We start from the raw sequence: 113,893 nt of genomic DNA on the forward strand, positions 1-113,893 counted from the left end.
CTTCGGGTTGGCTTCGATTCGGTCCGGTGCGATCTCGCGATAGACGGCACCGACGGGGGAGAGGTCGTCTCCGCTCAGCACCGGTGGTGTCGGAGTGGGCGCCGTGGCTGTCTCGGTGAGATCGTCGGCGGGTGCGGTTCGCTTCGGCTTGGTGGACGTATCGGGACGGTCCTTGGCGTTGCGATCCGCGCCGATGATCACGTCTGCCGCGGCGTTACCGAGGCGTGGTCCGGCGTCAGGTCCGGTGGGGATCAGTGAGGCCAGGCCGCGACCCAGACCACCCTTACGTGTCGAACTCATCTGGTTACTTCTTTCGTGCTTCGTCGATGCCGGCCGATCGGGCAGCGAGCTCTCGTCCGGCGTCCAGGTAGCTCATCGCACCTCGCGAACCGGGGTCGTAATCCAACACCGTCATGCCGTACCCGGGAGCCTCGGATACCTTCACGCTGCGGGGGATGACGGCGCGCAAGACGGCGTCCCCGAAATGCTTGCGTACTTCTTCTGCTACCTGGTCCGCCAACTTGGTGCGGCCGTCGTACATCGTCAGGATGACGGTCGAGACGTGCAGTTCGGGATTCAGATGAGACTGCACCAGCTCGATGTTGCGGAGGAGCTGACCCACGCCTTCGAGCGCGTAGTACTCGCACTGGATGGGAATCAGTACCTCGGTCGCGGCCACGAGTGCGTTGACAGTCAGCAGACCGAGCGACGGCGGGCAGTCGATCAGGATGAAGTCCGCGTCGATGCCGGCGAGCTCCTCCACGGACAGCGCCGTCTTGAGGCGCCCTTCGCGAGCGACCATCGACACCAACTCGATCTCGGCTCCGGCGAGGTCGATGGTTGCCGGGATGCAGAACAACCGGTCGCTGTGCGGACTCTTCTGCACGGCGTCCTTGGCGCTCACCTCACCGATGAGGACCTCGTAGCTCGACGGCACACCCGAGTGGTGCTCGACGCCCAACGCGGTGCTGGCGTTGCCCTGAGGGTCCAGATCGACCACGAGAACCGTCAGGCCTTGGAGCGCGAGCGCGGCAGCCAGGTTCACGGCGGTCGTCGTCTTCCCGACGCCACCCTTCTGGTTGGCAATGGTCAGCATGCGTCGCTTCGCCGGCTTCGGCAGCGACACCGATCCGGGATGCAGAACCTGGCTGGCTCGATGTGCCGCGGCACCGATGGGGGTGTCGTTCGGTGAGATCGCGTTGGTGTACTCGAACCCTGAGCCGGCCGTCACCCCCGACTTGTTCTCCGAGTTGCTCGAGGCGTTCTTCTTGGGCGCTGTTTCACGTGAAACAGCGGGATCGGACCCACCCGACATATGTGCTCCTTAGTGCGGAACTGACTGTGTTCAATACGATCGATCGGGTCGAGCGCGCGGCGTGTGAGCCCGCAATCGACTTCAGTGACGACTCAGTCTCCGCGGCTCACGCACCGCTCTGACGACAATGGTGGGAGTGGGCAACAGCCCCACTCCGCACTCCACTACCTCCAGCTTGCCAGCACCCATCCGAGCGAGGGAAGCCCGGTCACGTTCGATCTCTTCAGCGGCGCTCGAACCCTTCAGAGCCAGCATTCGACCGTGCTCGTGAACGAGAGGCAGCGACCACTTTGCAAGCTTTTCCAAAGGTGCCACCGCCCTCGACGTCACCACGTCGGCGCCGCCGGCTTCCTTCTTGACGCCGGGCTGCTCCGCGCGGCCGCGCACGACCAAGATGTTCAGATCGTGTTCCTCGATGAACTCGGCGAGATACACGGTCCGCCGGAGGAGGGGCTCGACGAGTGTCACGCGCAGATCGGGTCGCGCGATCGCCAGCGGGATCCCGGGCAAGCCCGCGCCGCTGCCGATGTCCACGACGGTCTCGCCTTCATCGATGAGCTCACCGATCGCCGCACAGTTGAGGATGTGTCGCTCCCAGAGCCGTGGAACTTCACGCGGTCCGATGAGTCCTCGTTCGACGCCTGCCGTTGCCAACGAGTCGTGATACCTCCGTGCCAACTCGAGCCGGTCACCGAAGATCTGCTCTGCCACGGCCATCACTTGGTTGCTGTCCGAGCCTTCTTGTTCCACGTGAAACATCTTCCCGTGCCCGAGCGCGGAACGCCAAACGACATCGCTGTAACTCGGCGGATTGCGACTTTCGCACCGGAATTGGCGACACCACGGGCGCCGTGCGGGCTCCCTTCGGACCGAGCCGTAGCAAGTCACGATTGGCGAGCCAGCCGGTTTTCGGCCAGGTCCGTCCGAGCAAACCGATCCGCCCGTGCGCTCGAATCAATGATCTCCAGCCCCAATCAGAATCAGGCCGACCTATCCATCCCCGACGGACTCGGTCCTGTCGACGAATCGAGGTCCACCGGCCCCACATCATGTTTCACGTGAAACTTCACCTCCCATCGATGGCACTCAATCGCCTACCGCGCACCGACTCGATAGGGCACACGTTCGTCGACTGAGCAACAAGTCGATGGGAGAAGAGCCGACGCAATCGATCGGTTCGTCCGCACCTGGCAGCAGCCTCCAGAATCCAACCGAATGGGCCCGGTGCGATCCACACCAACGTCGCCGTACCGATACCGCGGGACGGGTCCATCCCGTCGGCGAACGATCACAGTCGGTGGCGCTACGCCTTGATGACGCGGATCCTCGAGAACGAGGTTTCACGTGAAACCGACCCACCGTTGCTCAGCCCCGCGTCAAACGTCATCGCAGAACGATCGCGGGTAGCCGATGCACACCGCAGACATTCTCGGCCGCAATGGCGTCTCGGAGATCCTCGATCTCGCGGCCGGGCACGGACGGGGGAGAGTCCACAGTTTCGATCTCGATCACATCGCGATCGCCTCGAGCACCCAGCCGCTGCACCCGAACTCCAGACGCACCCACACTGCATGTGGATCAGCCGGATGGGTCAGCAGTCGTACACAGTCGATCGCTGGACGAGTGCTCCCGTGCAACTGTCTCGAGCACATCGTCGGCCCTCGCTCATGTCCCCGAATCGAGCCCGCGGAGATGTCGACGGGCACCCTCTCGAAGATCGACAACGCCGCGAGTATCGCCTCATCGTCGGCTTCGCGGTACGGGCACTTCGTATCGCGCTGGAGTTCCCGCCGCGGCTACAGCAGTCGAACGATTCTCTCGACCTTCACAACGATCGATGCGCGACTGTCCAAGGTGAGTCGCATCGTCGTCGGAAGGATCGTCCATGAGCCCGGGCCCGCTGTTGTCTGTCTCCGAATCCCGGCAACGCCGATCTTTGCCGACATCGAATCCCACAGCGACGGCCGGATGTCCTGTCCCACGTATATGCCCTCGGCCGGATCGTCGGCACACACCCTGCGCGATCGATGCCCGTCGCTAATTTCTTCGCTGAGTGTCTCGAACTCAGTTTCACTGCTGCGCCGAACTCGATCCGGACACCCAACTGGCATCGGACTGTTTCACGTGAAACCGCCCCGGCTCCGGACCGTCTCGAATAGCAGTCGAAATGTCTCAACTTCATCAGAGAACGAACGTCACGACGGCCCAGTGTGCGCGGTGCCTAGAACCAGCGTCCGCGAGAACAGCACTGCGACGGACGCAACATGGTTGGACGATGACGACATCGATGTCGCACGTTTCACGTGAAACATTCCGCACAATGTGCGCTCGATACCGACGCGTCACACCGCCATAGTTGCCGTCACAGTGACGAAAGCGCACTGGATGCCTGGATCTGGTAATTCGGCGAGGAAATCGATCGAACCGGCAACATCGTCGTCTGCTCGGCGCACAAATTACATCGATGATATTTGCCAGGATGTGCGGCTACATCCGGATACGACGATGGCCCCCACCGAAGTGGGGGCCATCGACTGGGAGGCTCAGTTACGCCTTGACGACGACTACTCGTCGGGCCGGCTCGACGCCGGTGCTTTCGCTCGCGACGCCGTCGATCTTGGCGACCGCGTCGTGCACGATCTTTCGCTCGAACGGAGTCATCGGGGTCAGTTCTTCGCGTTCACCGGATTCGAGAACGCGCCGCGCTGCTTCGGCACCGAGGTTGCCGAGTTCCGTTCGCCGGTTGGCGCGCCAGCCGGCGACGTCGAGCATCAGCTTGCTGCGCTCACCCGTCGACTGCTGAACGGCGAGGCGAGTCAGCTCCTGCAGTGCATCGAGAACTTCGCCCTTGCGACCGACGAGCTTGGCGAGATCGTCGCCGCCGTCGATGCTGACGATCGCGCGATCACCCTCCACGTCGAGATCGATGTCGCCGTCGAAGTCCAGGACGTCCAGAAGTTGCTCGAGGTAGTCGCCGGCAATCTCGCCTTCCTCGACCAGATAATCTTCGTCGTCCTCGTCCTCGTCATCCTCGTCGGTCTTGTCCTCGACCACTCCCGAGTCATCGGATTCCTCGACCACAGGAGCCTGATCTGCCTCCGCGTCGACTGCACCCACCTGATCGGCCTCGACCACCACGTCACTCGCTCCATCCCCGGATACCGCGCCGGTTGTCCGTACTTCGTCGTTCTGTGCTTCTTCTACGTCCGCTGCCATGTTCGTCCTTCTCTCGACGTGTCGGTCAGCGCCGCTTGCGCTTGGTCGACTTGTTCCGGTTCGCCTGCGGTCTCGGTTTCGCCGGCGTTGTGGCACCGGTCGTCGAACCGGAACTGCCATCGGCGGTCTCCGCCACGGACGAATCGCTCGTCGGCGTCATCTTCGAGAGCTTGGGACGAGCACCTGGCTTCGGCTTGGTGGTCGATACCGGCTTCACACCGGGCTTGGGCGCGTTCTCGGAACGCTTCTCCACTGCGGCAGCGACCTTCGCGGCTTCTTCCTTGTCGATCTTTCCGAACACCAGGTGCTGCTGCGCGTAGGTCCAGGTGTTGTTGCTGACCCAGTACAGCAGGATCGCGACGGGCAGCAGGGCACCGAACACGAGAACACCGAGCGGGAAGACGTACAGCGCGAGCTTGTTCATGATCGCGGACTGCGGGTTCGCTGCGGCCGCCGCGCTCTGACGCGCGACCGATGCGCGCGAGTTCAGGTGCGTCATGATGGCCGCGATGATCATCAGCGGGATGGAGACTGCTGCGATGACCCAGGTGGACGGAATGGTCGCATCCGGTCCTACGGCGAATGCATTGAGCTGGTCCTGCGGCATCGTGATCCACGCCGAGATCGGTGCACCGAACAGGCGGGCGTCCAGGAAGGACTGCACGTCCGCCACGTTGAACGCGTAGTTCGACAGCTCGCGGTTCTCCTCGGGAGTCAACCCGAGCTGACCGAAACCGGTACCGGTGCGGTTGAACGAGCGCAGTACGTGGAACAGGCCGATGAACACAGGCGCCTGCGCCAGCACCGGCAAGCAGCCCATCAGCGGATTGAAGCCGTGCTCCTTCTGGAGCTTCTGCATCTCGACGGCCATCTTCTGCTTGTCTTTGCCGTACTTCTTCTGCAGCGCTTTGATCTGCGGCTGTAGCTCCTGCATCTGCCGCGTGGTGCGAACCTGCTTGACGAAGGGCTTGTACAGAATCAGGCGGAGGGTGAAGACCAGGAAGACGACGGACAGTGCCCAGGCGAACCCATTGCTGGGATCCTGGAACACAAAGCCGAACACCTTGTGCCACACCCAGAGAATCCAGGCAACCGGGTAGTAAATGAAGTCGAGCACGGCTCTATGTACTCCTCTGTTCTTCCACTCGCACGAGATCGTGGTGTTCTTCGGTTTCGGTAGGTTCGGTGACGATCGCGCGCCACCTACCGGGTTCGGGTACCGGGTCCCACCCTCCAGAGTGCCAGGGAGCACATTTGAGGAGGCGGACGACTGCCAGCAACGAGCCCTTCGTCATTCCGTGCACCTGGAGTGCCTCGATGGCGTACTCGCTGCAGGTGGGGGAGAAGCGACAGGTGGGAGGTCTCATCGGGGACACGTATGTCCGGTACAACCCGATGACGTAGACGAGTGTTCGAGCAGGAATGGAACGAAGGTTGCCCATGAATGTCATGACGGCGGACCCTTCGGAGCTTCGAGAAGACCGAGCTTCTTCAATCCTGAACGCAGTTGAATCGATAGATCTGCCGAGGACGCGCGCGCGGCTCCGGGCAGTGCACGGATCACCACGTCGGTGGTCTCGGGGAGCTCACCGATGACGTCGGTACAGATATGCCGAAGCCGGCGCGCAACTCGATGACGAGTTACGGCCGGCCCGACTGCCTTGCTGACGATCAATCCGAATCGTGGCCCGCGAACGGTCGATGCGATGTCCTGTTCGTCACGCACGACGGCGTGAACCACAAGATCCGATCTACCCATTCGGCGTCCTCGACGCACCGCTACGGAGAAATCACGTGCTCGGTGTAGTCGATTCGGCTCAGGAAGCATCCCGAGCTCCAAGCTTCGGACGAACAGATATCAGGCTGTGAGTTCTTTACGGCCCTTGCCGCGACGTGCGGAAACGATTGCACGACCCGCACGGGTACGCATACGAAGACGGAAGCCATGAACGCGCGCGCGGCGGCGATTGTTCGGCTGGAACGTCCGCTTGCCCTTGGCCACGGTCAACACTCCTCGAGATTCGACGACGCCGATCTGTCGGCGCCTGCTGTAAAGGTTCTCAGCGAGTTCGGATGAAGTCGCTAGCCTCCCGAGCGAGAAATCCGAGTGAAGACAGACTGTGAGCAGCCAGCAAGCATCGGCCACCTCGCTATTGGGTGACTGTTCGAGAGTACTGATCGAGTCACTGCCGGTCAAACTCGCTCTCGAGCGCACCGTGCCGTCGTTCATGCACAGGCAGTGACGGTCCGGGGCCACCGATGGTGCGACGGTGCTCGACATCGTCGCCGAACGAGCAGGCTCTGCGACACAATTCGTCCGATCGCACGACACACAGTCGGCATCGATGCAGGTCAGACTGTCGCAAGCGCCATACCACGAACCGAAACGCGTTCTGGGGTCACATCGTTGTCGTTTATCCACACCTGTGGATAATTGTGTGGAAACACAGTTCAGGTGGCATATTCGTACCTTGCGGGGTCCACCCACGGACCCTGGTCTCGGCCGCAGCGACGCACGAACGACGACGCTATCCGACGCTGTTGCTGCGCGGGTACGAAACGACGCACGAATTCACGCGTCGAACACCGCCCGAGACCAATGCTCGACGACGGAGGGCCCAACGTGAACGACGATCCGGATGCGCTCGCGCGCATCTGGCCCGAGGTGGTCGCGGAGCTCACATCCGACCGACACAGTGGGTCGCCGCTGACCAAAGGCCAGAAGGCCTGGCTCGCGCTGGTCAAACCGCTGACCTTGACGCAGGGGTTCGCACTGCTCGCAGTTCCGTCGACCTTCGCGCAGGAAGCGATCGAGCGAGATCTTCGCGAACCCATCCTGGGCGCCCTCGGGCGTCACCTGGGACAGGGTGTCGAGGGACTCGGTGTGCGTATCTCGGCTCCCGAGGACGAGAAGATCGAAGCCGAGCGATCCACGTACCCCGATGCAGTCAGTTCTCCTACCTACCGGCGCCGAATCCTGACCAGCAGAGACGACGAGCCGTCGGACTCCGAAACCGCCGACTACGAAGAGGTCGACGACGAACGCGAGGCCTTGGCCAGCGTCCAGAACTCCTGGCCGACGTATTTCACCAAGCCTCCCGACTCGACGCCACCGTCCTCGGGCGCCAACAGCCTCAACTCGAAGTACACCTTCGACACGTTCGTCATCGGTGCCTCCAATCGATTCGCACACGCAGCCGCGGTGGCCATCGCCGAGGCACCTGCTCGCGCCTACAACCCGCTGTTCGTCTGGGGGGCGTCGGGTCTGGGCAAGACGCATCTGCTGCACGCGGCCGGCCACTACGCGCAGCGGCTGTTCCCGGGCATGCGCGTCAAGTACGTCTCGACCGAGGAATTCACCAACGACTTCATCAACAGTCTTCGTGACGACCGGAAGGTGGCGTTCAAGCGCCGCTACCGGGAGACCGACGTGCTGCTCGTCGACGACATCCAGTTCATCGAAGGCAAGGAAGGCATCCAGGAGGAGTTCTTCCACACCTTCAACACCTTGCACAACGCGAACAAACAGATCGTCGTCTCGTCCGACCGGCCACCGAAGCAACTGGCCACGCTCGAGGAGCGACTTCGTACCCGCTTCGAGTGGGGCCTGATCACCGATGTGCAGCCACCCGAGCTCGAAACGCGAATCGCAATTCTGAGCAAGAAGGCTCGGATGGATCGGCTCGATGTGCCGCACGACGTGCTCGAGCTCATCGCCAGCCGGATCGAACGCAACATTCGTGAGCTCGAAGGTGCCCTCATTCGAGTGACGGCCTTCGCATCGCTGAACGGACAGGCACTCGACCTCACCCTGGCCGAGGTGGTCCTGCGCGATCTCATCCCCGATTCGTCGAGTCTGGAGATCAACGCGGCCACGATCATGGCCGTGACCGCGGAGTACTTCAACACGTCCATCGAGGACCTGTGCGGTCCGGGTAAGGCCCGAGCACTGGCCATGGCCAGGCAGATCGCGATGTATCTCTGCCGTGAGCTCACCGATCTGTCGCTGCCCAAGATCGGCCAGACGTTCGGTCGCGACCACACGACGGTGATGTACGCGGACAAGAAGATCCGCAAGGAGATGACCGAGCGTCGCAAGGTCTACGACCAGGTTCAGGAGCTGACGGCGCGGATCAAGCAGCGCTCGAAGAGGTAGACGACCCGGCATGGACCGACTCGTCGGACGGCACCGAATCCCATCGCGGGTTCGGTGCCGTCGTGCTTTTCTCGTCGTTCGGCGGACCGATTCCCGACGCGGATTCGGTGATTTTTCGAGGCGTCGACCATTGATTCACACCTGTGGATAACCATGTGGACAACATCGAAGTTCTGGGGATGGAGTGTGGGCGCCTGTGCACCGATGTGATTCGTCCACAGGCAGCGGTTCGTCAACCACGAATTGGTCCCGAGTTCATCCCCACGACACCACGCTCGGCCACCAGCGGATCGAGTGGTCCGTGCACAGATTCCACAGGACCTATTAATACTTCTGTTTTCTCCTTGAAAGAACTTCTTTGAAAACAGGTGTTGGGGAACGATCCGTTCACAGGCCCCTCGGGGACACCCGAATCCCGAGTTCGGCGAGACCCTCGCGCTTCCGTCTCCGGTTCGGAGGGCATACGGTGTGCTTGCGCTGGATGTGCCACACTCGTCGTTGCATCGGTTCGAGCGGCAACCATCGTGGTTGCACCGCCGGATCGTGAAGACGAACGCCACCGAACGAGAGGAAATGCCGAGCGATGGAGCTTGGAAGTTTGAAGTTTCGCGTTGCTCGTGAAGATTTTTCCGATTCCGTCGCGTGGGTGGCTCGTAGCCTGCCGTCCCGGCCACCCGTTCCCGTTCTCGGTGGAGTTCTTCTTGCCGCCGACGAGCAGGGTCTGACGGTCTCCGGATTCGACTACGAGGTCTCCGCTCAGGTCAAGGTCTCCGCCGAAGTTGCCACTGCCGGCCGAGTTCTGGTGTCGGGCAAGCTACTTGCCGATATCACCAAGTCGTTGCCGAACAAGCCGGTCGACGTCACCGTCGACGGAACCCGCGTTCTGGTCAACTGCGGCAGCGCCAAGTTCTCGCTGCCCACGATGCCGGTGGAGGACTACCCGCAGCTCCCCGAGCTGCCCAACAACACCGGTTCGCTGGCCGGCGATGTCTTCTCCGAGGCAATTGCCCAGGTCGCAGTGGCGGCGGGCAAGGACGACACACTGCCGATGCTCACCGGCATCCGCGTCGAGATCGACGGCACCAACGTCGTTCTCGCGGCCACCGACCGTTTCCGGTTGGCTGTTCGAGAGGTGGAGTGGACTCCCGCCGGTGCCGATACCACCACCGCGGTGCTTATCCCGGCCAAGACCCTGTCAGAGTCGGCCAAAACCCTCGGCGGTAACTCCGGCTCACCCGTCGAACTGGCCCTCGGTTCCGGTTCGACCATCGGTAGTGACGGGCTGCTCGGCATCGTCAGCGATGGGCGCCGCACCACGACGCGTCTGCTCGACGCCGAATTCCCGAAGTTCCGTCAGTTGCTGCCGGCCGAACACACTGCGGTGGCGACCCTCGAGATCGCATCGCTGATCGAGGCGATCAAGCGTGTGGCTCTCGTCGCCGAGCGTGGCGCGCAGGTTCGACTGGAGTTCAACGGCGAGGGTGTGTTGCTTTCCGCAGGTGGAGACGATGCAGGTCGCGCCGAGGAGGCGCTGCCTGCCGATTTCCAGGGCGAGGCTCTGACCATCGCGTTCAACCCCGGTTACCTCATCGACGGCCTGTCGTCGCTGCACAGCGAGAAGGTCACGTTCGGATTCACGACGCCGAGCCGACCCGCAGTGCTGCGGCCGACCTCGGACGAGGAACTGGTGCCCGACGACGCGGGCAAGTTCGCGGCGCCGCAGTCCGAGTACACGTACTTGCTGATGCCGGTCAGGCTGCCGGGCTGATCCGGTCTGGTTACTGTTGAACCCGCGCGAACTTTCGCACCTGACACAGACAAGGACGCCTCATCATGCAGCTGGGCTTGGTCGGTCTCGGAAAAATGGGCTTCAACATGCGCGAGAGACTGCGTGAGCACGGTCACGAGGTAGTCGGCTACGACCCCCGACCGGAGGTGACCGATACTCCGTCACTGGCCGGTCTGGCCCAGGCGCTGACGGCGCCTCGTGTGGTGTGGGTGATGGTTCCGTCGGGCAAGATCACCCGCGACACCATCACCGGTCTGGCCGATGTGCTCGAGCCGGGCGATCTGGTGATCGACGGCGGAAATTCTCGATTCACCGACGACAAGCCCAACGCAGAGCTGTTGGACGCCAAGGGAATCGGCTACATCGACGCCGGAGTATCCGGTGGGGTCTGGGGCCTGAAGAACGGCTACGGCCTGATGGTCGGCGGTCAGGATGAGCACGTCGCTCGGGCGATGCCGATCTTCGACGCCTTGCGTCCCGAAGGCGAGCGTGCGGACGGTTTCGTGCACGCCGGTCCGGTCGGTGCAGGCCACTACTCGAAGATGGTGCACAACGGCATCGAGTACGGGTTGATGCAGGCGTACGCCGAGGGTTACGAGATCCTCGAGGCCGAAGAACTCGTGCAGGATGTCCAGGGCGTACTGCGAGCCTGGAGCAAGGGCACGGTCGTGCGATCGTGGCTGCTCGACCTGTTGGTCGAAGCGCTGGGCCAGGATCCGGAATTCAGTGCGATCTCCGGCTACACCGAGGATTCCGGTGAGGGTCGTTGGACCGTCGAGGAGGCCATTCGCCACGCGGTCCCCGCGCCGGTCATCTCCGCGGCCCTGTTCGCGAGATTTGCGTCGCGGCAAGAGGATTCACCGGCAATGAAGGCTGTTTCCGCACTGCGCAACCAGTTCGGCGGGCACGCGGTGAAGAAGGCCGATGCCGACGAGACCCTGCGCGCCCCGGCGCCGAAGAACACCGAGTAAGTGTTCGTTCGGTCTCTGCAGCTGCACGATTTTCGATCCTGGGACGATCTCACCGTCGACCTCGGACCGGGCTCGACCGTGTTCGTGGGGCCCAACGGACACGGCAAGACCAATCTGCTCGAGTCGCTCAACTATCTGTCGACGTTGTCCTCGCATCGTGTGTCGTCGGACGCTCCCATGATTCGAGCCGGTGCTGCCAAGGCCTTCGTGGGCAGTGCCGTGGTCAATCACGGTCGCGAACTGATCATCGATGTCGAGCTCCTCGAAGGCAGAGCCAACAAGGCTCGGATGAACAGGTCTCCGCTGCGGCGCCCCCGTGAGATTCTGGGGGTGTTGCAGAGTGTGCTGTTCGCTCCCGAGGATCTTTCGCTCGTGCGCGGCGATCCTGGCGAGCGACGCCGCTATCTCGACGAGCTACTGACCACTCGGATTCCTCGAATGGCCACCGTCCGTGCCGATTACGACAAGGTGCTGCGGCAACGATCGGCTCTGCTCAAGACGGCGAGTGGATCGTTGCGTCGCGGATCGTCCTCGGGCGACGGCGCGAGTGCGCTCGCCACCCTGGACGTCTGGGATGGTCATCTGGCAGTGCACGGAGCTCGATTGCTCGCTGCCAGAATAGCTTTGGTGCACGAGCTGATGCCGTTCGTGCAACAGGCCTACTGTTCGATCGCACCCGAGTCGCGGTTGGCTGCCGTCGCCTATCGCTGCAGTCTGGCCGAGGCGCTCCCACCGGAGTTCTCCGATGCCGACCGTGCACCCGAGCCCGACGACACAGAAGTTCTCGAAGCTGCCTTCCTCCACCAACTTTCGGTGATGAGACAGCGTGAAATCGAACGCGGGGTCTGCCTGGTCGGACCGCACCGCGACGACCTGGAACTGATGCTCGGTGACCAACCGACGAAAGGCTTTGCCAGCCATGGTGAATCGTGGTCGTACGCATTGTCTCTGCGGCTCGGCTCCTTTGCCTTGTTGCGGGAGGACGGTACCGATCCGGTACTGATGCTGGACGACGTCTTCGCCGAACTCGACCGCAAACGGCGTGCCGCGCTGGCGACGGTGGCAGCCGGTGCCGAGCAGGTGCTCATCACGGCCGCGGTACCCGAGGACGTACCACCCGAGCTGGACGCTCGTCGCTACGGAGTGGAAGCGAAGCAGATCCCGGATTCCGGTGCAGCAGGACGTATCTCGCGTATCTCGGACTTGTCGGACGATATCGACATCGCACGTTCGGAAGGTGAGGATCGATGACCGACGACGACGCGGCTCCCACGGACAACGGTGACGTACCGGAACTGAAAGGCGTGGATCTGGCGCGTCGAGCACTCGAGGACGCCCGGGCCGCAGCCAAGGCCAGCGGCAAATCGGTGGGACAGGGACGGTCGTCACCGACAGGCGGAGTCAGAGCACTGCGGGGGCGTCGTCGCCGGGGTTGGTCGGGAGCCGGGCCGGACGACCGTGATCCCCAGGCGTTCGGGGCGCTGGCGAACTCGATCGCGTCCAAGCGCGGATGGTCGGCGAAGGTGTCGGAGGGCGCGGTGCTCGGCCGGTGGCCGAGCGTGGTCGGCGAGGACATCTCGGCTCATGCGGACCCCACCGGTCTCAAGGACGGAGTGTTGAGTATTTCCGCCGAGTCCACGGCGTGGGCGACCCAGTTGAGGCTGATGCAGTCGCAGATTCTGGCCAAGATCGCTGCCGCCGTCGGTCACGGCGTGGTGACCTCGCTACGCATCACCGGTCCGACGACCCAGAGTTGGAGAAAAGGCGAACGGCACGTCCGGGGACGAGGGCCGCGCGACACGTACGGATAGTGAGAGGTCCCAACCTTCGCTTTCGAAACCTCCTGGTCCAGGTGATTCTCAACAGATGTTGGGGCCAGTGTTGCTGTGACATGGTCGATGTGCGTAGCGTGATTCGGGACACGCAACGGTCGGGGGACCGATTTACTGTTCTGTGCGCATCGGACGAGGAGAAGTTGTGTCTGCACCAACGAAGAAGACATCGACAGCAGCCGTCGATGTGGACGGAACCCCCGAAGATCGCGTCATCCTGCACGCGCGGAACGTGGAGTTCGATTGGAACTCGCTGCCGCTGCATTACATGGACGGCAACCCACTCGCGACGCACCTGATCAACGTGATGCACCTGCTCCTGCCCGAGGGTGAGGAGTGGTTCGTGCGCACGTTCAAGGAGGCGCTGCCACTCATCCACGACGATCAGCTGCGCGACGACGTGATCGGATTCATCGGTCAGGAAGCGATGCACGCGCAGGCGCACACCGATGTGCACGATCAGCTTCGGGCCCACGGCATCGACGTCGATCCGTACGTCGATCAGATGAAGTTCCTGTTCGGCCGTGCTCTCGGAAACCGGTCCGGTCACGGCCAGAACAGCCTGGTCGAACGTCTCGCCCTGATCGCCGCCGCCGAGCACTTGACCGCTTTTCTCGGCGATTGGGTTCTCAATGCCACGGCGTTGGACGAGGCGGACATCGATCCGATCATGCTGGACCTGCTGCGGTGGCACGGAGCCGAAGAGGTCGAGCATCGATCGGTGGCCTACGAGGTGATGCGGTACTTCGACGTCCGCCCGGCCCGTCGGATCCGAACCTACGTCGTCATCGCGCCCACGCTCGTGTGGTTCTGGACCCGCGGTGTTCGCTTTCTCATGAGCCAGGATCCGACGCTGGCGCACCTTCCCGCCAAGCAGCGCACACCGTCGTTCCGAGAGTTTCGCCGAGTGGCCGCTGCGGGTCTGTTTCCGACCCCGATGTCGATGGTGAAAGCGTCGCTGCGCTACTTCAAGCGCACGTACCACCCTTCGCAGGAAGGGTCGACGGCGCAGGCAGTGCAGTATCTGGCCACCTCACCGGCAGCTCGGTCCGCCGATCGATGACCAAACGCACGTTGCGGAGCAAGCTCGGCGCAATGGCACAGAAGGTGGACTCGTTCCGACTGGGACGCACGATTCCGAAGAATCTGTACGGACGCGACGAGCCCGATCAGACCGTGTCACTGGTGACCGACGCGCTCGACAAATGGTTCGCGCTGCTCGACGGTGACGACTACGACGCGTCGTTCGCGGCACCACCCGTCGTACGGACCCGCGTACTGACCTTGGTTTCACGCGAAGTGCTCTGCGTGGACGAGCACGTGGTCCGACTGACGTTCGCCGCGGCCGACGGAGCGGTGTTGCCTGCGTGGGCACCGGGAATGCATCTGGACTTCTATCTCCCGTCCGGCCGCCGTCGGCAGTACTCGTTGTGTGGCGATCCGGATGCCGACTCGTACTCCATCGCGGTGCGCCTGGTGCCCGACGGCGGCGGCGGGTCGCGCGAGATGCACGGTCTCCCGGTCGGCACCGAAGTCTCGATTCGGGGGCCGCGCAACGGTTTTCCGTTCGTACAGTCCGAGCATGCACTGTTCGTGGCCGGAGGAATCGGTATCACTGCCATCATCTCGATGGTCCGTCGCGCTCGCCGGACGGGAATGGACTGGCACCTGGTCTACTGTGGCCGTTCGCGTGAATCGATGCCGTTCCTCGACGAGATCGCCGGCTGGGAGGCCGAGCGTGTCACGGTGCGGACCGATGATGTGGACGGCATGCCGTCGAGCATGGATCTGCTCGGTGCCGCGGCACCGGGTGGTTCGGTCTACGTGTGCGGGCCGCCGCCGATGATCGACCTGGTTCGGGCCTCGTTCGACTCCTTGCCCGCAACGCATCTGCACTTCGAGCGGTTCTCGCCGCCACCGGTGAAGAACGGTGCCGAATTCGAGGTCCAACTCGTCGACTCCGGTGACATCGTCACGGTCGGCCCGGAAGAGACTGCGCTGCATGCCATTCGGCGGCTGCGCCCGGATGTGGCGTACTCCTGTCAGCAGGGTTTCTGCGGGACGTGTCGCGTTCGAGTACTGAGCGGAACACCGCAGCATCGGGAGAATCGGCTCACGGCCGAGGAGCAGCAGCGTGAGATGTTGATCTGCGTGTCGCGTTCCGAGGGCGAACGGATCGTGCTCGATCTGTAGCCGAATCGCCGGTTTTACCCTTCATCTTTGCCGTCCGGTATCGAAAAAATGCGTCTGTGAAGCAATCAGGGGCCTTTTAGGGGTGTCATCGTGCCCATGCTGTCGCAGGCAACCAGTACTATGGACCGGTACGACATCAAGCCCGGAAAAAACGCATGGACTCGGGCGCGGCCGGAACCGACTGCGCCCATCCCTGCGGTAGCACCCTGCGGGGTGTGAGCGGGGTAGTGGACGCGTAGAAGGAGAACCAGCTAACCGTGGCTGCCCAGAAGTCAGGTACCAACGACAACAGCAAGGATTACGGCGCTTCGTCCATCACGGTCCTCGAGGGCCTGGAAGCGGTTCGTAAGAGGCCCGGTATGTACATCGGCTCCACCGGTGAACGAGGCCTGCATCACCTGATCTGGGAGGTCGTCGACAACTCCGTCGACGAGGCCATGGCCGGCTATGCGTCCACCGTCGACGTCACCATCCACGAGGACGGCAGCGTCGAGGTCAAGGACGACGGTCGAGGAATTCCCGTCGCCATGCACGCCTCCGGTGTTCCCACCGTCGAGGTCGTCATGACACAGCTGCACGCAGGCGGCAAGTTCGACTCCGACTCCTATGCCGTCTCCGGTGGACTGCACGGCGTGGGCATCTCGGTGGTGAACGCACTCTCCACCAAGGTGGAACTGCAGATCGCGCGCGACGGTCATCGCTACAAGCAGACCTACGACTACGCCAAGCCCAGCCCGCTCGAGACCGTCGGCGATACCGACGAGACCGGCACCACCGTACGATTCTGGGCCGACGGCAAGATCTTCGAGACCCTCGACTACAGCTTCGAGACCGTACATCGTCGCCTGCAGGAGATGGCGTTCCTGAACAAGGGACTGACCATCAACTTCACCGACGAGCGGGTGGCAGCCACCGACGCCACCGAGGAAGAACTCGGTGAGACGGCCGAGGCACCCAAGACCGCCGAGGAAGAACAGGCCGACGCGGCCGTCGCCAAGCCGGCCAAGGTGCGCAAGCGGACCTATCACTACCCGGACGGCCTGGTCGACTTCGTCAAGCACATCAACAGGACCAAGACCGCGATCCACAATTCGGTCGTCGGCTTCACCGGTAAGGGTGAGGGCCACGAGGTCGAGATCGCCATGCAGTGGAACGCCGGGTACTCCGAGTCGGTACACACCTTCGCCAACACCATCAACACGCACGAGGGCGGCACCCACGAAGAGGGCTTCCGAACCGCGCTCACCTCGACGGTGAACAAGTACGCACTCGAGAAGAAGCTCGTCAAGGAGAAGGACGTCAAGCTCACCGGCGACGACATCCGTGAGGGTCTGGCCGCAGTCATCTCGGTGCGGGTCGGCGAGCCGCAGTTCGAGGGACAGACCAAGACCAAGCTCGGCAACACCGAGATCAGGTCGTTCGTGCAGAAGGCATGCAACGAGCACCTGGCGCACTGGTTCGAATCGAACCCTGCCGACGCCAAGACCATCATCAACAAGGCCGTCTCCTCCGCGCAGGCCCGGATGGCCGCACGCAAGGCGCGAGAATTGGTGCGCCGCAAGAGCGCAACCGATATCGGAGGCCTGCCGGGCAAGCTCGCCGACTGCCGCTCGAACGATCCGAGCAAGTCCGAGATCTACATCGTGGAGGGCGACTCCGCCGGCGGCTCGGCCAAATCGGGACGCGATTCGATGTTCCAGGCGATCCTGCCGCTGCGCGGAAAGATCATCAACGTCGAGAAGGCTCGCATCGACCGCGTCCTCAAGAACAACGAGGTCCAGTCGATCATCACCGCCTTCGGCACCGGCATCCACGACGAGTTCGACATCACCAAGCTTCGCTATCACAAGATCGTGCTGATGGCCGACGCCGACGTCGACGGCCAGCACATCTCGACCCTGCTGATGACGCTGCTGTTCCGCTTCATGCGACCGTTGATCGAGCACGGCCACGTCTACCTGGCCATGCCGCCGCTGTACAAGTTGAAGTGGAGCCGGGGTGAACCCGACTTCGCCTACTCCGACCGCGAGCGCGACGGTCTGCTCGAGGCCGGCATCGCCAACAAGCGCAAGATCAACGTCGAGGACGGCGTCCAGCGCTACAAGGGCCTCGGCGAGATGAACGCCAAGGAACTGTGGGAGACCACCATGGATCCGTCGGTGCGCGTCCTGCGTCTGGTGACACTGGACGACGCGGCGGCAGCCGACGAGCTGTTCAGCGTGCTGATGGGCGAGGACGTGTCCGCGCGTCGCAGCTTCATCGCCCGCAACGCGAAAGATGTTCGCTTTCTTGACGTTTAGTCACTTCCCTTCACGCACCGATGAGTTCTCTCGGTGCGTGACGGTGACCGTTTCTCGAGGAGATTTGCATGTCTGACATCACCGAACCGCCGGTAGGACCCCCGCCGGGTTCGACCACCAACGCCGAGGGCGGCGACCGGATCGATCCGGTCGACATCCAGCAGGAAATGCAGCGCAGCTACATCGATTACGCGATGAGCGTCATCGTCGGGCGCGCACTGCCCGAGGTGCGTGACGGACTCAAGCCGGTGCACCGCCGCGTGCTGTACGCGATGTACGACTCCGGCTTCCGGCCCGACCGCAGCTACGTCAAATCCGCACGCCCCGTTGCCGAGACGATGGGTAACTACCACCCCCACGGCGACACCTCGATCTACGACGCACTGGTGCGTCTGGCCCAGCCGTGGTCGATGCGGTACCCGCTGGTCGACGGCCAGGGCAACTTCGGATCCCGCGGCAACGACGGTGCCGCTGCCATGCGTTACACCGAGGCCCGGCTGACTCCGCTCGCGATGGAGATGTTGCGCGACATCGACGAGGAAACCGTCGACTTCATCCCCAACTACGACGGCAAAACCCAAGAGCCGACGGTCCTTCCGTCCCGCGTGCCGAACCTGTTGATGAACGGCTCCAACGGCATCGCCGTCGGTATGGCCACCAACATTCCGCCGCACAACCTGCGTGAACTGGGCGACGCGGTGTTCTGGGCCCTCGACAACTTCGAGGCCGACGAAGAAGCGACGCTCGCGGCCTGCATGGAACGCGTCAAGGGCCCCGACTTCCCGACCCACGGCCTCATCGTCGGTGGCCAGGGCATCCAGGATGCGTACTCCACCGGCCGTGGCTCGATCCGCATGCGCGGCGTCGTCGAGATCGAAGAAGATTCCAACGGTCGCACCACGATCGTCATCACCGAGCTGCCCTACCAGGTCAACCCGGACAACCTGATCACCTCGATCGCCGAGCAGGTCCGAGACGGCAAGCTCTCGGGCATCTCCAAGATCGACGACGAGTCCTCCGACCGTGTCGGCATGCGCATCGTCGTCACGATCAAGCGCGACGCCGTCGCGAAGGTCGTGCTCAACAATCTCTACAAGCACTCGCAGCTGCAGACGAGCTTCGGCGCGAACATGCTCTCGATCGTCGACGGCGTTCCGCGGACGCTGCGCCTGGATCAGATGATCCGCTTCTACGTCACTCACCAACTCGACGTGATCGTCCGACGTACGCGGTATCGCCTGCGCAAGGCCGAAGAGCGCGCCCACATTCTGCGCGGCCTGGTCAAGGCTCTGGATGCGCTCGACGAGGTCATCGCGCTGATCCGGGCATCTCCGACGGTCGACGACGCGCGGCAGGGCCTGATCTCGCTGCTCGACATCGACGACATTCAGGCCCAGGCCATCCTCGACATGCAGCTGCGGCGCCTCGCAGCCCTCGAGCGTCAGAAGATCATCGACGAGCTGGCCGAACTCGAACGCACCATTGCCGACCTGCAGGACATTCTGGCCAAGCCGGAGCGGCAGCGACAGATCGTGCGCGACGAGCTCGCCGAGATCGTCGAGAAGTTCGGCGACGACCGTCGCACGCGCATCATCGCCGCCGACGGGGACGTCAACGACGAGGATCTGATCGCCCGGGAGAACGTGGTCGTCACGATCACCGAGACCGGTTACGCCAAGCGCACCAAGACCGACCTCTACCGATCGCAGAAGCGCGGCGGCAAGGGCGTGATGGGAGCGGGGCTCAAGCAGGACGACATCGTCAGCAAGTTCTTCGTCTGCTCGACGCACGACTGGATCCTGTTCTTCACCACCAAGGGGCGCGTCTACCGGGCCAAGGCCTACGAACTGCCCGAGGCCAACCGGACCGCCCGCGGTCAGCACGTCGCAAACCTGCTCGCCTTCCAGCCGGACGAACGCATCGCCCAGGTCATCCAGATCAAGACCTACGAGGATGCGCCGTACCTGGTGCTCGCCACCAAGGGCGGTCTGGTCAAGAAGTCACGACTGACCGACTTCGACTCCAACCGCAGCGGCGGCATCGTGGCCGTCAACCTGCGCGGCGAGGACGAGTTGGTCGGGGCCGTTCTCGCGTCCTCGGACGACGATCTGCTGCTGGTCTCGGCGCAGGGACAGTCCATCCGGTTCTCTGCCACCGACGAGGTGTTGCGCCCGATGGGCCGCGCCACCTCGGGCGTGCAGGGCATGCGCTTCAACGGCGAGGACGCGTTGCTCTCGCTCAACGTCGTCAGCGAGAACAAGTTCCTGCTGGTCGCGACCTCGGGTGGATACTCCAAGCGCACCGCGATGGAGGACTACCCCCAGCAGGGCCGCGGCGGAAAGGGAGTGCTGACAATCCAGTACGACCCGAAGCGTGGCACGCTGGTGGGAGCTCTCATCGTCGACGACGAGGACGAGCTGTACGCCATCACGTCCAGTGGTGGCGTGATCCGGACCGCTGCCAAGCAGGTTCGGAAGGCCGGCCGACAGACCAAGGGCGTGCGGTTGATGAATCTCGGTGAAGGCGACACACTGCTCGCGATCGCGCGCAACGCCGACGAGATCGAACCGGATTCTCTGGGCACCGAAGACGATGCAGCGAAGGAGTCGTAAGTGAGCACTCCCAACCGGCCTGGTAGCAGGCCCGGCCCCAGCGGTGGACCGGACAGCCGGGATGCCGCGCGGGCCGAGCAGCCCGCGCGTCCCGCGCCGCCCGAGGGAGCTCGCCCGGGCAACCGCCCGCAGCCGGCCACTCGTCCCGCGCCCGCCGCAGGCCGTGGTCCGGCCCCGCAGGGGGGTGCACGCCCACCGATGAGACCCGCACCGGGTGCTCCGAACGGTCCGGCACGTCCGGCCCAGGGACCCCCGCCGCAGCGGCCGCCTGCACCTCAGGGACCGCCGCCTCAGGCTCCTCCGGGGGCCACCGAGCAGGGTGCGCCTCGGCAGGGACAGGCTCCTGCCGGTCCGGCGCAGGCCCAGCCGTCCCAGGCTCCCGGCCGTCCGCCAGGACCCGGTCAGCAACCGGCCGGTCGACCCAACGGTGGTCCGCCGCAGAACGGCCAGCCGCCACAGCGGCAGGCACCGGGCGGTCAACCTCCACGACAGCAGGCACCACAGCCCTCCGCTCCACAGCGATCGGCACCCGGCGAGACCGTGCGCACTCCGGAGGTCTCCGCCGAGTCGACGGCCACCGGCGAGGCGTCACGCGCGCCGGAAGCCGCTCGGGGTCAGGACCAGGCCGGTCCGGGAGCAACTCAGGCGATGCCGGCCCAGCAGAACGACGGTCCGCAAGGTGGCTCGGGAACCCCGCCCTGGCAGCGCGGTCAGCGTCCCGCATCGCAGGGAACCGACGATCGGCAGCAGCCGCAGAATCAGCCGCAGACCAACCTCTCCGGACGCGGTGCGGCACTGCCTCCGACCGGTGAGTTCGATCGATCGGCTCGCACGTCCGCCGAGCCGATCCAGCGCGAATCGACCGAGGACAAGACCGAACGGCGAGAAGCCGCCAGGTCGAAGGCCGCGGTCATCGACGGACCGACACGGCACATCGAACGCAAGGATCTGGCGAAGGACATGCCGGATCTGTCTGCGGTGCGGCACCCGGAGCCGTCCCTGTCCGAGCGTGCAGCACCTGCATCGATCACGGCCGTGCCCAGTGCCGACGGCGATCCCCTGCGGGCGACCATCCAGATCCGCAAGATCGATCCGTGGTCGACGCTCAAGATCGCCCTCGTGATCGCAGTGTCACTGTTCTTCGTGTGGATGGTGTCGGTCGGCCTGCTGTACGCAGTGCTCGACGGCATGGGCGTCTGGGAACGGCTCAACAGTGCGTTCACCGAGATCGTCAACGAATCCGGCGACGGCGGACTCGTCAGCGCCGGGCAGGTATTCGGCTACGCGGCGGTGATCGGTGTGATCAATGTCGTACTCTTCACCGCTCTGACCACCATCGGCGCCTTCATCTACAACCTGTCGTCGGACCTGGTCGGCGGCGTCGAAGTGACATTGGCAGACCGCGACTGACCTGCATCATCGACAGCCGTATCGGGCCGTTTTGGAAGACAGCGGCCCGATACGGTAATCTCATCCCTCGGTTCGAGGAGAGGTTTTCTTCGGTCCGAAGTAGTGATGAGGGCCTATAGCTCAGGCGGTTAGAGCGCTTCCCTGATAAGGAAGAGGTCGGAGGTTCAAGTCCTCCTAGGCCCACACCGAACGAACGAAAAGAGGCAGGACGTGAAAATCCTTCTTCTGGTCGCATCGGCGGTGATTGCAGTGCTGACACTATCGAAGGTGCGCTCGCAGCGCAGCGCAGACGGCGTCTGGCACAGCATCCCCACCGCGTGACAATCGCTCGGAGTGGACGTGTAAGGTTCGTCTACGATTACCGGCAACACCCGGGGCCTTAGCTCAGTTGGTAGAGCGCTGCCTTTGCAAGGCAGATGTCAGGAGTTCGAATCTCCTAGGCTCCACAAGAAATAGGACGTCCACTTCGGTGGGCGTCCTTTTTCGTTTCTCCACCCGGCCCCACGTCCACTCGATGTGACATCGACCCCCCAAAAGTCCACTGAATGTGACATCGAGTGCCCTTGAGTGCCGAGAGGTTCGAAGCGGATTCGGCGGCCCGGTTGTGATCGGACCCAAGGCGGTCTGTGCTTCGGCGCCCACATGTCCAGACAGTCGCCGGTTCTGTGTCGTATCCGTATTTCGATCCTTAGCGTGGTCGCTGTGCAAAGCACGTCGGTTCTCGGATCGATGTGGATGGTCGCGACGGCGCACCGCAGGGGGGTGTGCCGTCGTCCGATCTCGGCGGACGCTGTTCGCCACTGTCTCGAATCGGTTGGCGGTTCGGGCATCTCGAATCTCTAAGGAGTCCCGCAGATGACGCGTGTTCTCGATCATGAAGAGCTGTTGACGGAACTCGACGGCACTCTGGAAGCCAATTTGAATCGCCATCTGTCGATGGCGAAGGAATGGCATCCGCATGATTACGTTCCGTGGGATCTGGGTCGGAACTTCGCGGCGATGGGTGGGCAGGACTGGTCTCTGGAGCAGTCGTCGTTGTCGGAACTGGCTCGCACGGCGATGATCACCAATTTGCTCACCGAGGACAATCTGCCGTCGTATCACCGGGGGTTGGCAGACAACTTCTCGTTGGACGGTGCCTGGGGGACGTGGGTGGGGCGTTGGACTGCGGAAGAGAATCGCCACGGCATCGTCATGCGCGACTATCTGGTCGTGACCCGAGCGGTCGACCCGGTGGAGCTGGAGCGGGCTCGAATGCATCACATGACGGTGGGCGTCGATGCGCCGATGGATGGCGCGAATTTTCTCCATTCGGTGGCGTATGTGACGTTTCAGGAGTTGGCGACGCGGGTGTCGCACCGGAACACGGGTCTGGCGTGCGGAGATCCGGTGGCGGATCGAATGTTGGCTCGTGTTGCCGCGGACGAGAACCTGCACATGATCTTCTATCGGAACCTCGGTGAGGCGTCGCTGGATCTGGTGCCCGATCAGATGGTCCGCGCCATCACCGATGTCGCGACCGACTTCCAGATGCCCGGTCTGAACATGCCCAATTTCCGCAAGAATGCGATGACCTTGGCCAAGCACGGGATCTACGACCTGCGGCAGCATCTGGACGAGGTGTTGATGCCTGTCTTGCGCAAGTGGAAGATCTTCGAGCGCAACGATTTCACGGGTGAGGGCGAGCGGGATCGTGATCGGCTGGCAGCCTTCGTCGAAGACCTGGCAGTCAAGGCGACCAAGTTCGAGGAGTCTCGCGATCGTCTGCTTGCCAGGGAGGCGGCACGCGCCGAGAAGGCGTCCTGACCTGCTACGTCTTCGCCGGCCAGAGTCGTGATCACGTCTCGGAGGTGTTAGAGTCCGGGCATCGTTGGGTCATGTGAGGCGATGGCCGTAGTGCGTGGGGAGGGCCGATGGTGCCTGGGGGGTATCGGGTGAGTGGTGGTGTTCCTTTCGGTGAATGCTGCCTCCAGTCGGCCGAATCATGGTCTTGCACGGTTGGAATCGACTGGTGAGCAGGCTCAGGTTCGACGAGTCCGGACGCATGCTCGCCGTGTTCGCGGCGGTCACCACGGTTCTGTACGCCGCCAGCGCGATAGCGTCGTGGTCGAATCTGACCGGTGCGCAGCAGGTTCTGGCCGCTTTGGCTCTGATACTCGGTCCGACGGCGATCGTGGTGCTGGCAAGGGCGGGTGTGCCGAGCCCCAAGCAGGCGGTGGGATTGGCGACCGCATTGTCGGTGATGGCCCTCGCCTGTGCCCTGGGGAGCAGCGACACCATGCCGGCGTTCTTGATCTGCGTCCAGGCGGCCATGTTCCTCGGCATGCACATCGGTGCGTTCTGGTCCGAACGCAGTGCAGGCATTTGGGTTGCAGTGCTTGCTGTTTCAGCGGTCATCGGAGCCGCGATCGCGCCGTACGGCACGCCGTTCATCAGTTACATCCTCGTGGCGCTCGGCATCGTCGGTGCCACGGAGGTGTTCGGTGTCTTCGCGCGCCGAATGCGCTATTCCGCGACGCACGACGCTCTGACCGGCCTGCTCAACAGATTCGGGTTCGAGTCCAAGATCGAGAAGATGTTGCCGGCATGTGCCGCTCGCGGATTGTCGGTCAGCCTCGCCGTGCTCGACCTGGACAATTTCAAGGAGATCAACGACGAGTACGGCCACATTGCCGGTGATGTCCTGCTCGCCCGGGTCTCGAAGGCATGGAAGGGGCAGTTGACCCGACGTGACGTTCTCGGTCGGCTCGGCGGAGACGAGTTCGTGCTGTTCATGCCGGGGGTTCTCGAAACGGAGGCCTGGCAGATCATCGAGCGATTGCGCCGCGCTCATCGTGCGGAGTGGAGCGTCGGATTGGCCTGCATGCCCGCGGGTCGCCGCTGGGGTGAGATCTATCGGGCAGCCGACGCCGATCTGTACCGGGCGAAGCGAAGCCGGCCGCCGAGGACGAGTCGGCCGTCCGATCCCGACGCCGGGTACAGCGGCCCGATTCGCAGGATCGCGCAGTAGCACTCCGCCGATGCAGCGTTGATCCCCAGATTTCATCCACAGGCTGGGGATAGATTTTCCCGCGCGGTGCACTTCTCGCGTTGACTCGTCGACAACGACGATGCTGCGGGGGATACTCGATGGTCACTATCGACGAGTTCAGGACATGGGACGGCCGAGTGCTGGCAGCCGCGTCCGAAGCCCTGATGCGGCGCTGGCGTGAAGTGACTGCCGTGCACGATTCGGTAGCGGACGCGGCCCTGGGCACAGGGTGGGACGGTCCTGCGGCCGAGGCGACGCGTGAGGCGATGAGCCGCATCCGATCCGATCTGGCAGACGTCGCAGCCGAGTTGCTTCGGATCGCGACCTGTACCGCGGATGCCTCGATCGACATGCAGAGTCTGGTCGCTGCCCTCCGCTCGGTGGAGCAGAGAGCGGCGGACGAGCGATTCGCGGTCGAATCCGATGGCTCGGTGTCCGACGCTGCAGCGTCGTATTCGGTTGCGCTCGTGGATCTGTGGTCGACGATGCGAGAGCGGCGGCGGTGCCGTGACGAGCTCGCCGAGCGAATCGCGCAGCTGATTCGTACGGCCACGGACTTCGACGACTTCCTTGCCCGACGCCTCGCCGGGGAAACGTCCGCAGCCTCCGTCGCGGCGGCAGTTGCGGCTTCGGTGCCGCGCGACGGGTCACCGGCGGCCAATGCTGCCTTCTGGAGCGCGCTCTCGCCTGCGGCACGAACCAGGTTGCTCGTCGAACAGCCCGCGCTGATCGGCAATCTCGACGGCCTGCCTGGACGGGTACGGGACAGCGCCAACCGCCGAGTGTTGGCCGCCGAGCGTATCCGCCTCCGCGCCGTCGAGGCCGAACTGCAGAAAGAGTTGGACGACAACGTGTTCGGCGGAATCTTCAGTGACGCCGATGCCGGACTCGAGCAGACTCGCACACGGCTGGCATCACTCGATGCGATCGACGCGACGCTGGCGCAAGGAGCTCGACAGCTTCTTGTCCTCGACAATTCCTCGTACGAGGAGACGATGGCGGCCGTGGCGGTCGGCGATGTCGACACCGCAACCCATGTCGCCGTCTTCGTGCCCGGTCTCGGCTCGACGGTGCACGGTCATCTTCTCCGCTACGACGGCGACATGGAGGACCTCGAAAGCACTGTGCAGCAACTTGTTTCGCAAGACGCACCGCAATCTGCGGCTGCCGTGACCTGGCTGGACTACCAAGCCCCTCAGGTGGGGTGGAGCTTGCTCGATCCGAATCGGACCGTGGTCTCGGGTGCGGCTGCGCAGGCGGGAGCCGATCGACTGGTTCCGTTTCTGAACGGTCTCGACGCCGCGCGTGCGAGCGATCCGCATCTGTCGGTGTTGGCCCACTCCTACGGATCCCTCACGGCAGCATCCGCGCTCCGAGGTGACACGGGAGTCGACGAGTTCGTAGCTCTCGGGTCACCGGGGCTCGGCACCCACAGCCTCGTAGACCTTCAGCTTCCCGTCGGACACGCCTTCGCAGCGGAGGCCCAGGGCGATATCGTCGCCGATCTCGCCGCGTTCGGCCGCGATCCGGGCGCACTCGACGGAGTCACACTGCTGTCCACCGAGCCGTCCGACGGTGCCCGCGGTTCGATCGGTCACAGCGACTATCTCACCGAGGGCACCACCAGCGGACACAACACGGCACTGGTCGTCGCCGACCGCGGCGCTGAGGCCGTGATCAGAACGAGGCCGGGTCTGCTCGACCTGCTGCAGAAAGCTCTGTACCTATGACGGCGTGTCGTCGTAGTCGGCCAGACTCGGCGGAACGTCGGCAGGCGGGGGCACCTCGTTGCGACGGCGACCGAGGAAGAACACGACACCTCCGACGACGGCAGCAGCGGCACCGAACACCAGTATTCGGCGGGTCCGACGCGATCCGGCGTCGACCGTGACCAGCGCTGGGGTGCGATTCGCTTCGGCAATACGTTCCGCGGTCACCGCTCGCCGCTGCGCAGCCTGCTTGCGTGCCAGCCCGTAACCCCGTCTGGCCAACAGCAGGCCCACTCCGGCCGGACCCTTGCTTGCGGCAGATGCGGCTCCGAGCAGCGCGGACGCTGCGGTACCGGTGGTCGACCGACCCCGGTCGGGCTTCGTTGTGCTCGTCATACCCTCACTGTTCCACAACACGCCCCCGCTGAACCCTCCCGATACACCCGACTCGATGCCCGTTGTCAACTGCCCGATCACCCGAGATGGCACGATGGAGGGCGTGACTTCACCAAACAAGACCCAAACGGCCACGCTGCACACCAACCGCGGCGATATCGTCATCGAACTGTTCGGCAATCACGCCCCCAAGACCGTCGCGAACTTCGTCGGTCTCGCGGACGGATCCAAGGAGTACACGACGCAGAACGCATCGGGTGCCAAGACCGGACCGTTCTACGACGGCGCGGTCTTCCACCGCGTCATCGACGGCTTCATGATCCAGGGCGGCGACCCGACCGGCACCGGTGCAGGCGGACCGGGCTACAAGTTCGAGGACGAGTTCCACCCGGAGCTCTCCTTCGATCGCCCGTACCTGCTGGCCATGGCGAACGCCGGCCCCGGCACCAACGGCTCGCAGTTCTTCATCACCACCGGCAAGACCCCGCACCTCAACCGCAAGCACTCCATCTTCGGTGAGGTCACCGACGAGGCGTCGAAGAAGGTCGTCGACGCGATCTCGAGCACGCCGGTCGGCCGCGGAGATCGCCCGGTGGACGAGGTCGTCATCAACAACGTCACCATCTCTTGATCTGACCGAAGGACTCTCGACAAGATGACGAACCCCGGCTGGGGTGGCGCCTACGGCGACCAGCCCAACCCACCCCAGTCGGTGTGCGTCCGACATCCCGATCGCTCCACCGGCCTGGCCTGTTCGCGCTGCGGCCGGCCGGCATGTCCGCAGTGTCTGCAGGCCGCCGCCGTCGGACAGCACTGCGTCGATTGCGTGCGCGAGGGCAACAAGAACATCCGCACTGCGCAGACCGTCGCCGGTGCACCCATGGCACGATCGGCCAAAACCCCCCTGACGTACGCCCTCATCGCCGTCAACGTGATCGTCTACGGCATCACCGTGGCACAGTCCGGCGATCCGATGAACAACACCTCCGGATCCGCGCTCGCGCGCAGCTGGGCTCTCAACAGCCTGCTCGTCTCCGACGGCGACGTGTTCCGGTTGATCGGCAGCGGCTTCGTCCACTATGGACCGATCCACCTGCTCGTGAACATGTTCGCGCTGTACATCATCGGTCGCGACGTCGAACTCGTGCTCGGCCGAACCCGCTATGTGGTCGTCTACTTCCTCTCGCTCCTCGGCGGAAGCGCGTCGGTGATGCTGCTGGAGAACCCACTGGCGCTCACCGTCGGCGCGTCCGGTGCCGTCTTCGGCCTCCTCGGCGCGCAGGCCGTCATCCTGCTGCGGCTCAAGCGAAGCCCGGCACCCATCCTCATCGTCATCGCAGTGAACATCTTCATCAGCATCTCGATCCCCAGCATCTCGCTGTGGGGACACATGGGCGGACTCGTCGCCGGAGCCGCCGCAACCGCCGGTCTGGTGTTCCTCTCCCGACGAACCCCGGACACGGGTCGACAACGAACCATGGCCGGCGTGTCCATGGCCTGGCTCTCGGTCATCGCCGTCGCTCTGGTGTCACTGGGCATCATCGCCATCCGTGTACTCGACCTGCGCGCCCACATGGGCCTCTAGCCAGTCCACTCGATGTGACATCGACCCCCCAAAAGGCCACTGAATGTCACATTGAGTGACCCCTGGGGGCCGGGCGGTCAGGAGTTGCGGGGCACCAGACCGTGTATTTCGAGTGCGTCGTACACATCTCGGGGGTCGGTTCCGAGGTCCCATCTGCCGAAGATGATGAGTCGGTCGTCGTCTTCGCCGGGTGGGCGGACGTCGAGTTCGAGCATCGGGACGCGTCGGCCCAGTCGTGGGTATTTCACGATTTTGATGCGGACGATGTCATTGCGGGTGTACGTGTGTTTGCCGCCGAGGCGTTTCATCACCAGTGATCCGTCGTGGGTGATGGCCAGTCGGGGGCGTTGTGCGGCGGCGAGTGCTGCGATGATCCACATTCCGACGGCGGCGAGGCCGACGAGGAATGTTCCGGCTGCGTCGGTGGATGAGAGTGCAGCTCCGATTCCGAGCGCAATTCCGCCCACGACCAGGGCTGCGACGGCGACGAGGGGCGTCGCCCACTGCTGTTCGTACACACCCTGTGGATCGTTCGTAGAGTTATCCACAGGGTTTATCCACATTGGGGATGAATGACATCGATGTAACTCGGTCGGCTCTCAGCGCCACCGCATGGTCATCACGAGTCCGACGACCATGAACCCGAAGCCGATCAGGAAGTTGTAGGCGCCGAGGTTCCCGATGAAGGCGATGTCCTCGGAAGCCAGGTAGTAGACGATGAGCCACAGCAGCCCGACCAGCATGAATCCCAGCATCAGCACCACGTACCAGACCGGTGACGGCCCGGCGTTGACCTTGACCGGCGTACGGTTCGCCGGGTTGATCGTGTAGTCGTTCTTCTTCCGTACCTTCGACTTCGGCATTGCTTCCTCTTCGTGTTCGTGGCGGCCGGTGGCACTGCGGCCGTACCTGTGGACAACTTACGGTCGGAACCTGTGGATCGGCGGGTGCCGCGCATCCCCAGGCTATTGTCACCTCGAGGACCGTGACGGTCACCGAACCGGTTGCTGTACACGCTAACGCAGGTGAGCCCAGCACCGACCCACCGGACAAATTGCGAGCACCCGTGAGACGACGATCGACTGCCCCCGCCGACACGCGCTGGTGGGTGCTCGCCGTTGTGGTGTGCGCTGTCGTGGGTCTGCTGCTCGGCACCACCAGGCATGTCTCGGACGGCTCCGAGCTGCGCGGCGGCGACACCACTCGGCTCGCGGATCTGGTCGATGCGGCCCGACTCAGCAGTGACGATGCTCAGCGGAGCCGGGACGCGCTCGAGCAGCAGGTCGAGTCCATCCAGCAACGCGCTGCGACGGGGGACACCGAGGTTGCCGATGCGTTGGTGCGTATCGATTCCCTGGCCGACGCGGCGGGACGCGAGCCCGCGTCCGGTGGGGGTGTGACCGTCACGATGGCCGACGCTCCCCGTGGACCGGACGGCTCGTATGCGTCCGACGCGTCCGTCGACGATCTGGTGATTCATCAGGTCGATGTCCAGAGCGTGCTCAACGCGTTGTGGGCCGGCGGCGCGTCGGCGATCGCGATGCAGGATCAACGCCTGGTGGCCTCGTCGGCTCCGCGGTGCATCGGGAACACCCTTCTGCTCGGCGGGCGGACGTACAGTCCGCCGTACGTGATGACGGCGATCGGGGATTCGGATCGGTTGCGCGCGGCCTTGAAGAACGAGCCGGGTGTGCGGTTGTACGAGCAGTACGCGCTTCGATACGGCCTCCGTTACGACGTCGCAGCGTCCGAGAACCTCTCGGTGCCCGCGTACTCCGAATCGGTGCGCATGCGGTATGCACAGCCTCGCTGAGTACGCTGTCCACATGCGTATTCTCGTCGTCGACAACTACGACAGCTTCGTCTTCAACCTCGTCCAGTACCTGGGCCAGTTGAATGCCGATGTCGAGGTCTGGCGCAACGACGACGAGCGCCTCACCGACCGTGACGCCGTTGCTGGCCGGTTCGACGGCATTCTGCTCAGCCCGGGGCCGGGCACGCCGCAGCGCGCGGGTGCCACGATGGATCTCGTCTCGGCCAGCGCTCGTGCGAAGACGCCCCTGCTCGGGGTCTGTCTGGGCCATCAGGCGATCGGTGCAGCCTTCGGTGCGACGGTGGAGAAGGCTCCGGAACTGCTGCACGGTAAGACCAGCCTGGTGCACCATTCGGGCGTCGGAGTTCTCGAGGGGATGAACGAGCCGTTCACGGCCACTCGCTACCACTCGCTGACCGTCCGGGAGGACACGATCCCGGACGAACTCGAGATCATCGGGCGCACCGAATCCGGTCTGGTGATGGCCATGAGGCACACCGAACTACCGATTCACGGCGTCCAGTTCCATCCGGAGTCCATCCTCACCGAGGGCGGTCACCGCATGCTGGCGAACTGGCTGACCGTCTGCGGGATGCCCACCGACCAGGGTCTGGTCTCCAAGCTCGAAGCCCAGGTCGCCGAGGCGTTCGCCTGAGCCGGCCTCGAGGCGGCTAGTTGCCGCTGGGGATTCCCAGCGCCCCGATGCTCACGGTGATGGTGTCGGTCTTGCTGATCTCCGAGCCTGCCGGCTGCGTCTGGTTGACGATTCGCCCGACCATCAGGGGATCGAGTGTCGACTGCCTCGACGTCGACAGGTTCGACGCAGTTCCGGTCCACCCCGCCGATTCCAGCGCTGTCAGGGCCTGAGCCTCGGTGAGGCCGGACAGGTCCGGCATCGGGATCTTGTCTCCGTTGGAGACCCGCAACGTCACGACGGTGTTCTCGGCGACGTTGGCACCACCGGTCGGGTCCGTCGAGACGACCTGTCCCACCGGCTGACTCGAGTCGATGTTCTGTATCTGGACACGAAGCCCGGCACCCTCGACGTTCGGCTGCGCGACGTCGACGAGCTGGCCGACGACGTTGGGCATCCGGACCTGCGCAGGCCCAGAACCGAGCGTGATGCGAACCTGCGAGTCGGCGTTCATGCTCACGCCCGAGGACGGGTTCTGCTCGATGACCTTGTCGAGGTTCTCCGGCGTCGACGGCGCACGGGCGACGGTGGGATCGAGTTCGAGGCCCACCTCGTTCAAGGCATCTGCCGCCTCCTGTTGCGTTCGTCCGGTCAGCCGCGGCACCTGCACCTGCTGCGGGCCCGAGGAGACATCGAGCTGGATGTCTCCCGGTGATTCGGTCTGTGACCCTGCGGCCGGGTTGGTGCCTATCGCCGAACCCTCGGGGACCGACGCATCCGGCCTCTCCTGCACGGTGACGCGTAGTCCGACGTTCTCGAGTTCCCGCTGGGCCTCGTCCGCGACGAGTCCGGAGACGGACGGCACGGTGACGGACGTGGGCTCCGCTCCGGGACCGAGGGACCACAGGAATGCTCCGACGATCGCGACGACGATGATCGACGCCGCGGAAACGAGGGCGATCTTGAGGCCGCGACGGCTCCTGGGTTCGTCCTCGCGTTCGGCGTGCCTCGACGCACGGGGTGCGGCGGCTGCGGCCGGTTTGTCCGCGCCGGAGAAGTCTGCCTGCCGGGAGTCGACCGATCCGAGGATCGTGGTGCGGTCCTCGTCGTTCATGACCATCGGGGCGCTCGGGCGTTGACCTCCGAGGACACGGACCAGGTCGGTACGCATCTCGGCGGCGCTCTGGTAGCGGTTGGCGGGGTTCTTGGCCATCGCCTTGAGGATGATCGAGTCGAGTTCGCGCGGCACGATGTCGTTGACCAGCGACGGCAGCTGAGGATCCTCGCGCACGTGCTGGTAGGCGACGGCGACCGGTGAATCACCCTTGAACGGCGGTTCGCCGGTGAGGATCTCGAACAGCACACATCCGAGCGAGTAGACGTCCGATCGAGCGTCGACCTGTTCGCCGCGGGCCTGCTCGGGTGAGAGATATTGAGCGGTCCCGATGACGGCGGCGGTCTGGGTCATCGGCGACGACGAATCGGCGATGGCACGCGCGATGCCGAAGTCCATCACCTTCACGGCGCCCGCGTTGTTGATCATGATGTTCGCGGGTTTGACGTCGCGGTGCACGATTCCGTTGCGGTGGCTGAAATCGAGTGCAGCACAGACGTCGGCGATGACCTCCATGGCCCGACGCGGCGCCATGGGTCCCTCGGCGCGCACGATGTCGCGCAGGGTGTCGCCGTCGACGTACTCCATGACGATGAACGGGAGCGGTCCGGCCTCGGTCTCTGCCTCGCCGGTGTCGTACACGGCGACGATGGCGGGGTGGTTCAGGGCGGCCGCGTTCTGGGCTTCGCGTCGGAAGCGCAGGTAGAACGTGGGGTCTCGAGCGAGATCGGCGCGCAGGACCTTGATGGCGACGTCGCGATCCAGCCGAGTGTCACGTGCCAGATGAACCTCGGACATGCCGCCGAAACCGAGTATCTCGCCCAGCTCGTAGCGAGAGGACAGCGTACGGGGAGTCGTCATTGTTGTCCTCGAGGATCTTGCTGGAATGGAATCTCGATCAGCGGCCGTCTCGTCGTCGTCTGCGTCGGCTCGGCCGAGGTCGTGGTGGTTTCCTCGGTGGTCGTCGGCGCCTCGGTTGTGGTCGTCGTCGTGGTCGTCGTGGTTTCTTCGGTGGTGGTTTCTTCCGTGGTCGTCGTGGGTTCGGTGGTTGTGGTCGTCGTGGTGGTCGGCTGCGTGGTCGTGGTGGTCGGCGGCACGAACGGAGTCGGCGTGTCGTCCCTGCCCCCGGTCAACAGCACGTAACCGCCTATGAGGATGGCCAGCAGCAGCAGTCCGGCGCCGCCCCAGGCCAGGGCCTTCTGCGCCGACGACATTCCGGTGGACTCGGGGACTGCGGCGGCTGCCGTTCCGGTGACCGGTCCGCGGTACTCGCGCTGCGATGTCGGCATCATCTGGGTGCTCGACGGCGGCACCGCAGGGCTGGGCACGACGCCCGGCATCATGACCCGGCCGGTGCCCGTACCGCGGGAGTTTCCGGGTGCGGGCGGACGACGGCCTGCACGGACCGCGGCGACGGCGTCGGCGAACTCGCCACCGTTGGCGTAGCGCGCGGCGGGGTCCTTGACCATCGTGATCTCGATGAGTTCGCGCACGGTAGGGGGCAGGTCGAGCGGCATGGGTGCCGGCGTCTCGCGGACGTGCTTCATGGCCACGGTCAGGGCGCCGTCGCCCACGAACGGCCGCGTGCCCGCGAGTACTTCGTATCCGACGACTCCGAGCGAGTAGACGTCGGAAGCCGAGGTGGCCTCTTCGCCGAGTGCCTGTTCGGGGGCGATGTACTGCGCTGTGCCCATGACCATTCCGGTCTTGGTGACCGGCGACGCGTCCACCGCTTTCGCGATACCGAAGTCGGTGATCTTGACCTGCCCGGTGGGGGTGATCAGGATGTTGCCCGGCTTGACGTCGCGGTGGACGACGCCTGCGGTGTGCGCGATCTGCAGGGAGCGGCCGGTCTGTTCGAGCATGTCGAGGGCATGGCCGAGCGGCAACCGGGACATCCGGCCCAACACCGCGTTCAGCGGCTCACCGTTGACCAATTCCATCACCAGGTAGGCCAGTGATTCGCCCGCGCCGTCGCGGGTCTCGCCGTAGTCGTAGACCCCGGCGATTCCGGGGTAGTTCAGCTGTGCGGTGGTGCGCGCCTCGAACCTGAAGCGCTGCAGGAATTCCGGGTCCTCGGAGAACTCCGCCTTGAGTACCTTGACCGCCACGCGGCGATCCAGGCGATTGTCCATCGCCTCCCACACCTGACCCATACCGCCGGTGGCGATCAGGCGCAGCAGTCGGTAGCGCTGGGCGATGACAGCCCCGTTGCTCAATGGCACCGTACGTTCACCTCCCCTGCAATGCGGCTGCGATGACGGCTCGCCCGATGGGGGCGGCCACGGATCCACCGGTTGCGGCGAGAGCTCGGTCGCCACCGTCCTCGACGATGACGGCGATGGCGACCTTGGGGTCGTCGGCGGGTGCGAATCCGATGTACCACGCGTGCGGTGGGGTGTTGCGCGGGTCGGAACCATGTTCTGCGGTACCGGTTTTCGACGCGATCTGGACGCCGGGGATCTTGCCCTCGCCGCTGGTGTTGTTCTCGGAGCCGATCATCAGATCGGTCAGCGTCGCCGCGGTCGCCGAGCTGATCGCCTCGCCCATGGCCTTGGGCTGGTAGCTCGACAGGTCCGACAGGTCGGGAGATTGCAGCTGCTGCACCAGGTTCGGGGCCATCCGAACGCCGCCGTTGGCGACGGTGGCCGCGATGACGGCGTCCTGCAGCGGGGTCAGCGCCACGTCGCGCTGGCCGATGCTGGATTGGCCGAGCGCGGCGTCGTCGTCGATGGGCCCGATGGTGCTGTCGGCGACGGTGAGCGGAATGGTCGAGTCCTCACCGATGCCGAATGCCGCGGAGGTCTCACGCATCCTGTCGACCCCGGTGTCGATGCCGAGCTCGACGAAGGCGGTGTTGCACGAGCGTGCGAACGCTTCGCGCAGGGTTGCCGTCTGGCCACCGCCGCACGTCGACCCGTTGTAGTTCTCCAGTGTCGTCGAGGTCCCCGGCAACGTGATGTTCGACGCGGCCGTGAGTTGATCGTCCGGTGTCGCGCCCGCTTCGAGTGCGGCTGCGGTGGTGATCACCTTGAACGTCGATCCGGGTGGGTAGGTCTGCGAGATCGCCCGGTTGACCATCGGCTTCTCGGGATCGTTGCTCAGGTTCTCCCACGCTTCGGTGGTGGTGCTGCCGTCGTGGCTGGCCAACAGGTTCGGGTCGTAGCTGGGGGTGCTGGCCATGGCCAGGATGTTGCCGGTGGCGGGGTCGAGGGCCACTACCGAACCGGTGTATCCCTTGGCGGTCAGCTGGTCGTACGCGACCTGCTGAACGACGGGGTCGATGGTGGTGACGACGTTGCCGCCGCGGGGATCTCGGCCCGAGATGAGGTCGAACAGGCGTCCGCCGAAGAGCCGGTCGTCGGATCCGTTGAGGACGGGATCCTCGGCGCGTTCGAGGCCGCTGCTCGAGTACAGCATCGAATAGTAGCCGGTGATCGGCGCGTTGGCCTGCGGGCTGGCGGGGGAGATCGAATTCTGCGGGTAGGTGCGCAGGTACTTGTAGCGGTCGTCGGTCGGGACCGAGGACGCGAGTACCTGGCCGCCTGCCGAGATCTGACCGCGCTGGCGCGAGTACTCGTCGAGCAGTACTCGCGAATTCCTGGGGTCGGTGCGCAGATCGTCGGCCTTGATGACCTGGAGATAGGTGGCGTTGGCGAGCAACGCAACGACCATGACCATCACGGCGATGGAGACGCGGCGCAGGGGAGTGTTCATGCGCGCTTCACCATCTCGGTGGGTGCCTCCGCGATGGGCGCTGCGGGAGCGGGCTTCTTCTTGGGCGTTGCCGGCTCACGGGCTGCGTCGGAGATCTTGATCAGCAGCGCGAGGAGCAGGTAGTTGGCGAGAAGCGACGATCCTCCGTAGGACAGATACGGCGTGGTGAGGCCGGTCAGTGGGATGAGTTTGGTGACGCCGCCGACGACGACGAACAGCTGGATGGCAATGGTGAACGACAGACCTGCGGCCAGCAGTTTGCCGAAGCTGTCGCGGACGGCCAGCGCGGTACGCAAGCCGCGAATGATGAACAGCAAGTACAGGATCAGGACCGCGGTCAGGCCGATGAGGCCGAGTTCCTCTCCGACCGTCGCGATGATGAAGTCGGTCTTGGCGAACGGAACCTGGGACGGGCGACCGCTGCCGAGTCCGGTGCCGGCCAACCCGCCCGTGGCGAAGCTGAACATGGACTGGACGATCTGGTAGCCGGTGTCGTTGTAGTCGTCGAACGGGTGCAGCCAGGTGTCGGTGCGGATCTTGACGTGGCCGAACACCTGATACGCGAACAGGAATCCGACGAGCAACAGCCCGAATCCGATGATCAACCAGCCGACGCGTTCGGTGGCGATGTAGATCATCACCAGGACGGTTCCGAAGATCAGCAGCGACGTACCGAGGTCCTTCTCGAACACGAGTACACCGACCGAGACGATCCAGACGACCAGGATCGGCCCCAGATCGCGCGCCCGTGGGAAGTCCATTCCGAGGAAGTGCTTGCCGGCGACGGTGAACAGTTCGCGCTTGGCCACCAGCAGTGAAGCGAAGAAGATGAGCAGCAGGATCTTCGCGAACTCACCGGGCTGAATACTGAAGCCGGGCAGTCGGATCCAGATCTTCGATCCGTTGACCTCGGAGAATGCCGACGGCAGCATGGCCGGGATGGCCAGGAGCACCAGTCCGGCGAGTCCGACGGTGTAGCCGTAGCGAGCCAGGGTGCGGTAATCGCGCAGCAGCACCAGCAGAGCGACGAACCCGGCGATGGCCAGCGTCGTCCACAGCACCTGCTGGTTGGCATCGGGGGACGGAATGGGGTTGCCGAGATACTGGGCCTGCTGCTCGTCGGCCAGATCGAGGCGATGAATGAGCACCAGACCGAGTCCGTTGAGCAACGCCACGATCGGCAACAGCAACGGATCCGCGTAGGGAGCGAAACGGCGTACCGCCAGGTGCGCCACCGTCATCAGCGCGAGATACGCCACCGCGTACTTCGCCAGATCCCAGGTGATGGTCTGTTCCTGACTGGCTTCGACCAGAACCAAGGAGATCGTGGTGATCAGAACGGCAGCGCCGAGCAACAGCAGTTCGATGCCGCGTCGGTTGGATTGAACCGGCGCGGGCGCGAACCCTTCGGGCGGACTCGGAAAGGATCCTCCCGCGGACGGATTGGAACTCATCGAGTACCGGTCCTGCAGTTCTGGCCGGGAATTTGCGGAACCGTCGGTGTCGGCACCGCTGTGGTGGTCGGTGCTGCCTCAGGAGTGGGTTCGACCGTGGGCGGCAGCGGGGCGGCGGGCGGCGGGATGATCGCCGTCGGAGTCGGTTCGACGGTCGTGGTCACGACCGGCTCGGTCTCGCAGACCTGAAGCAGGTCCCCGGAGGCCAACCGCTCGACCTGTCCGCGCGCATCGTCGAGAGATCCCGACGGCAACCCGGCCGTGACCTGCTCACGTGCAGCAGGCAGAAGATCGTCGATCTCGAACGGAACACAGTCCGCCGGGGCGGCATCCGGCGCGGTCAACGTGACGGCTCCGTCGTCGTCGAGGCAGCCGATCAGTTCGACGCTCTGCAGCGAGTACCCCAGCACCGAGCCGGGCAGCCCGCGCAGCACGGTCACCTTGCTGTTGTCGGCACCGACGTAGTAATTGCCCTTGATGATCGAATTGGCCACCACCGCACCGATTCCGGCGAGAACGACCAGCGTCAGGGCAATGAGTGTCCAGCGCAGCTTGTGCGATTTCTTCTCCGGTGCGACAACCGGAGCGGTGACGCGCTTGGGCGTCGTACGGGGGGGACGCATCGCTGCGGCGCGCCCTGCTGCGGTGTTGGGCGGAGGGGCGTCCTCCTCGTCTTCGGTGCTGGCGGCACCGCCGAGGATGGGGTGGCTCTGTCCGTAGTCGAGGTCGATCACATCGGCGACGACGACCGTCACGTTGTCGGGCCCGCCACTGCGAAGCGCGAGTTCGATCAGTCGGTCGGCGCAGGGTCCCGTCTCGCCCTCGTTCAGCGTGTTCTCGATGGTTTCGTCGCTCACGACGTCCGAGAGACCGTCGGAGCACAGCAGATATCGATCGCCTGCGCGCACTTCCCGAACGGTGAGCGTCGGCTCGATCTCGTTGCCGGTGAGGGCACGCATGATCAAGGACCGTTGCGGGTGTGTGTGCGCCTGCTCGGCGGTGATGCGGCCTTCGTCGACGAGAGACTGAACGAAGGTGTCGTCTCGGGTGATCTGGGTGAGCGAGCCGTCGCGCAGCATGTACGCGCGCGAATCGCCGATGTGTACCAGTCCGATTCGCTTGCCCGCGAACAGGATTGCGGTCAGTGTGGTCCCCATGCCGTCGAGCTCGGGTTCGTCCTCGACCTGATCTGCTATGGACGCGTTGCCTTCGCGGGTGGCTGCCTCGAGCTTGCCCAGCAGATCCTCGCCGGGCTCGTCGTCGTCGAGATGAGCCAATGCGGCGATCATCAACTGCGAGGCCACTTCACCGGCGGCGTGACCGCCCATGCCGTCGGCCAGCGCCAGTAGGCGAGCCCCGGCGTACACGGAGTCCTCGTTGTTGGATCGAACCAGACCGCGATCACTGCGGGCGGCATAGCGAAGGACGAGGGTCACGGGCGCAACTCGATCACGGTCTTGCCGACGCGGACAGGGGTTCCCAGGGGGACGCGAACGGCGGTGGTCACCTTCGCGCGGTCGAGGTAGGTGCCGTTGGTCGAGCCGAGGTCTTCGACGTACCAATCTCCGCCGCGGGGCGAGATGCGCGCATGCCGCGTCGACGAGTAGTCGTCTGTCAGAACGAGAGTGGAGTCGTCTGCTCGCCCGATGAGGACGGGCTGCGTGCCCAGCGATATGCGCGTTCCGGCGAGACCGCCCTGGGTCACCACGAGGTACTTGGCCACCTTCTGCTTGTTGAACGACGGGAGAACTTTCGAGCCGCCGGAGTAGCGAGGAGGCACTCGCATGCCTGCGGCCGCATAGATGTCACTGCGCAAGGTGCGAAGGACGGCCCAGACGAAGAACCACAGCAAGAGCAGGAAGCCCGCCCTTGTAAGTTGCAGAATCAATCCCTGCACGACGATTCACCTCCTCCTTCGCAATCGACCCGTGTTCCGCACACGCGCAAAGTCGCGGCGCGGCAGACATGGTTGCCTCGCAGCATCATAGGGTGAAGCAGCTCGTGTCGACGACATACGGGTGGACGAGAGTGCGAGTCGAACCCCCACCCGAGCCCACGTCGATCGTCAGACGATCCGAACCAGAATTTCGGAGTGACCGGCCCGAATGACGTCGCCGTCGGCCAACTGCCAGTCCTGCACCGGAGCGCCGTTGACGGTGGTGCCGTTGGTGGAACCGAGGTCGGAGAGCATGGCCACGCGGCCGTCCCACCGGATCTCGATGTGTCGACGCGAGACACCGGTGTCGGGGAGCCGGAACTGTGCATCCTGGCCACGGCCGATGATGTTCTGACCGTCACGGAGCTGGAAGTAGCGGCCGCTGCCGTCCTCCAGTTGCAGCGTGGCGGCGAGCGCCTGGCTCCGCCCTGCGTACGAGGCGGGCTGGTCGTAGCCGTAACCGTCCCCGCGGTCGCCCGCACCCTGCGGGTAGCCACGGCCGTAGGCGGCCGGTGCAGGCGGGTAGTCGTAGCCGGGCTGCTGGTAGCCGGGCTGTTGATATCCGGCGGCCTGAGGCTCGGCATACCGGCCGGCCGGGTCGTTGTACGCCTGCTCCTGGTAGGGGGCCTCGGAGTACGCGGCACCCTGCTCGGCGGCGTTGTAGTCGTAGCCCTGCGCGTTGTAGGCCTGCGCGTCGTATGCCTGGCCGTCGTACCCCTGCGCGTCGTAACCCTGGGCACCGTAGCCCTGATCCTGGCCGCCGGGCGCGCCGTAGGCGTTGGGGTCGTAGCCCTGTTCCTGGCCGGCCGCGCTGTAGGCCTGACCCTGCTCGGGGTACGACTGCTCGTCGTAGCCACCGTTGTACGGCTGCTGGTCGTAGCGCGGATCGTGATCGGCAGGCGCGTAGGCCTGGGCGTCGTACCCGTTCTGCTCACGTGCGGGGTAGCGCGGATCCTGGCCACCGGCGTAACCGTTGCGCGTGCGCGGATCGGGACGATGGCCGTCCGCGGGATCGCGCTGCGGGTCGTAGCCTGGGTTCTGCGTCATGTGGCCGGCTCCTGGTATCGACATCGGTGGGGCAGACGGTCGCTGCGTAGCTGAAGGGACGGGACTGGGTGCCGGCGGAGCCGATACGTTCTTCGGGGCCGAGGCACCCTGCTGCGCGTTGCGGCCAGCAGTCGCCGATCGTCCCACATCGGGATCGACCGAGCCACTGGCACGGAACTGTCCGGTGTGCAGGGTGGGCGACGGCTCGAATCGAACCACCACGTCGCCGTAGGTCTGCCAGCCTTGATCGCGGATGTAATCGTCGAGGTGGCGTGAGAACGCCTTGACCGTGAGTTCTCGGTCGCCGGCGAGTTCGTCGTGGTCCGAACTGTTGATGGTGATGACGTAGCTGTTGGGTGCCAGCAGATGCCCGCCGTCCAGGGGCCGAACCAGATCCGACGCTTCCTGCTGGAGCGCTGCCTCCACCTCCGCCGGTACGACGCCTCCGCCGAACACGCGGGCGAAGACGTCGCCGACAGCGCCTTGGAGCTTGCGTTCGAAACGTTGAACGATGCCCATCGTGACCCCTCCTCTCACTGTGTTCTTCCACCGTGTGGTGCCTGCTGGTGTGCAGGACGCGACGGCCGCGTGTCATCACGAAGTCGCGCTGCAAGCATGATATACGGTGCCGCCGACGGGGACTGCCCGCCGCGGTCGGCTCCCGGCTGCCCGACGCGGCGATTTTCGAGCGCGGCATGGTGCGTGTTAGTGTTCTCGCCGTTACCCGGGCGGGTGGCGGAATGGCAGACGCGCTGGCTTCAGGTGCCAGTGTCCTTCGGGACGTGGGGGTTCAAGTCCCCCTCCGCCCACCACACTGGCCGCAGCTGATTCGATCGCTGCGGCCAGTAGTTTCTTCCGGGTCGGTTTCCTCGCGGCCCGATCCTCGAATCGTCCTACAGGCGTGTGATTCTCGGCCGATGTCGGCCGGGTGGTCCAGTACCCGGTCTCGATGGCGTCTCGTATACGAGAATTCGCAGGTGAAAGCCAATAATAGGCTTACCTTATTTGCGGGGGCACCCAGGTGCTGACTTATCGTTCGTAGTTGGATCGGCCTCACCACGGCCGGATCCGTCGAGACCCTCACTTTTCTACCATGAGCTCACCCGCTCGTGCAGGGGAAAGCGTCGACGATCGACAGGTGCTGCTTCAACGGCGAGGACGCACCGCAGGCCGTTCGTGCAGCCGGTTACACCACACCGTCGCCGACGAGTATCAAGGCTGGACTTATCCGAAGGCTAGGTATGAAGCACACTCCGGGCCCGCAAGGCCTCTACGATCCCGTCAACGAACACGACTCCTGTGGTGTCGCGTTCGTGGTGGACATGCACGGTCGACGCAGTCGCGACATCGTCGAGAAGGCGATCACCGCACTGGTCAACCTCGAGCACCGCGGTGCTGCCGGCTCCGAACCGAACACCGGTGACGGTGCGGGCATTCTGATCCAGGTTCCGGACGCGTTCTTCCGCGCCGTCGTAGATTTCGAGCTCCCCGCTGCCGGCGCGTACGCGACCGGTGTCGCGTTCCTTCCCCAGGGCCGCAGCGATGCCGCGCGTGCCTGCGAGGGTGTCGAGCGCATCGTCGAGAGCGAGGGCCTGTCGGTTCTGGGTTGGCGTGAGGTCCCCACCGACGACTCCTCCCTCGGAGCTCTGGCGCGCGACGCGATGCCGACCTTCCGTCAGCTGTTCCTCGCGGCCCCCGACGCGTCGGTCACCGACCTCGACCTCGAGCGGCGCGCGTTCGTCATCCGCAAGCGCGTCGAGCACGAGCTGGGCGAAGAGGGCGCGGGCAAGGACGGCCCCGGCCGCGAAACCGTGTACTTCCCGTCGCTGTCCTCGCAGACGTTCGTCTACAAGGGCATGCTGACGACGCCTCAGCTCAAGGGCTTCTACTTGGACCTGCAGGACGAGCGTGTGGAAAGCGCACTGGGACTTGTGCATTCGCGCTTCTCCACCAACACGTTCCCGTCGTGGCCGCTGGCACATCCGTTCCGCCGCGTCGCCCACAACGGCGAGATCAACACCGCCACCGGCAACGAGAACTGGATGCGCGCCCGCGAGGCACTCATCACCTCCGACGTGTTCGGTGGCTCCGAGGCTCTCGAGAAGATCTTCCCCGTGGTCACCCACGGCGCAAGTGACACAGCACGTTTCGACGAGGTGCTCGAGCTGTTGCACCTCGGCGGCCGCAGCCTGCCCCACGCCGTGCTGATGATGATTCCCGAGGCCTGGGAGCGGCACGAGTCCATGGACCCCGCACGTCGGGCGTTCTACAAGTACCACTCCTCGTTGATGGAGCCCTGGGACGGACCGGCCTCGGTGTGCTTCACCGACGGCACCGTCATCGGCGCGGTTCTCGACCGCAACGGCCTGCGCCCGAGCCGGCTGTGGGTCACCGACGACGGTCTGGTCGTCATGGCCTCCGAGGTCGGCGTGCTCGACATCGATCCGTCGAAGGTCGTCCGCAAGGTTCGCCTGCAGCCGGGCCGCATGTTCCTGGTGGACACCGCGCAGGGCCGCATCGTCTCCGACGACGAGATCAAGGACGAGCTCGCCGCCGAGCATCCGTACCAGCAGTGGCTCGACGAGGGCCTGACCTCGATCGACGACCTGCCCGAGCGTCCGCACGTGCACATGCCGCACGACCGCGTGCTCATCCGTCAGCAGATCTTCGGGTACACCACCGAGGAATTGAACGTGCTGGTCTCGCCGATGGCGAAGTCCGGTGCCGAGGCCATCGGTTCCATGGGTACCGATACCCCGATCGCCGTGCTGTCGGCTCGTCCGCGGATGCTGTTCGACTACTTCTCGCAGCTGTTCGCGCAGGTCACCAACCCGCCACTCGACGCCATCCGCGAGGAGATCGTCACCAGCCTCGGCGGCACCATCGGACCCGAGGGCGATCTGCTCAACCCGGGTGCCGAGAGCTGCAAGCAGATCGTGCTTCCGCAGCCCATCCTGCACAACGACGACCTCGCCAAGCTCGTCCATATCAACGACGAGGGCACGCAGGAAGAGCTGCGCTCGGTGGTCGTGCGCGGTCTCTACCCGGTGTCCGAGGGTGGTGAGGGCCTCCGAAAGTCGTTGGAGGCCATCCGCGCTCAGGTGTCTGCTGCCATCTCGGGCGGCGCGCGGATCATCGTGCTCTCGGACCGTGAGTCCAGCGAGAAGCTCGCTCCGATTCCGTCGCTGCTGCTCACCTCGGCAGTGCACCATCACCTCGTCCGCGAGAAGACCCGAACCAAGGTCGGTCTGATCATCGAGGCCGGTGACGCCCGCGAGGTGCACCACATGGCTCTGCTCATCGGATTCGGTGCGGCAGCGGTCAACCCGTACATGGCGTTCGAGTCGATCGAGGACATGATCGAGCGCGGTGCCCTCACCGACATCGAGTTCGACAAGGCCGTCGCCAACTACATCAAGGCCGCAGGCAAGGGTGTACTCAAGGTGATGTCCAAGATGGGCATCTCCACTCTCGCGTCGTACACCGGAGCCCAGCTGTTCCAGGTCATCGGCCTCTCGCAGGAACTGGTCGACGAGTACTTCACCGGCCTCAACAGCCACCTCGGCGGTATCGATCTCGATCAGGTCGCCGACGACGTCGCAGCGCGGCACGCGGTGGCGTACCTGGACAACCGTCAGGAGCGTGCGCACCGCGAGCTCGAAACCGGCGGTGAGTACCAGTGGCGTCGCGAAGGGGAGTACCACCTCTTCAACCCGGACACGGTGTTCAAGCTGCAGCACTCCACTCGCACCGGTCAGTACGACATCTTCAAGGAATACACGAAGATGGTCGACGACCAGTCCGAGCGCCTCGCGTCGCTGCGCGGTCTGTTCCGCTTCAAGACCGAAGAGCGACAGGCTATTTCGATCGACGAGGTCGAGCCGGCCAGCGAGATCGTCAAGCGTTTCTCCACGGGCGCGATGAGCTACGGCTCCATCTCGGCCGAGGCGCACGAGACCCTCGCCATCGCGATGAACCGTCTCGGCGGGCGCTCGAACTCCGGTGAGGGCGGCGAGGACGTCTCGCGGTTCGAGCCGGACGAGAACGGTGACTGGCGACGCAGTGCCATCAAGCAGGTCGCGTCGGGACGTTTCGGCGTCACCTCGCACTACCTGACCAACTGCACCGACATCCAGATCAAGATGGCGCAGGGAGCCAAGCCCGGTGAGGGCGGCCAGCTTCCGGCGCACAAGGTGTACCCGTGGGTCGCCGAGGTTCGGCATTCGACGCCCGGCGTCGGCCTGATCTCGCCGCCGCCGCACCACGACATCTACTCCATCGAGGATCTCGCGCAGCTGATCCACGACCTCAAGAACGCCAACCCGCAGGCCCGCATTCACGTCAAGCTGGTCTCCGAGGTCGGCGTCGGAACGGTCGCCGCCGGTGTGTCCAAGGCGCACGCCGACGTGGTGCTCATCTCAGGCCACGACGGCGGCACCGGCGCGACGCCGCTGACGTCGGTCAAGCACGCGGGTGGACCGTGGGAGCTCGGGTTGGCCGAAACGCAGCAGACGTTGCTGCTCAACGGGCTTCGCGATCGGATCGTCGTGCAGGTGGACGGTCAGCTCAAGACCGGCCGCGACGTCATGGTGGCCGCTCTGCTCGGCGGCGAGGAGTTCGGTTTCGCCACCGCTCCGCTCGTCGTCTCGGGCTGCATCATGATGCGCGTGTGCCACCTCGACACCTGCCCCGTCGGTGTTGCAACTCAGAATCCGTTGCTGCGCAAGCGGTTCGCTGGCAAGCCGGAGTTCGTCGAGAACTTCTTCATGTTCATCGCCGAAGAGGTTCGCGAGCTCATGGCCGAGCTCGGGTTCCGCACGCTCGACGAGGCCGTCGGTCAGGTGGGTCTGCTGGACACCACCGCGGCCAAGGAGCATTGGAAGGCGTCGAAGCTGGATCTGGCACCGATCCTCGAAGAGGTCGAGTCGGCGTTCATGAACCAGAATCTCTACAACACCGGCGTCCAGGATCACGGTCTCGACAAGGCTCTCGATCAGCAGCTCATCTCGGCCAGCCGCAATGCGTTGGACAGGGGTGAGAAGGTCGCGTTCGAGTCCAAGATCACCAACGTCAACCGCACCGTCGGCACGATGCTGGGGCACGAGGTCACCAAGGCGTACGGCGGCGTCGGTCTGCCGGACGACACCATCGAGATCACCTTCACCGGCTCGGCCGGCAACAGTTTCGGTGCGTTCGTGCCCTCCGGTATGACGCTCCGACTCAACGGCGATGCCAACGACTTCGTCGGCAAGGGACTCTCCGGTGGACATCTGGTGTTGCGTCCGTCGCTGAATGCTCCGAAGGGATTCGTCGCCGAGGACAACATCATCGGTGGCAACGTGTTCCTGTTCGGTGCCACCAGCGGTGAGGCTCTCATCCGCGGCGTCGTCGGCGAGCGTTTCGCCGTTCGTAACTCCGGTGCCGTTGCCGTCGTCGAGGGCGTCGGAGATCACGGCTGCGAGTACATGACCGGCGGCAAGGTCGTCATCCTCGGCTCGACGGGCCGCAACTTCGGTGCCGGTATGTCCGGCGGAGTCGCGTTCGTGTTCGATCCGAACAAGACGTTCGAGGCCAACCTCAACACCGAGCTGGTCGACATCGAGGAGCTCGAAGGTGACGAGTTCACCTGGCTGAAGGACATCGTCACCCGCCATCAGGAGCAGACCGGCTCCGAGGTGGCCGAGCGGATCCTCGCGGATTGGTCACAGCAGGTGAACCATTTCGTGAAGGTCATGCCTCGCGACTACAAGAAGGTACTGCTGGCCATTTCCGAAGCCGAGAAGAACGGCGCGGACGTGGACGAAGCGATCATGGAGGCAGCTCGTGGGTGACCCACAGGGATTTCTGAAGAACACGGTCCGCGAAGTGCCGAAGCGGCGCCCCGTCGACCTGCGCCTGATGGACTGGAAAGAGGTCTACGAGGACTTCTCGAAGGACACCTTGCGCACGCAGGCCAGTCGATGCATGGACTGCGGTATTCCGTTCTGCCACAACGGCTGCCCGCTGGGTAACCTGATTCCTGAGTGGAACGACCTGGTGTTCAAGGACCGCTGGCGCGACAGCATCGATCGACTGCACGCCACCAACAACTTCCCGGAATTCACCGGTCGGTTGTGCCCCGCCCCGTGCGAGGCGGCGTGTGTCCTGGGTATCAATCAGGATCCGGTCACCATCAAGCAGGTCGAGGTCGAGATCATCGACAAGGCCTTCGAAGAGGGCTGGGTCACGCCGGTCTACCCGACGCATCTGACCGGCAAGACCGTCGCCGTCGTCGGCTCCGGACCCGCGGGACTCGCTGCAGCGCAGCAGCTCACCCGCGCCGGGCACACCGTCACGGTGTTCGAGCGGGCAGATCGCATCGGCGGATTGCTGCGATACGGCATCCCCGAGTTCAAGATGGAGAAGCGCCACATCGACCGTCGCCTGGCGCAGATGGAGGCCGAGGGCACCGTCTTCCGCACCGGTGTCGATGTGGGCGTCGACATCTCGGCCGACGAACTGCGCGAGCAGTTCGATGCCGTGGTCCTCTCCGGCGGCGCCACCGCATGGCGCGACCTGCCCATCGAGGGCCGCGAGCTCGACGGCATCTACCAGGCCATGGAGTTCCTGCCGCACGCCAACCGCGTCCAGCAGGGCGACTTTGCCGCACCGCCGGTGAGCGCCGAGGGCAAGAAGGTCGTCATCATCGGCGGCGGCGACACCGGGGCCGACTGCCTCGGCACCTCGCACCGTCAGGGCGCAGAAAGCGTCCACCAGTTCGAGATCATGGCCCGCCCGCCCGAGGAGCGTGCGACGTCCACCCCGTGGCCGACGTACCCACTGATGTACCGGGTGGCCTCGGCTCACGAAGAGGGTGGCGAACGCGTCTTCTCCGTCAACACCGAGCGTTTCGTCGGCGAGGACGGCAAGGTCACCGCACTCGAAGCCTGCGAGGTCGAGTTCAAGGCGGGCAAGTTCGAGAAGGTCGAGGGCAGTGAATTCACCCTCGAAGCCGATCTGGTTCTGCTCGCCATGGGATTCGTCGGACCGGAGAAGGGCGGCCTGCTGACCGACCTGGGTGTCGACTTCAACCAGCGCGGCAACGTCGAGCGCACCAACGAGTGGGTCACCAACGTCCCCGGCGTGTTCGTCGCCGGCGACATGGGCCGCGGCCAGTCGCTCATCGTGTGGGCCATCGCCGAGGGCCGGTCCTGCGCGGCCGCCGTCGACACCTTCCTGCAGGGAGCAACGGCGCTACCGGCGCCGATCGTGCCCACTCAGGCACCGCAGCGGTAAGTCGCGTTTCTCCGCCGAGCTCGAAGTTGTGGACGGATCGAGGTCCGATTCCGTCCACAACTTCGAGTTCGTCTGCTTTCCGCTGCCATTCGACACACGGTTACGTCCGTTAACCATGTAGGCATCTGATGGTCACAGGCCGCTGTCATTGTGGTGATCGAACAACGAAGCGCGTTCGACCACCAGTGAGGCCCCCTCCCATGAGTGTCAAGAAGATCTGCGCCGGTATCGGCGTCGCTGCAGCTGTTGCATCCGGAATCGTCGTCGGAACGGCATCGCCCGCCGCCGCAGACCCGGCCGATTGCCCGGCGATGTACGTCGTGGCCATTCCTGGCACCTGGGAGACCAGCTCGGGTGCGGCCCCCAAGCCGGGCATGCTGACCGACGTCACCGATCGTCTCGGTGGCGACATCCGCACCGACTACGTCTCGTATCCCGCGACCGCGTTCCCATGGGAGGGCGAGGTGTACGGGCAATCGCGTGCCGAAGCCGTCGCCAACGCGGGCGGCATGCTCGAGGCCATGGCGAATCGTTGTGGCGCAACGAAACTGGGCATCATCGGGTACAGCCAGGGTGCCGACGCGGCGGGCGATCTCGCCGCGGCCATCGGCACCGGAGTGGGCGTGGTGCCCGCGGACAAGGTGGTCGCCGTGGGGCTGATCTCCGACCCGAAGCGCTCCGATACCGACGCTCTCGTGGGGCCCGCCGTGGTCGGAACCGGGGTCGGTGGACCCCGCGTCGGTGGATTCGGCTACGTCAGCCCCGTGGTGCGGACGTTCTGTGCCGTCGGCGACCTGTACTGCTCGACGCCCAAGGACGATTACGTCGCGCGGCTGGCCGGCTTCTTGGCCGTCTCGTCCAACCCCGCGCCGAACGTCGCCGATCAGTACTCGCAGGAAGCGCAGTCCCTGATCGCGGACCTCGCCGCGGCCGGTGGTCTGCCGGTGTTGCAGGGCCAGCTCACCGACCAGGCGAACGCTCAGCGTCAGCGTGAGATCGAGGCGTTCTACCGTTCGGGTATCCACCAGGAGTACCAGAGCTACGACGTCGGGGGCGGCCAGTCCGCGACTCGGTGGTTGGCGCGCTACCTCGCCGATGCGGTCTGACGGCGTAGCAGCACGAAAACCGCCACAGCGCTGACGGCCATCAGACCGGCGCTCCAGCCGGCCGCGAGGTTGAAGCCGTCGACGAACGACGAGTTCGCGACGGTGGTCAGTTGCGAGGCGAACGGCTCGGGCAGGTAGTCCGCGACGGCGACGGCACCGCCTATGGTTTCTCGTGCGGGGTCCGCTATCTCGGCAGGGGTGCCCGCGGGGATGGCGTCGTCCATGCGGTGCCGGTAGACGGTGCTGCCGATCGTGCCGAGGATCGCGATACCCACGGCACCGCCCAGTTCGGCTCCGGTCTCCGACAGTGCCGATGCGGCACCGGCCTTTTCGGGTGCCGCGGCGGTCAGGACGATATCGGAGTTGAGCGTCGACGCCGCGCCGATGCCGAACGTCAGCAGAGCCATCCCGGTCAGGAGTAACGGTAGGCCCGAGTCGCTGGTGACGAAGACCATTGCCACACAACCGAATCCGATGAAGGCCAGGCCGCAGGCGATGATGGTGCCCGTACGGATGACCTTACTCATCGTCGGTGCCAACACAGCTCCGGTCGCTGCAGCCGCGGCGGGAATCAACAACCACAATCCGGCCTCGAGCGGCCCGAGCCCGACTACCAGCTGGAGATACTGCGCGGCGAACAGGCTGAAGCCGGTCATCGCGAAGATCACCAGGAACTGCACGACGACGGCTGCACTGAAGGCACGTTCGGCGAACAGCGTGACGTCGATCAAAGGGTGTGCTGCCTTCCGTTGCCGGATGACGAACACTGCACCGAGCGTCAGCCCGACGAGGGCGGTGACGATCGTTGCCGCGTCGATCCCCTCCTGTGCACCGTGTTTGATGGCGAACACGATCGAGAGCATCGAGGAGATCGCGAGAATCACGCTGATGGGATCGAACTTCCCGGGGTCGGAGTCCTTGAACTCGGGGACCAGAAACGGGGCGGCGACGAAAAGTACCACCATGATCGGAATGTTGATCAGGAACACCGAGCCCCACCAGAAGTGTTCGAGCAGAACACCGCCGATGACAGGGCCCACTGCTGCTCCACCGGCGAAGCCGGCAGTCCACAGGCCGATGGCTTCCTTTCGCTGAGTGGGGTCGTGAAACATGTTGCGGATCAACGACAATGTGCTCGGCGCAATGGTGGCTCCGCCGATTCCCAGCAGAGCGCGCGCCGCGAGCAGCATCTCGGGAGAGGTGGAGAACGTCGCGGCCAGAGACGCCACTCCGAACACGACGGCACCGATCATGAGCAGGGTGCGCCTGCCGATGCGATCGCCCAGCGAGCCCATGGTGATCAGGAGGCCGGCAAGCAGAAATCCGTAGATGTCGAGAATCCACAACGACTGATTGCTGGTGGGTTCGAGATCGGCCGTCATGAACGGCAGGGCCAGGTACAACACCGACATGTCCATCGACACGACGAGAATCGGCACCACCAGCACTGCGAGGCCGAGCCACTCCTTACCGGTGGCGCGCTGGTCGGTTGCCGTCTGGCTCACTGTGGTTTCCCTTCCCGAATGGACACCTCAGCTTAGGGGGATCGGGAGTACGTTCGGTGGAGAAACATGTCTCTCGCCGAACGAAGGAAAAATCACCTCATGACCAACGATCTGAAGGTAGTCGCGACGATCATCGCCAAGCCGGATGCCATCGACGCCGTGCGCGACGGCCTCTCCGCTCTGGTTGCCGAATCGCGGAAGGAAGACGGCAACCTCTCGTACGAGCTGTTCGAGTCCGCGATCGAGCCGGGAACCTTCATCACCGTCGAGGTGTGGAAGTCGCAGGAGGACCTCGACGGCCACATGCAGACTCCGCACCTGCAGCAGGCGCTAAGCGAGTTCGGGGCCCACCTCGCGGCTGCGCCCGCCATTCATCCCCTCCGGCCGGTCGGCTGACTCACCCCGCACGCTTGCGTAGACGAGTGTCGACACGATGAGCAGGGCCATCGTGGCACCGATCGCGAGCCAGCCGGTCCCGCTCATCTCTCCCGACGCGATGACGCGGGCTCCGGCGGCGGTGTAGCTCATGGGCATGAAGGCGGCGAGATCGCCCCAGATCGGTGCCGTCGACGCGTATGCGAAGCCACAGACGACGACCTGCACCGCGAGCGCGGCGACGTTGACGATCTGGCCGATCACGGCACCGAGCACCCGTTGGATCGCTCCCGCTGCGGCGAGGTAGGCCGCAGCCGAGACGATCAGGAACGCACCCGCTCCCAGGACCGGCCCGAGGGCGGCGTCGGTGGCGAAGGCGAACGCAACGGCGGCGCTGATGCCCACTGCGGCGACCGCTGCGGCCACGGCGAGCCAGCGGGGCTTGCTGTCTCTGCCCAGAACCCGCACGAGACTGACGCACCCGAGAGCACCGAGCGCGATCAGGGCAGCGATCAGATACGGGGTGGCACCGGTTCCGGTGCTCGACGACGTGGCCGCGATGTTCTGGTCCGACGCTGCGTCGTCGGTGGCGGCAGCGGTTCCCGGCGGAAGTGCCGCGGAGGCGTCGCGCACGTTGGTGGCGATGCCGTTGACGATTCCCTCGACCGGTTCGACCGACGTCACGAGCTGATCGGTGCCGGCCTTGAGCTGCTGGCCGCCGTCGTCGAGTTGGCCCAGTCCGTCACGCAACTGCACGGTCGCGTCGCCGAGTTGGGCGGTGGCTCCGAGGAACTGACTGTTGGGGTCGTTGAGTTCGGAGGACAGCTGCTGAGCACCGCTCTTGAGGGTCTGCAGCTGGGCGAGGGTGTCGGGCCCGAAAGCCTGCGTGTTCAGAGTGTCGATGACCCCGCGGATCTCACCGGAGATGGCGTCCGATCCCGGGTGCGGGAATCGATCGACCTGGTCAGCGGTGGCGGCGAGTTTGGCGGTGAAATCGGCCTGCAGAGCGCCGAAGCCGGCGAGCTGATCGACGACCTGGTCGACGCCACCGCTGATCTGGGACGCGCCGTCCCCGAGCTGACCGATGCCGTCGCGGTACTGCCCGAATCCATCGGCGAGCTGAATGGTTCCGTCGTGTGCCTGGGTGATGCCGTCGGCGAGCTGCCCGACGCCGTCGTTGAGCTGCGTTCCGCCGTCGGTCAGCTGGCCGATACCGCTGGAGAGGAACGTGATGGGCAGCGATGCGCTGTTGAGGCTGCTCCTGGCTGCGGCCAGGGGATCGGCCGTCTGCTGGTCCGCTGCCGGTGCCTGCTCGGTGTCGGCGACGACGGTGGTGGTTGCCGCGGGCTCGCCACCGAGGTCGTAGCCGGTGCCCAGTGCAAATGCACCTACCGCTACCAGAGGAAACGCCAGCGCAGTGAGAGCAACGGCAGGACGTCGGAAGATACGCAATTCACCCATGATGAGTTCGAGGCTAACCGCACGGTGCAGCGTCGCCGACCAGTCGACGACCGGCGACGCCCCATTTTGTGCCCTCGACCTGGGAGTTTAAGAGGTCTCTGTGGATTACCGATTGCGGGGCAGCAGGTCCCACACGTGCTCGGTTTCGTTCACCGAGGAGACCGACCTCGCGCCGCTGCGCGAGAACAGCACCCGCGTCACCGAGCAGTAGTCGATCGGGAAGCCGAGCACCTTCGGGGTCTGCAGAATGTCCTGCAGCAGGATGTTGATCACGCCGCCGTGAGCGAACAGCGCGACGGTGTCGGTGTGTGCGCTCGCCGAGACGACATCGGCGACACCGTCCAGAACTCGCCGGCGAAACGCCTGCTCGTCGACCTGCTCCGGGAGATACCCGGCCTTGATGCGATCGAATGCCTCACGGAATTCGGTCTTGGCCGACTCGATCGGAACGTAGCCGCCGAAGTCGCGATCGTATTCGGTCAGGCGATCGTCGGGCTCGACGGTCAGACCGAGCCGATCGGCCAGAGGCTGCCCGGTCTGGACGGCGCGTAGCTGCGAGCTCGAGACGACTCGCGAGATCGGGAACCGGGCGACGGCACCCGGCACTCGCTGGGACTGTTCGACGCCGAGTTCGGCCAGAGCGGGATCGGCCGAGGTCTCCGACCGTTGCGGGAGGGCATGCCGCACCAGAACCAATTGCATCGACTCACCTAATCACGAGTGTTCTGCCGCTGCGCAGCACCATCGATCGAAATGCCGCCACCTGACGCGGCGAATCGGCCTGCGGATCCCACACCATGCCGATTCGCCTGCGCGCGGCCGGTTGGGTGAGTCCGATGTCCACGGTTCCGCCCTCACCGCCGTGCGCGCGTATTCGCGGCAGAATGGCGATACCGAGACCGGCTCCGACGAGTCCGCGCACCGTGTGGGTGTCCTGACCCTCGAAGGCGATGCGCGGGCTGAAGCCGGCGTCCGCCCACAACTCGTCGCAGATCGAGCGCATCCCGAAGCCGTGGCCCATCGCGATGTAGTTCTCGTCGGCCGTGTCGGCCAGATCGACCGACCTGCGCGTGGCCAGCCGATGATCGGCCGGAACCACCAGCATCAGTCGCTCGTCGTAGAGCTGGAACGAATTGTGCTCGGTGTGTTCGGCGCTGAGAGAGACGAACGCCAGGTCGGAGACCCCGTCGGCGAGACGGTCGAGGCAGCGTGCCCGGGCACCCTGATCCAGATCGAACGTGACGGCCGGGTGGTCGACGCGGAACTGGCGGATCAGCGCCGGTACGACGTCCTCGCCCAGGGTGTTCTGAAACGCCACCGCGATACGGCCGCGGGCTCTGGCGTCGTGCTCGGTCATGGCGTCGATGCCGGCGTCGATGTCGCTCAACGCCCGCTGGAGATAAGGAATGAGCACTCGGCCGGTGCTGGTGAGCACGATCCCGCGGCCGCGTCGTTCCACGATGTCGACGCCCAGAATTGCCGAGGCGCGGGCGACCTGCCGACTGACGGTGGGCTGTGGGACGCCCAGGACGTGCGCGGCGTCGGTGATGTGTTCGGTGTCGGCCACTGCGACGAGAGTCGGTAGCAGCGGCAGGAGTTCGATCGCTTCACGACGCATTCCCGAATCATATCGCTGGTGTATCGGTTTGCCCGGTCTCATGCATTGGACGAATATCGTGAGCGCTTCTAACGTGATCTGCATGACCACGACGCAGCCCGAGGTGCTCGGATGGGAGGGACACCCCAGGGGATCGCGCGAATACCGCAGGCTCGTGCTGGCACTGCTGTTCGCCGGAGTCGCAACGTTCGCTCAGCTCTACTCGGTGCAGGGCATCCTGCCCCTCATCGCCGCCAATCTCGACATCACGCCGTCGCAGTCCTCGCTCGCGGTCGGGCTCGCGACGGTCGGCGTTGCGGTGTCCGTCATTCCCTGGTCGGTGGCGGCCGACCGTACCGGTCGTGTTCGGGCCATGACGGCGTCGATCCTCACCGCCACGACGTTGGGTCTGCTGGTTCCGCTCGCGCCGTCGCTCGAAGTGCTCTTGGTGATTCGATTCTTCGAAGGTGCTGCACTGGGCGGTCTTCCGGCCATCGCCATCGCGTACCTCAGCGAAGAGATCCATCACAAGCACACAGCCCTGGCCGCGGCGACCTACGTGTCCGGTACGACGCTCGGCGGACTGCTCGGCCGCATCGTCGCGGGACCCGTTGCGGAATACACCAACTGGCGGATCGGCACGTTGACCGTGTCGATGATCGCTGCGTTGGCCGCAGCACTGTTCGTCTGGCTCGCACCGAACCCGCGAACGACGCTCGTGCACAGCCAAATTCGTGACCTACCCGGACGGCTGTGGGTGAACCTGCGCGAGCCGGGGATGGCGGCACTCTACGGCCAGGGATTTCTGCTGATGGGCGGCTTCGTCGCGATCTACAACTACCTCGGATTTCGTTTGGAGGCCGTGCCTTTCGGGCTCCCGCAGTCTCTGATCAGCCTGATCTTCGTGGCGTACCTCAGCGGTACAGTGTCCTCACGGGTAGCGGGCAATCTCGCGACGAAGCACGGCAGATCGGTGGTGCTCGCCGGATCCACCGCCACGATGATCGCCGGAGTTGCCCTGACGATGGCGTCGAATCTCGCCGTCATTCTGACCGGCTTGGTGATCCTGACCATGGGATTCTTTGCCGCCCACGCCATCGCGTCGGGATGGACCGGACAACGAGCCGTCCACGGCCGAGCCCAGGCGACATCGCTGTACAACCTCTTCTACTACGGCGGATCCTCCGTCGTCGGCTGGATCGGCGGCGTCGTCTTCCAATCCCAGGGATGGAACGCGTTGGCGCTGTTCGTCATTGCGTTGGCAGTGATCGCAGGCGTGTGGGCCGCGTGCATGAACGGCCGATTGGCGAAGCCGGTATCAGTAGGTTGACGTGTTTGCGGCAGCGAGGGCAAAAATGACGATCGCACCCACGATGACGACGAAGAGCGCGATCGAGACGTAACCCACGATCAGGCCCGCCGTCGCAAAACCCGATCCGCCTTCGCCGGTGCGCTTGATCTGACCGCGCGAGATGTGGCCACACACCACCGCGCACACCGACGCAATCAACGGAATGAACGTCAGACCGAGAATCGCCAACACGAGTGACACGATCGCCAAGGTGTTGGTGGACGCCGGAGCCTGATACCCGCCGGCATACGGCGCATTCCCGTACTGCGAATACTGTTGCTGCGGGTTCGGGTACTGGGGGTTCGGGTTCTGATAGGGCGGGTACTGCTGCCCGCCGTACGGCTGATCCTTGTTCGCTGCGTCGAACGGATCGTTGCTCTCACCCTGCGGATAGCCCATGGCGGGAGTGTGGCACCTGGAGACAGCAGTCGCAACCGCTCTCCCTCGGCGCTACGTGCTGAGCTTGCCCCACCCCACATAGGCGTCGACAGTGACGTATCCGGTCACGCGCGGCTGATCCCGAACCGGATACGGATCGCCGGTGTAATGCGTCGAAATGCGATCGATGTCGACCAGATCGGGATCGTCACGCAACTCGATCGAACCGTGCACCGTCACATGGGTGTACCAACTGGCCTCGTCCAACACCGAAATCGAGACCTTCGGATTCGCCTTGATGTGCTCGAGACGCTTCCGCGACGCATCGAAATTGAGCACGACCTTCCCGTCCTCCCACAGATACCACGTGGGTGCGGTGATCGGCGTCCCATCTGCACGAACCACCGCCATGACCGCGGGATTGGCCTTCTTCAGCAATTCGACAGCGGCATCGGGCAACGGAGGCTTGGGCATACGACAACAGTACGACTCGACCCCCGCCTTGGGTCCCGAATCGCCCCACAGCGTCCCCCGGAGTCCACTCGATGTGCCATTGACTGCCGAAAAGGCCACTCAATGTCACATCGAGTGCACTGGGGTGAAGGGTGTGCACTCGAGAATCGGGTGCATCCGATGTGGATCGGCGACTACAGGTTGGGGAGTTTGACTACCTGTCCGGCGTAGGAGAGTCCGGCACCGAAGGCGAGCAGCAGTGCTGTGTCTCCTGCTTTTGCTTTGCCGGTGCGCAGTAGTTCTTCCATGGCCAGGGGGATCGAGGCTGCCGAGGTGTTGCCGGTTTCGGCGATGTCGTTGGCGACGGGTGTGTCCTCGTTCAGGTTCAGGCTCTTGGCGAGGAGTTCGGTGATGCGGCTGTTGGCCTGGTGGGGGATGAAGGCGTGCAGTTCGTCGGTTTTGATCCCGGCGACGTCGAGGACGCGCTGCGCGGCTTTGCCCATTTCGAATGCGGCCCAGCGGAAGACGGAGATTCCGTTCATCCGGATCCAGGGTCGCTCGAGGCCTTCTTCGGTGATGTAGTCGTACCAGTCGGTGGTCTGGACGATGGCGTCGGATTGCGAGCCGTCGGAGCCCCAGACGGCGGGTCCGATCTCGGTTTCGTCGCTCTGGCCGACGACCACGGCACCGGCGCCGTCAGCGAAGATGAAGCGGGTGGTGCGGTCGTAGGGGTCGGTGGTGACGCTGAGCTGTTCTGCACCGATGACGAGGACGTACTTGGACGTTCCGGCCTTGACCAGGTCCGATGCGACGGCGAGGGAGTAGCAGAAGCCCGCGCAGCCGGCGCAGATGTCGAATGCGGCCGGCCCCTTGGTGCCGAGTCCGTGCGCTACTTTTGCAGCTGCTTGGGGTGTGAGTTCGAGATGCGTCGAGGTGGCGACGATGACGGTGTCGACTTGGTCGGCGGTGATTCCGCTGGCTTCGAGGGCCTTACGACCTGCCGCGATGGACATCTCGACGACGTTTTCCTTGGGATCGGCGAAGCGCCGGTTCTTGATTCCGGACCGCGTCTGGATCCACTCGTCGCTCGAGTCGATGAATTCACAGATCTCGTCGTTGGTCACGACTCTCTCGGGGCGGTGAACGCCGAGTCCGAGTAGTTTCGACTGTCGTCCCTGCGTCGTGCTGATCGCACCCATCTTCAATTTCCTCTCGTGCTACCGCGCCATCGCCGAGCTTCGGCTCGGGTCTTGGGCTACGGGCTCGGTGACACACGTTACGTGCGTCGCCTCGAGGAGTTCACACCAGTTCGGTGATGAGGGCTGCGACCTCGGCGGGCTTGTCGATCATGGCGTGGTGGTGGGCGGGCATGACGACAGTGAAGTCGGCCCGCAGATACGCGGCCAGCTTGCGTTGAGTCTTGATCCATCGCTTGCCCCACGGGGAGGGTCGTCCGGTGTGGGCTGCGGCGACGATGACCGGAACGACGAGGGGCGAACGCTTCCGCATTCTGTTCAGTTCGGCGGCGAGGTCCGGGTAGACGACGTCCTCCACCAGGGCGGCGGCGAGGTAGGTGGGTCGTCGATAGATGTCGTCGACCCAGTCGAACGTCTCCTGCGGTGTGCCGTCGGGCGGTGTCGCCTGATTGAGGACGCGTCGCACACGCGGTCCGACCAGCTTCTGCAGGCCGGTCTTGCTGAGCGCGGTGGCGATGACGTGGGCAGCCTCGACGCGCACGACGGTCGGGACGAAGCGTCTGGGGTCGGATTCGGCGCTGGAATCGAGCAACAGAATTCCGCGGGTGCGCGACGGGTACAGCCGGGCCACAGCTTCTGCGTAGAAGCCGGCTATCGAATGACCTACCACGACGGCCGGGTCGGTGACTCCGAGTGCGTCGAGGACACCGATGATTCGGTCTGCCTCCCCGCGGACGGTGGGTGTGGCACCGGCGGGCAAGGGGTCGCTGAGTCCGAAGCCGGGGCGGTCGAGAACGACCACGTGATGGTGGGCGCTCAGGATGTCGACGGTGTCGTTCCAGTCGAACCAGTTACTGCCGAGGCCTCCGCACAGGACGACCGTGGGGCCGGTTCCGCGTACGAACAGATGCAGACGTTGCCCGTCCACCTCGACGTACTGACCGGGAGGATGTTTCACGGGAAACAACGCACTGCGTTCGGCTCGATCCCCGCTGTCCATGTTTGGTACTCCACGATGCTCTACCGACCTGTCGACTGTTTCACGCTCCAGTTTCCATCATTTTCCCCGTTTTGCACACTCGTGTGCGTGGATCGGTCACGAGGGAAGGTCATTGACGCGGCTTGGCCAGGGGGAACGCGAGCGTTTCCCGAATGCTGCCACCGGTGATGAGCATGACGACCCGGTCGACTCCCATGCCGAGACCGCCGGTCGGCGGCATCCCGTGCTCGAGTGCTTGCAGAAAATCCTCGTCCAGGCTCATCGCTTCCTCGTCACCGCCGGCCGCCAACAGCGACTGTTCGGTGAGGCGCTGTCGCTGATCGACAGGGTCGGTCAGCTCGCTGTACGCGGTACCCAGCTCCACACCCCACGCGACGAGATCCCACTTCTCGGCGACGCCCGGAATGCTCCGATGCGGCCTCGTCAACGGCGACATCGACGTCGGGAAGTCCTTGTAGAAAGTGGGGAATTCGGTGTAGTCCTCGACGAGATGTTCGTACATTCCCTGCGCGACGGCCCCAGCATCCCAGGTCTTCTCGTACGGAATGTCGTTCTCGTCGCACAGGCGTTGCAGCTCCTCCAGAGGAGTCGCCGGTTCGACGGGCACTCCCAACTTCTCGGCGACGGCACCGTGCAACGTCTTGACCGGCCATTCGCCGGAGATGTCGATCTCGATCATTTCTCCGTTCGGGCCGTCCGGGCGCAGGATGATCTCGCGTCCGTGCGCGGCAACGGCTGCTCGCTGAATCAGCTCGCGGCACAACACCATTGCGCGTTCGTAGTCGCTGTGGGCCTCGTAGGCCTCGAGGATCGTGAACTCGGGGTTGTGCTTGAAGTCCGCGCCTTCGTTGCGGAACACGCGGCCGATCTCGAACACCTTCTCCATGCCGCCGACACACAGGCGTTTGAGATAGAGCTCCGGTGCGATCCGCAGGTAGAGGTCGAGGTTGTAGGCATTGATGTGGGTGACGAACGGTGCTGCGTTGGCACCGCCGTGAACCTGCTGCAGAATCGGTGTCTCGACCTCCATGTATCCGCGCTCGCCGAGCGAATCACGAAGTGACTTCACGACATTGGATCGGGCGATCATCAGTGCACGAGCATCGCGATTGATCGCCAGATCGACGTAGCGTTGCCGCACCCGAGCTTCCGGGTCGGTGAGTCCGCGATACTTGTCCGGCAGTGGATGCAAGCACTTGGCATTCATTCGCCAGTCCGTCGCGAGCAGCGACAGCTCCCCACGCTTGCTGCGGCCGATCGCGCCACTGACCTCGATGAGATCGCCGAGGTCGAAATCGGCGTCGAAGTTCTCGATCGAATCCCCGACGCGATCGCGGTCGAAGAGAACCTGGATATCGGCCGACCAGTCACGCACCACAGCGAATACGACACCGCCGTAGTCGCGAATCCGCAGGATGCGTCCGGCAATTCGTACCGTTGTGCCCTGCGGCGAGGCCACCGCCGCCTCGACCGTATGCGTCGGGGGATAGGCGACGGGATAGCCCTCGGTGCCCTCGCGTTCGAGACGATCGAGTTTCGACATGCGTACGCGCACCTGGTCGGGACGCTTACGGCCCGGTGTCGGCTCGTCCGGGACGCTGTCGGGGCCGCTGCCGTCGGGATGAATGTCGTCGGCGTCGGCCAGAGCCGCGGGCACCGCAACGTGAGAACCGGTGTGCTTCGAGGCGCGTCGGAAGGTCGGCAGGGTCAAGAAGCCCTCGGCGATGGCCGACGCGACGCCGACCTTGGGCAACACCCGATTGTCGGCGAAGCAGAGGTAGCGCGGCTCCCATTCCGGAAGGTACTTCACGTTCGAGCGATACAGGGCCTCGAGCTGCCACCACCGAGAGAAGAACACCAGCACGCTGCGCCAGATTCGCAACACCGGCCCGGCACCGATCCGGCTGCCCTCCTCGAACGCCGCGCGGAACACCGCGAAGTTCAGCGAGATCTTGCCGACCCCGAATTGATCGGCGCTGGTGGCGAGCTCGGTCACCATCAGTTCGATCACCCCGTTGGGCGACGCCGGATCACGACGCATCAGATCCAAGGACACACCGGTGCGACCCCACGGCACCAGCGAGAGGACGCCGATCACCTTCTCGCCCTGAACTGCCTGCACCAGAAGACAATCGCCGTCGAGCGGATCACCCAGTCGACCCAACGCCATCGAGAACCCACGCTCGGTTTCGGTATCGCGCCACGCATCCGCGCAGGCAATGATCTCCGACATCTCCTCCGACGAAATGTCACGATGACGACGCACGGTGACCACGACACCCGCTTTACGAGCCCGGTTGACCGCCTGACGCACGGGGCGCATCTCGCGTCCATTGAGGTTGAAATCCTTGGTTTTCAGGATCGCTTCGTCGCCGAGTTCGAGGACACTCAGTCCGGCCCGCTTGTACGCGGTCGCGCCGATCTCGCTGGCGCCCATGACAGCTGGGGTCCAGCCGTATTTCTCGGCCAGGTCCAACCATTCCGAGATCGCATGCGGCCACGCCTCGGGATTGCCGATCGGGTCACCACTGGCCAGACAGACGCCGACCTCGACGCGATACGTCACCGCCGCCTTACCGCTGGTGGCGAAGATGACGCCCTTGTCGCGGCGAGTGGCGAAGTAGCCGAGGGAATCGTCGGCACCCCATTTGTCGAGCAGGCCACGCAGCGCGGACTCGTCGCGACCGGTGAGCGCGTTGCTCGACCGCTGCGACCGAAACAACGTGACGACAGCCCCCAACAACGCCAACGCTCCGAACAGCCCGAGGGCCGTGTTCACGATGCCGTTCGGCCTGCCGTCGAACTGCTCGTTGTCCACCGTCGCCAACGCCGTCACGCGATTGAACGCCCACAGGAACGTCTGACTCTCCGGCAACGACCCGGGGAACAACGCAACCAGCGCCCACCCGATCACCGTCCCGATGGCCGCGCCGAGCACGAGCACCCCGAGTGCCTTCCACACCGCACCACGACGCACCCGCGTGTAGAACTCCTTGCGCGCGGCGATCAACACCCCCGTCACCACAACATGGACAGCCAGCGCAATCCACGAATTGACGCTCTTGTCCGTGATCCCCTCGACCACATTGGTGATCGCCAACAACACCAGATAGATCGTCAGCAACCACCACGCAATGCGCTTACGGCTCGCCAACGCCGCCGCCAACAAACCGACCACCAGCGCCCACGACAAACTCGTATCGGGAGCATCGAAGTAATAGCTGTCGACGTACTCACGCGGAACGTGAATCAGGAAACGAAGAGTCGGCGACAGACTCCACAGAAACAACAACACCGCGAACACACCGAGCACCAGACCCGCGATATGCGGAACCTCACTCAAACGACCGCGCTCGGGTGGCACGAACGACCGCGGAACCATGGACCCGGACCGCTCCGAGGAAACTGCTGTCGCCGTCATATCTCACTCCCGAAGTCAGAATGCACTTGCACCGTAGACGGTATCCCCGCCAAGGCGAGTCAGGTGCCCATTGCCCGCACCCCCGCCCACTCAATGTGACGTTCAGTGGCCTTTTCGACAGTCGATGTCACATCGAGTGGACATCGGGTCGGTTGCGGGCGGCGGATCTTCGGGTGCGTTGGATCTCGATACGACGTCGCCTCGGCGCGCGTGGGTGAAAGTTCGTCCACAGGGCGTGAGTTATCCACAGGGCAGTTCGTTTCCCGTCGTCGCGGCGGATTCGGGGTGCGCGGACTGTGCATCATCATGGCCATGAAGCGGGGTGGAGCACGAGTCGATGCGAAGGTGATCGCGGCTGCGTCGGATCGCGGGTTCATGAGGACAGCGCACTTACTCGAGCTCGGGGTGGCCTCGAAGACCATCGTTCGACGCACCCAGCCGGACGGCAGCTGGTCACGGGCGTTACCTGGGTTGGTGTTCTTGAAGAATCGTTCGCTGACGCCGATCGAACGCGCCACCGCGGTGGCGATCTACTGCGGCAAGGATGCTCTCATCAGCGGTCGGGCAGGGCTGGCGTTGCATGGATTGGGCACGTCGGGTTCGTTGGAGGAGACGTTCGCACTGATTCCCGAGCCGCAACATCGCAAGTCCGTGGGCTTCGCTGTCGTGGAGCGGACGTGGCGAATGCCGACGGCGGAAATCAAGTCGGGACTTCGCGTCGCCCCGATCGTTCGGTGTCTGTGCGATGCAGTTCGACGGATGAAGAATGCCGAGCAGTGCATGGCGTTGATTGCCGGTGTCGTGCAGCGAGGTGCGGCCACCGTGGACGCGATCATGAAGGAACTGAACGCCGGTAGTACGCGGGGAACTGCGATGCCACGTCGAGTTCTGAGGGAACTGGCTGCAGGTGCGCACTCGGTGGCGGAGGCTCAGGCCCAGAAGCTGTACGCGCGCAGCGGACTTCCGACGATGCAGCACAACGTGGCTGTCCACGACGAGCAGGGCAGGTTCCTGCTGATAGCCGACAACTGGCTCGACGATGTCGCGTTGGATTGGGAGATCGACTCGCTCGAATACCATCTCTCGCCCGCGGCGCACAGGGCGACGGTGGCGCGTCGGGAACGAGCGCAGAATGCCGGCCTCATCGTGGTGACACATCTGCCGAGCGATATTCGGGACGATCCGGAACGCGTTCTGTCCGACCTTCGGGCGCGTTACGAGCAGGCCAAGGCGCGACCGCGACCGAATGTCACGGTCCGACCGCGAGCGGATCAGGCTCGTAGTCGCTCGGGTTGATACACCCACACCATGTGCTTGCCGGTCTCGGACGCAGCTGCGATCGGTCGATGCTCGATCCTGTCCAGCACGAATCCAAGCCTCTTGGGTACGGCCTGGCTCCGGAGATTCGCTGCGTCACAATGAATTTCGACTCGACTGATTCCGTCCAGCCTCGAGGCCTCCCGTATGAGGGCGGCGACGGCCTCGCTGATCACCCCACGTCCCTCGGCCCGGGCGTCGAGCCAGTAACCCAATTCGATGCCGTGCGGGCCGATCCGGCGATGCATCCCGATCTTGCCCAGAAACGCAGCGCCGTCGCGCTCGAAAATTCCGTAATCGAACATCTCCCCGGCATTCCACTGCTCGACGGCCTCCGCAATGCGAGCCGATTGCACCGAAGGCTGGGCCGCTTCTTCGGTCGCCCACCCCATCCACGGCGCAAGGCGCGCGAGATTGCGACCGATCACGTCGGCAACGGCAACGGCATCGCCGGCCGACTCGCGACGAATGAGAAGTCGGCCGGTGACAATCCGATCGGGAGGTACATCCAGCATGGCCAGCAGTGTGTCAACAGTGCACCCGATCTGCCAACGAATTTCGTTGCACTGTCACCCGCTCGCAGTCCACTCGATGTGCCATCGACGGGCGAAAAGGCCACCGAAGGTCACATTGAGTGGACAAGGGGCAGCGGCAAGGGCGGGGTTCAGGAAGCCGACCAGGATCTCCAGGACAGTTTGTCGATGATGATGACCGGACCTTCGGGTCTGTTGTTTTTGTATTGACTGTATTTCGCGACCAGGGCGTCGGTGGCCGATGTGCCTTCGGCGCTGGAGGTTTCGACGATGTGGGCGGATCCGTCCGCGCGGATCCACCAGAGTTGGGACCAATCGTCGGTGTAGTGGTCGACGATGAGGCTGACGGCGGGGTCGGCGCGGATGTTGTCGAGTCGCTGGAGTTTCTGCGTTGTCTTGGGTTTCCAGTCGATGGCGGTGAAGATTCGGTCGCCGGTGGGGGCGACGGCGAAGACGATCGGGACCAGGTGTGGTGTGCCGTCGGGGTTGATGGTGGAGAGTTGGGCTCGGGGTGCGGCGGTGAAGCGTTGGACTTCGTTGTCGATCTTCACGTTCGGTTCCTCGGGTTATGCGGATTCGCTGTGGGTGCTGTGTCGGGTGATGAATTGTTCGAGTGCCGCAACGGACATGGGGCGTCCGAGTAGGTGTCCTTGGCCGAAGGTTACGCCCATGTCGGTGCAGATCTGGAGTTGTTCCGGTGTCTCGATTCCCTCGATGACGGTGTCTTTGCCGAGAGTGGTGGTGACGTCGACGAGGGCTGTGCAGAGCGTGGTCATGGCGCGGCGTCGGTGCAGGTTGTCGCTGTCGAGGTGTTGGGTGAGGGATTTGTCGATCTTGAGGGTGTCGACGGGGAGGGTGGCGAGTCGTTCGAGGGAGGAGAAGCCGGAGCCGAAGTCGTCGATGGCGATGAGGACGCCGTGGCGTTGGACGTCGCGGAGTTGGTAGTGGACTGCGTCGAGGTCGTGGAGTGTCTGTGATTCGGAGAGTTCGAGGGCGAGTCGTCCGGGTTCTATGCCGTAGGTGTCGACGGTGTCGATGACGTCGGTGGCGAGGGTTCCCGTGGCGAAGTGGGCTGGGCTGATGTTGACGCCCACTTGGAGGTGGATGTTGCGGGTCTGCCAGTCCGCGATCGTGTGTGCGACCTCGGCGAGAATCCACATGCTCAGCGGGACGATGAGGTCGGCGTCCTCGGCGAGGGGGATGAAGGTGTCAGGCATCAGCAGGCCGAGTTCGGGGTGGTTCCATCGGATGAGTGCTTCGGCCCCGACGACCGTTCCCGTCGCGAGTTCGACGATGGGTTGGTAGACCATCGTCAGTTCGCGCTCGACCATGGCGGTGCCGCGTAGTCGTTCGATGAGTTCGAGTCGGGTGCGGTTGGTGTGGTGGAGCTCGTCGGTGAAGACGTGGTGTTCGTTGCGTCCGACGGCTTTGGCGGCGTGCATGGCTGCGGTGGCGTTGTGGACCAGTTGGGTGGCGCTGATGTCGGTGGTGGTACTCGAGGCGACTCCGACGCTGGCGGTGAGGGTGAGTTGGCGGCCGGAGAGCTCGAAGGCGGGCTCGAAGATGCTCGCGAATCCGGCAGCCAGGGCGCGCGCGGCTATCGAGTGGCAGCCCCGCGCGATGACGACGAATTCGTCGCCGGTGAGTCGGCCGATGGTGTCGCCGGGGCGGGTGGAGGCGAGCAGTCGGTCGGCGACCATGCACAGCAGGCTGTCGCCCTGCGCGGGGCCGAGAGCGTCGTTGAACTCTCGGAATCCGTCGATGTCGACCAGCAGGACGCTGAACTGACGATCCGGGGTGCGTCGGTCGAGCTCGTCGGTGATGAGGGCAAGAATCTCGACGCGGTTCGGAAGACCGGTCAGCGCGTCGCGTTGGGCAGCTGTTCCGCCTACGGCAGCGGCTGAGGTAACCGCGGCGACATGACGGGGCGGCGCGTCGTGCTCTCGGCTCACTGTTCCCCCTCATGGCCGGACAGCCATGGATGATACTAGCCGAAGAGTCTGCTTGAACGCTATAAACAGGGGGCATCCCCTTTTTTAGGACTATTAGATCACGGTGTCCTTGGTTTGTGGGCCGTTTGCGCGTCCTGTCGATGCTCGTTCTTCGACGCTCCAGATCGCGTCGTCCACGCTGTCGCTGAGTCCGAGCACCCACCGAGCCGCCGACCGGCCCTGATCGAACAGCGACTGCGCAACGGTGGTCAATCCGGCCTCGGCCGCGGCAGGGGAGTCGTCCCACCCGGTCACGGCCAGTCGCCCCGGAACGTCGATTCCGGCCGTGGCCGCAGCATCGAGCACCCCGAGGGCAAGTTCGTCGCTCATCACGAGCAATGTGTCGATAGCGTTGTCCTGCAACAACACCTGCGCTGCTCGGTCCCCTTCGGGGCGGGCGTTGTTGGTGGTGAACAGTGTCGGTACCGTCGACCATTCGATCCCCGATTGCAGGCATGCGTCTCGGTAACCCTCGAGTCGAGCTCGGGTCACCGGCATCGAGATGTCCGACGCGTCCGCGCCACGCACGATCGTCGATTCGCGTCGGGTATCGGGCCTGAGAGCGACGATGGCAGGTCGAGATCGGCTGTGCAATGCGGCGGTGGCCACCGCGTCGGCTGCCGCCCTGTCGTCGATGGCGATCGAGTTCAGGCCGGGGTGGTCGGGCCCACCCTGGATGCACGTGGGGCGGCCGGTCTCGACGAGCACGTCGAGCAAGGGGTCGTCGATCTCCGTTGTCCACACCACGTACCCGTCGACCTGTGCGTCTCGGATGCGAGCGTTGTCGGTGTCGCGGTGCAGGTTCGGCAGCATCACCAGCGCGGTGTCGGCGTCGAGACACGCTTCGGCGATGCCGGACAGAAAGCGTCGAGCCTGGGGATCCTCGAAGGCGTAGGTGAGCTTCTCGCCGAGGACGACGCCGATGCTGTCGTGCCTGCCGCTGCGCAACGACCGCGCGGTGCGGTTGGGACCGGCGTATCCGAGGGCCGCTGCTGCCTCGTGCACGCGATCGCGGGTGGCCGCGGAAACTCGGCTCGGTCGGTTGTAGGTGTACGAGACGCTCATGGTGGAAACGCCTGCGGACGCTGCGACGTCGGCCATGGTCACCCGAGTGTTCACCGGCCCACTGTAGCGCGCGGCACCGATGATGTGTAACGATACACAGCATGTCGTCGCCGCTACCGAAGCTGCTGGTGCTCGCCGCAGCCGCATTCATCTACGTCACGGCGGAAACGCTGCCCGTGGGGTTGCTCCCCGAGATATCCGGGGACCTCGGCGTCGGCGAATCCGCCGTGGGTCTCCTACTGACCTTCTACGCGTACGGCGTCGCCGTGATGACGATGCCGTTGATCCGGTTCGTGCGGCAGTGGCCCCGACGACGCGTCGTGGTCATCACCGTTGCCGCACTGGCACTCTCGCAACTCCTCTCGGCGGTATCGGTCGGATATCCGATGTTGGTGATCTCTCGAATGCTCTGCGCGGCAACGCACGGAGTCTTCTGGGCTGTCGTCGCTCCGGTCGCGGCATCGCTGGCACTACCCGGTAAGCAGGGCAAGGCCATCGCGACGGTGTATGCCGGTACCTCGTTGGCGTTGGTTGCCGGCAACCCGCTCACGGCAGCACTGGGCCAGTGGCTCGGATGGCGCACCGCAGCAACGATTCTCGGCATCGTCGCCGCAGCCATCGCGGTGGCGCTGTACTTCGTCCTCCCGGCACTACCGGTCACCCGAGCGGTCTCGGAAACGAAGAAGACACCGCGGGTGCTCGACGGCTCCCTGGCCGTTCTGTGTGCAGTGACGTTCCTGGCCGTCCTCGGTCATTTCGCCGCGTACACCTACTTCTCGGTGATCGTCGACCGTGCCATCGGATCGGCAGGAACCACCCTGACCTTGATGCTGATGCTGTACGGACTGTTCGGGGTGGTCGGCATCTGGGTGATCGGGAGAACTTACGACCGGTGGCCCCGGCACTCGACCATCGCGGCCCTCGGTGCGGTCGCAGCGGCAGTGGCAATTCTCTGGTGCACTCTGAGCGGGGCTCCGGGCAGCTGGGCCGTGTTCGCCGTCGGTGCCATCGCGTTGTGGGGGCTGGCCTTCACCACCCTTCCGGTGTGTATTCAATCGGCCGTGGTCAGAGCCGCCCCGGCCGATGCGGACAAGGCGTCGGCGATCTACGTCGTTTCCTTCCAGTTGGCGATCGCGACGGGCGCACTGCTGGGCGGTGTGGTGATCGACCTGAGCGGCATCGGGGCCGTCACCGCTGCTGCAACAGCCCTGGTCGCCGCAGCGCTGGCCGTGGTCGTGGTGGCGCGCAGAACCTTTCCGACTCGCTACGCACAGGAGCCGGTGACAGCAACGGCACGCTGACCGTTGAGGTACCCCGCACGATAGGGTCAGCACGCGACGAACGAGGGAATCCGGTGCAATTCCGGAGCTGGCGCGCAACGGTGACGAGTGAGAGCTCGAAGTCCGAATGCTCGGACGTCGCGATCCACCTCCAACCGCGGCTCCGCGACACGAGCCCTCAGCAGGAAGCTTTTCACGATGCGCACCACCCTCGCCGTACTAGGCGCTGTCTCGTTCCTCGTTCTCGCCGGCTGTTCGTCCACGGCGACGACCGACGCGGCCACCCCGACCACAGGAAACTATCCGCTGACCATCGACAATTGCGGTCGCGACGTCGTCGTCGACGCCCCGCCGCAACGTGCGGTCTCGTTGAATCAGGGTTCGACGGAAATCCTTCTCTCGCTCGGCCTCGCCGACCGTATGGTCGGCACCGCTACCTGGACCGACCCCGTCCGTGCGAACCTCGAGTCGGAGAACGCGAAGGTGCCCAGGTTGGCGGACAACAAACCTTCCCTCGAGGTGGTGTTGGACGCCGAGCCCGACTTCGTCACCGCGTCGTTCGGCGGCACCCTCGGACCGGGAGGCGTCGCCGACAGAGACCAGTTCGAGCAGCTCGGTGTGCCGAGCTACCTCTCTCCCACCGACTGCAACGGCAAGACCGACGACAGCGTCAACTCCGACGGCGCGCGTACGTCGCCACTCGAGATAGAGACCGTCTACCAGGAGATTCGCGACCTCGCGGCCATCTTCGACGTGCGTGATCGCGGTGAACGCTTCATCGCCGAACTGCAGGATCGCTTCGCGAAGGCATCGGGAGCCGTCGACGCCTCCGGTGTGTCGCTGGCGTACTGGTTCGCCGACACCGACACCCCCTACATGGCCGGATGCTGTGGATCGTCGGGCATCATCACCGAATCCGTCGGTGCCGAGAACATCTACGCCGACACCACCGACGAATGGCCACAGGTCAATTGGGAGAGTGTTCTCGATCGTGATCCCACCGCGCTCGTGCTCGCGGACCTGAGCCGACGGAGCATCGCCGGTGATGCTCTCGACAGCAAGATCGCTTTCCTGGAATCGAATCCCGTCACGAGTCGGCTCACCGCCGTCGAGAGCAAGCGGTACATCGTCGTCAACGGTGCCGACCTCAACCCGTCGATCCGTACGATCGACGGGGTCGAAAAAGTTGCTGCTGCTCTGCAGAACTGGGGATCGACCACCCCATGAGCCGGACCGATCGCGGGTTGCTGATCCCGCTTCTGCTCGGTGGCTTCGTGGTGTTGGTGCTTTCGATCGGCGTGGCCGTGACCATCGGTCCGGCCAGCGTGTCGGTATCCGATGTGTATCGAGTGATACTGGGGCACATCGGGATCGGTACGGCCGAAGTGAGCCGCATCGAGGACGGCATCGTCTGGCAGTTGCGATTGCCCCGAACGCTGCTCGCCGCCGTCTGCGGTGCAGGCCTCGCGCTGTGCGGAGCCATCATGCAATCGCTGCTGCGCAATCCCCTCGCCGACCCGTTCGTACTGGGTATCTCGTCGGGCGCATCCACCGGTGCCGTCGTCGTCGCGGTGCTCGGCGTCGGTGGCGGTGCACTGTCGCTGTCCACCGGAGCCTTCGCCGGAGCGCTGCTGTCGTTCGTGCTGGTCATGCTGCTCGCCGCAGGTGCGGGCGGCGGCAACGACCGCGTCGTGCTGGCGGGAGTGGCAGGTACACAACTGTTCTCGGCTCTGACGTCGTTCATCGTCATATCTTCGGCCGACGCCGAGCAAACCCGAGGAGTCTTGTTCTGGCTGCTCGGTTCCTTGAGCGGCGCCGACTGGACGGACGTGGCACTGTGCGGCACTGTGGCACTGCTGGGCATGGCGGTGTGCCTGTTCAACACCTCGGCCCTCGATGCCTTCACTTTCGGGCACGACGCGGCCGCATCCCTCGGCGTTCCGGTGAAGTACGTGCGAATCCTGTTGCTGGTCATGACCGCATTGATCACGGCCGCCCTCGTCAGCGCCGCCGGTGCCATCGGATTCGTAGGGCTGGTGCTACCGCACGCTGCTCGTTTCCTCGTGGGGTCGCGCCATCGAAGACTGCTTCCGACGACGGTGGTGATGGGGGCAATATTCATGGTCTGGGTCGACACCATCGCTCGAACGGTGTTCGCACCACAGGAAATTCCGGTCGGAGTGGTCACGGCCCTTATCGGCGTTCCGGCCTTCGCCCTGATTCTCTTTCGGCTCAGGAGATCTCGATGACACTGCACGCCAGAGACATTCGATGGACCCGGAGTGGACACCCGATCCTCGACGGCATCAGCTTCGCGCCCGAACCGGGAGAGACCATCGGCCTGATCGGCCCCAACGGCTCGGGCAAATCCTCCCTGTTGCGCATTCTTGCCGGCATCGTCGCACCCGACAGTGGCGACGTGCTGCTCGACGGAGACAACCTGCGAACACTGCGCCGACGTCGCGTCGCCAGACGGGTGGCCATGGTCGACCAACACTCCGACACCGACGTCGACATCAGCGTCCGCGACGTCGTCCGCCTCGGCCGCATCCCACATCACGGCATCCTCGGCGGCGACGCATCCGACGACGACGCCGCCATCGCACGAGCACTCACCGACACCGCCATGGCATCGAAAGCCACCCGACGCTGGCACACCCTCTCCGGCGGCGAACGCCAACGAGTCCAGATCGCCCGAGCCCTCGCCCAGCAACCCACCGAACTACTGCTCGACGAGCCGACCAATCACCTCGACATCCAACATCAACTCGACATCCTCACCCTCGTCGCAGGCCTACCCCTGAGCAGCTACATCGCCCTGCACGACCTCAACCTCGCCGCCATGTTCTGCGACCGAATCATCGTCCTCGATCACGGCACCATCGTTGCATCGGGAACCCCGAACGAAGTGATCACCGAACACCTCGTGCGCACGGTATACAACGTGAACGCCAGCGTCACGAATGCCGACAACTACCCCCAGGTGACCTATCGCCGCCCCACCCCCTCCGACCCTGGAGTCCACTCGATGTGACATTGACCGCCGAAAAGGCCACTGGATGTCACATTGAGTACCGGCGGATGGCACACGGTGTGATGCCGGGCCGGGTGATCTAGAGTTGCCGCAGTTTCTTCTCGAATGCGTCGATGCGTGTGGTGTCCTCGAAGAAGTCTTCTTGCGAGATGATTTTCCCCCAGCTCGTGCGGACCAGGAGCACGGTGCGGTTGTTGTAGATCTGGGTGCCGTCGGCTGCGTGGGCTCGGTCGTCGAACCGCACGAGCAGGGTCATTCGCCAGGGTGCGCCGCCACTGTAGATTTCGCTGATCTGTCCTTGTATCCCGGCTGCGACGAAGTCCTGGAAGAATCTTTCGATGGCTGCGCGGCCGCGATGGGTGCCCGACCAGCGGCTGTCTCCGTCGGCGAACTTGAGCACTGCGTCTCGGTGGAACGACGCGAGCAGGGGACGGTAGTCGCCGTTGTTCAGCGCTTCGATGTCTCGCTGCAGCTTGAGTGTCAGCGCTCGCATCAGCAGAAGCTTGAATGCGAAGGCCGTCGAGATGCCGGCCAGAAATCTCAGTTGCATGCCCATACGTTTGCCTACCGTTCATCGACGTGTCAATCGAGTCGGCGGTACGTTCTGTCGATGATTCATCATGTGCAGGTCGCGTGTCCGGCGGGCGGCGAGGATCTAGAGCGAGCGTTCTTCTCAGGAGCCTTGGGCTGGGAGGAGGTCCCGAAGCCGCCGTTGTTGGCCGTTCGCGGGGGCTGTTGGTTCCGGGTGCCGGGTGTAGGTGGTCCCGACGGTGAGTTGCATGTCGGCGTCGACGACGACTTTCGTCCGGCAGTGAAGGCGCACCCGGCTTTCGTTGCCGACGTCGATGCAACCGCTGCGGCGTTGACGTCTGCCGGCTACCCGGTCGATTGGGCCGACCCTGAGGGGATCGAGGGTCGACGACGGTTCCATACCCGCGACGGAGTGGGCAATCGAATCGAATTCGTGGCAGCACAATAGGTCACAGACCCACCGAGATGGCTCCGGTGACAATCGCGAACACGATGTACATCAGCGACGCGGCCAACACCCACAGGAATGCGAAGCGTTGGAAGTCGCCCAGTGACGCGCGGACCAGGCCGAGAAGAACCCACAACGGTGCCGACGCCGGTCCGATCGAGTGAGCCATCTGGCCGATCACGGCGGCACGCGCCATCTCTTCGGGTGGGATGGAGTACTGCGCAGCCGATTCCGCGAGTACCGGCACTATCCCGAAGAAGTAGGCGTCGTTGGCCATGAAGAAGCTCAGCGGTATGCCGATCAGCGCGGCTGCGGCGGGAATCATGCCCTCGGCACCGTCCGGAATCAGAGATATCAGCGCGTCGGCCATGGCGGTTGTCATACCGGTTTCGGTGAGGATGCCGGTGAACACGCCGGCACCCAGGACCAATATGACGACGGGGACGGCGTTGGCAGCGTGCGATCGGATCACCTCGCCCTGATCGGAGGGCTTGGGGTGGTTGACGACGAGCACGATGATGAATCCCAGCATGAACAGCACCAATAGGTCCGCGACTCCCAGCACCAGCAGCACCAGCAAGGTGACCGTCAGTGCTGCGTTCACCCACGTTCGCCAGGTTGCCTTCGTCAGAAGTGTTCCCTCCGAGCCCTCTTCGTGCCCGCCAGCAGACACGTGCGCGGTGACTTCGGCGATGCGCTCAGGGGAGATCTTCTTACGTGCGCTGCGCCCCAACAGGTACGCGAGGCCGACGATCGCCGCGGACATCAGCAGCATCGCCGGCAGCATGTGTACGAAGTACTCGGTGGCATCGATCTGCAGCACGCTGATCGCTCGGGTCGCGGCTCCGCCCCACGGCGTAGTACCGGATATGGTCCCGAGAGCCATGGTCGCGATCGTGGCGATCACCAGGGGGTTGATTCCGAGCTTGCGATAGATGGGGATAAACGCGGAGCAGATGATCATGTATGACGTGGTGCCGTCGCCGTCGAGTGCGACCGGGAGTGCGAGAACCGCTGTGCCGACGCAGATCTTGACTGGGTCTCCGCCGGACAGTCGGATGATGCCGCGCGAAATGGGGTCGAACAGTTTGGCGTCCATCATGATCCCGAAGTACAGCACCGCGAAGAGCAGCAAAATTGCTGTGGGAGCAACGGTTTCGATGCCTTTCGTGACCATGTCCGGTAGCGCTGCACCCTGTCCACTGATCAACAGAACAACGATGGGGATGGTGACGACGGCAACCAGTGCCGTCGCCCACTTCTTGATCACCACCAGCATGAAGGATGCGAGTGAGACGAATCCGAGCACTGCCAACATGATTCAGCGCTCCGATTCGAGGTGCTCGATTACTGCGAGCGTGAAGCGCTCGGTGGTTGCGGTTCCGTGGAGGTCCGCCGTGCGGGTCTCGGGCATACCCACGGCCGTGTCGATGGCTCGATGAATCGATCTGCCCGCTGCAGTCAGTCTTTCGTCGCCGCGCTGCTGTCCGATCCAGTCCAGGAGCATTGCGGCAGAACCGATCAGCGACGCGGGATTGGCGATTCCTTGCCCTGCTATGTCGGGTGCCGATCCATGTTGTGCTTGCGCGACGGCGTGCTTGTCACCGACATTCAGTGACGCCGCCAATCCCAAGCTGCCGGAGAGCTCGGTGGCCTCGTCCGAGAGGATGTCCCCGAACATGTTGGTGGTTGCGATCACGTCGAAGGACTCCGGTCGACGTATCAGCAGCGCGGCGACAGCGTCGACCAATAGCTCCTCGTAGGAGACGTCGGGAAAGTCCTGCCGGACGGCTCTGGCCGCCTCGAGGAACAGCCCGTCGCTCAGCCTGAGGACGTTGGCCTTGTGCACCACGGTGACTTTCGATCTACGCGTCCGTGCCAGCTCGAACGCTCGGCGCACGATGCGTTCGGAACCGTGACGAGTCACCTTTCGAATGGCCAGTGCGAGGTCCTCTGTGGGCATGAACTCGCCACCACCGGCGAACATCGTCCGATCGGCATAGAAGCCTTCGGTGTTCTCTCTGGCAATCACGAGGTCGAAGTTCTTGCCGAGAGGATTCGGGAGAGCCGGGACAGTCCTGGCGGGCCGAATGTTGGCGTACAGGTCCAACTTTCGCCGCAGTATTCCCGACGGGTTGACGCCGCCTTCGGAGGTCGGTGGGTAGTCCAGGTGCGACACCGGGCCCAGAACGACGCCGTCTGCTGCACGCGAGAGATCGACGATGGCGTCGGGCATGGTTGTCCGCGAGGCGGCGAGCGCATCGAAACCGATGGTTCCATCGGTGAACCTGGCGGTGATTCCGTTGTGCGCGAGCGCACTTTCGACCACCGAGGCAGTCGCCGCGCTGATCTCGGGACCGATGCCGTCGCCGGCGAGAACCACCAGTTCGACTGTGTTGTCTGGGGCTGGCGCTGGGTGTCCGGTAGTCACGATGTCTCCAGGTGTTCACGTCCGCACTGTTGCGGACTAGGTCACCGATGTGACCTGTGGCATACCTTGCCGCCTACGCAGCGTGAAGACCAGAGATCGTTTCTTACATCTGACTCAAGCAGAATTCATAGCTTCGAAGAGCGTGACGAGCACCGATGTCATGGCATTCGATGCAGGGGACGGCGCCCGCTGCTCGAGGCGGCACAGCAGGATTCGCCGCCTCGAGAGTTCATCCAAGGCAATCGACTCGACGCCCTCGCGAAGGTAGCGAGTGGTCATCGCGGGTGCCACGGTGAGTCCCAGCCCGGCAGCAACCATCGCCTGAGATTCCATGTAGTCGTTGGACTCGATCAGGATCTTCGGCTCGAAACCGGCTTTGAGACAGGCTGTTCGGAACATCGTGGTGATGGAGTGCTGCGACGCGCGAACAATCCACTGTTCGCCTTCGAGCGATTGGAGTGGAACGGGGCCTCTCCGAGACCAACCCGCGGGAACGAGAAGGACCGTGGCGTCCTCGGCGATGACTTCGGTCTCGACGTCGTCGACCACCATCGGCAATTCCGGGTAGTCCCATGCCAAGGACAAATCTACTTCTCGGCCCAGCAGCATCGCGTGCAGGTCGCGCAGCCGCGACGACCGTATGCCCAAATCGATCCCTGGATGCGCAGAGCGAAATGCACTCATGACGTCCGGCAGAAGAGATGCAGCGAAGGAAGGGAAGACGCCCAGGGTGACGTGGCCGCTGCGGGCGTCGAGCAGATCGTCGAGGTCGGCGCGCAGGGCAGACAGTTGCGTGTCGATCGCCGCCGCTCTCCCCGCAACGAGCCGACCGGCCTCGGTGAGGCGCACTCCGCGTGCGTGTCGCTCGAGGACCGGGGTTCCGACGACGGCCTCGAGTCTCTTGACCTGCTGGGACACAGCTGAGGGGGTGAACATGAGCCGTTCGGCAGCGGCCGTCATCGACCCGCTGCGGTCGATTTCCACCAGCAACTTGAGTAGGGACAGGTCCACATCCATCTGTCGAGACTAAGCGGTGTCTGCGACGATGGAGCGCGTGACGACAGGTGGAGGCAATGTGGACCCGCTAGTGGCGTTCTGGCGTGAAGCGGATGACACCGACCCCGTCCGTATGCGTGTCGAGATGGCGGACTTGCTCTCGGCCGCATCCTATTCGGATGCTCGTACTCTGTTCGAGCGTGCATCGCTGGAAGACTTCTTGGGCGACGGTGCGGCCGCAGTCCCGTTGTATGAAGCCTCCCTGTCGGCTGGTCTCGAGGGCGACCGGGAAAATCAGGCCCGGATCCAATTGGCGAGTTCATTGCGCAATGTCGGGCGACCGCACGATGCATTGCATGTGCTCCGAGAGTTCGAGTTCGCGAACGAATACATCTCCGCACGTGACGCATTCGTGGCGCTGGCCCTGTGGGATATCGGGGATGTAGCGCAGGCGCTTCGGAGTGCGCTTCAGGCAGCGAACCCTGCAATGGGGAAATATCGTCGAGCAATCGGGGCCTACGCGGCCGAGTTGTCAACACGACCTGAGGGGAATCCATGACCGACAGCGCATTCGATCCACACGACCTTCTCGAACAGAGCCGAATCGGAGTGTTGGCGACCATCAAGGCCAGCGGACTTCCGCAGCTCTCGCCGGTGACGCCGTTCTACGATCGCGCTGCCGAGACCATCCGAATCTCGGTGACCGAAGGACGAGCGAAAACGGCCAACTTGCGTCGAGATCCACGCGCCGCACTAGAAGTGACCAGTCCCGACGGTAGGGCATGGGCGACGGCGGAGGGCACCGTCACCCTCACCGGTCCGGGATCGTCACCGAACAGCCCCGAAGTCGAGGCACTGGTCGACTACTACCGCGCTGCGGCCGGTGAGCACCCTGACTGGAACGAATACCGAGCAGTCATGGTCGCCGACCGACGAGTTCTGGTGACTATCTCCGTGACCCACGTCTACGGCCAATCGATGGCCTGACACCCCTCCCTGTCCACTCGACGTGACATTGATTGCCCGAAAGGCCACCGAATGTCACATTGACTGCGCGAAATAACGTCGGTCAGGTGATCTGATAGATGTCCAGTTCGATCGAGTTCGGCAGTCGTTTGCCGGATCCGAGGAACAGTCGTTCGTTCATCCATGCGAGGCGGCTTGCGGCGGAGGACAGGCGCGGTTGGCTTCGGAAGTAGACGCGATCGGCGGGCACATCTTCGCCGCGGACAAGTGCGTCGATGTCCTCTTCGGCACCACTTCGTATGCCCATGTTGTGTACGGCGACTCGTTCGCCCGCATCGGTCTCGAGGGCGTATCGGGCGTCCAGTTCTGTGATTGTGGGGGTGCGGAGAATCTGGTGATCCGCTCCGCCGGGCAGGACTCGGCCGCGCAGTAGGGGGCCCTCGACGGTCCCGCCGAGGATCGGCACGATGCGGCGGTGACCATCGACCACCTCGCCCAAGTCGATCGGTTCGCCCACGGTTACCGACAGATGTGCGACGAAGATCAGATCGGGGCGCACGTCAGTTCGTTCGGTCGGCGAATCCGTCGGGCAGATCGCTGGGCGCGAGCGACACGATCGTCTCGTCGTCGATGCCGACGTGCTCGAACAAAGTGATTCGGGCGAATTCGGGGACCACGTAAATGGGGTAGGTCGGTCCGGCATCACGATAGGCGCGCATCTCGTCGAGATGATCATTCTGGTACAGAACAGTTTTCGTACCGTCCAACTCGATCCACTGAGGGAAGAAGATCGTGCCGTGCAGACGCCGCTTGCCGGGAATGACGTTGACGACGACGGATGTTCCGGTGGGCTCGTTCCATGAGATCTTGTAGACGTCGTCATCGAGTTGGACCAGATCGACTTCCTGGTCCTTGACCCATCGACCACCGACCATGCCGGTGTGGATGCGGTAGTCGATCGTCGTAGCGTTCTTGACGTACATCTCGTACTGCCAGTTGTTCGCGTACGTGTAGATGAAGCGGTGCCCGACGATGCCGCTGAGGTCCTGATTCGGGACCGGATTCTGAACCGAGGTCTCTATATCCATAAGGACATTTTGTCACAAAACTATGTTTGCGGCAAAACTACATGTGCGATCATCGAACGATGCACTCCTCCGCAATCGAGCTCGCGCGACAACTGGGGCCGCTGCGACGCTCGCTGCTCCGCGCGACCCGCGAGGCCGCGGATTTGCCTGACCTCCCCGACTCGCACGTCGAGGTGATGAGGGCGCTGGTCGACAAGCCGTCGATGAGCCCCGGCGTCCTCGCGGCACATCTGAACCTCGCTCGCTCCACCGTGAGCAACCTGATCAAGGCAATGGTCGACGCGGGTCTCGTCGAACGATCGATCTCGTCGAACGACCTCCGGGGAGCGACCCTGACGGCGTCGACCAAGGCCCTCCGCCTCCTCGCCGAATACGACGCAGTCAGCTCGCAGGTCCTTTCCGACGCACTCGACGAGCTGACCGTGGACAGCCGTCGAGCACTCTCTGCGGCAATCCCTGCTCTGGCCGACATCACGGAAATCCTGGCTCGTCGATCGTCCTGAGCGTTTCGCCCAGTCGACCGCAGTCCACTCGATGTGACATTGACTGCCGAAAAGTCCACTGAATGTCACATCGAGTGTCTACCGGGTACGCCGACGGTGGAGTCAGGCAACAGTGTTCATGTCGCGAACCAATCGAGGAGTGCGCAGCTGACGAACAGTCGACAGCCAATGGCGTACGGGATAGGAAAGCCGGACGACGAAGTAGTTGACGAACTCGATGACTCCGAAGAGCCATACCGCGACGACGGCGAGAGCCGCACCGATCCCGGCGGGAAGCCATACGATGATGCCCACCAACCCGGCAGCGAGCAACGCGACGTCGACGATTCGACACACCCGGTAGGTCCCGCGTAGGAAGACGGGCATCGGGTGGTTTTCGACCCAGGAACGCGCCAGCAGCCAGTAGACCCCCGCTTGTACGAGCACGACGAGCAACGGAACAAGGGCGGACCACAACGCGAGACGGTCTTGTCGGTCGTCGAGCCGCGGTATCGCCATGGTGAGGGCAAGCGTCAGGAAGACTACGGCTGCGACCAGCTCGCCGATCCCCAGCGACAGATATCGCCGACGCAACCCCTCTCGTCGGCCGGCCAACATGTCGTCAGACTACCGAGCACGGCGGCCGAGACCGATTGGCCGTGCGCTGGGCTCCCTCCAGCAGTCCACTCGATGTGACATTGACCCCCGAAAAGGCCACTGAACGTCACATTGAGTGGTCAACGGGGGGGCAGCGCCGGGAGGGGAGGAGATGAGGACGGCTATGGATTTCGTTGGATGGGGAGCCATAGTTCTCCCGCTCCCGAGGACCAGTCGGGGGAGGCTTCGGTGACGGTCAGGATTTCCGGTCCCGGGATTGTTTCGTAGGGGTTGGAGGGGAACCATTCGCTGAAGGCGTCGGCCCAGAGTTGTTGGAGTGCGGGGGCGAGTGCGGTGTTGCTGCTCGTCTCGAATACCGCCCAGGTCGATGCGGGCACGGCGAGGGTGTCCCAGTCGGGTGTTCCGGCCGACGTGCTTGCAACTGCGAAGTAGTAGTCGAAGAGACTGCCGTCCTCGCGTTCGGGTTCGAAGCCGTCGCTGACGAAGAGGATGTCGGGGAGTTCGGGCAGGTCGGCAAGTTCACGTAATTCGTCGCCGGTTCCGGGGGCCAGGTTTCGGTGGAATTCGGTCATGGCGGTGTTCTCGCCGTGAAATCGGAGTGGGATTCGGGTGGTTTTGCCGACGATGTGGAATGCAGGCAGGTCGGTGATGCGGTATCGCATGGTGCTTCGTCCTTCGATGGTCAGGTGAAATGTCACTGCTTGTCTGGAACGAAGGATGGCTCCGGGGCGGCGTGCTCGAGATGGTGTGATGCCGTGTAGGTCTCGGAAGGCGCGGGTGAACGCGTCCGCGGTGTATCCGTATTTGGTCGCGACGTCGAGTACGCCCTGTCCGTCGAGAATGTCGGCTGCTGCCAGCGTCATTCGGCGTTGTCGGATGTAGTGCGACAGTGGTAGTCCGGCGAGCGCCGAGAACACGCGTCGAAAGTGATATTCCGATGTAAGGGTGATCCGAGCGAGTTCGGTCGGATCGATCTCGCGGTCGAGGTTCTTCTCGATGTAGTCCAGTGCTGCGTTCCATCGTTCGAGCATGTGCCGGTGACCTTCCTTCGTTCTGCCCGAAACGATAGGAGCACTGGACCGATGGAGTCTCGACTTTCCGTGCCGCGAAAGGTCGGATTCAGATCGTGCGCAGGTGCCGCTGCTTTCGATGAGAGCGCAACCGGCCGAGTTCGTCCAGCGCAGAACGAGATTGCGCATCGACAGGCCGGTAGACGATCAAACGTAGATCAGGGTCGCCGAGTGGAGTGAGGACATCGAACGTCACGGTCACCGGTCCGACGAGCGGATGTCGCATCGGTTTGTCACCGCGGCTGCGCACCGACACTTCACGGGACTGCCAGTAGCGGGCGAATTCTGCGCTGCCTCGTTCGAGTTCGTCGATCGAGGCGGCGAGCTCCTGGTCGTGAGAGTGGTTCACCCATGCGGCACGCAGGTCTGCCACCGCGCCTCGGACGACGTCGTCGCGTGCCTCGTAGAATCCGTCGAATCGGCTGTCCAGGAAACACATTCGTAGAACATTGCGCTCCGACACCGGGCGTTCGTCGATGTCGAGGAGGAGTGCGGCCATGGTGTCGTTCGCGGCGAGGATGTCGAGTCGGTGGTTGAGTACCATCGCTGGCAACGGACCGATGTCGTCGATCAACGCTCGGATGCCGTCGGGCACCTGCTGGACGGCGGGTCGGTCGGGTGCGCGATGGCCGGCGAGCGTGAACAGGTAGCCCGTCTGATCAGCAGACAACTTCAGCGCATTCGACAGTGACTGCACCACTTGGGCGGACGGCCTGACATCACGTGCCTGTTCGAGACGAACGAGGTAATCCACGCTCACACCGGCCAACGCAGCGACCTCCTCACGCCGCAGACCGGACGTACGTGATGCCCCTATCCGAGGTGGTAGACCGACGTCCGACGGGATCAGCGCCTCGCGCCTGACGCGCAGAAATGCCGCCAGTTCGTCTCGACCCAGCTGCCCGCTCACCCGATCCACGGTAGGGCACTCGGGCGCGATCGGCCTGGTATCGCTCTTCCCAGGATGATCTGGTCCTTTCCGTTCCCCCTCGGTGCCAGGACGGTGAGTGGGACCGGACACGAAGGAGACATGACCGATGACACGTTTGGACGACTACCGACTGCTGGGCCGCTCTGGTCTGCGAGTTTCACCTCTGTCGCTGGGAACCATGACATTCGGCGATGCGTGGGGTTGGGGTGCGGACGAGGAAGACTCGAGGAAAATCTTCGACGCCTACCTCGACGCCGGCGGAAACATGGTCGACACCGCCAACATCTATACCGACGGACAGTCGGAGCGGTACCTGGGTACATTTCTCCGGGGCCGCCGCGATTCGGTCGTCGTCGCGACGAAATATGCGGCGACGCGTGATCCGTCGGATCCGAACGCAGGTGGGGGCGGTAGAAAGAGTCTCCGCGGGTCCGTCGAAGCAAGCCTGAGGAATCTCGGTACCGACTACATCGACCTGCTGTATGTGCACGCGTGGGACCGTATGACGCCGAGTGACGAGATCATCGCTTCGCTCGGTGAGCTGGTCTGTTCGGGAAAGGTTCTGTACATAGGAATTTCGGACACACCGGCATGGGAAGTCGCGCGAATGCAGACCACCGCGGAATTGCGCGGGTGGCCGCCGTTCGCGGCACTTCAGGTGGAGTACAGCTTGATCGAGAGAACAACCGAGCGGGAATTGTTGCCGATGGCAGCGAGTTTGGGCCTCGGTGTGATTCCTTGGGCTCCCCTCGGCGGTGGCGTGTTGACGGGCAAATACTCTGCCGCAGACCTTGCGACGGCGGGCTCGGACAGCCCAGTGGGAACCCGTCGCGATCACGCCAAGGCGAACGGAACGCTGACCACGCGGGGGCTCGCAGTCGCGGACGCCGTCGTCGGTGTCGCACGCGAACTTGGGGCGTCCGCGTCTCAGGTAGCGCTGGCATGGACGCTCAGGCATCCGTCGGTCGTCAGCTCGCTGATCGGCGCGCGTACTCCGGAACAGTTGCAGGAGAACATCTCTGCGCTCGATGTCACCCTCGACGACTCCCACCTCGATGCACTGCACGCAGCCAGCGTTATCGACCTGGGGTTTCCGCACGAATTCCTGATGCGACCGATGGTGCGCGGCGTCACCACCGGCCGCACCTCGGTTCGGCCCCGTCCCATCAGGACCTGGTGAACCGGAGAATCCTTACGTCGGAGGACGTCGAAAGATCATGGGATCACCGTCGTCGACGAGTGTGAACCCGGCACGCTCGAGCACCCGACGTGAGGCACTGTTGGCCGGATACACCTGCGCCGCCATCGGGAGACCATCCGTGTGATCCCGCGCGAGGTCGATCAGTTCGCCGGCGTAGCCACGACCCCAATGGGTCGGATGCACCCAGTACCCGACTTCGATGTGGTCCGATCGTCGAGTCAGGCTGAGCAAGCCGACGGGGTGTCGATCCTCGGCGGTGCCGATGAACCACCTCGGCACGTCCGGCGTTCGGGTGTCCTCGGCGTTCAGGGCACGTGAGAATCGACCATCGAAATAGTTTCTACTCCAGGGTTTTCCATCACCGACCCATCGGACGACCTCCGGGTCCGACGCCATCGAGAAGAGAAAATCGGCGTCGGACGGGACAGCAGCGCGCAGCTTCAGTCGAGTCACAACTCGTGGACCTGCGAAGTCATCTCTCCGCCAACATCCCCGGTGTTGACGGTGCCCGCCCTCTCGAACAGCAACGCCGACACCTCCTCGACGGCCTTGGGACAGTGCTCGACGCCTGCCGGGACGACGAAGACATCACCAGGTCCGAGAACGACGTCCCGGTCGCGCAGCTGGATGATCAGTTCCCCACGGTGGACGAAGAACATCTCGTCTGTGTCCGGGTGTGTGTGCCAGACGAATTCGCCGAGCAGCTTGACGACCTTCACGTCGTAGTCGTTGACGCTGACGAGTCGGTGAGGCTGCCAGGGCTTGTCGATCTTGTTCAGTGCGTCGTCGACATTGCGTTTGTTGGTGTCGGCACTGTCGCGGTCGATGCTCACAGGGCTGCCCTTCGTCGTCGATCGAGTCGGCTCGATGAAATTCTACCTGCGTCGTGACCCGGCGATGGTCCGCACGGATCGCTGCGAACGAGCTCACCCCGCCTGACACTTTCCCGGACGAGACCACGGTGAACAACCCGATACATCTGCTGCGCAACACGTTTGATCTCGAATCGGTCGGCGTCCGGTCCGGTGGTCGCAGCGACGGTCGGACGCTCGAGAACAGACGAAGAGCAGTAGGCTGCTGGTGACCTGAACACGGTATCGGCACGAACAGTCGGCCGTCATCGAATTGTCGCAAGGAGGACCGGCCGCATGAATCTCGCCGACTACGACGTCCTGAGCTTCGATTGCTACGGAACGCTGATCGATTGGGAAGCGGGCATCCTCGAGGTGCTCAGACCATGGGCGCAGCAGGCCGGTTCTCCGCTGTCCGACGACGAGCTTCTCGAGATGCACGGCGTCAACGAATCTCAGGCGCAGCGGGATTCACCCTCTGCGCTGTACCCGCGGATACTCGCCGATGCTTTCGCGCAGACCGGGCGCGCATTGGGAATACCTGTATCGGCCGAGTGGGCGGACAAGCTCGGGGCCTCCGTTTCGGACTGGCCGGCATTCGAGGACTCCGCCGACGCCTTGGCGTCCCTCGGTGAGAGCTGCAAGCTCGTCATACTGTCCAATGTGCACCGCGACGGTTTCGCAGGTAGCAACCGCCGGCTCGGCGTGCAGTTCGATGCCATCGTGACCGCGGAGGACGTCAAGGCCTACAAACCGGCCGACAACCACTTCGACGCGCTCGATGGAGTCCTCGAGACGCTGGGTGTTCCACGATCACGGCTACTCCATGTTGCGCAGAGCCTGTTCCACGATCACGTACCGGCGAAACGGCACGGCATCGCCTCGGTGTGGATCGATCGGCGACACGATCGCCCCGGATGGGGCGCAACACCGGAGCCGTCCGAGCAATACAGCGTCGACATGAAATTCCCGAGCATGGCCGCATTCGCAGCAGCGGCCCGCGAAGCCCGCTCGGATGCGTAAGGTCTCCGCACTGATTGGACTCTCACTCGGGCTCATCGCGTCGATCGGTATCGTCCTGTGGACGGGCGCACCGCGTCGAGTGAATTACGCGTTCGTCGCAGGCCATTCGCAGTACTCGGAGTTCCTGGGTATGCCTGGGCCGCTGGGCGCACTCGTAGTCGGTTTGCCTGTTCTGGGAGCAGTCGTCGGCTTAGTTGTAGGCGTGCTGATGTCGAGGGCTCGAGGGTAACCCGATCCCGCGCGAGGTGGCCCGCACCGCCTGATCGTCACCAATGCCAGGCATTGCCTCCGACGTTCTCGATCGTTCGTTGCAGGACTTCGATGGTGGTCACGAAGTCGGCCTTACTGATGCCCCTCATGCGCTCCTCCTGCAGCATGTTCTGGAGATCGGCTGCGCGCCGGAACATGTCGCGACCGTCCGGGGTGAACGTCAGACGTGAATTCGATTCCACGATCCAACCTTTGGACTCCGCGGAGTCGATGGCCTCGACGATGACCTCCGGGGTGTCGTTGTGACCGATCTTCTCGATCGTCTCGGCGCGCTCGGCTCCTGCGGGATGCAGCGAGATCTGATGTAGGAGCCACCATTCGGGTTGTGTGACGCCTATCTCGTGCAGCGCGCCGCGGGTCCGCGCTCGAATGGCTTCCCCGGCTCGCGCGGTCCAGAACCCGACGGGCTGACGCTCTGGCGGCTGCATCGGTCTGCTGGTTGTCGTTGTCATGAGGCAGACCCTAAAACCTGAACCGAACTTCAGGTCAAGGGTAGAGTCCCGCCCGTGGACAGCCCATCAGGGAAGATGCTGGTTGCAATGCTCGCGGCAGTCGGGGCCTCGACGGGCGCAGCCGCAGCGGTGGTCTGGCATGTCGCCGTTGTCGATCCGCAGTACCTGGGAGTGACCTACGCCCGTCCGAGTTGGTTCCCGGTGTCGCTCTATCTCGTCGCTGCGGGACTGGCGGCCGGCTTGGTGGTGGCCTCGTTTCTCGTCGATGCGGGTCTGCGAATCGTCCAGGATCGTCGGCGCAGCCGCGTCCACCTGTTCGTGGTGTTGATCGTGGTCGGCGTGGCGCTGGGAGCGGGCAGCGCACTCGCCTGGACGCATTGGCCACCGCAACCAACTGAAGTCGCGTCGAATTGGTGGTGGGAGCATCCGTTGAGTATCGAGATCAACTCGCCTCCTGCAGCTGACTTCGGCTGGACGTCAATCGGTAGTTCAGTTTCGGACACCTACGTGGCCGAAACGTATGAAACAGACGCAGTGTTTGTACCGTATCTCGGTGATGAAGAGGTCCCGTCGACCTTCGCTCCCACCATCGGCAATCCGTGGTTGGTGTTTCCGATCGGTGGAGTAGCGATTGCAGCGTTGGCCGCATTCACTCTGTCGCTGCGAGACTTCCGGCTGACCGTGGTGTCTCGCTCTGACCCGGATGCTGTTTAGCGGGGCCAGAAACTATTCGTCGGTGCGCAGTTCCTCGACCAAGGTGAACAGTCGGCCCAGGTAGTCGCTGTGGAAGACCTCCGTCGCGCGGATTTTGGCGTCTCCGTCGAGACCGAATTGAAGGTTGACGAGTTCGACCCCGATGGCGACGCGTCGAGCATCGAGTTGCTCGAGTTCGGCGGCGAGAGCGTCGACCTTGGCAACCGGAGACAGTTCGTCAGTCATCCCAGAATCGTAGAGGTCAGCCGACGGCGGCGAGGAACTCGCTGTAGAACAACCCGAGCCCCAGTGCCGACGCGATGGCAGCGAACAGCCACAGTCGTATGATGACCGTCGTTTCCGCCCAGCCGGCCAGCTCGAAATGGTGGTGGATGGGTGCCATGCGGAACGGTCGCTTTCCGGTGCTCTTGAACGACGCGACCTGGATGACGACGGAGGCACTCTCGGCGACGAACAGGGCTCCGAAGACGAGGGCGATCAGTTCGGTCTTGCTCACGATCGACAGGCCTGCGAGCAGTCCGCCGAGGGCGAGTGAGCCGGTGTCGCCCATGAAGATCTTCGCCGGAGCTGCGTTCCACCAGAGGAATCCGATGCAGGCACCCGCGGCAGCCGCGCAGACGACGGCGAGGTCGAGTGGATCGCGCACCTGATAGCACCCGGCCACGGAGTTGGTGGCGCAGGATTGCCGGTACTGCCAGAACGTCATCACCGTGTACGCGCCGAGGACGAGTGTCATCGATCCTGCGGCCAAGCCGTCGAGACCGTCGGTGAGGTTGACCGCATTGGACCAGGCGACGACCAGGAAGACACAGAACAGCACGAAGACGATCGGGGCCATGGTGAAGAACGTGGATTGGCGTACCAGCGACAGTTCGACATTGCCCGGAGTCAGTCCGTTCCCATTGCGGAACTGCAGCGCCAGCACGGCGAAGATCACCGCTGCACTGATCTGCCCGACGTACTTACCGGTCGCCTTGAGTCCGAGGCTCCGCTTCATGCGGAGCTTGATGTAGTCGTCGAGAAAGCCGACAACGCCGAGTGCCGTCGCAAGAGCGAGTATCAACAGCGCCGAAGCCGACGGTCCGTCACCGCCCATCGTCACCAGGTGGGAGCCGAGGTAACCGGCCCACAGGCCGACGATGATCGCGACGCCGCCCATCGTCGGCGTTCCTCGCTTGGCGTGGTGACTTGCCGGACCCTCGACACGGATCTCCTGGCCGAATCCCTGCCGGGTGAACAGCGCGATGAGAAATGGAGTCAACAGAATCGAGACCGCCAACGCGATTCCACCGGCGATGAGAATGTTGATCATGCGTTGAAGCCCACTCTTCCTCTGTGCTGCTGTTCCTCACCGAGATGCTCGTCGAGCACCGCGGGATACTGTGCCAAACGAATCCGCAAAAGTCGCATTGCGTGACGAAGGCGTTACTCAGGGTTGGTAGGCGCTCGGCGGCATTCCGACCAGTTCGGTGAACTCCCGAGTGAAGTGAGCCTGGTCGAACCAGCCGTATCGCGCGGCCAGGTCTGCCAGCGGACCCGAGTAGCCGTTGTCGAGTTCACTGACAGCGTCGTGAATCCGATACCGCCCGAGCACCCACTTGGGCGTCGCACCGACGTAGCGCTCGAACAGCCGTTGCAATCGACGAGTGCCGATTGCGCACCGCTGTTCCACCTGTGCGACGCGAACCAGCGTCCGGTCGCGCAGCATCGTCGTGATGATGCCCAGGACGGTCCGGTACTCCGGTTCCACGTCACGGGCATAGGGCGCGAGAACCGAGTCGACGACGGTTCGGCAGTGGTCGGCATTGAGATGTCCTCCCAGCTCGGCCAGTGCAGCAACGGTCTCGGCTCGGAACGGGGTCGGCGGCGCGACCGAGACGTCGCGCAGATTTCGGGCCACGGTTCCGGTGAAACTCGCGTATCCGCCGGGACGGAACTTGACCCCGAACACCCAACCGGATTCGGCGAGCACGACGTCGAAGCGACGGGTGAGCACGCCCGTCACGACCACCGGTTCGACGACGCCTTCCCGGGTCCAGCCGTGCTCGACGCTCAACGTGCAGGCCGGGTGCGGGAGCGTCGAGCTGCGATACGAGATGTCCGACGGCAGATCCCATCGCAGCTGCCAGTAGTTCTCGACCCACGGTTCCAACGCCGCTGCACACGGCAGCCGTGTCAGATCGACATATCGAGCCAGCTGATCCGGCCGCAGGACGCCGGACTGGGTGGCTGTCGCGTTTTTCCTATCCGGCACGCGCGTCAGTGTAGGAGCCTGGTCCGACACGAAAAGGAGAACACCATGACCGAGACACCCGTTGCCACGCTGAAGATGGTCACCCTGGACTGTGCAGACCCTACGGCCAGCGCGGAATTCTGGTCGTCGTTGCTGGGCTGGAGCGTCGTGCACGCGGAGCAGGACTACGCGATGCTGCAGGGTCCGAGCAGTGCGCTCGGATTCGGTCGCGTCGACGATTACCAACCGCCGTCGTGGCCCAACGCCAACGGCAGCAAGCAGTTTCACTTCGATCTGGCGGTCGATGACCTCGATGTCGCGGCGTCGGCTGCGGTGGAGCTGGGTGCGACGCTGCCCGAGGACCAGCCGGGCGATACCTGGCGGGTGCTGCTGGATCCGGCCGGGCATCCGTTCTGTCTGACGAATGCCGCGAACTGGGGCTGACACGGCTAGCCTTGTCGTCGTGAAACCACGTCTGGCAGGAATCGAGATCGTCGTCGCCGATATGGCCGCAGCTCTGGCATTCTATCGCGTTCTGGGACTGGACATTCCGGCCGACGCCGATGCCGAGCAGCACGTAGAGGTCGACCTCGGCGGCGTCAGGTTGCTGTTCGACCTGCCGTCGACCATCGCGTCGTTCGATCCGACGTGGACGCCGCCCAGCGGGGGCCACCGCGTCGCGCTCGCGTTCGATTGCGGTTCCGCCGCCGGAGTGGACGCGGCGTGGGCAGCGGTGACCGAGGCGGGGTACACCGGACACCTGCAGCCGTGGGATGCGTTCTGGGGGCAGCGTTATGCCGTCGTACACGATCCCGACGGCACCACCGTCGATCTGTACGCGAACCTCTGAGGCGTCAGCTCGACGGAGCGATGATCTGAATCAGGTTGCCGCAGGTGTCGTCGAACACCGCAGTGATCACCGGGCCCATCTCGGTGGGCTGCTGAGTGAACCGAACGCCCAGGCCGATGAGCCGATCGTATTCTGCTGCAACACTGTCCACCGCGAACTGTGTGAACGGGATGCCGTCCGCGAACAGTGCATCCTTGAACGGTGCGGTTGCGGGATGACCGCTGGGCTCGAGCAGCAACTCGGTGCCTTCAGGATCCTGCGGCGAGACGACCGTGAGCCAACGATCGGGGCCACCCATGGCTACGTCGTGCTTGACGACGAAGCCCAGTACCTCGGTGTAGAACGTCAGCGCTTTGCTCTGATCGTCGACGAAGACGCTGGTGATGTTGATTCTCATGCCGGTCCCTCACCTCTCGGCCCGCCGGCCAGTTCGACTGCGACGTCGAGGTGGCCGAGGTGACGGGCGTATTCCTGGAGTACATGGAAGCAGATCCAGATCAGAGTCGGCCGCTCATCGGTGAATCTTCCACCGAGAGTTGCCAATTCGTCCATCCGATGTGTGCTCAGTACTTCTTCGGTGAGCCGGGCACCGTCGTCGAGTCTGCCCAGCAGGGTCTCGGCGTCCACTTCGGCCGGCACATGCCAGGAGCCGTCTTTCTCGTCACCCCACGGCGCGTCGACTGCCCTGCCGAGAAATCCCCAGACGAACCAGCGCTGCTCCATGTGCACCAGATGGGTCAGCATCTGTAGTGGGGTCCACTCGGAGGGTAGGGCTGTGGTGGTCAAGGAATCGCCGCTCAGTGCAGTGATGCGCCGAACCAACTCGCCGCGATAGAAGCGCAGGTACTCGCGAAACAGGTCGGCGGGATCGGAGAGGGCGGAGTTCGGTTCGGGAAACGTCGTCAGCTTGGCCATGGCTTCTCTAGTTGTCGGCTCATTCGCTCTTGCGCTGTTCGCGGGCGATGCGACGCTGCTCCTCGGCGCGGGCGCGGCAGCGGCGTAGGAACTCCTCGTCGCTTTCCTGCGACTGGGCGACGGCCCGTCCGGGTCTTGCGTCGTACTCGGGATAGGCCGACGCAGTACGCGGTGCACCGCTGCCACCCCAGATGCCGCCGTTCTCGGGCCGGCCGACGATGAGCCACGCAATGGACCCGGCGAGCGGCAGAACGATGACGAGCAGCAGCCAGACGATCTTCGGGAGGTGCCGGATTCCCGAATCGTCGGCGGTGATGACGTCGATCAAACAGAAGATCGACAGCAGCATGATCAGCAGGCCGAGGTACGGCACGGAGAATCCTCCAGTCTTTTCGAGACCGTGCGGTCGGTCTTTCGCGACTATCAGATCACTCGTTGTACCACCGATCAAGTGCTGCGAACGTCTCGAGTGTCGTGGCTCAGCCGAAAACCAGCAGAGCAGCCAGGGTCAGCATCATCGCTCCGATGCCGAGGTCGAGTACCCGCCACGCAGCGGGCTTGGCGAACAGCGGACTCAGCACCCGTGATCCGTAGCCCAGGGCGGTGAACCACAGGACGCTGCCCAGCATCGCGCCGACGGCGAACCACCACCGCAAGTCCCCCGGCTGTCGGTTGCCGATCGAGCCGAGAAACACCACGGTGTCGAGGTAGACATGCGGATTGAGCCAGGTCAGGGCCAGGCAGGTGGCAAGGGCGGCGATCAGCGAACCCGTTCCCTCCACCTGGGAGGTCATGGAAGCAGGTGTTCGGGCGCGGTTCAACGCCATCAGACCGTAGACGAGGAGAAACAGAGCACCCAGGACGGTCACGATCCGCAGAGCCACGGGAAATCGATCCACGAGGACACCGATTCCAGCCACCCCGGCCAGGATGAGGACCGCATCGGACAGTGCGCACACCGCGACCACCGGTAATACGTGGGCTCGTTGCAGCCCCTTGCGCAGCACGAAGGCGTTCTGCGCTCCGATGGCGACGATGAGGGAAAGTCCGACGCCCAGTCCGGTGAGGGTCGATTGTGCGGCCGCAAGGGAGGTCATGACGGCAACGTTAGGAGCGAGCCGTCATTAGGTCCAGCGAATGTATTTCAGGAACAATTAGCGTAGCTTCATCTGATGGAGATCGAGCAGCTCAGAGCCCTGAGGGCCGTGGTCGACAGCGGAACGTTCGAAGCCGCGGCCCGCGCGCTGTACGTGACGCCCTCGGCGATCAGTCAGCGCATCAAGTCACTGGAGCAATCACTCGGCCGGACTCTGGTCCAGCGGAGCAAGCCGGTGGTCGCAACTCAGTCGGGCGTCGCAGTGCTGCGTCTGGCGCGCCAGATCGACACTCTCACCGAGCAGACTCGTGCCGAACTGAGTGACGACGGCGTCGCCGCGCCGATTTCGCTCGCCGTCAATGCGGATTCGATGGCGACCTGGGTGTTGCCCGCGCTCTCTTCACTGGCGCGCAACACCACCTTCGATCTGCATCGACAGGATCAGGACCGGACGGCGCAGTTGCTGCACGACGGGATCGTCTCTGCCGCAATAACGTCCGTTGCCGATCCGGTTCGTGGCTGCACCGTCCGACGCCTCGGTGCGATGCGCTACCGGCCGTCGGCCACACCCGAGTTCATCGAACGGTGGTTCACCGCAGGAGTGACGGCAGAGGCCTTGCGCTCCGCGCCGGTGGTGGTGTTCGATGCCGACGACCGGTTGCAGGACCACTACTTACAGCGATTCGATGTCGAACCGCATGAGCCGCCGAGACATCTGGTGCCTGCGTCCTCGGATTACGCACGGGCCGTCGACCTCGGCTTCGGCTGGGGCATGATTCCGGATCTTCAGGCCCGCGAGACGCTGATGTGCTTCGACGACAACGGAATCGACGACGTGACGCTGTATTGGCAGCAGTGGTCGTTGTCGTCTGCCGCACTCCAACGGGCAGCCGATGCCGTGGCAGAGGGCGCAGAGCGAATGTTGTTGTGATTCAGGCCGGACTGTCGTTCGGCACGATCTCGGGCAGACCGTCGCCGACCGGATCGAGAATCGCCGCCGAGCGGGCACCCCACCGCTCGTGCGCGGATTGCCGCGACATGCCGACGGCCGTCCCGATCGTCGCCCACGTTGCACCCTGAACTCGGAGCACCACCACGGTTTCGATGCCGTCCAGGCCTGCCGCCAGTTGCACGCGCAGGCTGAGTAGATGCCACGCGAGACTCCGACGTGCAGGCAGATCGGAAGATTGATCGGCCTCCCATTCCGGGGTGCCCGGCAGCGGACCGGTGCCGATGATCTCGTCTGCGATACGGCCCGCTTCGGTGGCTGCCGCTGTTACGACCGCCCGCGTTGCAGCGGTGATATCAGCCTCGGCTGCGAGGGTGATGGGATCCATGACTGACCTCCTGTGTCAGGAAAATCCTGACAGCAGGCCGCCGATGTTGTCAAGAGTTACCTGACAATGTCAGAGCATTCTCAGCACCCGGTCGATGGAGTCGACGGCCTGGGTCAGCTCGGTTTCGGTGATCGTCAGTGCAGGGCGGAATCGCACTGCCGACTCGCCGCAGCCGAGCGCCAGAACATGTTCCTCGGTGCGCAACAGCTCGATCACTCGGTCGCGGGTGGAGGCGTCGGGTAGGGAGAAGGCGCACATCAGCCCGCGTCCACGGACCTCGGATACAGCCGTGTGTCGAGTTGCCAGCTCCTGCAACATGTTCAACAGCACTGCTCCGAGCTCACCGGCCCGGTCGATGAGCTTCTCGGATTCGACCACTTCCAGAATTCGACGCGACCGCACCATGTCGGTGAGGTTGCCACCCCACGTCGAGTTGATGCGGGAGCTGACAGCGAAGACATTGTCGTCGATGTCGTCGACGCGACCGCCGGCCATGACGCCGCAGACCTGAACCTTCTTACCGAAGGCGACGACATCGGGGACGACGCCCAGCTGCTGGAATGCCCATGCGGTGCCGGTCATTCCGGCACCGGTCTGCACCTCGTCCATCACGAACAGCGCGTCGAACTCGTGGCACAGCTCGCGCAGCTTCTGCAGGAAGCGCGGCCGGAAGTGATGGTCTCCACCCTCGCCCTGGATGGGTTCGATGATGGCGCAAGCGATGTCGTGCGGATTGGCCTCGAACGCCATGCGGGCTGCCGCCAGCGATGCGTCCTCGAGTTCGTCCATGTTCTTGTCGGATCTGATGAAGGGGGACGGGATGCGCGGCCAGTCGAATTTCGGGAAGCGGGCGACCTTGTTCGGGTCGGTGTTGGTCAGCGACATCGTGTAGCCCGAGCGTCCGTGGAATGCGTGCTCGAAGTGCATCACCTGCGAGCCCAACGAGGGATCGATGCCGTTGCGCTCGTTCCACCGTGACTTCCAGTCGAAGGCGACCTTCAACGCGTTCTCCACTGCCAGTGCGCCGCCTTCGACGAAGAACAGGTGCGGTAGGCGAGCGTCACCGAGAACCCGCGCGAACGTGTCGACGAATCGGGCCATGGGCACGGTGTAGATGTCGGAGTTGCTGGGCTTGTTCATCGCCGCCTGCATGAGATCGGCCCGAAACTCCGGGTCGTCGATCAGGGCGGGATGGTTCATGCCCAGCGCATTGGACGCAAAGAAGGTGAACAGGTCCAGATAGCGGGTGCCGTCTCTGGCGTCGACCAGGGTGCACCCGGTCGAAGCATCGAGGTCCAGTACCAACTCGAAACCGTCGGCCAACAGGTGTTCGCCGATCACGTCGCGGACGTTGGAGGCATCGATGGTCACTCCGGTGCGCTGTAATACTTGCGTCATGAAGACGAAGATACGCGTTAAAAGTCCGTAAGCAACCCCACATGACAGGAAATTATACTGTCGTGGCCGTCGTCGGTAGGCTGATCTCCGACGGTTCGGTTCTCTTCACGGAAGGTGTACGCGCATGTCTGCATCCATCACCCACGACGAGTTGAGTGTGCGCACTCGCGCCATCCTCGACCGGCTGGGTGCCACGATCGCGCTCGACGCCCCCGCGGGACCCGACGCGATCATCGCGCGATCGCCGATCACCGGAGGGAACCTGGCGTCGCTGGCGTCGGCCTCGGCTGCCGACGTCGAGGCCGTCGTCGCCGACGCGCGCACCGCGTTCGTGTCGTGGTCGCAGGTGCCCGCTCCGGTACGTGGTCAGGTGATTCGGGAACTCGGCGAACTGCTGCGCGTACACAAAGAGGATCTGGGCGCGCTGGTGTCCATCGAGGCCGGAAAGATCGTCTCCGAGGGGCTCGGTGAGGTGCAGGAGATGATCGACATCTGCGACTTCGCCGTCGGACTCTCGCGTCAGCTGTACGGCAACACGATCGCCACCGAACGGCCCGGGCATCGGATGATGGAGCAATGGCATCCGCTCGGTGTCGTCGGTGTCATCACCGCCTTCAATTTCCCTGTCGCGGTGTGGAGTTGGAATACCGCTCTTGCGCTGGTCGCGGGAGACACCGTCATCTGGAAGCCGTCGGAGAAGACTCCGCTGACCGCCGTCGGAGTGCAGGCGCTGTTCGAGCGTGCCGCCGCTGCCGCGGGAGTGGACCCCAAGATCGCACAGCTGGTGATCGGTGATCGCGCGTCCGGCGAAGCGTTGGTGGACGATTCGCGAGTTGCGTTGGTGTCGGCCACCGGTTCGACGAGAATGGGCCGTGCCGTCGCACCTCGGGTCGCCGAGCGATTCGGCCGGGTGTTGCTCGAACTCGGTGGAAACAATGCCGCGATCGTGACGCCGTCGGCCGATCTCGATCTGACGACGCGTGGACTGGTGTTCTCGGCCGCCGGGACGGCCGGTCAGCGCTGCACCTCGCTGCGACGCGTCATCGTGCATTCCTCGGTCGCGGAGGAACTGGTCGCAAAGCTGGTCGCGGCATACGAGACGCTCTCCATCGGATCTCCCTTGGCCACAGACACTCTGGTGGGCCCGCTCATCGACGCCGGTGCGTTCGCGGGGTACCAGAAGGCGCTCGAAGCCGCGGTATCCGACGGCGGAACAGTGGTGGTCGGCGGGGAGCGGGTGAACGTGGTCGACGAGTATTCGTTCTACGTTCAGCCTGCGATCGTGACGATGCCCGCGCAGACCGACATCGTCAAGCACGAGACGTTTGCCCCCATCATGTACGTGCTGATGTACGACACCCTCGACGAGGCCATCGCACTGCACAACGATGTGCCGCAGGGTCTTTCGTCATCGATCTTCACGACCGACCTGCGTGAAGCCGAGCGCTTCCTGTCCGCTGCCGGCTCCGACTGCGGCATCGCCAACGTCAACATCGGACCGTCCGGCGCCGAGATCGGCGGGGCATTCGGCGGAGAGAAGGAAACCGGCGGCGGACGTGAATCCGGTTCGGACGCATGGAAGGCATACATGCGCCGCGCAACCAACACCGTCAACTACTCCAACGAACTGCCCCTGGCGCAGGGAGTGAAATTCGGCTGACGGCATGATCGACAGTATGAAAGTACTGTCGATGATCCTGGCCGGCTTCGTCGTCGGCTATGCGGTCAGTGATATCCGACCCTTCGACTCCCTGCTGAGCAGCACGGCCGAATTCGGTTCACCGACAACGATCGTCAACGGGCTCACCGTCCTCGCGTTGACCGCCTGCCTGGTGAGCGTCGCGCTCGCGCGTTCGAGTGCGCGGGGTGTGCTTGTCGTGGCGATCGGAGCAGTACTCGTCGTCGTGTTCCGGACAGTCGGCATGGTGACCGGGATGTTCGGCGACTGGGCCGGCGCAGTGGGCGCAGGTGCCCTGCTCGGCGCCTCCGCCGTACTCGCGGGGCGACATCGCGGAACGCAGGCATCGCTGGCCGTCGCCGCGATCGGAGCCGGTCTTCTCGGCACAGCGCTGGATGCCCTGTTGCAAGCCGACGACGGTCCAGTGTTCGTGTGGGATGTCGTCGGTGCCGAGGATGCGGTGGTTCCGGAGCGAGCGATCGTCATGGTGATTGCGGCACTGGGTACGGCGCTCTCGCTCTACCAGGCACACCGCGATGTGGCGTTGCAGTCGCACGAGACCCGACGGACTCTGCTGGTCGGACTTCCGCTGCCCATAGCTGCCGGTGTTGTGAGTTGGTTCGCCGACGGTCACGACAGTGGGGATGCCGTCTGGCTCGGTGCACTTGCCGGTATGGCCGTGCTTGCGGTGGTGGCCGCGTTCGCATTGCCCGGGCGAGACGGGCGCGTACTGCTGGTGCTGTTCGCGTCGGCCACGATCGGGTCGATGGGATTCGCGGTCGAGGATTCGCTGCAGTTGGCCGTGAGTGCCGCGTTGCTGGTCGTCGGAGCCGGGATCGGCTACCGGTGGCCGCAGGTTTACGTCGGACTTGGTGGGCTGCTGGTCGTTGCCGGTGCAGCTCTGATCGAGGGTTACGTCGCTCTGCCGTCGGTGTCGCAGTTCGCTCTGACGTTCGTCGTCGCGTACGCGCTGGTGTCCGTGTTGTCGACGGCGCCGGGTTCGTTGGCCGTCGCGTTGCCTGCGTTGTTCACCATGTCGCTGCCGGTGACGGTGTTCGCCGCGAGCTACCAAGCGGGGCTGTCATTGTCTTCGGACAACGCGGTCGCCACCCGCAAGAGCGAGCCCGACCACCTGGTGTTGTCGCTGGCCGGGCTCGTGGTCGTTGCGGTGGTGACGGTTGCCTGTGCGGTGTTGATGCGCAGACCCACCCAGAATCCGGCGGCGCGGTAGCTGCCGACAGCGGCCATTCCCGCGACGGCACCGTGGCCGTAGCCTGCATGGGATGGCCGATCACAACCGGAACAGAGATCTGCCCGACGACGTCTCCGATGTGACATTGGGGTTCTTCCTCGCCGTGGCGATGTTCTTGCCCTCGTATTTCGGTGCCACGCTCATCACCGACGCGCTGCTCGGCCGGGTTGGACTGCCGCTGTCCCCGCTGTTGTGGCTGGTCGTAGCGGTACCTCTGTCGATTGCCATGGTGCATGTCGAGGATCGTGGGCATCGTGATCCGAGGGAAGCTACGCGGCACGGCCTGAGTCCGGTGAATTCGACGGCGAATCGCTTGATGCGACAGCGCACGAGCCCGCCCACCGAATGACGCGGTGGACGGGCTCGTGAGCGTTCTGCATGCACTGGACTACGGCGCAGGTACAACCTCGGTGGTCGTGGGAATCACGGACTCGGCAGCCGTCTCGGTTGCGGTGACGCAGACCGGCGGTGCTCCCTCGACGGGGGTTTCACCCTCGACGGGGATCGTGCACTCGGGAGTCGCGACGACGGCGGGTGCCGGTGTCTCGGCGGTGGTGACGGGTGCAGGCACAACCGGAACGGTGGTGGTCACGATCGGCGACGGGGTTGCCGGGGTGGTCGTGGTGGCCTTCGGAGTCGTGGTTGCCGACGTGGTCACAGGTGCCACGATCGTCTCGACCGCTGCACGTCCGGCCTTCTCCTGCACCTCTTTGGTCTTCACCGGCTCGCCCCGGTTGGCCTGCTCGGCCAGCTGGGTCAGCCAGGCCGCTGCGTACTGCACCGAGGTCAGTGGCTTGCCGTTGGCGGCGTCGGCGTCGCGCCAGTAGTCGAAGTGGTGTCCCGATCCGGGTGCCAGGGTGAGGCCGTACGGGTCGTTCATCACGACGGGGATGGTGTTCTGGTTCGAGGAGATGAATCCGGTGATCTCCTTGAAGATCTTCTGCGGCAGGTACACCATGTCGACCATCTGACCGGTCTCGATGGGCTCCTGCTCGCCGTCGACCTTGGCCGAGACCGGAGTGGTCACTGTGCCGGGCTTGTAGCCGGGCTCCGACACCTTGATCAGCACGTCGAGGAACGTCTCGTCACTCTGCATCCAGTTGGGCTGAGAAGCAATGTCGTTGAAGGCATTGACGGCGATGCGTCCCAGTGCCAGCGCCAGATCGGCACCGGTGGCGGGGTTGAGGTTCTCGTTCTGCAGCGCGTCGGCGTTGACCTGGCGACCGACGTTGGCGGCGAGGTGAATCAGTGACGTGTTGGCGGGCAGTGCGCAGGTGAGGTCGCCGTCGGAGCAGAAGGACGCCACTCGGCCGTCGAGCGCTCCGAATCCACCGGACGTACCGGGTAGTGCTCCTTGACCGGGAATTGCGTTGTTGCCGTTCTGGTACCGGGTGTCGAAGCCGTCCGGATTGCTGAACGGGTTCTCGGCGCCGGGGAACGGTCCTTCCCCGGCGACGCGGCCGGCGTCGGCGAAGATGACGACACCGACGACCTGGTTGGGGTCGACGATTCCGTAGGTGCCGTCGGCGGACGCAACCTGGTTACCGACCTCCATCGCGGTGCGGCGGGCAACGTCTGCGCCCTCGCTGTAGCCGACGATGGCGAAGCGGGTCTTGGGGCAGGACGCCGAGATCGTCCTCATGATGGTCTGCGAGTTGGTGACGCCGGTCTGTACGGCGTTCTCGTAGCTCGCCAGGTCTGCCGGGTATTCGACGTACACCGCGGCGTAGGAGTCCGGAACCACGTTGCCGTTGTTGGGCGCACGGACGGCCTGGTCGATCCAGTCGCTGGAGTAGTCGCCGGACATCGCTGCGGGGAGCCGCTCGCCCTCGGGGGTGGTGAGCCACTTGACGCCCTCGCGCGGGGTGTCGCCGCGGCCGCCGATAGCGATGCTCACCATGTCGTAGCAGGTTGCGGTCGAGACCAGTTCGATCGATGCCTCGGTGCTCGTGGACGGAGTCGACCACGGTGCGGCAACGACTACTCCGGCACCGAGGGCTCCGATCGCAAACGCGCTCAACGCGACGCGCGCACGCTTCGACTTGCCAACATTCATGTCTTCGATCCCCATCATGTCCGCCCGAACCGATCCCCACTGCAGTTGCCAATGGGTTACCCGGGGTTTCGTCGGTCGGGTCGTTCGCGTTACAAACCGCATCATTTACCGTCGTACGCATGGCTTTTCACCGACGAATGACATCGACGGAATTCGACCTGACCGATGGGTCGACCTGCGTCGTGCGCGAGGCGGTGGCGTCGGACCTCCAATCGATCGTGGCTCTGCTCGTCGCCGACCCGCTGGGTCTCACGCGGGAGCGCGCCGATGACATGGATCGGTATCGCACCGCCTTCGACGACATCTCATCGGACCCGCGAAACCTGCAGGTCGTGGCGGTGCACGGTGACGAGGTGGTGGGAGCGCTGCAGTAGACCGTCATGCCCGGGCTCGCCCACGTCGGATACAAGATGACACTCGGAACTACCGAATAGATACCCTGGGGGGGTAGGGTAGTGCCGTGAACACAGAACGGCAGGAGCTCGACGCACCCACCAAGCTCGCCGGATTTTTCGTCGGGATCGCGTTCCTGTTCCTGGCGGCGCTGTTCGTCGGGGACAAGATCGGACCCGACGCCCAGGCGACCGCAGCCGCGTCGCACACCGGCCACGACGCGCACGACGAGACGGCTGCCCCGGCCGCAGTGCCAGCCGGGCTTCAGGCCACCCAGGACGGCTACACACTCTCGCTCGAACGATCGGTCGTCGAATCGGGACCGGACGTACCGGTCGCCTTCACGATCAGCGGACCGGACGGGGCGGCACTGACCGACTACGACCTCATGCACACCGAGGAACTGCACCTCATCGTCGTTCGGCGCGATCTGACCGACTTCCAGCACGTCCATCCGACGCGCGACGCGTCGGGAACATGGTCGACGACTCTCGATCTCACCCGATCCGGGCCGTACCGCCTGTTCGCCGACTTCACCCCGGCCGGCGGGGAGAACATCACCCTCGGGGCAGAATTGACCGTTCCCGGCGACTATCGGCCGGAGCCCCTGAGTACACCGAATGTGACATCGAGGGTCGACGGTTACGAGGTGACGCTCACCGGAGCGGTCACCGCAGGCTCGAACTCCATCGTGTCCTTGTCGATCGCGCAGAACGGCCGCGAGGTCACCGATCTCGAGCCGTATCTCGGTGCCTACGGACACCTGGTGGCCCTCCGCGCCGACGACCTCGCCTATCTACACGTTCACCCCGAGGACGGGCCGCCGGGACCGACGGTCGACTTCACCGTCGCCGCGCCGACCGCGGGAACATATGCGCTCTTCCTGGACTTTCAGCACGGGGGCGTCGTGCACACAGCCGAATTCACCATCGAAGCACGGGAGGGGCAGGCATGAGCCAGGAAACCGAACTGATCCTCGGCGGCATGACCTGTGCGTCGTGCGCCAACCGCATCGAACGCAAGCTCAACAAGCTCGACGGAGTATCCGCGACGGTCAACTACGCCACCGAGAAGGCACGCGTCACCAGTGACGGCGTGGCCACCGAGGACCTGATCGCGGCCGTCGAAGCTGCCGGCTACACCGCCTCTCTGCCTGCGGCCGAACCGGCCGATGAGCCTCCCGCCGACCCGCTGAAGCAGCGACTGATCGTCTCGGCGGTGCTCAGCGTGCCGGTGATCGCGATGGCGATGATTCCGGCGTTGCAGTTCACCAACTGGCAGTGGTTGTCGTTGACTCTCGCCGCGCCGGTGGTCGTATGGGGCGCGCTGCCGTTCCACCGCGCCGCATGGACCAATCTGCGGCACGGCACCTCGACCATGGACACCCTCGTCAGCATGGGCACCCTCGCGGCGTTGGGGTGGTCGCTCTACGCTCTGTTCTTCGGCACCGCAGGCACCCCGGGTATGACGCATCCGTTCGAGTTCACGATCGCGCGTACGGACGGGGCAAGCAACATCTACCTCGAGGCCGCAGCGGGCGTGACCACCTTCATCCTGGCCGGACGATGGTTCGAGAGCCGATCCAAGCGCCAGGCCGGCGCGGCGCTGCGCGCTCTGATGGACCTCGGTGCCAAGACGGTGGCGGTGCTGAAAGACGATACGGAACAACAGATTCCGATCGAGCAGTTGGCCGTCGGCGATCTGTTCGTCGTTCGTCCGGGCGAGAAGGTCGCCACCGACGGCACCGTCGAGAGCGGCTCCTCGGCCGTCGACCGATCTATGCTGACGGGCGAATCCGTGCCCGAGGAAGTCGGCGTCGGCGACGCAGTGGTTGGCGCGACGCTCAACGTCGGTGGCCGAATCACCGTCCGAGCCAAGCGAATCGGCTCCGACACTCAGCTCGCGCAGATGGCGAAGGCCGTCGAGGACGCGCAGACCGGCAAGGCGCAGGCGCAGCGATTGGCCGATCGTATCTCCGGAATCTTCGTGCCGATCGTCATCGCGATCTCGGTCGCGACCCTCGGATTCTGGCTCGGTGCAGGCAGTTCCGCAGCGGGCGCGTTCACTGCTGCAGTCGCCGTGCTCATCATCGCGTGCCCGTGCGCACTCGGCCTGGCCACACCGACTGCGCTGATGGTCGGTACCGGCCGGGCCGCGCAACTCGGGATACTGATCAAGGGCCCGGAAATCCTCGAATCCACGCGCCGCATCGATACCGTCGTACTCGACAAGACCGGGACCGTCACCACCGGTGAGATGACGCTGCAGTCGGTGCACGTGGCCGACGGTGAGGACGAGACCGAGGTCCGTGCCGTGGCGGCAGCGTTGGAATCGGGTTCGGAACACCCCATCGCCCGCGCCATCGCGGGTTCGACCCAGTCCATGGCCGTCGAAGAATTCACCAGCCTCGACGGCCTCGGGGTGCAGGGCGTCGTGGACGGTCGCGCCGCGGTCGTCGGGCGTCGTTCGTTGTTGGCCGACTGGTCGATGCCTCTACCCACCGAACTCGCAGATGCTTTCGAGGCCGCCGAACGGCAGGGACGCACCGCCGTCGCTCTCGGCTGGGACGGCAGGGCCCGCGGAGTGCTGGTGGTCGCCGACTCGGTCAAGCCGACTTCGAAGCAGGCCGTCGCGGAACTGCGGGCACTCGGCCTGACCCCGGTCATGCTGACCGGCGACAACGAGGCCACCGCTCGCACGATCGCCGCCGAGGTGGGAATCGACGAGGTCATCGCCGGTGTCCTGCCGACGGGCAAGGTCGATGCCGTTCGGGAACTGCAGGCGTCGGGCAAGGTGGTGGCGATGGTCGGCGACGGCATCAACGACGCGGCCGCCCTCGCCACGGCGGATCTGGGTCTTGCGATGGGCACGGGCACCGATGTGGCGATCGAGGCCAGCGACCTGACGTTGGTGCGCGGTGATCTACGGGCCGTGGGCGATGCCATCCGGCTCTCCCGGCGCACCCTGAGCACGATCAAGGGCAACCTGTTCTGGGCCTTCGCCTACAACGTCGCCGCTGTGCCGCTGGCCGCTGCGGGCCTGCTCAACCCGATGCTCGCCGGTGCCGCGATGGCGCTGTCGTCGGTGTTCGTGGTGAGCAACAGCCTGCGGTTGCGCCGGTTCCGTTCGTCGATGTGACCGGTTGGTAGCAGCGAACGGCTTGCTAGTACAGGATGGAGACATGTCCGACGCACACGATGTCCCCATCCGCGACGAATCGATCAGACTGGGTCAATTCCTCAAGCTCGCCAACCTCATCGAATCCGGTGCCGAGGCGAAGGGCGTGATCGCCGACGGTCTGGTCAGTGTCAACGGGGATGTGGATGTGCGGCGCGGACGGCAGTTGCAGCACGGTGATGTCGTATCGGTCCAGGGTGGGCCCTCGGCCCGCGTCAGCAAGGAAGAGGCACTGTGAAGGTCGGTAAGGGCGGACTGCCGCGCAACGAAGTTCCCGGGGCATTCGATGTCGGTGCCAAGGCGTACGACCGGCTCGTCGGAGCGAACCCCGGTTACCACGAACACCTGCTCAAGTCGGCCAAGCGGCTGCGGATCCCGAACCTGGGTGCAGGCCTGCGTCTGCTCGACATCGGTTGCGGCACTGGCGCATCCACTGCAGCGCTGCTCGAAGCCGCGCCGCATGCCGAGATCGTCGCCGCCGACGCGTCGGCCGAGATGCTCGAGGTCGCGCGGAGCAAGGACTGGCCGTCGAACGTGACGTTCGTGCACTCACGCGTCGAAGATCTGGCGATCAACGGGGTGGACGGTCCGTTCGACGCGATACTCGCCGCGTACCTCATCAGGAACGTCGACGATCCCGACACGGAGCTGAAATCGCTTCTGTCCCTGCTGCGTCCGGGCTCGACCATCGCATTCCACGAGTACTCGGTGCACGACTCGCTGCGGGCAAGGATCTCCTGGAACGTGGTGAGCTGGGGCATCATCATTCCTCTCGGCTGGCTGGCGACGCGCGACGCCACCCTGTACCGGCACCTGTGGCGCAGCGTCGTGACCTTCGACGGTGCCTCGGCCTTCATGCGGCGGATGCAGCGAGCCGGCTACACCGGGGTGGCCAAAGAGACCATGACCGGTTGGCAGAACGGTGTGGTGCACACGTTCCTCGGCTCTCGTCCCGTGGAGGAAGAGCGTTGACCGATTCCAAGAGAGTCACTCATGCTGCGGTGCAGGGATATTCCGACGCCGCACAGCTGGCGGACGTTCCGCAGGTGGTGGTGGTCGGCGGTGGCATCGCGGGTCTGAGTGCTGCGACCGCGCTGGCCGAGCGGGGGGTGAAAGTGCACGTGGTCGAGCGCGAGAGCTACCTCGGCGGCCGCGTCGGCGGATGGGACACGACGCTCGAGGACGGCTCACCCGCCACCATGAGCCGCGGCTTCCATGCGTTCTTTCGGCAGTACTACAACCTGCGAAACCTGCTCCGCCGCACCGACCCCGAGTTGGCTCGGCTGCGTCCGGTGGACGACTACCCACTGATCGATGGTGACGGCCGGATCGACGGATTCAAGGGCTTGCCCGAAACGCCGCCACTCAACGCCTTCGCGTTCGTCAAACGTAGTCCGACGTTTCGGTGGAAGGACCTCACCGACCTCAACGGTATTGCGGCACTGCCGTTGATGACGGTCAGCGTGCCCAAGACCTTCGACGAGCTGGACATCACTCCCGCCGCAGAGTTCTTGCGCAACATCAACTTCCCCGAGGCCGCGCGGCACCTGGCGTTCGGAGTGTTCTCCCGCAGCTTCTTCGCCGACCCCGAGAAGATGTCTGCCGCCGAGCTCGCCATGATGTTCCACATCTACTTCCTCGGCTCCTCCGAGGGCCTGATCTTCGACGTTCCCCGTGACCCGTACCCGCAGGCTCTGTGGAACCCCTTGGGGGAGTACCTCACCGGACTCGGAGTCGACATCAGAACCTCCACACCGTGCGGCGAGATCAGCCGCGGCGGGTTGCGAAAGTTTCGCGTCGACGCAGGCGGCATCATCGACGCCGACGCGGTGGTACTGGCGACCGACATCGCCGGATTGCAGCGAGTGCTCGAGCAGTCACCCGAGCTGGGGACGCCCGATTGGCGCAAACAGGTTGCTGCACTGCAGAACACACCGCCGTTCCTGGTGCACCGCGTATGGTTGAGCAAGGCCGTCAACGCCGATCGCCCCGCCTTCATCGGCACCGGTGGCATGCCCCCGATCGACAACATCAGCGTGCTCGAACGGTTCGAGGACGAGGCCGCGCAGTGGGCTGCCCGCACCGGCGGCTCCGTCGTCGAACTGCACGCCTACGCCGCCGAGGAATCCGAGGAGGTGACGCGTCAGCAGCTGATGGATCGGATGCACGAGATCTATCCGGAAACCGCCGATGCAGAGGTGATCGCAGAACGATCCGAGTGGCGTGACGATTGCCCCATGTTCGGCCTCGGCGCGTTCGCCGAGCGCCCCACCGTCCGTACCCCCGAACCCGCACTGGTACTTGCCGGCGACGGAATCCGTATCGATCTGCCGGTGGCGCTGATGGAACGTGCGGCCACCACCGGGCTGCAGGCCGCGAACACACTGTTGGCGAGCTGGGGCGTCACCGGTCACGACATCGAAACAGTGCCGACGAGTGGACGATTCAAGATGTTCGACGCCATCGAGAGGCTCATGAACAGGTGAGTTCCGGAATGCGGATCGAGGTCGACGATCTGTCGCGTCCGCAAGTGCAGGCGCTGCTCACCGAGCATCTCGCGGACATGAACGCCACCTCGCCTGCCGAGAGTGTGCATGCCCTGGATCTGTCGGGTCTGCGGGGGTCCGACGTCTGCGTGTGGACGGCTTGGGATGCCGACACACTGTGCGGTATCGCAGCGCTGAAGGAGCTCACCCCGGATCATGGCGAGCTGAAGTCGATGCGGACCACGGGGGCGGCGAGGGGGCAGGGTGTCGCCTCGCGCCTGCTCGTGCATGTTCTCGACGATGCGCGTCGACGTGGGTACGGGCGGGTGAGCCTGGAAACGGGAACCCAAGACTACTTCGCTGCGGCACGCAGGCTGTATGTGCGCCACGGATTCGTCGAGTGCCCGCCGTTCGGGGACTACGTGCTCGATCCATCGAGCACGTTCTTCTCGTTGTCTCTGTAGAGGTCCCGATGACGGAGGGCCGGCACCGAGTATTCGGTACCGGCCCTTCTCGTCACGCTGCTTGCTGTGTGTGCGGGTAGAGATTGTCGTCGAGAGGCTCGGCTCGACACTGATCGAGCACATCCGCCGTCGAGCATTCCCTGATGCTCGTCTCGACACCCACCACCGTGCGCCACCACTGCTCACGGTCGGCCGATTCCGTCCACACCACCGCCTCGGATGGCATAGTGCATCACCCCATGGTTTTCGTGATCTGTTCGGCTGTCCGTTTCGGGTCAGGTCGATTCGTGTTCGATGGACTTCTGCTCGGTGTGTGCGATGTCGATCTTGCGTGGTTTCGCGCGTTCGGCGAGGGGAATGGTGATGGACAGAACGCCGTTGTCGTACGCCGCGGAGATGCGCTCGGTATCGACGCCGTCACCCAACGAGACCTGGCGGCGGAACGTGCCGGCGAATCGCTCCGAGGTAATCCACTGCACCCCAGTGTTTTCCGGAGCGGATCGATGAGCGGTGAGCGTCAACGTACCGCGGTCGACGTCGACATCGATCGATCCGGGGTCGATGCCGGGAAGATCGGCACTGAGCACGTAGTGGTCGTCGACTTTGTAGAGGTCCATCGGCATGAATCGCGGGGCGCGGTCCGAACCGGAAGAGGCACCCAGCATGGCCGAGGTGAGGGAATCGACATCACGGAACGGATCGAAACGAAGCACAGCAACCACCTCCTGTACCCAGATGCGCTCACCCCTGTGGCGAGTCGCTCCTCAACTGTGCAGATCAGAAATTAGCACTCTGACCCTTCGAGTGCCAAGGGGTTTTCTGGAGGTTCTCAGAAATTTTTCAGATCCAATAGTGCTGTGCCGCAGAGAGGGTCGTGATCACAGCGGCAACTTCTGATACTCAGCTCTTGTGCTCAATATTGCTCTGAAGATAGTATGCCTTATGGCTCAGTATTCGACCGTTCTCGACGACGTTTTTCAAGCACTGTCCGACCCGACCCGGCGGGCAGTGCTCAGTCGGTTGGGATCGGGACCGGCCACGGTGGGTGAACTCGCCGAACCGTTCGACATGACTCTGCCGTCGTTCATGAAACACATTCATCTGCTCGAGCGCAGTGGCTGGATTCGCACGCGCAAGGTGGGCCGTGTTCGTGCATGCACGATCGAGCGAGCCAACCTGGACGTGGCCGATCACTGGCTACGCGAGCAACGAGCCGTCTGGGAATCCCGCACCGATCGCCTCGAACAGTTCGTCACCGACACCGCGAAAGAAAGTGAAGCGCAATGACATCGATCGATCCTTCCCTCGACCTGACCATTTCACGCGTGATCAAGGCTCCACGCGCAGCAGTGTGGAGTGCGTGGATCGACCCGTCGAAATTCGAGAAGTGGTGGATCCCTGCGCCTGCTCAGTGCCGGGTGGACGGCTGGGACCCGCGACCGGGTGGGGCCTTCCGGACCCTCATCAGCGAATCCGGTGGCGACTTCGCTCCGCACATCGACGGCTGCTTCCTCGCCGTCGACGACGGTGAGCGCATCGTGTTCACCAACTCCCTCGTCGAAGGGTGGCGGCCGGCACCGCAGCTGTTCATGACCGCGGTGATCACCCTGTCCGACCACCCCGACGGAACCCAGTACAACGCCCACGTGATGCACCGCAACGAAGAAGACCGAAAGATGCACGAGGAGTACGGCTTCCACGACGGCTGGGGTACCGTCATCGCTCAACTCGCCCAGTTCGTCGAAGGCTAGATCAAGCCCGGCCCTGCGAACGCAGCTCGTAGCGTCGCTCGGCGTAGTCGAGATCGTCCTTCCACAACCGCGCAGCGGTGAAGTTCATCGCCGGTCGCAGGAGACCGGACGCCTTGCGCGCCATCTGGAACCCCGGTCGATCCGAACTTGCGATCGTGGCTTCGATGACGGCGGTACGCGGTGTGCCGTCGGGTGCGGGGGCCAACGGCGTCGCATGGGTTTCGACGACGCTGCCCGCTCCCTCACCGTCGAGGATGCGCATCACGATGGTGCGGGGACCGGGGCAGACGAACTCGGCCCGCACCGGCACACCGACGCCACGACTGACGCGGAAGGTCACATCGACGAGAAAGCGATCGTCCTCCTCGGGCACATCGATCTCGGTAGGTGCGCTGACCACCTTCAGCCGTGCGAACGAGTACGGGTGGAACCACGCACCGTGCCAGGGGTCGAGTCGATTGGCGATGATGTCGTCGGGCTCGCACTTGCCGACGAGAGTGACCACACCGGCGATGGCAGTCGAAGCAGGCGGGCGGATCGGAACCACAGGGACGGGCGTCGGCTCCTCACCACCGAGCTCGTCGAGCCGAACCCACACCAGAACCCCGTCGTCGAACGCGGGCACCGGACGCCAACCGGGCTTGCCCTTCGGCCCGAGCGCAAGACCGTGCCAGCGGCAGACCAATGTGTCGCATTCGATCTTCGCGGTATCCAACGCAGCGCCCAGATGCGGGCACGCACCCGGCCCGATGTGCACCTTGCCCGCAGAGTCCCGCCAGGCCACCAATTCGGTGGTGCCGACATACCTGCCGAACGGCTTGTCGGCCTTGACGTCACGACTGGCAGCGAACACGAACCAATTGCCCGAGGTCCGCGTCTTCGCACGCTTCAAAGCAGACTCGATGACCTGCGGATTCGCACCCTTCCAAGTGGGCTCCTGCTTGGCCCACGACTCCGACGGCAGCGGCTGCAGCGGCATCGTCTTCGGCCACCGTCGTCGTACTGCATCCAGCGCGGTCATTGCTGCTCCCAAAGTCGACAATCGATTCCCGTGTTCGATCACCATTGTTCCCGTTGGTGGGTACTCAATGTGACATTCGGTGGCCTTTTCGGGGGTCAATGTCACATCGAGTGGACCTGGGGAGCGCCGTCGGCGGAGGGAAACAGGGAACGCTCAGGTCATCAGGGTCGAGGTATCGACCACCTGACGGCGCCATTTGCCGAAGGATCGCGGCGAGGACACCGCGAGCACGGCGACCGGGCGGTCGTTGTGTCGGTAGAGAGCGACGAAGGGCCCGGTGGTGGGGTCGCCCTCGACGATGTCGGCGATGCAGTCGGGTCCGTGATGTCCGGCGAACTGGATTCGCGCGGCGTATTGGTCGGACCACACGTATGGCAGTCCGGTGAACCCCTTGGACCCACCGGTCAGCAGTGCCTCGACGGCGACGGCAGGGCGGGTTGCGGCGGAGGTCCAGTGTTCGTCGCGCCGAATCACCCCGGCGGCATCTCGCACTGCAGCGCAGTCCCCGACGGCGACGACGGCTGGGTTGGAGGTGATGCCGCGGTGATCGGTCACCACTCCGCCGTGGATGTCCAGGCCGGATCCGTCGAGCCAGCCGACGTTCGGCGTCGAACCGACGCCGAGGACGACCACGTCGGACTCGATCATCGAACCGTCCGCCAATTCCACCGCACGTACCCGGCCCGCCTGGACGACGAATCCGGCTACCGATACTCCGGTCAGCAGTGCCGCACCGGCATTGCGGTGCCACCCGGCGATGAGTGAGCCCAGCTCACTGCCGAACACGCGAGCGAGCGGAGTCTCCGAGGCTTCGACGACGGTCACCGAAGCGCCCATTCCTACTGCAGTGGAAGCGACTTCGCTGCCGATGAACCCGGCTCCGACCACCGTGACCCGAACTCCCGACGACAGCGAAGACCGCAGTGCACGCGCATCGTCCAGGCTGCGCAGCACATGAATTCCGTCGATCCCGACGGTGCCGGGGAGCCGGCAGGCCGCAGCTCCGGTTGCGATCACCACCGCGTCGGCGCCGATATCGCCGGATGCGGTCGAGACCGTGGTCCCCGACAGGCCGGTGGCCGCACAACCGAGACGCCACTCGACGTCCAGACCGTCGATGTCGAGTGGCAGTGCGGATTCGTCACCGAGAAGGAAACTCTTGGACAGTGGCGGTCGGTCGTACGGCAGGTGCACTTCGTCGCCGATCGTCGTGATGCGGCCGTCGAAACCCTGATCGCGCAGTGCGCGGGCTGCGGCCACCCCGGCGAGCGAGGCTCCGACCACGGTCACCGACTTCACGGAGTGACCGCGATGCGGATGACTCCGTCCTCGACGTGTACGGCGTGCGTACGTACGGGGATCTTCGCGGGAGCACCCAGTGCCGCTCCGGTGCGTAGGTCGAAACATGCTGTGTGGAGCGGGCATTCGACGGCGCAATCCTCCACCCAGCCTTCGGACAATGAGGCGTCCTGGTGGGTGCAGGTGTCGTCGATGGCGAAGAACTCACCTCCGACGTTGAAGATCGCGATCGGCGGTGCTCCGGCCGGGGTGATGCGCAGGGCCTCGCCGTCGGGGAGATCCTCGGCGCGACCGACGTCGAGCAGGACGCGGGTGGAGAACGTTGCGGTCATGGTCGGGCCTCCGGGGACCTGAGGGTGTGCAGTGCTCGTGTTGTACCCAGCGTGGGATCACCCCGTTGCGGCGATGGAACGCTCGAGTTTCGATCGTGTGAATCTGTTGCGCTATACGAAGTGCAGTTCGTATTGTGCAACTAAATCAACTCGGCGTACACCCCCTAGGAGCGTGTCATGTCCTCGAGCATCCCGAGGGTTGTGATCGTCGGTGCCGGAATCGTCGGCTGCAGCCTCGCCGACGAACTCACCGCGCGCGGCTGGACGGACGTGACCGTCCTGGACAAGGGCCCGCTACCGCTCACCGGAGGTTCCACCTCGCATGCGCCGGGCCTGGTGTTCGCCACCAATTCGTCCCGATCGATGTCGCGCTTCGCGGCCTACACGGCCGCCAAGTTCAAGAGCCTCGATTGCTTCCTCGACGTCGGTGGCCTCGAGGTGGCGACGACGCCCGAGCGCGTCGACGAACTGCATCGACGCCACGGTTTCGCCACGTCCTGGGGACTGACCTCGGAGGTGGTGGACGCCGAACGGTGCCTCGAGCTCTACCCCCTGCTCGATCGCGGCCGCATACTCGCCGGCCTGCACACCCCCGACGACGGACTGGCCAAGGCCGTCAAGGCCAGCGCGACGCAGGCCGAGCAGGCCACCGCCCGCGGTGCGCGCTTCATCGGCGGCATGGACGTCACGTCGATCGACCGGAGCAACGGTCGAGTCACGGCCGTGCGGGCGGGCGAGCACACCTTCGAGGCCGATATCGTCGTCTGCTGCGCCGGATTCTGGGGGCCGGAGCTGGGCGAGCTTCTCGGTATGACGGTGCCGCTACAGCCCCTGGCGCATCAGTACGCGCACACGACCGAGTTGGACCTACCGTCGCGTCGAGCTCGTACCGAAGCGGTTCTGCCTATCCTCCGTCATCAGGACGAGCGGCTCTACTACCGCGAACACGGCGATCACCTGGGAATAGGCTCGTACCACCACCGTCCCATGCCCGTCGATTCTCGCGAACTCGGTTCCAGTGAGAACGTGACCGCGCAGAACATGCCGTCGTCGATGCCGTTCACCGAAGCCGATTTCGCCGACGCCTGGCAGCGCAGCACCGAGCTCCTTCCCACGCTCGAACACGCGAAAATACAACACGCGTTCAACGGCATCTTCTCCTTCACACCCGACGGCGCACCGATCGTCGGAGAATCACGAGAAGTGCAGGGGCTCTGGGTCTCCGAGGCGATCTGGGTGACGCATTCTGCCGGCGTCGCGAAATCGCTCGCCGAGCAGATGATCACCGGGCACAGCGAGATCGACATGCACGAGTGCGACCTCTACCGATTCGAGAAGACCGACCTGGTGCCGTCGAACGTGGCGCGCACCAGTGCGCAGAACTTCGTCGAGGTGTACGACATCATCCACCCACTGCAGCCCAAGGTGGAACCGCGACCGCTCCGCGTCAGCCCGTTCTACGGTCGTCAGCAGGAGCTCGGCGCGATGTTCCTCGACGGTGCCGGCTGGGAGCGACCGCACTGGTACGAGTCGAACAGCGTTCTGCTCGAACAACTTCCGGAACAGTGGCAGGCACCGAAGCGAGAGCCGTGGTCGGCGAAGTTCTGGTCACCGATCAGCGCCGTCGAGGCCTGGCGCACCCGCGAGGCGGTGGCGATGTACGACATGACGCCGCTGCGACGCCTCGAGGTCGCCGGACCCGGTGCGCTCGCGCTGCTGCAGAAGTTGACGACCAACCAGCTCGACAAGAAGGTCGGCAGCGTCACCTACGCACTGATGCTCGACGCGACCGGTGGTGTTCGCAGCGATGTGACCGTCGCCCGAGTTGCCGAGGATCGGTTCCAAGTGGGAGTGAACGGTCCGCTCGACGAGGACTGGATGCTGCGTCATGCCGGCAGTGACGTGTACGTTCGCGACATCACCGGTGCCACTGCCTGTATCGGGCTCTGGGGACCGTCGGCGCGGAAGGTACTGGCTCCGCTCACCTCGGCCGACATCTCGCACACAGGGCTGAAGTATTTCAACGGCAGGACCATTCATGTCGGCGGGATCGACGTCCTGGCGCTGCGACTGTCGTACGTCGGAGAGCTCGGCTGGGAGCTGTACACCGATGCCGATACAGCACTGCGCCTGTGGGACACCCTGTGGGAGGCCGGGCAGGCGCACGGCGTCGTGGCCGCAGGACGGAGTGCGTTCAACAGCCTCCGACTGGAGAAGGGCTACCGGTCGTGGGGCACCGACATGACCACCGAACACGATCCGTATCAGGCGGGCCTCGGCTTCGCGGTGCGAAAAGCCAAGGGTGACTTCGTCGGAGCCTCGGCGCTGCACGAAGGAGGCGACGGCCCGGTGCTGACCTGCCTGACGTTGGACGACCCGTCTCACGTGGTGATGGGTAAGGAACCGGTACTGCGCGACGGCACCGTGGTCGGGTACGTGACCAGCGCCGCGTACGGATACACGGTCGGCAGGACGGTGGCCTACGCCTGGCTACCGGCAGGGCTGCAACCCGGTGATCATGTTGCAGTGCAGTACTTCCGAGACCTGCTACCCGCGACGGTCATGGCCGAACCGCTGGTGGATCCCGACATGAACAAGATCAGGTGTTGATATGACGTATGACGTGATCGTCCTCGGTATCGGCGGCATGGGTAGCGCCGCCGCATGTCACCTCGCCCGACGCGGGCAGCGGGTGCTGGGTATCGACCAATTCGGACCGGCGCATGCGCTGGGATCGAGTCACGGCGGCTCCCGCATCTACCGGCAGTCGTACTTCGAGGACCCGGCCTACGTGCCGTTGCTCCTGCGCGCGTACGAACTGTGGCACGACCTCGCCGCGGACAGTGGGCGCGATGTGTTCACCGAAACCGGTGGCCTCTATGTGGGAAGGCCCGACGGGCTCACGTTCGGCGGAAGCCTGCGGGCGTCGGAGAAGTGGGGTCTGAAGCACGACGTACTCGACCCTGCCGAGGCGCAGCGACGCTTCCCGACGGTCCGACTCAGGTCCGACGAGTTCGCCCTGTTCGAGGAGAAGGCGGGCATCGCGCGACCGGAGGCGACGGTGGCCGCACATCTCGATCTCGCCGAGGCTGCCGGTGCCGAACTGCGCTACGACGAGAAGGTGCTCGGTTGGGAATCCACCGACTCCTCGGTGACCGTGACCACGGTCGCCGGAACGTACACCGCTGGAGCACTGGTCATTTCACCGGGAGCGTGGGCACCGCAGCTGTTGGCCGAGATCGGCGTACCGCTGGTGGTCGAACGGCAGGTGATGCACTGGGTCACCCCGGAATCGGGCGAAGCGGCCTTCGACAGCTCGCATCACCCCGTCTACATCTGTGGGGACGGGCCGGATCAGATCTACGGCTTTCCGGCCATCGACGGGGACGGCGGCGGTGTGAAGATCTCGTTCTTCCGCGCCGGGACACCGTGTGATCCCGACACCATCGACCGCACAGTGCATCCCGAAGAGATCGCTCGACTGCAGGAGCGCATCGTCACCACGTTCCCGGCACTGTCGGGACCACACCTGGATGCGAAGACCTGCATGTACACCACGACGCCGGACGAGCATTTCGTACTGGCGAAGCATCCGGACCACGCCAATGTCACCGTGGCGTGCGGGTTCTCGGGCCACGGGTTCAAGTTCGTTCCCGTCATCGGAGAGGTTCTGGCCGACCTCGCGATCGACGGGGCCACGTCACACCCGATAGCGCTGTTCGACCCGGCGAGATGCGCGGTGTCGGCATGACCATGGTCGATCCCGAACTGCAGCCCACTCTGCTCCCGACGTTGGGCGGCGAAACGTACGTCGATCCAGCATATTTCGTTCGCGAGCAGGAGCAGATCTTCGAGCAGATGTGGTTCTGCGCCGTCAGATCGGACGACATCGCAGCGCCCGGAAAATTCCGCACGGTTCAGGTCGGTCGAGAGTCGATCCTGGTCAGCCGCAATCGGAAGGGCGGCGTGACCGCGTTCTTCAACATCTGCCGACATCGCGGCGCGACTCTGTGCACCGAGGCGTCGGGCACGGTGCGTCGAAACTTTCAATGTCCCTATCACGCATGGACGTACGATCTCGACGGCAAGCTGATCGCAGCTCCGAACCTGATCGATATGCCGATGATCGATCGGGTGGAGTACGGGCTCCGGAAGGTGCATGTCCGGGAATGGCTCGGATACGTCTGGGTGTGCGTTGCCGAGGAGGCCCCGTCGTTCGAGGACACGGTGCAGGGCGACGTTCGCGAACGACTCGGAGGTGTGGGTGCCATCGATTCGTACGACGTGGAATCACTCGCCCTCGGGCGCCGGATCGTCTACGACGTCAAGGCCAACTGGAAGCTCATCGTCGAGAACTTCATGGAGTGCTACCACTGCGCCACGATTCATCCCGAGCTCACCGAGGTGCTACCCGAGTTCGCCGACGGCATGGCAGCACAGACGTACGTGGGGCACGGTGCAGAGTTCGGCAGTGACATAGCCGGCTTCACCGTCGACGGCTCCCACGGATTCGACGCCCTCGACGGGGTAGGGGAGGATCGGGATCGACGGTACTACGCCATCACGATCAGGCCGACGGTGTTCGTCAACCTGGTTCCCGACCACGTCATCATCCATCGCATGTTCCCGATGTCCGTCGATCTAACGGTCGTCGAATGCGATTGGCTCTATGCCCCTGCAGTCGTGGCAGATCCGCACAGCGCGGCGACGATGGACAAGAGTGTGGAGCTGTTCCATCGCGTCAACGAGCAGGACTTCGAGGCGTGCGAGCGGTGCCAGCCGGCGATGTCGTCACGGATGTATCGCGACGGCGGCGTGCTGGTGCCGGCGGAGCATCACATCAGGGCGTTTCACGACTGGGTCGGATCACGCTTGGCCGGACCAACCCAATAGCGTCGAGACGCGCTGTGCAGCAGCGAGAACGGACACCCCTGCCGCGGTGAGGCGGTCCTCGTCAAGTCGGTAGGCGGGGCCCGAGACGGTGATCGCACCCACCGCGGAGCCGTCGTAGCTGAGGATGGTGGCCGCTGTCGCGTTCAGTCCGATCTCCAACTCCTCGCGCGCGTAGGCGATTCCGGTGGACCGGACCGTCTCGATCTCGTCGAGCAGAGCGGTCTTGGTGGTGATGGTGTTGGCGGTGAACAGTTCGAGATGACCGTCGACTCCGGCTTTCAGAAGCGAGTCGTCGTACGCCATCAGTGCTTTCCCGCTGGACGTCGCATGCAGGGCAGATCTCTCACCGAGCCAGTTGTGACTGATGATCGACGAACCGCCGCGGACCTGATCGATATTGACGGTGACGTTGCCGTCCGGCACAGCGATGTTGACGGTCTCGCCGATGGTGTCGGCGAGTTCCTGCAGGATCGGTCGGGCGATGCGGGTGATGTCGAGTTGCGCGGATACCGACGTGGCGAGGCGGATCAAACCGATGCCGAGGCGATACTTGCCGCGCTCGCCTGGTTGTTCGACGAGTCGGCGAAACTCCAGTGCGCTGAGCAGGCGAAACGCCGTGGAC

At 64.3% G+C, this 113,893-nt stretch carries 112 protein-coding genes, 3 tRNA genes and 1 riboswitch (2 of these 116 only partly in view); of the genes, 55 read left to right on the forward strand and 60 right to left on the reverse strand.

Annotated elements, in window-relative coordinates; genetic code table 11:
- The 9 genes from CH306_RS08500 to rpmH form a co-directional block, all read right to left on the reverse strand.
- Positions 1-300 carry the beginning of a ParB/RepB/Spo0J family partition protein gene (locus tag CH306_RS08500; RefSeq protein ID WP_045197761.1) on the reverse strand. 777 nt of this gene lie to the left of the window's left edge, so the window shows 300 of its 1,077 coding nt (coding positions 1-300); the start codon lies at positions 298-300; its stop codon lies off the left edge, out of view.
- Positions 301-304: 4 nt separating this feature from the next.
- Positions 305-1,315 carry a ParA family protein gene (locus CH306_RS08505; RefSeq protein WP_032396980.1) on the reverse strand — a complete coding sequence of 337 codons (1,011 nt, stop codon included), beginning with the start codon at positions 1,313-1,315 and terminating at the stop codon, positions 305-307.
- An 81-nt stretch (positions 1,316-1,396) separates the two neighbouring features.
- Positions 1,397-2,074 (reverse strand): 16S rRNA (guanine(527)-N(7))-methyltransferase RsmG, encoded by a 678-nt coding sequence (rsmG, locus tag CH306_RS08510; protein WP_094629016.1) that lies wholly within the window; start codon positions 2,072-2,074, stop codon positions 1,397-1,399.
- Positions 2,075-2,698: 624 nt separating this feature from the next.
- Complete coding sequence (locus tag CH306_RS29470) at positions 2,699-2,827, reverse strand: hypothetical protein (RefSeq protein ID WP_254923856.1); 129 nt, start codon at positions 2,825-2,827, stop codon at positions 2,699-2,701.
- Between the two features lie 1,035 nt (positions 2,828-3,862).
- Positions 3,863-4,531: a Jag family protein gene (locus tag CH306_RS08525; RefSeq protein WP_094646252.1), complete on the reverse strand. Its 669-nt coding sequence runs from the start codon at positions 4,529-4,531 to the stop codon at positions 3,863-3,865.
- A 25-nt stretch (positions 4,532-4,556) separates the two neighbouring features.
- Positions 4,557-5,648, reverse strand: a complete 1,092-nt coding sequence (gene yidC / locus CH306_RS08530; RefSeq protein WP_094646253.1) for a membrane protein insertase YidC — start codon at positions 5,646-5,648, stop codon at positions 4,557-4,559.
- 4 nt (positions 5,649-5,652) lie between these two features.
- On the reverse strand, positions 5,653-5,982 hold the full coding sequence (gene yidD / locus CH306_RS08535) for a membrane protein insertion efficiency factor YidD (RefSeq protein ID WP_032396985.1): 330 nt from the start codon (positions 5,980-5,982) through the stop codon (positions 5,653-5,655).
- The gene (gene rnpA, locus CH306_RS08540) at positions 5,979-6,359 is read right to left on the reverse strand and encodes a ribonuclease P protein component (RefSeq protein WP_032396986.1); all 381 of its coding nucleotides are present in this window, start codon (positions 6,357-6,359) and stop codon (positions 5,979-5,981) included. The genes yidD and rnpA overlap by 4 nt, the downstream gene beginning before the upstream one ends.
- A gap of 30 nt (positions 6,360-6,389) precedes the next feature.
- Positions 6,390-6,533, reverse strand: coding sequence for a 50S ribosomal protein L34 (gene rpmH / locus CH306_RS08545; RefSeq protein WP_026347786.1), 144 nt, complete (start codon positions 6,531-6,533; stop codon positions 6,390-6,392).
- 621 nt (positions 6,534-7,154) lie between these two features.
- On the opposite strand from rpmH, the gene dnaA reads away from it, so the two are divergent.
- The 15 genes from dnaA (at position 7,155) to CH306_RS08620 (ending at position 26,555) form a co-directional block, all read left to right on the forward strand.
- On the forward strand, positions 7,155-8,687 hold the full coding sequence (gene dnaA, locus CH306_RS08550) for a chromosomal replication initiator protein DnaA (RefSeq protein WP_032397345.1): 1,533 nt from the start codon (positions 7,155-7,157) through the stop codon (positions 8,685-8,687).
- Positions 8,688-9,270: 583 nt separating this feature from the next.
- Positions 9,271-10,455, forward strand: a complete 1,185-nt coding sequence (gene dnaN / locus CH306_RS08555; protein ID WP_032396987.1) for a DNA polymerase III subunit beta — start codon at positions 9,271-9,273, stop codon at positions 10,453-10,455.
- 65 nt (positions 10,456-10,520) lie between these two features.
- The gene (gene gnd / locus CH306_RS08560) at positions 10,521-11,447 is read left to right on the forward strand and encodes a phosphogluconate dehydrogenase (NAD(+)-dependent, decarboxylating) (RefSeq protein ID WP_032396988.1); all 927 of its coding nucleotides are present in this window, start codon (positions 10,521-10,523) and stop codon (positions 11,445-11,447) included.
- Positions 11,448-12,698 carry a DNA replication/repair protein RecF gene (recF, locus tag CH306_RS08565; protein WP_094646254.1) on the forward strand — a complete coding sequence of 417 codons (1,251 nt, stop codon included), beginning with the start codon at positions 11,448-11,450 and terminating at the stop codon, positions 12,696-12,698.
- Complete coding sequence (locus tag CH306_RS08570; RefSeq protein ID WP_094646255.1) at positions 12,695-13,258, forward strand: DUF721 family protein; 564 nt, start codon at positions 12,695-12,697, stop codon at positions 13,256-13,258. The genes recF and CH306_RS08570 overlap by 4 nt, the downstream gene beginning before the upstream one ends.
- Before the next feature lie 166 nt (positions 13,259-13,424).
- Positions 13,425-14,342, forward strand: a complete 918-nt coding sequence (locus CH306_RS08575) for a metal-dependent hydrolase (RefSeq protein ID WP_094646256.1) — start codon at positions 13,425-13,427, stop codon at positions 14,340-14,342.
- Positions 14,343-14,374: 32 nt separating this feature from the next.
- Complete coding sequence (locus CH306_RS08580) at positions 14,375-15,472, forward strand: PDR/VanB family oxidoreductase (protein WP_094646444.1); 1,098 nt, start codon at positions 14,375-14,377, stop codon at positions 15,470-15,472.
- Between the two features lie 257 nt (positions 15,473-15,729).
- On the forward strand, positions 15,730-17,772 hold the full coding sequence (gyrB, locus tag CH306_RS08585) for a DNA topoisomerase (ATP-hydrolyzing) subunit B (RefSeq protein ID WP_032396991.1): 2,043 nt from the start codon (positions 15,730-15,732) through the stop codon (positions 17,770-17,772).
- Positions 17,773-17,840: 68 nt separating this feature from the next.
- Entirely contained in the window at positions 17,841-20,384 is a 2,544-nt protein-coding gene (gene gyrA, locus CH306_RS08590; RefSeq protein WP_032396992.1) for a DNA gyrase subunit A, read from the forward strand.
- Positions 20,385-21,794 (forward strand): DUF3566 domain-containing protein, encoded by a 1,410-nt coding sequence (locus CH306_RS29750; RefSeq protein ID WP_306436751.1) that lies wholly within the window; start codon positions 20,385-20,387, stop codon positions 21,792-21,794.
- Positions 21,795-21,903: 109 nt separating this feature from the next.
- Positions 21,904-21,977: transfer RNA gene (locus CH306_RS08600), tRNA-Ile, on the forward strand.
- Positions 21,978-22,167: 190 nt separating this feature from the next.
- A tRNA-Ala gene (locus CH306_RS08605) sits at positions 22,168-22,240 on the forward strand.
- Between the two features lie 409 nt (positions 22,241-22,649).
- Complete coding sequence (locus CH306_RS08610; protein ID WP_045197778.1) at positions 22,650-23,600, forward strand: acyl-ACP desaturase; 951 nt, start codon at positions 22,650-22,652, stop codon at positions 23,598-23,600.
- A gap of 205 nt (positions 23,601-23,805) precedes the next feature.
- Positions 23,806-24,804 (forward strand): GGDEF domain-containing protein, encoded by a 999-nt coding sequence (locus tag CH306_RS08615; RefSeq protein WP_235386946.1) that lies wholly within the window; start codon positions 23,806-23,808, stop codon positions 24,802-24,804.
- A 119-nt stretch (positions 24,805-24,923) separates the two neighbouring features.
- The gene (locus tag CH306_RS08620; protein ID WP_094646257.1) at positions 24,924-26,555 is read left to right on the forward strand and encodes an alpha/beta hydrolase; all 1,632 of its coding nucleotides are present in this window, start codon (positions 24,924-24,926) and stop codon (positions 26,553-26,555) included.
- On the opposite strand, the gene CH306_RS08625 is transcribed toward CH306_RS08620, so the two are convergent.
- Positions 26,550-26,930 carry a hypothetical protein gene (locus CH306_RS08625; RefSeq protein WP_045200665.1) on the reverse strand — a complete coding sequence of 127 codons (381 nt, stop codon included), beginning with the start codon at positions 26,928-26,930 and terminating at the stop codon, positions 26,550-26,552. The genes CH306_RS08620 and CH306_RS08625 overlap by 6 nt on opposite strands.
- A gap of 94 nt (positions 26,931-27,024) precedes the next feature.
- Here CH306_RS08625 and CH306_RS08630 point away from each other — a divergent pair, with 94 nt between their 5' ends.
- Together CH306_RS08630 and CH306_RS08635 are read left to right on the forward strand one after the other, a co-directional pair.
- Entirely contained in the window at positions 27,025-27,561 is a 537-nt protein-coding gene (locus CH306_RS08630; protein ID WP_094629007.1) for a peptidylprolyl isomerase, read from the forward strand.
- Between the two features lie 24 nt (positions 27,562-27,585).
- Positions 27,586-28,515, forward strand: a complete 930-nt coding sequence (locus CH306_RS08635; protein ID WP_094646259.1) for a rhomboid family intramembrane serine protease — start codon at positions 27,586-27,588, stop codon at positions 28,513-28,515.
- A 77-nt stretch (positions 28,516-28,592) separates the two neighbouring features.
- Here the strand turns inward: CH306_RS08635 and CH306_RS08640 are convergent, their stop codons facing one another.
- Positions 28,593-29,078: a PH domain-containing protein gene (locus CH306_RS08640; protein WP_094646260.1), complete on the reverse strand. Its 486-nt coding sequence runs from the start codon at positions 29,076-29,078 to the stop codon at positions 28,593-28,595.
- 36 nt (positions 29,079-29,114) lie between these two features.
- Complete coding sequence (crgA, locus tag CH306_RS08645) at positions 29,115-29,378, reverse strand: cell division protein CrgA (protein WP_032396997.1); 264 nt, start codon at positions 29,376-29,378, stop codon at positions 29,115-29,117.
- Positions 29,379-29,581: 203 nt separating this feature from the next.
- Between crgA and CH306_RS08650 the strand changes: the two genes are divergently transcribed.
- Together CH306_RS08650 and CH306_RS08655 are read left to right on the forward strand one after the other, a co-directional pair.
- Positions 29,582-30,328 carry a DUF881 domain-containing protein gene (locus tag CH306_RS08650; protein WP_094646445.1) on the forward strand — a complete coding sequence of 249 codons (747 nt, stop codon included), beginning with the start codon at positions 29,582-29,584 and terminating at the stop codon, positions 30,326-30,328.
- A 13-nt stretch (positions 30,329-30,341) separates the two neighbouring features.
- Complete coding sequence (locus CH306_RS08655) at positions 30,342-30,983, forward strand: aminodeoxychorismate/anthranilate synthase component II (RefSeq protein WP_045200668.1); 642 nt, start codon at positions 30,342-30,344, stop codon at positions 30,981-30,983.
- Between the two features lie 16 nt (positions 30,984-30,999).
- Here CH306_RS08655 and pknB read toward each other — a convergent pair whose 3' ends face one another.
- The 7 genes from pknB to CH306_RS08690 form a co-directional block, all read right to left on the reverse strand.
- Positions 31,000-32,937, reverse strand: coding sequence for a Stk1 family PASTA domain-containing Ser/Thr kinase (pknB, locus tag CH306_RS08660; RefSeq protein WP_094646261.1), 1,938 nt, complete (start codon positions 32,935-32,937; stop codon positions 31,000-31,002).
- On the reverse strand, positions 32,934-34,301 hold the full coding sequence (locus CH306_RS08665; RefSeq protein WP_094646262.1) for a serine/threonine-protein kinase: 1,368 nt from the start codon (positions 34,299-34,301) through the stop codon (positions 32,934-32,936). The genes pknB and CH306_RS08665 overlap by 4 nt, the downstream gene beginning before the upstream one ends.
- 7 nt (positions 34,302-34,308) lie before the next feature.
- Complete coding sequence (locus CH306_RS08670; RefSeq protein WP_032397002.1) at positions 34,309-35,793, reverse strand: peptidoglycan D,D-transpeptidase FtsI family protein; 1,485 nt, start codon at positions 35,791-35,793, stop codon at positions 34,309-34,311.
- The gene (locus CH306_RS08675) at positions 35,790-37,247 is read right to left on the reverse strand and encodes an FtsW/RodA/SpoVE family cell cycle protein (protein ID WP_032397003.1); all 1,458 of its coding nucleotides are present in this window, start codon (positions 37,245-37,247) and stop codon (positions 35,790-35,792) included. The genes CH306_RS08670 and CH306_RS08675 overlap by 4 nt, the downstream gene beginning before the upstream one ends.
- Complete coding sequence (locus CH306_RS08680) at positions 37,244-38,683, reverse strand: PP2C family protein-serine/threonine phosphatase (RefSeq protein ID WP_045197786.1); 1,440 nt, start codon at positions 38,681-38,683, stop codon at positions 37,244-37,246. The genes CH306_RS08675 and CH306_RS08680 overlap by 4 nt, the downstream gene beginning before the upstream one ends.
- Positions 38,680-39,144, reverse strand: a complete 465-nt coding sequence (locus CH306_RS08685; RefSeq protein ID WP_032397005.1) for an FHA domain-containing protein FhaB/FipA — start codon at positions 39,142-39,144, stop codon at positions 38,680-38,682. Before CH306_RS08685 ends, CH306_RS08680 begins: the two co-directional genes overlap by 4 nt.
- Before the next feature lie 168 nt (positions 39,145-39,312).
- Positions 39,313-40,749, reverse strand: coding sequence for a DUF3662 and FHA domain-containing protein (locus CH306_RS08690; RefSeq protein WP_094646263.1), 1,437 nt, complete (start codon positions 40,747-40,749; stop codon positions 39,313-39,315).
- A 207-nt stretch (positions 40,750-40,956) separates the two neighbouring features.
- Here CH306_RS08690 and CH306_RS08695 point away from each other — a divergent pair.
- The 4 genes from CH306_RS08695 (at position 40,957) to CH306_RS08710 (ending at position 48,611) form a co-directional block, all read left to right on the forward strand.
- Positions 40,957-41,042: transfer RNA gene (locus CH306_RS08695), tRNA-Leu, on the forward strand.
- 429 nt (positions 41,043-41,471) lie between these two features.
- Positions 41,472-46,061, forward strand: a complete 4,590-nt coding sequence (gene gltB / locus CH306_RS08700; protein ID WP_094646264.1) for a glutamate synthase large subunit — start codon at positions 41,472-41,474, stop codon at positions 46,059-46,061.
- Positions 46,054-47,505, forward strand: coding sequence for a glutamate synthase subunit beta (locus tag CH306_RS08705; RefSeq protein WP_045197790.1), 1,452 nt, complete (start codon positions 46,054-46,056; stop codon positions 47,503-47,505). Before gltB ends, CH306_RS08705 begins: the two co-directional genes overlap by 8 nt.
- Positions 47,506-47,705: 200 nt before the next feature.
- Positions 47,706-48,611: a cutinase family protein gene (locus tag CH306_RS08710; protein WP_094646265.1), complete on the forward strand. Its 906-nt coding sequence runs from the start codon at positions 47,706-47,708 to the stop codon at positions 48,609-48,611.
- On the opposite strand, the gene CH306_RS08715 is transcribed toward CH306_RS08710, so the two are convergent.
- Positions 48,590-50,116 carry an MFS transporter gene (locus CH306_RS08715; protein WP_094646266.1) on the reverse strand — a complete coding sequence of 509 codons (1,527 nt, stop codon included), beginning with the start codon at positions 50,114-50,116 and terminating at the stop codon, positions 48,590-48,592. The two genes, CH306_RS08710 and CH306_RS08715, sit on opposite strands and share 22 nt — an antisense overlap.
- A 99-nt stretch (positions 50,117-50,215) precedes the next feature.
- Here CH306_RS08715 and CH306_RS08720 point away from each other — a divergent pair, with 99 nt between their 5' ends.
- Complete coding sequence (locus CH306_RS08720; protein ID WP_045197796.1) at positions 50,216-50,512, forward strand: putative quinol monooxygenase; 297 nt, start codon at positions 50,216-50,218, stop codon at positions 50,510-50,512.
- Here CH306_RS08720 and CH306_RS08725 read toward each other — a convergent pair.
- The 3 genes from CH306_RS08725 to CH306_RS08735 all read right to left on the reverse strand — a co-directional run bounded on the left by CH306_RS08725 (position 50,447) and on the right by CH306_RS08735 (position 53,570).
- Positions 50,447-51,952 (reverse strand): phage infection protein, encoded by a 1,506-nt coding sequence (locus CH306_RS08725; protein ID WP_094646267.1) that lies wholly within the window; start codon positions 51,950-51,952, stop codon positions 50,447-50,449. The two genes, CH306_RS08720 and CH306_RS08725, sit on opposite strands and share 66 nt — an antisense overlap.
- Before the next feature lie 105 nt (positions 51,953-52,057).
- Positions 52,058-52,654 carry a histidine phosphatase family protein gene (locus CH306_RS08730; protein WP_094646268.1) on the reverse strand — a complete coding sequence of 199 codons (597 nt, stop codon included), beginning with the start codon at positions 52,652-52,654 and terminating at the stop codon, positions 52,058-52,060.
- A 4-nt stretch (positions 52,655-52,658) separates the two neighbouring features.
- Positions 52,659-53,570: a LysR family transcriptional regulator gene (locus CH306_RS08735; RefSeq protein ID WP_256981100.1), complete on the reverse strand. Its 912-nt coding sequence runs from the start codon at positions 53,568-53,570 to the stop codon at positions 52,659-52,661.
- Positions 53,571-53,652: 82 nt separating this feature from the next.
- Here CH306_RS08735 and CH306_RS08740 point away from each other — a divergent pair, with 82 nt between their 5' ends.
- A complete protein-coding gene (locus CH306_RS08740; protein WP_094646269.1) occupies positions 53,653-54,879 on the forward strand; it encodes an MFS transporter in 1,227 nt (408 codons plus the stop codon).
- Here the strand turns inward: CH306_RS08740 and CH306_RS08745 are convergent.
- From CH306_RS08745 to lysX, 5 genes are all read right to left on the reverse strand, one after another.
- Positions 54,868-55,299: a DUF4190 domain-containing protein gene (locus CH306_RS08745; RefSeq protein WP_052049965.1), complete on the reverse strand. Its 432-nt coding sequence runs from the start codon at positions 55,297-55,299 to the stop codon at positions 54,868-54,870. The genes CH306_RS08740 and CH306_RS08745 overlap by 12 nt on opposite strands.
- A gap of 51 nt (positions 55,300-55,350) precedes the next feature.
- Positions 55,351-55,752 (reverse strand): PPOX class F420-dependent oxidoreductase, encoded by a 402-nt coding sequence (locus CH306_RS08750; protein WP_094646270.1) that lies wholly within the window; start codon positions 55,750-55,752, stop codon positions 55,351-55,353.
- A gap of 173 nt (positions 55,753-55,925) precedes the next feature.
- Entirely contained in the window at positions 55,926-56,930 is a 1,005-nt protein-coding gene (locus CH306_RS08755) for a beta-ketoacyl-ACP synthase III (RefSeq protein ID WP_032397016.1), read from the reverse strand.
- A 100-nt stretch (positions 56,931-57,030) separates the two neighbouring features.
- Positions 57,031-57,927: an alpha/beta fold hydrolase gene (locus CH306_RS08760; protein WP_176459181.1), complete on the reverse strand. Its 897-nt coding sequence runs from the start codon at positions 57,925-57,927 to the stop codon at positions 57,031-57,033.
- Between the two features lie 109 nt (positions 57,928-58,036).
- A complete protein-coding gene (lysX, locus tag CH306_RS08765) occupies positions 58,037-61,348 on the reverse strand; it encodes a bifunctional lysylphosphatidylglycerol synthetase/lysine--tRNA ligase LysX (RefSeq protein WP_094646271.1) in 3,312 nt (1,103 codons plus the stop codon).
- Positions 61,349-61,654: 306 nt separating this feature from the next.
- On the opposite strand from lysX, the gene CH306_RS08770 reads away from it, so the two are divergent.
- Positions 61,655-62,644 (forward strand): hypothetical protein, encoded by a 990-nt coding sequence (locus CH306_RS08770; RefSeq protein WP_256981101.1) that lies wholly within the window; start codon positions 61,655-61,657, stop codon positions 62,642-62,644.
- Here the strand turns inward: CH306_RS08770 and CH306_RS08775 are convergent.
- The 4 genes from CH306_RS08775 to CH306_RS08790 form a co-directional block, all read right to left on the reverse strand.
- A complete protein-coding gene (locus tag CH306_RS08775) occupies positions 62,620-63,180 on the reverse strand; it encodes a GNAT family N-acetyltransferase (protein WP_094646272.1) in 561 nt (186 codons plus the stop codon). The two genes, CH306_RS08770 and CH306_RS08775, sit on opposite strands and share 25 nt — an antisense overlap.
- Positions 63,181-63,329: 149 nt before the next feature.
- Positions 63,330-63,749, reverse strand: coding sequence for a TIGR03668 family PPOX class F420-dependent oxidoreductase (locus CH306_RS08780; protein WP_094646273.1), 420 nt, complete (start codon positions 63,747-63,749; stop codon positions 63,330-63,332).
- Positions 63,750-63,764: 15 nt separating this feature from the next.
- Positions 63,765-65,150 (reverse strand): putative bifunctional diguanylate cyclase/phosphodiesterase, encoded by a 1,386-nt coding sequence (locus CH306_RS08785; RefSeq protein WP_094646274.1) that lies wholly within the window; start codon positions 65,148-65,150, stop codon positions 63,765-63,767.
- A 93-nt stretch (positions 65,151-65,243) separates the two neighbouring features.
- Positions 65,244-66,308, reverse strand: coding sequence for a substrate-binding domain-containing protein (locus CH306_RS08790; RefSeq protein ID WP_032397020.1), 1,065 nt, complete (start codon positions 66,306-66,308; stop codon positions 65,244-65,246).
- A 47-nt stretch (positions 66,309-66,355) separates the two neighbouring features.
- On the opposite strand from CH306_RS08790, the gene CH306_RS08795 reads away from it, so the two are divergent.
- The 4 genes from CH306_RS08795 to CH306_RS08810 all read left to right on the forward strand — a co-directional run bounded on the left by CH306_RS08795 (position 66,356) and on the right by CH306_RS08810 (position 70,568).
- On the forward strand, positions 66,356-67,555 hold the full coding sequence (locus CH306_RS08795; RefSeq protein WP_094646275.1) for an MFS transporter: 1,200 nt from the start codon (positions 66,356-66,358) through the stop codon (positions 67,553-67,555).
- Positions 67,543-67,731, forward strand: a riboswitch (cobalamin riboswitch). Its footprint overlaps the gene before it by 13 nt.
- A 1-nt stretch (position 67,732) precedes the next feature.
- Positions 67,733-68,761 (forward strand): ABC transporter substrate-binding protein, encoded by a 1,029-nt coding sequence (locus CH306_RS08800; RefSeq protein WP_094646276.1) that lies wholly within the window; start codon positions 67,733-67,735, stop codon positions 68,759-68,761.
- Positions 68,758-69,783 carry a FecCD family ABC transporter permease gene (locus CH306_RS08805; protein ID WP_094628976.1) on the forward strand — a complete coding sequence of 342 codons (1,026 nt, stop codon included), beginning with the start codon at positions 68,758-68,760 and terminating at the stop codon, positions 69,781-69,783. Before CH306_RS08800 ends, CH306_RS08805 begins: the two co-directional genes overlap by 4 nt.
- The gene (locus CH306_RS08810) at positions 69,780-70,568 is read left to right on the forward strand and encodes an ABC transporter ATP-binding protein (protein WP_045197814.1); all 789 of its coding nucleotides are present in this window, start codon (positions 69,780-69,782) and stop codon (positions 70,566-70,568) included. The genes CH306_RS08805 and CH306_RS08810 overlap by 4 nt, the downstream gene beginning before the upstream one ends.
- Before the next feature lie 79 nt (positions 70,569-70,647).
- On the opposite strand, the gene CH306_RS08815 is transcribed toward CH306_RS08810, so the two are convergent.
- A complete protein-coding gene (locus CH306_RS08815) occupies positions 70,648-71,118 on the reverse strand; it encodes a nuclear transport factor 2 family protein (RefSeq protein ID WP_082074044.1) in 471 nt (156 codons plus the stop codon).
- A 60-nt stretch (positions 71,119-71,178) separates the two neighbouring features.
- Here CH306_RS08815 and CH306_RS08820 point away from each other — a divergent pair, with 60 nt between their 5' ends.
- Entirely contained in the window at positions 71,179-71,547 is a 369-nt protein-coding gene (locus tag CH306_RS08820) for a glyoxalase (protein ID WP_094646277.1), read from the forward strand.
- Between the two features lies 1 nt (position 71,548).
- Here the strand turns inward: CH306_RS08820 and CH306_RS08825 are convergent, their stop codons facing one another.
- The 3 genes from CH306_RS08825 to CH306_RS08835 form a co-directional block, all read right to left on the reverse strand.
- Positions 71,549-72,865: a CitMHS family transporter gene (locus CH306_RS08825; RefSeq protein WP_094646278.1), complete on the reverse strand. Its 1,317-nt coding sequence runs from the start codon at positions 72,863-72,865 to the stop codon at positions 71,549-71,551.
- 3 nt (positions 72,866-72,868) lie between these two features.
- Complete coding sequence (locus tag CH306_RS08830; RefSeq protein WP_230596961.1) at positions 72,869-73,930, reverse strand: isocitrate/isopropylmalate dehydrogenase family protein; 1,062 nt, start codon at positions 73,928-73,930, stop codon at positions 72,869-72,871.
- Between the two features lie 162 nt (positions 73,931-74,092).
- A complete protein-coding gene (locus tag CH306_RS08835; protein WP_094646279.1) occupies positions 74,093-74,995 on the reverse strand; it encodes a LysR family transcriptional regulator in 903 nt (300 codons plus the stop codon).
- Between the two features lie 28 nt (positions 74,996-75,023).
- Between CH306_RS08835 and CH306_RS08840 the strand changes: the two genes are divergently transcribed.
- Both CH306_RS08840 and CH306_RS08845 read left to right on the forward strand, forming a co-directional pair.
- Positions 75,024-75,533, forward strand: coding sequence for a tetratricopeptide repeat protein (locus CH306_RS08840; protein WP_094646280.1), 510 nt, complete (start codon positions 75,024-75,026; stop codon positions 75,531-75,533).
- Positions 75,530-75,961, forward strand: a complete 432-nt coding sequence (locus CH306_RS08845) for a PPOX class F420-dependent oxidoreductase (RefSeq protein WP_094646281.1) — start codon at positions 75,530-75,532, stop codon at positions 75,959-75,961. The genes CH306_RS08840 and CH306_RS08845 overlap by 4 nt, the downstream gene beginning before the upstream one ends.
- 82 nt (positions 75,962-76,043) lie before the next feature.
- Here the strand turns inward: CH306_RS08845 and CH306_RS08850 are convergent, their stop codons facing one another.
- The gene (locus CH306_RS08850) at positions 76,044-76,499 is read right to left on the reverse strand and encodes a DUF3237 domain-containing protein (RefSeq protein ID WP_094646282.1); all 456 of its coding nucleotides are present in this window, start codon (positions 76,497-76,499) and stop codon (positions 76,044-76,046) included.
- Between the two features lies 1 nt (position 76,500).
- Positions 76,501-77,028: a phenolic acid decarboxylase gene (locus CH306_RS08855; protein ID WP_094628960.1), complete on the reverse strand. Its 528-nt coding sequence runs from the start codon at positions 77,026-77,028 to the stop codon at positions 76,501-76,503.
- Between the two features lie 59 nt (positions 77,029-77,087).
- Here CH306_RS08855 and CH306_RS08860 point away from each other — a divergent pair, with 59 nt between their 5' ends.
- Positions 77,088-77,531, forward strand: coding sequence for a MarR family winged helix-turn-helix transcriptional regulator (locus CH306_RS08860; protein ID WP_217901355.1), 444 nt, complete (start codon positions 77,088-77,090; stop codon positions 77,529-77,531).
- A 102-nt stretch (positions 77,532-77,633) separates the two neighbouring features.
- Here the strand turns inward: CH306_RS08860 and CH306_RS08865 are convergent, their stop codons facing one another.
- The 3 genes from CH306_RS08865 to CH306_RS08875 all read right to left on the reverse strand — a co-directional run bounded on the left by CH306_RS08865 (position 77,634) and on the right by CH306_RS08875 (position 80,108).
- On the reverse strand, positions 77,634-78,128 hold the full coding sequence (locus CH306_RS08865) for a hypothetical protein (protein ID WP_045197834.1): 495 nt from the start codon (positions 78,126-78,128) through the stop codon (positions 77,634-77,636).
- A gap of 161 nt (positions 78,129-78,289) precedes the next feature.
- Complete coding sequence (locus CH306_RS08870; protein ID WP_094646283.1) at positions 78,290-79,159, reverse strand: AraC family transcriptional regulator; 870 nt, start codon at positions 79,157-79,159, stop codon at positions 78,290-78,292.
- A gap of 88 nt (positions 79,160-79,247) precedes the next feature.
- Entirely contained in the window at positions 79,248-80,108 is an 861-nt protein-coding gene (locus CH306_RS08875; protein ID WP_094646448.1) for a helix-turn-helix transcriptional regulator, read from the reverse strand.
- A 127-nt stretch (positions 80,109-80,235) separates the two neighbouring features.
- On the opposite strand from CH306_RS08875, the gene CH306_RS08880 reads away from it, so the two are divergent.
- Positions 80,236-81,309: an aldo/keto reductase gene (locus CH306_RS08880; protein WP_094646284.1), complete on the forward strand. Its 1,074-nt coding sequence runs from the start codon at positions 80,236-80,238 to the stop codon at positions 81,307-81,309.
- A gap of 12 nt (positions 81,310-81,321) precedes the next feature.
- Here the strand turns inward: CH306_RS08880 and CH306_RS08885 are convergent, their stop codons facing one another.
- Together CH306_RS08885 and CH306_RS08890 are read right to left on the reverse strand one after the other, a co-directional pair.
- Positions 81,322-81,783, reverse strand: coding sequence for a GNAT family N-acetyltransferase (locus CH306_RS08885; protein ID WP_179272805.1), 462 nt, complete (start codon positions 81,781-81,783; stop codon positions 81,322-81,324).
- Positions 81,780-82,109 carry a cupin domain-containing protein gene (locus CH306_RS08890; protein ID WP_179272832.1) on the reverse strand — a complete coding sequence of 110 codons (330 nt, stop codon included), beginning with the start codon at positions 82,107-82,109 and terminating at the stop codon, positions 81,780-81,782. Before CH306_RS08890 ends, CH306_RS08885 begins: the two co-directional genes overlap by 4 nt.
- Before the next feature lie 369 nt (positions 82,110-82,478).
- On the opposite strand from CH306_RS08890, the gene CH306_RS08900 reads away from it, so the two are divergent.
- Positions 82,479-83,204 (forward strand): HAD-IA family hydrolase, encoded by a 726-nt coding sequence (locus CH306_RS08900; RefSeq protein ID WP_094646287.1) that lies wholly within the window; start codon positions 82,479-82,481, stop codon positions 83,202-83,204.
- A gap of 266 nt (positions 83,205-83,470) precedes the next feature.
- Here CH306_RS08900 and CH306_RS08910 read toward each other — a convergent pair whose 3' ends face one another.
- Positions 83,471-83,926: a MarR family winged helix-turn-helix transcriptional regulator gene (locus CH306_RS08910; RefSeq protein ID WP_094646289.1), complete on the reverse strand. Its 456-nt coding sequence runs from the start codon at positions 83,924-83,926 to the stop codon at positions 83,471-83,473.
- 54 nt (positions 83,927-83,980) lie between these two features.
- On the opposite strand from CH306_RS08910, the gene CH306_RS08915 reads away from it, so the two are divergent.
- Entirely contained in the window at positions 83,981-84,640 is a 660-nt protein-coding gene (locus tag CH306_RS08915) for a hypothetical protein (protein WP_094646290.1), read from the forward strand.
- A 12-nt stretch (positions 84,641-84,652) separates the two neighbouring features.
- On the opposite strand, the gene CH306_RS08920 is transcribed toward CH306_RS08915, so the two are convergent.
- The 3 genes from CH306_RS08920 to CH306_RS08930 all read right to left on the reverse strand — a co-directional run bounded on the left by CH306_RS08920 (position 84,653) and on the right by CH306_RS08930 (position 86,894).
- The gene (locus CH306_RS08920; RefSeq protein WP_094646291.1) at positions 84,653-84,865 is read right to left on the reverse strand and encodes an oxidoreductase; all 213 of its coding nucleotides are present in this window, start codon (positions 84,863-84,865) and stop codon (positions 84,653-84,655) included.
- A gap of 16 nt (positions 84,866-84,881) precedes the next feature.
- The gene (gene mraY / locus CH306_RS08925; protein ID WP_032397044.1) at positions 84,882-85,952 is read right to left on the reverse strand and encodes a phospho-N-acetylmuramoyl-pentapeptide-transferase; all 1,071 of its coding nucleotides are present in this window, start codon (positions 85,950-85,952) and stop codon (positions 84,882-84,884) included.
- Positions 85,953-86,069: 117 nt separating this feature from the next.
- Positions 86,070-86,894, reverse strand: a complete 825-nt coding sequence (locus CH306_RS08930) for a helix-turn-helix transcriptional regulator (protein WP_256981102.1) — start codon at positions 86,892-86,894, stop codon at positions 86,070-86,072.
- Positions 86,895-86,939: 45 nt separating this feature from the next.
- On the opposite strand from CH306_RS08930, the gene CH306_RS08935 reads away from it, so the two are divergent.
- Positions 86,940-87,317 (forward strand): VOC family protein, encoded by a 378-nt coding sequence (locus CH306_RS08935; protein ID WP_094646293.1) that lies wholly within the window; start codon positions 86,940-86,942, stop codon positions 87,315-87,317.
- Complete coding sequence (locus CH306_RS08940) at positions 87,298-87,723, forward strand: VOC family protein (protein ID WP_052049975.1); 426 nt, start codon at positions 87,298-87,300, stop codon at positions 87,721-87,723. The genes CH306_RS08935 and CH306_RS08940 overlap by 20 nt, the downstream gene beginning before the upstream one ends.
- Before the next feature lie 4 nt (positions 87,724-87,727).
- On the opposite strand, the gene CH306_RS08945 is transcribed toward CH306_RS08940, so the two are convergent.
- The 4 genes from CH306_RS08945 to CH306_RS08960 form a co-directional block, all read right to left on the reverse strand.
- Positions 87,728-88,120, reverse strand: coding sequence for a VOC family protein (locus CH306_RS08945; RefSeq protein WP_032397048.1), 393 nt, complete (start codon positions 88,118-88,120; stop codon positions 87,728-87,730).
- Positions 88,117-88,638 carry a mycothiol transferase gene (locus tag CH306_RS08950; protein WP_094646294.1) on the reverse strand — a complete coding sequence of 174 codons (522 nt, stop codon included), beginning with the start codon at positions 88,636-88,638 and terminating at the stop codon, positions 88,117-88,119. The genes CH306_RS08945 and CH306_RS08950 overlap by 4 nt, the downstream gene beginning before the upstream one ends.
- A 19-nt stretch (positions 88,639-88,657) precedes the next feature.
- On the reverse strand, positions 88,658-89,011 hold the full coding sequence (locus CH306_RS08955) for a PLD nuclease N-terminal domain-containing protein (protein ID WP_094646295.1): 354 nt from the start codon (positions 89,009-89,011) through the stop codon (positions 88,658-88,660).
- Between the two features lie 106 nt (positions 89,012-89,117).
- Positions 89,118-89,735, reverse strand: coding sequence for a LysE/ArgO family amino acid transporter (locus tag CH306_RS08960; RefSeq protein WP_094646296.1), 618 nt, complete (start codon positions 89,733-89,735; stop codon positions 89,118-89,120).
- Between the two features lie 75 nt (positions 89,736-89,810).
- Here CH306_RS08960 and CH306_RS08965 point away from each other — a divergent pair, with 75 nt between their 5' ends.
- Positions 89,811-90,665 (forward strand): LysR family transcriptional regulator ArgP, encoded by an 855-nt coding sequence (locus CH306_RS08965; RefSeq protein ID WP_179272804.1) that lies wholly within the window; start codon positions 89,811-89,813, stop codon positions 90,663-90,665.
- Between the two features lies 1 nt (position 90,666).
- Here CH306_RS08965 and CH306_RS08970 read toward each other — a convergent pair whose 3' ends face one another.
- Together CH306_RS08970 and lat are read right to left on the reverse strand one after the other, a co-directional pair.
- Complete coding sequence (locus CH306_RS08970) at positions 90,667-91,071, reverse strand: hypothetical protein (protein WP_045197865.1); 405 nt, start codon at positions 91,069-91,071, stop codon at positions 90,667-90,669.
- A gap of 69 nt (positions 91,072-91,140) precedes the next feature.
- Entirely contained in the window at positions 91,141-92,469 is a 1,329-nt protein-coding gene (lat, locus tag CH306_RS08975; protein ID WP_094646298.1) for an L-lysine 6-transaminase, read from the reverse strand.
- 124 nt (positions 92,470-92,593) lie between these two features.
- Here lat and amaB point away from each other — a divergent pair, with 124 nt between their 5' ends.
- From amaB to CH306_RS08990, 3 genes are read left to right on the forward strand one after another with little or no spacing between them, the layout of a single operon-like run.
- Positions 92,594-94,129 (forward strand): L-piperidine-6-carboxylate dehydrogenase, encoded by a 1,536-nt coding sequence (gene amaB / locus CH306_RS08980; protein WP_094646299.1) that lies wholly within the window; start codon positions 92,594-92,596, stop codon positions 94,127-94,129.
- Positions 94,130-94,145: 16 nt separating this feature from the next.
- Complete coding sequence (locus CH306_RS08985; protein ID WP_094646300.1) at positions 94,146-95,378, forward strand: hypothetical protein; 1,233 nt, start codon at positions 94,146-94,148, stop codon at positions 95,376-95,378.
- A 52-nt stretch (positions 95,379-95,430) separates the two neighbouring features.
- A complete protein-coding gene (locus CH306_RS08990) occupies positions 95,431-95,748 on the forward strand; it encodes a hypothetical protein (protein WP_094646301.1) in 318 nt (105 codons plus the stop codon).
- 39 nt (positions 95,749-95,787) lie between these two features.
- Here the strand turns inward: CH306_RS08990 and CH306_RS08995 are convergent, their stop codons facing one another.
- A complete protein-coding gene (locus CH306_RS08995) occupies positions 95,788-97,470 on the reverse strand; it encodes a cutinase family protein (RefSeq protein ID WP_094646302.1) in 1,683 nt (560 codons plus the stop codon).
- Between the two features lie 104 nt (positions 97,471-97,574).
- On the opposite strand from CH306_RS08995, the gene CH306_RS09000 reads away from it, so the two are divergent.
- From CH306_RS09000 to CH306_RS09030, 7 genes are all read left to right on the forward strand, one after another.
- Positions 97,575-97,829, forward strand: a complete 255-nt coding sequence (locus tag CH306_RS09000; RefSeq protein ID WP_143545374.1) for a hypothetical protein — start codon at positions 97,575-97,577, stop codon at positions 97,827-97,829.
- Positions 97,830-97,915: 86 nt separating this feature from the next.
- Entirely contained in the window at positions 97,916-98,803 is an 888-nt protein-coding gene (locus tag CH306_RS09005) for a hypothetical protein (RefSeq protein ID WP_094646304.1), read from the forward strand.
- Complete coding sequence (locus tag CH306_RS09010) at positions 98,800-100,986, forward strand: heavy metal translocating P-type ATPase (protein WP_094646305.1); 2,187 nt, start codon at positions 98,800-98,802, stop codon at positions 100,984-100,986. Before CH306_RS09005 ends, CH306_RS09010 begins: the two co-directional genes overlap by 4 nt.
- 43 nt (positions 100,987-101,029) lie before the next feature.
- Positions 101,030-101,263: an RNA-binding S4 domain-containing protein gene (locus tag CH306_RS09015; RefSeq protein WP_032397061.1), complete on the forward strand. Its 234-nt coding sequence runs from the start codon at positions 101,030-101,032 to the stop codon at positions 101,261-101,263.
- Positions 101,260-101,997: a class I SAM-dependent methyltransferase gene (locus CH306_RS09020; protein WP_094646306.1), complete on the forward strand. Its 738-nt coding sequence runs from the start codon at positions 101,260-101,262 to the stop codon at positions 101,995-101,997. The genes CH306_RS09015 and CH306_RS09020 overlap by 4 nt, the downstream gene beginning before the upstream one ends.
- Positions 101,994-103,511, forward strand: a complete 1,518-nt coding sequence (locus tag CH306_RS09025) for an NAD(P)/FAD-dependent oxidoreductase (protein WP_094646307.1) — start codon at positions 101,994-101,996, stop codon at positions 103,509-103,511. Before CH306_RS09020 ends, CH306_RS09025 begins: the two co-directional genes overlap by 4 nt.
- 8 nt (positions 103,512-103,519) lie before the next feature.
- Complete coding sequence (locus tag CH306_RS09030; RefSeq protein ID WP_094646450.1) at positions 103,520-103,975, forward strand: GNAT family N-acetyltransferase; 456 nt, start codon at positions 103,520-103,522, stop codon at positions 103,973-103,975.
- A 52-nt stretch (positions 103,976-104,027) separates the two neighbouring features.
- Here CH306_RS09030 and CH306_RS29035 read toward each other — a convergent pair whose 3' ends face one another.
- Both CH306_RS29035 and CH306_RS09035 read right to left on the reverse strand, forming a co-directional pair.
- Positions 104,028-104,201: a hypothetical protein gene (locus CH306_RS29035; protein WP_179272803.1), complete on the reverse strand. Its 174-nt coding sequence runs from the start codon at positions 104,199-104,201 to the stop codon at positions 104,028-104,030.
- Between the two features lie 49 nt (positions 104,202-104,250).
- Positions 104,251-104,688: an Hsp20/alpha crystallin family protein gene (locus CH306_RS09035; RefSeq protein ID WP_045200692.1), complete on the reverse strand. Its 438-nt coding sequence runs from the start codon at positions 104,686-104,688 to the stop codon at positions 104,251-104,253.
- Between the two features lie 229 nt (positions 104,689-104,917).
- Here CH306_RS09035 and CH306_RS09040 point away from each other — a divergent pair, with 229 nt between their 5' ends.
- Both CH306_RS09040 and CH306_RS09045 read left to right on the forward strand, forming a co-directional pair.
- On the forward strand, positions 104,918-105,262 hold the full coding sequence (locus CH306_RS09040) for an ArsR/SmtB family transcription factor (RefSeq protein WP_094646308.1): 345 nt from the start codon (positions 104,918-104,920) through the stop codon (positions 105,260-105,262).
- Positions 105,259-105,726 carry an SRPBCC family protein gene (locus CH306_RS09045; protein WP_094628920.1) on the forward strand — a complete coding sequence of 156 codons (468 nt, stop codon included), beginning with the start codon at positions 105,259-105,261 and terminating at the stop codon, positions 105,724-105,726. The genes CH306_RS09040 and CH306_RS09045 overlap by 4 nt, the downstream gene beginning before the upstream one ends.
- 1 nt (position 105,727) lies before the next feature.
- Here CH306_RS09045 and CH306_RS09050 read toward each other — a convergent pair whose 3' ends face one another.
- From CH306_RS09050 to CH306_RS09060, 3 genes are all read right to left on the reverse strand, one after another.
- Complete coding sequence (locus CH306_RS09050) at positions 105,728-106,747, reverse strand: DUF5914 domain-containing protein (RefSeq protein WP_045200694.1); 1,020 nt, start codon at positions 106,745-106,747, stop codon at positions 105,728-105,730.
- A 153-nt stretch (positions 106,748-106,900) separates the two neighbouring features.
- Positions 106,901-108,046, reverse strand: coding sequence for an NAD(P)/FAD-dependent oxidoreductase (locus tag CH306_RS09055; RefSeq protein WP_179272802.1), 1,146 nt, complete (start codon positions 108,044-108,046; stop codon positions 106,901-106,903).
- On the reverse strand, positions 108,043-108,378 hold the full coding sequence (locus CH306_RS09060) for a bifunctional 3-phenylpropionate/cinnamic acid dioxygenase ferredoxin subunit (protein ID WP_176459175.1): 336 nt from the start codon (positions 108,376-108,378) through the stop codon (positions 108,043-108,045). The genes CH306_RS09055 and CH306_RS09060 overlap by 4 nt, the downstream gene beginning before the upstream one ends.
- Positions 108,379-108,555: 177 nt before the next feature.
- Between CH306_RS09060 and CH306_RS09065 the strand changes: the two genes are divergently transcribed.
- From CH306_RS09065 to CH306_RS09075, 3 genes are read left to right on the forward strand one after another with little or no spacing between them, the layout of a single operon-like run.
- On the forward strand, positions 108,556-110,988 hold the full coding sequence (locus CH306_RS09065; protein ID WP_094646309.1) for a GcvT family protein: 2,433 nt from the start codon (positions 108,556-108,558) through the stop codon (positions 110,986-110,988).
- A gap of 1 nt (position 110,989) precedes the next feature.
- Positions 110,990-112,129, forward strand: coding sequence for an N-methyl-L-tryptophan oxidase (solA, locus tag CH306_RS09070; protein ID WP_094646310.1), 1,140 nt, complete (start codon positions 110,990-110,992; stop codon positions 112,127-112,129).
- Positions 112,126-113,271 carry an aromatic ring-hydroxylating oxygenase subunit alpha gene (locus CH306_RS09075; protein ID WP_094646453.1) on the forward strand — a complete coding sequence of 382 codons (1,146 nt, stop codon included), beginning with the start codon at positions 112,126-112,128 and terminating at the stop codon, positions 113,269-113,271. The genes solA and CH306_RS09075 overlap by 4 nt, the downstream gene beginning before the upstream one ends.
- On the opposite strand, the gene CH306_RS09080 is transcribed toward CH306_RS09075, so the two are convergent.
- Positions 113,245-113,893, reverse strand: the 3' portion of a protein-coding gene (locus CH306_RS09080) for an IclR family transcriptional regulator (RefSeq protein ID WP_094646454.1). The gene runs 113 nt beyond the window's last position; 649 of the gene's 762 nt are visible here — the last part of the coding sequence; its start codon lies beyond the right edge, outside the window; its stop codon occupies positions 113,245-113,247. The two genes, CH306_RS09075 and CH306_RS09080, sit on opposite strands and share 27 nt — an antisense overlap.

It is taken from the genome of Rhodococcus sp. 15-725-2-2b, from assembly GCF_002259075.1.
GTDB lineage: Bacteria > Actinomycetota > Actinomycetes > Mycobacteriales > Mycobacteriaceae > Rhodococcoides.

Excerpts from the sequence above, each read along its gene's own strand:
- CH306_RS08505 (WP_032396980.1), bottom strand. The coding sequence starts at position 1,315 with ATGTCGGGTGGGTCCGATCCCGCTGTTTCACGTGAAACAGCGCCCAAG.
- rsmG (WP_094629016.1), bottom strand. The coding sequence starts at position 2,074 with ATGTTTCACGTGGAACAAGAAGGCTCGGACAGCAACCAAGTGATGGCC.
- CH306_RS08525 (WP_094646252.1), bottom strand. The coding sequence starts at position 4,531 with ATGGCAGCGGACGTAGAAGAAGCACAGAACGACGAAGTACGGACAACC.
- yidD (WP_032396985.1), bottom strand. The coding sequence starts at position 5,982 with ATGACATTCATGGGCAACCTTCGTTCCATTCCTGCTCGAACACTCGTC.
- rnpA (WP_032396986.1), bottom strand. The coding sequence starts at position 6,359 with ATGCTTCCTGAGCCGAATCGACTACACCGAGCACGTGATTTCTCCGTA.
- dnaN (WP_032396987.1), top strand. The coding sequence starts at position 9,271 with ATGGAGCTTGGAAGTTTGAAGTTTCGCGTTGCTCGTGAAGATTTTTCC.
- gnd (WP_032396988.1), top strand. The coding sequence starts at position 10,521 with ATGCAGCTGGGCTTGGTCGGTCTCGGAAAAATGGGCTTCAACATGCGC.
- CH306_RS08570 (WP_094646255.1), top strand. The coding sequence starts at position 12,695 with ATGACCGACGACGACGCGGCTCCCACGGACAACGGTGACGTACCGGAA.
- CH306_RS08580 (WP_094646444.1), top strand. The coding sequence starts at position 14,375 with ATGGCACAGAAGGTGGACTCGTTCCGACTGGGACGCACGATTCCGAAG.
- gyrA (WP_032396992.1), top strand. The coding sequence starts at position 17,841 with ATGTCTGACATCACCGAACCGCCGGTAGGACCCCCGCCGGGTTCGACC.
- CH306_RS08610 (WP_045197778.1), top strand. The coding sequence starts at position 22,650 with ATGACGCGTGTTCTCGATCATGAAGAGCTGTTGACGGAACTCGACGGC.
- CH306_RS08620 (WP_094646257.1), top strand. The coding sequence starts at position 24,924 with ATGGTCACTATCGACGAGTTCAGGACATGGGACGGCCGAGTGCTGGCA.
- CH306_RS08625 (WP_045200665.1), bottom strand. The coding sequence starts at position 26,930 with ATGACGAGCACAACGAAGCCCGACCGGGGTCGGTCGACCACCGGTACC.
- CH306_RS08630 (WP_094629007.1), top strand. The coding sequence starts at position 27,025 with ATGGAGGGCGTGACTTCACCAAACAAGACCCAAACGGCCACGCTGCAC.
- CH306_RS08635 (WP_094646259.1), top strand. The coding sequence starts at position 27,586 with ATGACGAACCCCGGCTGGGGTGGCGCCTACGGCGACCAGCCCAACCCA.
- CH306_RS08640 (WP_094646260.1), bottom strand. The coding sequence starts at position 29,078 with ATGTGGATAAACCCTGTGGATAACTCTACGAACGATCCACAGGGTGTG.
- crgA (WP_032396997.1), bottom strand. The coding sequence starts at position 29,378 with ATGCCGAAGTCGAAGGTACGGAAGAAGAACGACTACACGATCAACCCG.
- CH306_RS08655 (WP_045200668.1), top strand. The coding sequence starts at position 30,342 with ATGCGTATTCTCGTCGTCGACAACTACGACAGCTTCGTCTTCAACCTC.
- pknB (WP_094646261.1), bottom strand. The coding sequence starts at position 32,937 with ATGACGACTCCCCGTACGCTGTCCTCTCGCTACGAGCTGGGCGAGATA.
- CH306_RS08670 (WP_032397002.1), bottom strand. The coding sequence starts at position 35,793 with ATGAACACTCCCCTGCGCCGCGTCTCCATCGCCGTGATGGTCATGGTC.
- CH306_RS08675 (WP_032397003.1), bottom strand. The coding sequence starts at position 37,247 with ATGAGTTCCAATCCGTCCGCGGGAGGATCCTTTCCGAGTCCGCCCGAA.
- CH306_RS08690 (WP_094646263.1), bottom strand. The coding sequence starts at position 40,749 with ATGGGCATCGTTCAACGTTTCGAACGCAAGCTCCAAGGCGCTGTCGGC.
- gltB (WP_094646264.1), top strand. The coding sequence starts at position 41,472 with ATGAAGCACACTCCGGGCCCGCAAGGCCTCTACGATCCCGTCAACGAA.
- CH306_RS08710 (WP_094646265.1), top strand. The coding sequence starts at position 47,706 with ATGAGTGTCAAGAAGATCTGCGCCGGTATCGGCGTCGCTGCAGCTGTT.
- CH306_RS08720 (WP_045197796.1), top strand. The coding sequence starts at position 50,216 with ATGACCAACGATCTGAAGGTAGTCGCGACGATCATCGCCAAGCCGGAT.
- CH306_RS08725 (WP_094646267.1), bottom strand. The coding sequence starts at position 51,952 with ATGGGTGAATTGCGTATCTTCCGACGTCCTGCCGTTGCTCTCACTGCG.
- CH306_RS08730 (WP_094646268.1), bottom strand. The coding sequence starts at position 52,654 with ATGCAATTGGTTCTGGTGCGGCATGCCCTCCCGCAACGGTCGGAGACC.
- CH306_RS08735 (WP_256981100.1), bottom strand. The coding sequence starts at position 53,570 with ATGCGTCGTGAAGCGATCGAACTCCTGCCGCTGCTACCGACTCTCGTC.
- CH306_RS08740 (WP_094646269.1), top strand. The coding sequence starts at position 53,653 with ATGACCACGACGCAGCCCGAGGTGCTCGGATGGGAGGGACACCCCAGG.
- CH306_RS08745 (WP_052049965.1), bottom strand. The coding sequence starts at position 55,299 with ATGGGCTATCCGCAGGGTGAGAGCAACGATCCGTTCGACGCAGCGAAC.
- CH306_RS08750 (WP_094646270.1), bottom strand. The coding sequence starts at position 55,752 with ATGCCCAAGCCTCCGTTGCCCGATGCCGCTGTCGAATTGCTGAAGAAG.
- CH306_RS08755 (WP_032397016.1), bottom strand. The coding sequence starts at position 56,930 with ATGGGTGCGATCAGCACGACGCAGGGACGACAGTCGAAACTACTCGGA.
- CH306_RS08760 (WP_176459181.1), bottom strand. The coding sequence starts at position 57,927 with ATGGACAGCGGGGATCGAGCCGAACGCAGTGCGTTGTTTCCCGTGAAA.
- lysX (WP_094646271.1), bottom strand. The coding sequence starts at position 61,348 with ATGACGGCGACAGCAGTTTCCTCGGAGCGGTCCGGGTCCATGGTTCCG.
- CH306_RS08770 (WP_256981101.1), top strand. The coding sequence starts at position 61,655 with ATGGCCATGAAGCGGGGTGGAGCACGAGTCGATGCGAAGGTGATCGCG.
- CH306_RS08775 (WP_094646272.1), bottom strand. The coding sequence starts at position 63,180 with ATGCTGGATGTACCTCCCGATCGGATTGTCACCGGCCGACTTCTCATT.
- CH306_RS08795 (WP_094646275.1), top strand. The coding sequence starts at position 66,356 with ATGTCGTCGCCGCTACCGAAGCTGCTGGTGCTCGCCGCAGCCGCATTC.
- CH306_RS08800 (WP_094646276.1), top strand. The coding sequence starts at position 67,733 with ATGCGCACCACCCTCGCCGTACTAGGCGCTGTCTCGTTCCTCGTTCTC.
- CH306_RS08805 (WP_094628976.1), top strand. The coding sequence starts at position 68,758 with ATGAGCCGGACCGATCGCGGGTTGCTGATCCCGCTTCTGCTCGGTGGC.
- CH306_RS08810 (WP_045197814.1), top strand. The coding sequence starts at position 69,780 with ATGACACTGCACGCCAGAGACATTCGATGGACCCGGAGTGGACACCCG.
- CH306_RS08815 (WP_082074044.1), bottom strand. The coding sequence starts at position 71,118 with ATGCAACTGAGATTTCTGGCCGGCATCTCGACGGCCTTCGCATTCAAG.
- CH306_RS08820 (WP_094646277.1), top strand. The coding sequence starts at position 71,179 with ATGATTCATCATGTGCAGGTCGCGTGTCCGGCGGGCGGCGAGGATCTA.
- CH306_RS08825 (WP_094646278.1), bottom strand. The coding sequence starts at position 72,865 with ATGTTGGCAGTGCTCGGATTCGTCTCACTCGCATCCTTCATGCTGGTG.
- CH306_RS08835 (WP_094646279.1), bottom strand. The coding sequence starts at position 74,995 with ATGGATGTGGACCTGTCCCTACTCAAGTTGCTGGTGGAAATCGACCGC.
- CH306_RS08840 (WP_094646280.1), top strand. The coding sequence starts at position 75,024 with ATGGAGCGCGTGACGACAGGTGGAGGCAATGTGGACCCGCTAGTGGCG.
- CH306_RS08845 (WP_094646281.1), top strand. The coding sequence starts at position 75,530 with ATGACCGACAGCGCATTCGATCCACACGACCTTCTCGAACAGAGCCGA.
- CH306_RS08855 (WP_094628960.1), bottom strand. The coding sequence starts at position 77,028 with ATGGATATAGAGACCTCGGTTCAGAATCCGGTCCCGAATCAGGACCTC.
- CH306_RS08860 (WP_217901355.1), top strand. The coding sequence starts at position 77,088 with ATGCACTCCTCCGCAATCGAGCTCGCGCGACAACTGGGGCCGCTGCGA.
- CH306_RS08865 (WP_045197834.1), bottom strand. The coding sequence starts at position 78,128 with ATGTTGGCCGGCCGACGAGAGGGGTTGCGTCGGCGATATCTGTCGCTG.
- CH306_RS08870 (WP_094646283.1), bottom strand. The coding sequence starts at position 79,159 with ATGCTCGAACGATGGAACGCAGCACTGGACTACATCGAGAAGAACCTC.
- CH306_RS08880 (WP_094646284.1), top strand. The coding sequence starts at position 80,236 with ATGACACGTTTGGACGACTACCGACTGCTGGGCCGCTCTGGTCTGCGA.
- CH306_RS08900 (WP_094646287.1), top strand. The coding sequence starts at position 82,479 with ATGAATCTCGCCGACTACGACGTCCTGAGCTTCGATTGCTACGGAACG.
- CH306_RS08910 (WP_094646289.1), bottom strand. The coding sequence starts at position 83,926 with ATGACAACGACAACCAGCAGACCGATGCAGCCGCCAGAGCGTCAGCCC.
- CH306_RS08920 (WP_094646291.1), bottom strand. The coding sequence starts at position 84,865 with ATGACTGACGAACTGTCTCCGGTTGCCAAGGTCGACGCTCTCGCCGCC.
- mraY (WP_032397044.1), bottom strand. The coding sequence starts at position 85,952 with ATGATCAACATTCTCATCGCCGGTGGAATCGCGTTGGCGGTCTCGATT.
- CH306_RS08935 (WP_094646293.1), top strand. The coding sequence starts at position 86,940 with ATGACCGAGACACCCGTTGCCACGCTGAAGATGGTCACCCTGGACTGT.
- CH306_RS08940 (WP_052049975.1), top strand. The coding sequence starts at position 87,298 with ATGCCGCGAACTGGGGCTGACACGGCTAGCCTTGTCGTCGTGAAACCA.
- CH306_RS08945 (WP_032397048.1), bottom strand. The coding sequence starts at position 88,120 with ATGAGAATCAACATCACCAGCGTCTTCGTCGACGATCAGAGCAAAGCG.
- CH306_RS08950 (WP_094646294.1), bottom strand. The coding sequence starts at position 88,638 with ATGGCCAAGCTGACGACGTTTCCCGAACCGAACTCCGCCCTCTCCGAT.
- CH306_RS08960 (WP_094646296.1), bottom strand. The coding sequence starts at position 89,735 with ATGACCTCCCTTGCGGCCGCACAATCGACCCTCACCGGACTGGGCGTC.
- CH306_RS08965 (WP_179272804.1), top strand. The coding sequence starts at position 89,811 with ATGGAGATCGAGCAGCTCAGAGCCCTGAGGGCCGTGGTCGACAGCGGA.
- CH306_RS08970 (WP_045197865.1), bottom strand. The coding sequence starts at position 91,071 with ATGGATCCCATCACCCTCGCAGCCGAGGCTGATATCACCGCTGCAACG.
- lat (WP_094646298.1), bottom strand. The coding sequence starts at position 92,469 with ATGACGCAAGTATTACAGCGCACCGGAGTGACCATCGATGCCTCCAAC.
- amaB (WP_094646299.1), top strand. The coding sequence starts at position 92,594 with ATGTCTGCATCCATCACCCACGACGAGTTGAGTGTGCGCACTCGCGCC.
- CH306_RS08985 (WP_094646300.1), top strand. The coding sequence starts at position 94,146 with ATGAAAGTACTGTCGATGATCCTGGCCGGCTTCGTCGTCGGCTATGCG.
- CH306_RS08990 (WP_094646301.1), top strand. The coding sequence starts at position 95,431 with ATGGCCGATCACAACCGGAACAGAGATCTGCCCGACGACGTCTCCGAT.
- CH306_RS08995 (WP_094646302.1), bottom strand. The coding sequence starts at position 97,470 with ATGGGGATCGAAGACATGAATGTTGGCAAGTCGAAGCGTGCGCGCGTC.
- CH306_RS09000 (WP_143545374.1), top strand. The coding sequence starts at position 97,575 with ATGGCTTTTCACCGACGAATGACATCGACGGAATTCGACCTGACCGAT.
- CH306_RS09010 (WP_094646305.1), top strand. The coding sequence starts at position 98,800 with ATGAGCCAGGAAACCGAACTGATCCTCGGCGGCATGACCTGTGCGTCG.
- CH306_RS09015 (WP_032397061.1), top strand. The coding sequence starts at position 101,030 with ATGTCCGACGCACACGATGTCCCCATCCGCGACGAATCGATCAGACTG.
- CH306_RS09030 (WP_094646450.1), top strand. The coding sequence starts at position 103,520 with ATGCGGATCGAGGTCGACGATCTGTCGCGTCCGCAAGTGCAGGCGCTG.
- CH306_RS29035 (WP_179272803.1), bottom strand. The coding sequence starts at position 104,201 with ATGCCATCCGAGGCGGTGGTGTGGACGGAATCGGCCGACCGTGAGCAG.
- CH306_RS09040 (WP_094646308.1), top strand. The coding sequence starts at position 104,918 with ATGGCTCAGTATTCGACCGTTCTCGACGACGTTTTTCAAGCACTGTCC.
- CH306_RS09045 (WP_094628920.1), top strand. The coding sequence starts at position 105,259 with ATGACATCGATCGATCCTTCCCTCGACCTGACCATTTCACGCGTGATC.
- CH306_RS09050 (WP_045200694.1), bottom strand. The coding sequence starts at position 106,747 with ATGACCGCGCTGGATGCAGTACGACGACGGTGGCCGAAGACGATGCCG.
- CH306_RS09060 (WP_176459175.1), bottom strand. The coding sequence starts at position 108,378 with ATGACCGCAACGTTCTCCACCCGCGTCCTGCTCGACGTCGGTCGCGCC.
- CH306_RS09065 (WP_094646309.1), top strand. The coding sequence starts at position 108,556 with ATGTCCTCGAGCATCCCGAGGGTTGTGATCGTCGGTGCCGGAATCGTC.
- solA (WP_094646310.1), top strand. The coding sequence starts at position 110,990 with ATGACGTATGACGTGATCGTCCTCGGTATCGGCGGCATGGGTAGCGCC.
- CH306_RS09075 (WP_094646453.1), top strand. The coding sequence starts at position 112,126 with ATGACCATGGTCGATCCCGAACTGCAGCCCACTCTGCTCCCGACGTTG.